At 73.0% G+C, this 110916-nt stretch carries 90 protein-coding genes, 2 tRNA genes and 1 pseudogene; 57 read left to right on the top strand and 36 right to left on the bottom strand.

The window, feature by feature from the left end:
• Positions 1 to 305: MFS transporter (locus tag ABZ312_RS23120; RefSeq protein WP_500438654.1), on the bottom strand; the 305-nt coding region annotated here is incomplete at its 3' end.
• Between the two features lie 71 nt (positions 306 to 376).
• The gene (locus tag ABZ312_RS23115; protein ID WP_500328971.1) at positions 377 to 1093 is read right to left on the bottom strand and encodes a MerR family transcriptional regulator; all 717 of its coding nucleotides are present in this window, start codon (positions 1091 to 1093) and stop codon (positions 377 to 379) included.
• A 139-nt stretch (positions 1094 to 1232) separates the two neighbouring features.
• Here ABZ312_RS23115 and ABZ312_RS23110 point away from each other — a divergent pair, with 139 nt between their 5' ends.
• From ABZ312_RS23110 to ABZ312_RS23095, 4 genes are all read left to right on the top strand, one after another.
• Entirely contained in the window at positions 1233 to 2744 is a 1512-nt protein-coding gene (locus ABZ312_RS23110) for a flavin-containing monooxygenase (protein WP_500438653.1), read from the top strand.
• The gene (locus ABZ312_RS23105; protein ID WP_500438652.1) at positions 2741 to 3673 is read left to right on the top strand and encodes an alpha/beta fold hydrolase; all 933 of its coding nucleotides are present in this window, start codon (positions 2741 to 2743) and stop codon (positions 3671 to 3673) included. Before ABZ312_RS23110 ends, ABZ312_RS23105 begins: the two co-directional genes overlap by 4 nt.
• Positions 3670 to 4563, top strand: a complete 894-nt coding sequence (locus ABZ312_RS23100; protein WP_500438651.1) for an SDR family oxidoreductase — start codon at positions 3670 to 3672, stop codon at positions 4561 to 4563. Before ABZ312_RS23105 ends, ABZ312_RS23100 begins: the two co-directional genes overlap by 4 nt.
• 98 nt (positions 4564 to 4661) lie before the next feature.
• Entirely contained in the window at positions 4662 to 4922 is a 261-nt protein-coding gene (locus ABZ312_RS23095) for a hypothetical protein (RefSeq protein WP_500328975.1), read from the top strand.
• Between the two features lie 81 nt (positions 4923 to 5003).
• Here ABZ312_RS23095 and ABZ312_RS23090 read toward each other — a convergent pair whose 3' ends face one another.
• From ABZ312_RS23090 to ABZ312_RS23080, 3 genes are all read right to left on the bottom strand, one after another.
• A complete protein-coding gene (locus tag ABZ312_RS23090; protein WP_500328976.1) occupies positions 5004 to 8372 on the bottom strand; it encodes a S41 family peptidase in 3369 nt (1122 codons plus the stop codon).
• A gap of 50 nt (positions 8373 to 8422) precedes the next feature.
• Positions 8423 to 9622, bottom strand: coding sequence for a serine hydrolase domain-containing protein (locus tag ABZ312_RS23085; RefSeq protein ID WP_500438650.1), 1200 nt, complete (start codon positions 9620 to 9622; stop codon positions 8423 to 8425).
• Positions 9623 to 9723: 101 nt separating this feature from the next.
• Positions 9724 to 11379: an FAD-binding dehydrogenase gene (locus tag ABZ312_RS23080; RefSeq protein WP_499512289.1), complete on the bottom strand. Its 1656-nt coding sequence runs from the start codon at positions 11377 to 11379 to the stop codon at positions 9724 to 9726.
• 109 nt (positions 11380 to 11488) lie between these two features.
• On the opposite strand from ABZ312_RS23080, the gene ABZ312_RS23075 reads away from it, so the two are divergent.
• Complete coding sequence (locus tag ABZ312_RS23075) at positions 11489 to 12268, top strand: SDR family NAD(P)-dependent oxidoreductase (protein WP_500357761.1); 780 nt, start codon at positions 11489 to 11491, stop codon at positions 12266 to 12268.
• Positions 12269 to 12476: 208 nt separating this feature from the next.
• Here ABZ312_RS23075 and ABZ312_RS23070 read toward each other — a convergent pair whose 3' ends face one another.
• The 5 genes from ABZ312_RS23070 to ABZ312_RS23050 form a co-directional block, all read right to left on the bottom strand.
• Positions 12477 to 13319 carry an EamA family transporter gene (locus tag ABZ312_RS23070; protein WP_500328979.1) on the bottom strand — a complete coding sequence of 281 codons (843 nt, stop codon included), beginning with the start codon at positions 13317 to 13319 and terminating at the stop codon, positions 12477 to 12479.
• Positions 13316 to 13801 (bottom strand): YbaK/EbsC family protein, encoded by a 486-nt coding sequence (locus ABZ312_RS23065; protein WP_500328980.1) that lies wholly within the window; start codon positions 13799 to 13801, stop codon positions 13316 to 13318. Before ABZ312_RS23065 ends, ABZ312_RS23070 begins: the two co-directional genes overlap by 4 nt.
• Positions 13802 to 13855: 54 nt before the next feature.
• The gene (locus ABZ312_RS23060; RefSeq protein ID WP_500357762.1) at positions 13856 to 15475 is read right to left on the bottom strand and encodes a penicillin-binding transpeptidase domain-containing protein; all 1620 of its coding nucleotides are present in this window, start codon (positions 15473 to 15475) and stop codon (positions 13856 to 13858) included.
• Between the two features lie 167 nt (positions 15476 to 15642).
• Positions 15643 to 18063 carry a SpoIIE family protein phosphatase gene (locus tag ABZ312_RS23055; RefSeq protein ID WP_500328982.1) on the bottom strand — a complete coding sequence of 807 codons (2421 nt, stop codon included), beginning with the start codon at positions 18061 to 18063 and terminating at the stop codon, positions 15643 to 15645.
• Positions 18064 to 18154: 91 nt separating this feature from the next.
• A complete protein-coding gene (locus ABZ312_RS23050) occupies positions 18155 to 19885 on the bottom strand; it encodes a dolichyl-phosphate-mannose--protein mannosyltransferase (protein ID WP_500328983.1) in 1731 nt (576 codons plus the stop codon).
• 90 nt (positions 19886 to 19975) lie between these two features.
• Here ABZ312_RS23050 and rsmI point away from each other — a divergent pair, with 90 nt between their 5' ends.
• From rsmI to ABZ312_RS23015, 7 genes and pseudogenes are all read left to right on the top strand, one after another.
• Complete coding sequence (gene rsmI, locus ABZ312_RS23045) at positions 19976 to 20860, top strand: 16S rRNA (cytidine(1402)-2'-O)-methyltransferase (RefSeq protein WP_499512282.1); 885 nt, start codon at positions 19976 to 19978, stop codon at positions 20858 to 20860.
• A gap of 191 nt (positions 20861 to 21051) precedes the next feature.
• Positions 21052 to 21450, top strand: a complete 399-nt coding sequence (locus ABZ312_RS23040; protein WP_500438649.1) for a hypothetical protein — start codon at positions 21052 to 21054, stop codon at positions 21448 to 21450.
• A gap of 31 nt (positions 21451 to 21481) precedes the next feature.
• On the top strand, positions 21482 to 22387 hold the full coding sequence (locus ABZ312_RS23035) for a TatD family hydrolase (protein ID WP_500438648.1): 906 nt from the start codon (positions 21482 to 21484) through the stop codon (positions 22385 to 22387).
• 231 nt (positions 22388 to 22618) lie between these two features.
• Positions 22619 to 23866 carry a resuscitation-promoting factor gene (locus ABZ312_RS23030; RefSeq protein WP_500357766.1) on the top strand — a complete coding sequence of 416 codons (1248 nt, stop codon included), beginning with the start codon at positions 22619 to 22621 and terminating at the stop codon, positions 23864 to 23866.
• Between the two features lie 309 nt (positions 23867 to 24175).
• On the top strand, positions 24176 to 25069 hold the full coding sequence (rsmA, locus tag ABZ312_RS23025; RefSeq protein WP_500328987.1) for a 16S rRNA (adenine(1518)-N(6)/adenine(1519)-N(6))-dimethyltransferase RsmA: 894 nt from the start codon (positions 24176 to 24178) through the stop codon (positions 25067 to 25069).
• Between the two features lie 91 nt (positions 25070 to 25160).
• Positions 25161 to 26069, top strand: a complete 909-nt coding sequence (locus ABZ312_RS23020; RefSeq protein ID WP_500438647.1) for a 4-(cytidine 5'-diphospho)-2-C-methyl-D-erythritol kinase — start codon at positions 25161 to 25163, stop codon at positions 26067 to 26069.
• Between the two features lie 193 nt (positions 26070 to 26262).
• Positions 26263 to 27481: pseudogene (locus ABZ312_RS23015) on the top strand (acyltransferase family protein).
• A 153-nt stretch (positions 27482 to 27634) separates the two neighbouring features.
• On the opposite strand, the gene ABZ312_RS23010 reads toward ABZ312_RS23015, so the two are convergent.
• A complete protein-coding gene (locus ABZ312_RS23010) occupies positions 27635 to 27910 on the bottom strand; it encodes a type II toxin-antitoxin system Phd/YefM family antitoxin (protein ID WP_500328990.1) in 276 nt (91 codons plus the stop codon).
• 157 nt (positions 27911 to 28067) lie between these two features.
• Between ABZ312_RS23010 and ABZ312_RS23005 the strand changes: the two genes are divergently transcribed.
• The 3 genes from ABZ312_RS23005 (at position 28068) to ABZ312_RS22995 (ending at position 32541) form a co-directional block, all read left to right on the top strand.
• Positions 28068 to 29858, top strand: a complete 1791-nt coding sequence (locus tag ABZ312_RS23005) for an ABC-F family ATP-binding cassette domain-containing protein (RefSeq protein ID WP_500328991.1) — start codon at positions 28068 to 28070, stop codon at positions 29856 to 29858.
• 105 nt (positions 29859 to 29963) lie between these two features.
• A complete protein-coding gene (locus tag ABZ312_RS23000; RefSeq protein WP_500438646.1) occupies positions 29964 to 31532 on the top strand; it encodes an outer membrane protein assembly factor BamB family protein in 1569 nt (522 codons plus the stop codon).
• A gap of 277 nt (positions 31533 to 31809) precedes the next feature.
• On the top strand, positions 31810 to 32541 hold the full coding sequence (locus ABZ312_RS22995) for a helix-turn-helix transcriptional regulator (RefSeq protein ID WP_500329014.1): 732 nt from the start codon (positions 31810 to 31812) through the stop codon (positions 32539 to 32541).
• Here ABZ312_RS22995 and ABZ312_RS22990 read toward each other — a convergent pair.
• Together ABZ312_RS22990 and ABZ312_RS22985 are read right to left on the bottom strand one after the other, a co-directional pair.
• Complete coding sequence (locus ABZ312_RS22990) at positions 32465 to 32797, bottom strand: hypothetical protein (RefSeq protein ID WP_500328993.1); 333 nt, start codon at positions 32795 to 32797, stop codon at positions 32465 to 32467. The two genes, ABZ312_RS22995 and ABZ312_RS22990, sit on opposite strands and share 77 nt — an antisense overlap.
• An 11-nt stretch (positions 32798 to 32808) precedes the next feature.
• On the bottom strand, positions 32809 to 34479 hold the full coding sequence (locus ABZ312_RS22985; RefSeq protein WP_500328994.1) for a sodium:solute symporter family protein: 1671 nt from the start codon (positions 34477 to 34479) through the stop codon (positions 32809 to 32811).
• 103 nt (positions 34480 to 34582) lie between these two features.
• On the opposite strand from ABZ312_RS22985, the gene galT reads away from it, so the two are divergent.
• The 4 genes from galT (at position 34583) to ABZ312_RS22965 (ending at position 39123) form a co-directional block, all read left to right on the top strand.
• Positions 34583 to 35632, top strand: a complete 1050-nt coding sequence (gene galT / locus ABZ312_RS22980; RefSeq protein ID WP_500359309.1) for a galactose-1-phosphate uridylyltransferase — start codon at positions 34583 to 34585, stop codon at positions 35630 to 35632.
• A 99-nt stretch (positions 35633 to 35731) separates the two neighbouring features.
• A complete protein-coding gene (gene galE, locus ABZ312_RS22975; RefSeq protein WP_500328996.1) occupies positions 35732 to 36721 on the top strand; it encodes a UDP-glucose 4-epimerase GalE in 990 nt (329 codons plus the stop codon).
• A complete protein-coding gene (galK, locus tag ABZ312_RS22970) occupies positions 36718 to 37863 on the top strand; it encodes a galactokinase (RefSeq protein ID WP_500328997.1) in 1146 nt (381 codons plus the stop codon). Before galE ends, galK begins: the two co-directional genes overlap by 4 nt.
• 444 nt (positions 37864 to 38307) lie before the next feature.
• Complete coding sequence (locus ABZ312_RS22965; RefSeq protein WP_500328998.1) at positions 38308 to 39123, top strand: LuxR C-terminal-related transcriptional regulator; 816 nt, start codon at positions 38308 to 38310, stop codon at positions 39121 to 39123.
• 75 nt (positions 39124 to 39198) lie between these two features.
• On the opposite strand, the gene ABZ312_RS22960 is transcribed toward ABZ312_RS22965, so the two are convergent.
• Both ABZ312_RS22960 and ABZ312_RS22955 read right to left on the bottom strand, forming a co-directional pair.
• Entirely contained in the window at positions 39199 to 40710 is a 1512-nt protein-coding gene (locus ABZ312_RS22960) for an SH3 domain-containing protein (protein ID WP_500438645.1), read from the bottom strand.
• A gap of 242 nt (positions 40711 to 40952) precedes the next feature.
• Complete coding sequence (locus ABZ312_RS22955; RefSeq protein WP_326575414.1) at positions 40953 to 41450, bottom strand: MarR family winged helix-turn-helix transcriptional regulator; 498 nt, start codon at positions 41448 to 41450, stop codon at positions 40953 to 40955.
• Between the two features lie 121 nt (positions 41451 to 41571).
• On the opposite strand from ABZ312_RS22955, the gene ABZ312_RS22950 reads away from it, so the two are divergent.
• Positions 41572 to 42393, top strand: a complete 822-nt coding sequence (locus ABZ312_RS22950) for a trans-aconitate 2-methyltransferase (protein ID WP_499512264.1) — start codon at positions 41572 to 41574, stop codon at positions 42391 to 42393.
• A 5-nt stretch (positions 42394 to 42398) separates the two neighbouring features.
• Positions 42399 to 42767 carry a VOC family protein gene (locus tag ABZ312_RS22945; RefSeq protein ID WP_500329000.1) on the top strand — a complete coding sequence of 123 codons (369 nt, stop codon included), beginning with the start codon at positions 42399 to 42401 and terminating at the stop codon, positions 42765 to 42767.
• Between the two features lie 66 nt (positions 42768 to 42833).
• Here the strand turns inward: ABZ312_RS22945 and ABZ312_RS22940 are convergent, their stop codons facing one another.
• The 6 genes from ABZ312_RS22940 to ABZ312_RS22915 all read right to left on the bottom strand — a co-directional run bounded on the left by ABZ312_RS22940 (position 42834) and on the right by ABZ312_RS22915 (position 47579).
• Positions 42834 to 43328, bottom strand: coding sequence for a hypothetical protein (locus ABZ312_RS22940; RefSeq protein WP_499512262.1), 495 nt, complete (start codon positions 43326 to 43328; stop codon positions 42834 to 42836).
• Positions 43329 to 43376: 48 nt separating this feature from the next.
• The gene (gene pth, locus ABZ312_RS22935) at positions 43377 to 43964 is read right to left on the bottom strand and encodes an aminoacyl-tRNA hydrolase (protein ID WP_500329001.1); all 588 of its coding nucleotides are present in this window, start codon (positions 43962 to 43964) and stop codon (positions 43377 to 43379) included.
• An 84-nt stretch (positions 43965 to 44048) separates the two neighbouring features.
• Positions 44049 to 44657: a 50S ribosomal protein L25/general stress protein Ctc gene (locus ABZ312_RS22930; protein WP_499512260.1), complete on the bottom strand. Its 609-nt coding sequence runs from the start codon at positions 44655 to 44657 to the stop codon at positions 44049 to 44051.
• Between the two features lie 187 nt (positions 44658 to 44844).
• A complete protein-coding gene (locus ABZ312_RS22925; protein ID WP_329187428.1) occupies positions 44845 to 45822 on the bottom strand; it encodes a ribose-phosphate diphosphokinase in 978 nt (325 codons plus the stop codon).
• Between the two features lie 139 nt (positions 45823 to 45961).
• Positions 45962 to 47401, bottom strand: coding sequence for a bifunctional UDP-N-acetylglucosamine diphosphorylase/glucosamine-1-phosphate N-acetyltransferase GlmU (gene glmU, locus ABZ312_RS22920; protein ID WP_500359305.1), 1440 nt, complete (start codon positions 47399 to 47401; stop codon positions 45962 to 45964).
• A 107-nt stretch (positions 47402 to 47508) separates the two neighbouring features.
• Positions 47509 to 47579, bottom strand: a tRNA-Gln gene (locus tag ABZ312_RS22915).
• A gap of 245 nt (positions 47580 to 47824) precedes the next feature.
• Between ABZ312_RS22915 and ABZ312_RS22910 the strand changes: the two genes are divergently transcribed.
• Together ABZ312_RS22910 and ABZ312_RS22905 are read left to right on the top strand one after the other, a co-directional pair.
• Positions 47825 to 48814, top strand: a complete 990-nt coding sequence (locus ABZ312_RS22910) for an acyl-CoA desaturase (RefSeq protein ID WP_500329003.1) — start codon at positions 47825 to 47827, stop codon at positions 48812 to 48814.
• 76 nt (positions 48815 to 48890) lie between these two features.
• Positions 48891 to 49493 carry a TetR/AcrR family transcriptional regulator gene (locus tag ABZ312_RS22905; RefSeq protein WP_018559808.1) on the top strand — a complete coding sequence of 201 codons (603 nt, stop codon included), beginning with the start codon at positions 48891 to 48893 and terminating at the stop codon, positions 49491 to 49493.
• 88 nt (positions 49494 to 49581) lie between these two features.
• On the opposite strand, the gene ppc is transcribed toward ABZ312_RS22905, so the two are convergent.
• Complete coding sequence (ppc, locus tag ABZ312_RS22900) at positions 49582 to 52311, bottom strand: phosphoenolpyruvate carboxylase (RefSeq protein ID WP_500329004.1); 2730 nt, start codon at positions 52309 to 52311, stop codon at positions 49582 to 49584.
• 139 nt (positions 52312 to 52450) lie between these two features.
• Here ppc and ABZ312_RS22895 point away from each other — a divergent pair, with 139 nt between their 5' ends.
• A complete protein-coding gene (locus ABZ312_RS22895) occupies positions 52451 to 53806 on the top strand; it encodes a sensor histidine kinase (RefSeq protein ID WP_500438644.1) in 1356 nt (451 codons plus the stop codon).
• Positions 53807 to 54239: 433 nt separating this feature from the next.
• Here ABZ312_RS22895 and ABZ312_RS22890 read toward each other — a convergent pair whose 3' ends face one another.
• Positions 54240 to 54719 (bottom strand): SUKH-3 domain-containing protein, encoded by a 480-nt coding sequence (locus tag ABZ312_RS22890; RefSeq protein WP_499512255.1) that lies wholly within the window; start codon positions 54717 to 54719, stop codon positions 54240 to 54242.
• Complete coding sequence (locus tag ABZ312_RS22885) at positions 54716 to 55210, bottom strand: YwqJ-related putative deaminase (protein ID WP_500438643.1); 495 nt, start codon at positions 55208 to 55210, stop codon at positions 54716 to 54718. The genes ABZ312_RS22890 and ABZ312_RS22885 overlap by 4 nt, the downstream gene beginning before the upstream one ends.
• A 312-nt stretch (positions 55211 to 55522) precedes the next feature.
• Here ABZ312_RS22885 and ABZ312_RS22880 point away from each other — a divergent pair, with 312 nt between their 5' ends.
• From ABZ312_RS22880 to ABZ312_RS22865, 4 genes are all read left to right on the top strand, one after another.
• The gene (locus tag ABZ312_RS22880) at positions 55523 to 56089 is read left to right on the top strand and encodes a hypothetical protein (protein WP_500360893.1); all 567 of its coding nucleotides are present in this window, start codon (positions 55523 to 55525) and stop codon (positions 56087 to 56089) included.
• A 77-nt stretch (positions 56090 to 56166) separates the two neighbouring features.
• Positions 56167 to 57153 carry an HNH endonuclease gene (locus tag ABZ312_RS22875; RefSeq protein WP_499512252.1) on the top strand — a complete coding sequence of 329 codons (987 nt, stop codon included), beginning with the start codon at positions 56167 to 56169 and terminating at the stop codon, positions 57151 to 57153.
• An 8-nt stretch (positions 57154 to 57161) separates the two neighbouring features.
• Positions 57162 to 59543: an SUKH-4 family immunity protein gene (locus ABZ312_RS22870; RefSeq protein ID WP_500438642.1), complete on the top strand. Its 2382-nt coding sequence runs from the start codon at positions 57162 to 57164 to the stop codon at positions 59541 to 59543.
• A gap of 89 nt (positions 59544 to 59632) precedes the next feature.
• Positions 59633 to 60595, top strand: coding sequence for a DivIVA domain-containing protein (locus tag ABZ312_RS22865; protein WP_500438641.1), 963 nt, complete (start codon positions 59633 to 59635; stop codon positions 60593 to 60595).
• Here the strand turns inward: ABZ312_RS22865 and ABZ312_RS22860 are convergent.
• Both ABZ312_RS22860 and ABZ312_RS22855 read right to left on the bottom strand, forming a co-directional pair.
• On the bottom strand, positions 60580 to 61164 hold the full coding sequence (locus ABZ312_RS22860) for a Uma2 family endonuclease (RefSeq protein WP_500328695.1): 585 nt from the start codon (positions 61162 to 61164) through the stop codon (positions 60580 to 60582). The two genes, ABZ312_RS22865 and ABZ312_RS22860, sit on opposite strands and share 16 nt — an antisense overlap.
• A gap of 4 nt (positions 61165 to 61168) precedes the next feature.
• Positions 61169 to 62653, bottom strand: a complete 1485-nt coding sequence (locus ABZ312_RS22855; RefSeq protein WP_500328694.1) for an MFS transporter — start codon at positions 62651 to 62653, stop codon at positions 61169 to 61171.
• Positions 62654 to 63021: 368 nt separating this feature from the next.
• Between ABZ312_RS22855 and ABZ312_RS22850 the strand changes: the two genes are divergently transcribed.
• The 3 genes from ABZ312_RS22850 (at position 63022) to mfd (ending at position 70704) form a co-directional block, all read left to right on the top strand.
• Positions 63022 to 63810, top strand: a complete 789-nt coding sequence (locus tag ABZ312_RS22850; protein WP_499512247.1) for an ABC transporter ATP-binding protein — start codon at positions 63022 to 63024, stop codon at positions 63808 to 63810.
• Entirely contained in the window at positions 63807 to 66386 is a 2580-nt protein-coding gene (locus ABZ312_RS22845; protein ID WP_500328693.1) for an ABC transporter permease, read from the top strand. Before ABZ312_RS22850 ends, ABZ312_RS22845 begins: the two co-directional genes overlap by 4 nt.
• A gap of 769 nt (positions 66387 to 67155) precedes the next feature.
• Positions 67156 to 70704 (top strand): transcription-repair coupling factor, encoded by a 3549-nt coding sequence (gene mfd, locus ABZ312_RS22840; RefSeq protein ID WP_500328692.1) that lies wholly within the window; start codon positions 67156 to 67158, stop codon positions 70702 to 70704.
• 85 nt (positions 70705 to 70789) lie between these two features.
• Here mfd and ABZ312_RS22835 read toward each other — a convergent pair whose 3' ends face one another.
• Entirely contained in the window at positions 70790 to 71875 is a 1086-nt protein-coding gene (locus tag ABZ312_RS22835) for an acyltransferase (protein WP_500359966.1), read from the bottom strand.
• Between the two features lie 588 nt (positions 71876 to 72463).
• Between ABZ312_RS22835 and ABZ312_RS22830 the strand changes: the two genes are divergently transcribed.
• The 5 genes from ABZ312_RS22830 (at position 72464) to ABZ312_RS22810 (ending at position 76422) form a co-directional block, all read left to right on the top strand.
• Positions 72464 to 73114 carry a DUF4956 domain-containing protein gene (locus tag ABZ312_RS22830; RefSeq protein ID WP_500438640.1) on the top strand — a complete coding sequence of 217 codons (651 nt, stop codon included), beginning with the start codon at positions 72464 to 72466 and terminating at the stop codon, positions 73112 to 73114.
• A complete protein-coding gene (locus ABZ312_RS22825; protein WP_500438639.1) occupies positions 73111 to 73941 on the top strand; it encodes a polyphosphate polymerase domain-containing protein in 831 nt (276 codons plus the stop codon). Before ABZ312_RS22830 ends, ABZ312_RS22825 begins: the two co-directional genes overlap by 4 nt.
• A complete protein-coding gene (locus ABZ312_RS22820; protein WP_500438638.1) occupies positions 73938 to 74831 on the top strand; it encodes a hypothetical protein in 894 nt (297 codons plus the stop codon). Before ABZ312_RS22825 ends, ABZ312_RS22820 begins: the two co-directional genes overlap by 4 nt.
• 166 nt (positions 74832 to 74997) lie before the next feature.
• The gene (locus ABZ312_RS22815; RefSeq protein ID WP_500328687.1) at positions 74998 to 75300 is read left to right on the top strand and encodes a hypothetical protein; all 303 of its coding nucleotides are present in this window, start codon (positions 74998 to 75000) and stop codon (positions 75298 to 75300) included.
• A gap of 6 nt (positions 75301 to 75306) precedes the next feature.
• Positions 75307 to 76422 carry an acyltransferase gene (locus ABZ312_RS22810; RefSeq protein ID WP_500359968.1) on the top strand — a complete coding sequence of 372 codons (1116 nt, stop codon included), beginning with the start codon at positions 75307 to 75309 and terminating at the stop codon, positions 76420 to 76422.
• 85 nt (positions 76423 to 76507) lie between these two features.
• Here the strand turns inward: ABZ312_RS22810 and ABZ312_RS22805 are convergent, their stop codons facing one another.
• Together ABZ312_RS22805 and ABZ312_RS22800 are read right to left on the bottom strand one after the other, a co-directional pair.
• Complete coding sequence (locus ABZ312_RS22805) at positions 76508 to 78826, bottom strand: glycosyltransferase (protein WP_500328686.1); 2319 nt, start codon at positions 78824 to 78826, stop codon at positions 76508 to 76510.
• Positions 78823 to 80211, bottom strand: a complete 1389-nt coding sequence (locus tag ABZ312_RS22800) for a glycosyltransferase family 29 protein (protein ID WP_500328685.1) — start codon at positions 80209 to 80211, stop codon at positions 78823 to 78825. Before ABZ312_RS22800 ends, ABZ312_RS22805 begins: the two co-directional genes overlap by 4 nt.
• Positions 80212 to 80664: 453 nt before the next feature.
• Here ABZ312_RS22800 and ABZ312_RS22795 point away from each other — a divergent pair, with 453 nt between their 5' ends.
• Together ABZ312_RS22795 and ABZ312_RS22790 are read left to right on the top strand one after the other, a co-directional pair.
• Positions 80665 to 81633, top strand: a complete 969-nt coding sequence (locus ABZ312_RS22795) for a glycosyltransferase family 2 protein (RefSeq protein WP_500328684.1) — start codon at positions 80665 to 80667, stop codon at positions 81631 to 81633.
• A gap of 2 nt (positions 81634 to 81635) precedes the next feature.
• A complete protein-coding gene (locus tag ABZ312_RS22790; protein WP_500328683.1) occupies positions 81636 to 83021 on the top strand; it encodes a polysialyltransferase family glycosyltransferase in 1386 nt (461 codons plus the stop codon).
• Positions 83022 to 83031: 10 nt separating this feature from the next.
• On the opposite strand, the gene ABZ312_RS22785 is transcribed toward ABZ312_RS22790, so the two are convergent.
• From ABZ312_RS22785 to ABZ312_RS22775, 3 genes are all read right to left on the bottom strand, one after another.
• A complete protein-coding gene (locus ABZ312_RS22785; RefSeq protein WP_500328682.1) occupies positions 83032 to 84561 on the bottom strand; it encodes a protein kinase domain-containing protein in 1530 nt (509 codons plus the stop codon).
• Positions 84558 to 85157, bottom strand: coding sequence for a hypothetical protein (locus tag ABZ312_RS22780; RefSeq protein WP_500438637.1), 600 nt, complete (start codon positions 85155 to 85157; stop codon positions 84558 to 84560). The genes ABZ312_RS22785 and ABZ312_RS22780 overlap by 4 nt, the downstream gene beginning before the upstream one ends.
• Before the next feature lie 100 nt (positions 85158 to 85257).
• Positions 85258 to 87267 (bottom strand): N-6 DNA methylase, encoded by a 2010-nt coding sequence (locus ABZ312_RS22775; RefSeq protein ID WP_500328680.1) that lies wholly within the window; start codon positions 87265 to 87267, stop codon positions 85258 to 85260.
• Positions 87268 to 87488: 221 nt separating this feature from the next.
• Here ABZ312_RS22775 and ABZ312_RS22770 point away from each other — a divergent pair, with 221 nt between their 5' ends.
• From ABZ312_RS22770 to ABZ312_RS22700, 15 genes are all read left to right on the top strand, one after another.
• Complete coding sequence (locus tag ABZ312_RS22770; RefSeq protein WP_500328679.1) at positions 87489 to 88226, top strand: hypothetical protein; 738 nt, start codon at positions 87489 to 87491, stop codon at positions 88224 to 88226.
• Between the two features lie 77 nt (positions 88227 to 88303).
• On the top strand, positions 88304 to 89035 hold the full coding sequence (locus ABZ312_RS22765; protein ID WP_500328678.1) for a DUF6585 family protein: 732 nt from the start codon (positions 88304 to 88306) through the stop codon (positions 89033 to 89035).
• Positions 89036 to 89094: 59 nt separating this feature from the next.
• On the top strand, positions 89095 to 90012 hold the full coding sequence (locus tag ABZ312_RS22760) for a GmrSD restriction endonuclease domain-containing protein (protein ID WP_500438636.1): 918 nt from the start codon (positions 89095 to 89097) through the stop codon (positions 90010 to 90012).
• A 130-nt stretch (positions 90013 to 90142) separates the two neighbouring features.
• Positions 90143 to 90784 (top strand): SurA N-terminal domain-containing protein, encoded by a 642-nt coding sequence (locus tag ABZ312_RS22755; RefSeq protein WP_500328676.1) that lies wholly within the window; start codon positions 90143 to 90145, stop codon positions 90782 to 90784.
• Positions 90785 to 90858: 74 nt separating this feature from the next.
• Complete coding sequence (locus ABZ312_RS22750; protein ID WP_500328675.1) at positions 90859 to 91854, top strand: nucleoside triphosphate pyrophosphohydrolase; 996 nt, start codon at positions 90859 to 90861, stop codon at positions 91852 to 91854.
• A gap of 64 nt (positions 91855 to 91918) precedes the next feature.
• Positions 91919 to 92440, top strand: coding sequence for a DUF6479 family protein (locus ABZ312_RS22745; protein WP_500328674.1), 522 nt, complete (start codon positions 91919 to 91921; stop codon positions 92438 to 92440).
• Positions 92441 to 92485: 45 nt separating this feature from the next.
• Positions 92486 to 93187, top strand: coding sequence for an endonuclease V (locus ABZ312_RS22740; RefSeq protein WP_500438635.1), 702 nt, complete (start codon positions 92486 to 92488; stop codon positions 93185 to 93187).
• A complete protein-coding gene (locus ABZ312_RS22735; protein ID WP_500328672.1) occupies positions 93180 to 94445 on the top strand; it encodes a cytochrome P450 family protein in 1266 nt (421 codons plus the stop codon). Before ABZ312_RS22740 ends, ABZ312_RS22735 begins: the two co-directional genes overlap by 8 nt.
• 117 nt (positions 94446 to 94562) lie before the next feature.
• A complete protein-coding gene (locus ABZ312_RS22730; RefSeq protein ID WP_500328671.1) occupies positions 94563 to 95561 on the top strand; it encodes a transglycosylase family protein in 999 nt (332 codons plus the stop codon).
• A 182-nt stretch (positions 95562 to 95743) separates the two neighbouring features.
• Complete coding sequence (gene eno, locus ABZ312_RS22725; protein WP_499516857.1) at positions 95744 to 97024, top strand: phosphopyruvate hydratase; 1281 nt, start codon at positions 95744 to 95746, stop codon at positions 97022 to 97024.
• An 83-nt stretch (positions 97025 to 97107) separates the two neighbouring features.
• The gene (locus ABZ312_RS22720) at positions 97108 to 97611 is read left to right on the top strand and encodes an FtsB family cell division protein (RefSeq protein WP_500328670.1); all 504 of its coding nucleotides are present in this window, start codon (positions 97108 to 97110) and stop codon (positions 97609 to 97611) included.
• Positions 97612 to 97641: 30 nt separating this feature from the next.
• A complete protein-coding gene (locus ABZ312_RS22715; protein WP_500438634.1) occupies positions 97642 to 98190 on the top strand; it encodes a DUF501 domain-containing protein in 549 nt (182 codons plus the stop codon).
• Positions 98187 to 99128 carry a Ppx/GppA phosphatase family protein gene (locus ABZ312_RS22710; protein WP_500438633.1) on the top strand — a complete coding sequence of 314 codons (942 nt, stop codon included), beginning with the start codon at positions 98187 to 98189 and terminating at the stop codon, positions 99126 to 99128. The genes ABZ312_RS22715 and ABZ312_RS22710 overlap by 4 nt, the downstream gene beginning before the upstream one ends.
• A 364-nt stretch (positions 99129 to 99492) precedes the next feature.
• Positions 99493 to 100863, top strand: coding sequence for an NAD(P)/FAD-dependent oxidoreductase (locus ABZ312_RS22705; RefSeq protein ID WP_500328667.1), 1371 nt, complete (start codon positions 99493 to 99495; stop codon positions 100861 to 100863).
• A gap of 197 nt (positions 100864 to 101060) precedes the next feature.
• Positions 101061 to 102386 carry a class I SAM-dependent methyltransferase gene (locus ABZ312_RS22700; protein ID WP_500328666.1) on the top strand — a complete coding sequence of 442 codons (1326 nt, stop codon included), beginning with the start codon at positions 101061 to 101063 and terminating at the stop codon, positions 102384 to 102386.
• Positions 102387 to 102445: 59 nt separating this feature from the next.
• Here ABZ312_RS22700 and ABZ312_RS22695 read toward each other — a convergent pair whose 3' ends face one another.
• Positions 102446 to 104947 (bottom strand): ABC transporter permease, encoded by a 2502-nt coding sequence (locus ABZ312_RS22695; RefSeq protein ID WP_500438632.1) that lies wholly within the window; start codon positions 104945 to 104947, stop codon positions 102446 to 102448.
• A gap of 45 nt (positions 104948 to 104992) precedes the next feature.
• Complete coding sequence (locus ABZ312_RS22690) at positions 104993 to 105811, bottom strand: ABC transporter ATP-binding protein (protein ID WP_499512217.1); 819 nt, start codon at positions 105809 to 105811, stop codon at positions 104993 to 104995.
• A 316-nt stretch (positions 105812 to 106127) separates the two neighbouring features.
• Here ABZ312_RS22690 and ABZ312_RS22685 point away from each other — a divergent pair.
• Positions 106128 to 106210 (top strand) — tRNA-Leu (locus tag ABZ312_RS22685).
• A gap of 37 nt (positions 106211 to 106247) precedes the next feature.
• Here the strand turns inward: ABZ312_RS22685 and ABZ312_RS22680 are convergent.
• Together ABZ312_RS22680 and ABZ312_RS22675 are read right to left on the bottom strand one after the other, a co-directional pair.
• Complete coding sequence (locus tag ABZ312_RS22680; RefSeq protein WP_500328663.1) at positions 106248 to 107114, bottom strand: AraC family transcriptional regulator; 867 nt, start codon at positions 107112 to 107114, stop codon at positions 106248 to 106250.
• 31 nt (positions 107115 to 107145) lie between these two features.
• Positions 107146 to 108078: a LysR family transcriptional regulator gene (locus ABZ312_RS22675; protein ID WP_500328662.1), complete on the bottom strand. Its 933-nt coding sequence runs from the start codon at positions 108076 to 108078 to the stop codon at positions 107146 to 107148.
• 116 nt (positions 108079 to 108194) lie between these two features.
• Between ABZ312_RS22675 and ABZ312_RS22670 the strand changes: the two genes are divergently transcribed.
• The 3 genes from ABZ312_RS22670 to ABZ312_RS22660 form a co-directional block, all read left to right on the top strand.
• Complete coding sequence (locus ABZ312_RS22670; RefSeq protein WP_500328661.1) at positions 108195 to 108590, top strand: VOC family protein; 396 nt, start codon at positions 108195 to 108197, stop codon at positions 108588 to 108590.
• 53 nt (positions 108591 to 108643) lie between these two features.
• On the top strand, positions 108644 to 110155 hold the full coding sequence (locus tag ABZ312_RS22665; protein ID WP_500328660.1) for a metallophosphoesterase family protein: 1512 nt from the start codon (positions 108644 to 108646) through the stop codon (positions 110153 to 110155).
• Positions 110156 to 110426: 271 nt separating this feature from the next.
• Positions 110427 to 110916: alkaline phosphatase (locus ABZ312_RS22660; RefSeq protein WP_500438631.1), on the top strand; the 490-nt coding region annotated here is incomplete at its 3' end.

Raw genomic sequence — 110916 nt, 5'->3', positions numbered from 1 at the left:
GCGAAGACCGAGCCGGCGACGAAGACGACCGCGCTGACCTGGAAGACGACCTTGCGGCCGAACAGGTCGCCGAACTTGCCGACCAGCACGGTGGAGACGGTCTCCGCCAGCAGGTAGGCCGTGACCACCCAGGCCATGTGCCCGGCACCGCCGAGGTCCGCGACGATCGTCGGGAGCGCGGTGGAGACGATCGTCTGGTCCAGGGCCGCCAGCAGCAGGCCGAGCACGATCGTCACGAAGACGACGTTGGTCTGGCGGCGGCTCAGGGCGGGCGGCCGGCCGGCGGTGGGGACGGTGACGGCCATGGCTCCACCCTCGCGCGGGCCCGCCGGTGCCGCCCGGCCACACGCCCGTACGGGCTATGCGCGGGCGTCCGCTACCGCTTGAGCTCCTCGCGCAGCCTGCGGTCGATCGCCAGGGCGAGCTCCGCCTCGACGACGGCCTGCACCAGGGGGCGCAGCCGGGCGATCGCCTCGCTCAGCCGGGTGGTGTCGCCGGACTGCAGGTCGGCCTCCGCGTCCGGCAGGACGTAGGTGCGGGCCAGCTCGACGAAGAGCTCGGCGAGCAGGTCCATGCGGCCCCGCATGGCGCGGCCCGCGGCGAGCACCTCGGCGAGCGGGACGCCCTCCCGGACCAGTGCGGCCGAGGCCTCCAGCAGCCGGCGGCTGACGTGGACGACGTCGTCGCCGTCCACGGCGAGGTAGCCGATGTCCAGGGCGGTGGCCAGGTTCTCCGCGGTGGCCTGGTCGCCGTAGTGGTCGGCGAGGCCCTCCGGGGTGAGCCGCAGCGGCTCCTCCTCCGACCAGCGGGTGGGCAGTCCCGGGTCCAGGCCGAGCAGTTCGCCGACGTCGCGGCGGCCGCTCTCCCAGGCGTCCATCAGCTCGGCGATGCCGCCGAGGGTGTGGCCCCGCTCCAGCAGGGCCGTGATGGTCCGCAGCCGGGCCAGGTGGTGGTCGTTGTACCAGGTGATGCGGCCCTCGCGGCGCGGCGCCGGGAGCAGCTTGCGCTCCCGGTAGAAGCGGACGGTACGCACCGGGACCCCGGCCGCTTCGGCCAACTCGTCCATCCGGTACTCGCGCTCGTGCGTCGCCACGCCGATCAGCCTATGCGGTGCGCGCGTCACGTCGCGCCGCCCGCCCTCTACCGCTGGTAACGCCTTCTGGTCTACGCTCCGAACCGCGCCAGTGAACACTGGCGCGATTCGGCAAGGGGCGGCACCGAGAGGCGGCGGTATGGCCGGACACAGCGAACACGTGCGGGTTGCGGTGATCGGATCGGGGTTCGGCGGACTCGGCGCCGCCGTACGGCTGCGACGCGAGGGGATCACCGACTTCGTCGTCCTGGAGCGCCGGGACTCCGTCGGCGGGACGTGGCGGGACAACAGCTACCCGGGGTGCGCCTGCGACGTGCCCTCGCACCTGTACTCGTTCTCCTTCGCGCCGAACCCGCAGTGGCCGCGCACCTTCTCCGGCCAGCCGCACATCCGGGCCTACCTGGAACGGGTCGCGGACACCTTCGGCCTCCGCCCGCACCTGCGCCTCGGCACGGAGGTCACCGAGGCCCGCTGGGAGGCCGGCGCCCGGCACTGGCGCATCACCACCTCCCGCGGCGAACTCACCGCCGACGTCGTGGTCTCGGCCACCGGGCCGCTGTCCGACCCCAAGCTGCCGGACGTCCCCGGTCTCGACGCCTTCCCGGGGAAGGTCTTCCACTCCTCGCAGTGGGACCACAACTTCGACCTCAAGGGCAAGCGGGTCGCCATGGTCGGCACCGGGGCCTCGGCCATCCAGATCGTGCCCGCGATCCAGCCCGAGGTGGAGCGCCTGACCGTGGTGCAGCGGACGCCCCCGTGGGTGATGCCGCGCATGGACCGCGGGATCAGCCGGGCCGAGCAGTGGCTGCACGGCAAGGTGCCGGCCACCGCCAGGGCGCGGCGCGGACTGCTCTGGCTGATCCGCGAGTTCCAGGTCGGCGCGTTCACCAAGCGCCCGGCGATGATGCGCGGCGCCCAGGCCATGGCGGCCGCGCACCTGCGCAAGGCCGTCAAGGACCCGGCGCTGCGGGCCAAGCTGACCCCCGACTACCGGATCGGCTGCAAGCGCATCCTGCTGTCCAACGACTACTACCCGGCGCTCGCGCGGCCCAACACCGAGGTCGTCGCCTCCGCGCTGAAGGAGGTGCGCGGCTCGACCCTCGTCATGGCCGACGGCACCGAGCGCGAGGCCGACGTCATCGTGTTCGGCACCGGCTTCCACGTCACCGACATGCCCATCGGCGATCGGGTGTTCGGCGCCGACGGCCGCTCGCTGACCGAGCACTGGAAGGACGGCATGGCCGCGCTGCGCGGCTGCACCGTCGACGGGTTCCCCAACCTGCTGTTCGTCATCGGACCCAACACGGGTCTCGGGAACAGCTCGATGATCCTGATGATCGAGTCCTCGCTGAACTACGTCGCCGCGTACCTGCGCGCCCTGGACACCACCGGCGCCGCCGCGCTCGACGCCCGCCCGGAGGCCGTGCGGTCCTGGAACGAGGAACTGCAGCGCCGCATGGCGCGCACGGTCTGGAACACCGGGGGCTGCGTCAGCTGGTACCTGGACGACCAGGGCCGCAACACCACCGTCTGGCCCGGGACGACCGCGGAGTTCCGGCGCGCCACGCGCCGGCTGGAACTGCAGGAGTACGAGACCGTGCCCGCCGGTGCCCCCGGGGAGCACCCGGAGCGCGTGGAGGTTGCCTCGTGACCGCGTCCGTCTTCGACCTCCCGGCCGCCCGCCGCACGCACTCCGTGCGGTCCGCGGACGGCACCTCGATCCACGTGGAGGAGTACGGCCCCGAGGCCGGCACCGCGCCCACCGTGGTGCTGATCCACGGCTGGACGTGCAGGACCCTCTTCTGGGCCCCGCTCATCCACGAACTCGCCGGGGAGTACCGGGTCGTGGCGTACGACCAGCGCGGCCACGGAGCCAGCGGGACCCCGCGCCGCGGCGGCTACGGCACCGGCGCGCTCGCCGACGACCTCACCGCGGTCCTGGAGTCCGTCGTCGAGGGCGACGAGAAGGTGGTGCTGGTCGGCCACTCCATGGGCGGGATGACCGCGATGGCGGCCGGCAACCGCGCCGCCGTGCAGACCCGCACGGCCGCGGTACTGCTGGCCAGCACCGGCAGCGGGCGGCTGCTCGCCGAGGCGGCGGTGCTGCCCCCGCGGGTGCGCAGCAAGCGGGTGCGCGACGCCTTTCACCGCTTCCTGCTGGTCAGTTCGGCGCCGCTCGGCCCGCAGTCCGCGGTGACCCGGGCCGCGCTCAAGTACGGGATCCTGGGAGCGGCGTCGAGCAAGGAGCTGGTGGCCGCCACCGCCCGCATCGTGCACGCCTGCGGGCGCCGGCAGCGCGCGGCGTGGGGCCGGGTGCTGGCCGGGCTCGACCTGGACGCGGGCGTCTCCGCGCTGCGCGCGCCCACCGCCGTGCTCGTGGGCGGCGCCGACAAGCTCACCCCGCCCGCGCACGCGCACGGCATGGCCGCCCGGCTCTCCCGGTTCGCCGGGCTCACCGAACTGCCGGGCCTCGGCCACATGACGCCGCTGGAGGCACCGGCCGCGGTGGCGGGCGTCGTACGCACCCTCGTCGAGGACCACCTGCGGCCCGGGGCCCAGGTCAAGGAGGAGACGGCATGAGCAGGTCGCTGAACGGGCAGGTCGCGGTGGTGACCGGCGCCGCCCGTGGGGTGGGGGCGCTGCTGGCCCGCAAACTCGCCGCGCGCGGCGCCCGGTTGGCGCTGGTGGGGCTGGAGCCGGACGAACTGAAGCGCGTCGCAGCGGAGATCGGCCCCGACACCGGGTACTGGACGGCCGACGTCACCGACCGGGAGGCCATGGCCCGCGTGGCCGGGGAGGTCGTGGAGCGCTACGGCCGCGTCGACGTCGTGGTCGCCAACGCCGGTGTGGCGACCGGCGGTCCGTTCCTGGACGTGGACCCCGCCGACTTCGAACGCGTCATCCAGGTCAACCTGCTCGGCAGCGTGGTCACCGCCCGCGCGTTCCTGCCCGCCCTGCTCGCCTCGCGCGGCTACCTGCTGCAGATCGCCTCGCTCGCCGCGATCACCCCGGCGCCGCTGATGACCGCGTACTGCGCGAGCAAGGCGGGGGTCGAGTCCTTCGCGCACTGCCTGCGCGCCGAAGTCGGCGTCAAGGGCGTCAAGGTCGGTGTGGGGTACCTGAGCTGGACCGACACCGACATGGTGCGCGGCGCCGACGAGGACGACGTGATGCGCGAGGCCCGCGCACGGCTGCCCTGGCCGGCCAACCGCACCTACCCGCTGGAGCCGGCGGTCGAGCGCATCGCGGACGGGATCGCCCGCCGCTCGCCGCACGTCTACGCCCAGTGGTGGCTGCGTGGAATGCAGTCCGTGCGCGGGTACTTGCCGGGCCTGATCGGGGGTGCCCTGGGGCGGCACGAAATGCGCCGCCTGGAGCCGAGGATCGCCGCCGCGGGCGGCATCCGGCACGGACTCGTCGGCCGCGGCGGCGCCGCGGACGAGCGGGCCCGGTCGGAAAGGCCCGTCTGACCAGCGCCGTTCACGGAACGCGTTCGTCCGAAGTGCGTACTGTGTCCGGCCGTGTCAGCCTGGTCGAGGCCCATTCCATACATCACGAAGGAGTGATCATGGGCAAGAACGACCCCACGCGAAACAAGGCCGGGCAGCAGAACCGCCCGCAGGCTCAGCCCCAGTCCCAGGAGCGCATCGGCCAGACCCGCGAGCGCGCTCAGGGCCCGGCAGGCGAGCCGATGCGCCAGCAGGGCAAGCAGCAGCACCGCGAGCCCGGCCACGGCCAGCCGGCCAGGACGTCCCCGCAGTCGATGCCCAAGGGCGACCGCCAGCGCTCGCTGGAGGAGATCGACGAGCGGCAGGACCGGGACAGCTGACCCGCGTGGTCCAGGCGTGAGCGTGGAGGGGCGCGCCCGTTCAGGGCGCGCCCCTTCCGTCGTCCCTGACGGGGGAGGGACTCAAGGACGCGGGGGGAGCGGGGGCCGACGCCGGTCCGGGCGGTCGGACAGATCGGGCGGTGTGGAGGCCGGGTGCTTCTCCAGCAGGTCAAGTGCCGTCTGCACGGCGACCTCCAGGTCGGTGCGGCGGCCCTCCGCCCAGTCCAGCGGGGTGCGGATGACCGGGATGTCCGGTTCCACGCCGTAGTTCTCCACCGACCAGCCGTAGGCCTCGAACCAGGCGGCGTTCATCGGCACCGTGATCACCGTGCCGTCGCCCAGCCGGTGCCGGCCGGTCATGCCGACCACGCCGCCCCAGGTGCGGTGACCCACCACCGGGCCGATGCCCAGCAGCCGGAACGTGGCGGTGATCATGTCGCCGTCGGAGGCCGTCGCCTCGTCCGCCAGCGCGACGATCGGCCCGCGCGGGGCGTTGCCCGCGTAACTCACCGGCTGCGCGTGCCGGGTGTGGTCCCAGCCGAGGATCTTGCGGGTCAGGCTCTCCACCACCAGGTCGCTGATGTTGCCGCCCGCGTTGCCGCGCACGTCGACGATGAGCGCCGGATGGACGATCTCGATGCGCAGGTCGCGGTTGAACTGCGCCCAGCCCGAGCCCCCCAGGTCGGGGATGTGCAGGTAGCCGCACCTGCCCTCGCTCAACGCCCGGACGACCGCGCGTCGTTTGGCCACCCAGTCCTGGTAGCGCAGCGGCCGTTCGTCCACCAGCGGCACGACCGCGACCCGGCGCGGATGCCCGCCGTCGGGCGGGGTGAAGGTCAGCTCCACCGTGGTGCCGCCGGCGGCCGACAGCAGCGGACCGGGTCCGGCGACCGGGTCGACGGCACGGCCGTCGACGTGGGTGAGCGTCGCGCCCTCCAGGACGCCGGTGCCGGCCAGCGGCGAACGGGCCCTGGAGTCCGAGGACTCGCCGGGCAGGATGCGCGCGAGCACCCACCGGCCGTCCTTGGTGTGGACGAAGTTGATCCCGAGCAGCCCGATCGGCCGCTGGTAGTGCGGCGGCCCCTCGCTGCGGCGGGCGGGCGCCACGTACGCGTGCGAGGTGCCCAGTTCGCCCAGGACCTCGCGCTGGAGGTCGGCGAACTCGTCCGGGGTGGCGACCCGTTCGACCAGCGGACGGTACTGGTCGAGGATCGCCGGCCAGTCGATGCCGCACATGTCCGGCGCCCAGAAGTAGTCGCGGATGATCCGCCCGGCCTCGTCGAACGCCTGCCGCCACTCGGCGGGCGGGTTCGCCTCGTGCAGTATCCGGCGCATGTCGATGTACACGGTGGAGTCCAGGTCGCCCGGCTCGTACGCCGGGACCACGGTCAGGTCCCCCTCGTCGAAGACCACCAGCTGCGTGCCGTCGCCGCTGACCCGGTACCAGTCCATGTGCCGCACCAGCTCGACCCGCTTGGACTTGGCCAGGCCGAAGTACTCCAGGGTGGGGCGCGCGGAGGGGTCGGTCGGATTGACGAAGGTCTCGCCGAGCGCGCCGGAGATCGGCCAGCGCAGCCAGGTCAGCCCGCCCCGCACCGCCTCCAGCGAGCTGTACTTGGAGGCGGGCACCGGGAAGGGCGTCACCCGCATCGGCAGCCCGGCCGCCTCCACGGCCAGCGGCCCCTCGGCGAAGCCGGTCGGGTCCAGCCCGCCCCCCGGCGGGCGGCCCTCCACCGGCAGCGCGAAGGGCGAGGGCGTCGCCGAGTGCAGCGGCACCAGGTGCGGGCGGCAGCCCAGTGGGAAGGACAGGTCGCCGGTGTGCACGTCGTACACCGGGTCGAAGCCGCGCCAGGACAGGAAGGCCAGGTAGCGGCCGTCGCGGGTGAAGACCGGCTGCTCGTCCTCGAAACGGCCGTTGGTGACGTCGATGAGGGTGTGCTTGCCGGTCTCCGGGTCCGGGCTGAGCCGGGCGATCCGGATCTTCCGCAGCGAACGGCCGATGACCGGGTGGGACCAGGCGATCCAGTTGGAGTCCGGGGAGAAGGCCAGGTCACGGACGGGGCCGTTGGTGGAGCGGACGAGCTCGGCCACGACGCCCGACTCCGCGTCGACCATGAGCAGCCGCCCGTCGTGGGAGGCGACGGCGAGGATCTGGCCGTCGGGCGAGGGCACCAGTTCGTGGACGCGGCCGAGCAGCCCGCACGCCAGCCGCGTGCCGCCGCTGCGGCACGGGGGCCGTGGCAGCGTCTGCCCCTCGGCGGACGCCGGGTCCTGCGCCGGTTCCTCCTCCGCCTCCTCCACGGACCGCAACGCCTGCGCGACGGCGTCGTCGGCGTCGGCGATGTCGGCCGCGGCCAGCGCCGCGGGGCGGCCCGGCAGCGCGGCGATCTCGATGGCGTCCTCGCCCTCGGCGTCGGTGACGAAGGCGATCCGACCGGTGTCGCCCAGCATGACCGGCAGCCGGACCCGCGACCCGGGCACGTCGGAGATGGTGCGCGCGGGCCCGTCGCGGTGGGTGAGCCAGTACAGGCTGCCGCGCACGCACACCGCGCTGGCGCGGCCGGTGCGGTCCACGGCCAGCCCGTCCAGGTACGCCGAGGCCGGGACCTGGTACGGGCGCCGGCCGGCGCGCGGGCCGCCGAGGTCGACCGCGACGCGGTGCGGCACCGACCCCGGGCCGAGGTCGTCGACCAGCCACACCTCACCCGCGCACTGGTAGACCACGCGCGTGCCGTCGGTCGCGGCGCTGCGGGCGTAGAAGTCGGCGTGGTCGGTGTGCCGCCGCAGGTCCGTGCCGTCCGGCAGGCAGGAGTACAGGTTGCCGACGCCCTCGTGGTCGGAGAGGAAGGCGATGCGCCCCGCCACGAACATCGGCGACTCCAGGTGGCCGTCGACCTCCGGCACCAGCCGCCGGCACTGCAGCCACAGCCGCCCCGTCGCCCCGCCCCGGTACCGCTTCCACGAGGCCGGTTCGTGCGGCGCGGTCGCCGTCAGCAGCAGCGTCCGGTGCTCGCCCTCGGCGCTGTCGTCCACGGCGATGTCCGACACCGGGCCCCAGGGCAGACGGCTGCCCGGGCCGCCCTCGTCGGGGATCGCGTAGGCCCACGTGTAGTGCGAGAACGGCTCGCCGTGCGACGAGACCGCCAGGATCCGGCCGTCCGGCGTCCAGGAGCGCACGCGCGTGTCAGTGCTGCCCCAGTAGGTCAGCCGGCGGGCCGGGCCGCCCTCGACCGGCGCGACGTACACCTCGGGGTCGAGGGAACGCCAGCTGTTGAAGGCGATCACGGAGCCGTCGGGCGAGAAGCGCGGATGCCCGACCCGGATCCGGTCGGCCGTCACCCGCCACGCGCGCCCCTCGTCCAGGGGCGCGACCCAGATGTCGTCCTCGGCGACGAAACAGAGCCGCTCGCCGTGAACATGCGGAAACCGGAGGTATGCGGCGTCGCTCACTCATCCATCGTTCGCGGCTCCCGGAGCCCGGGCAACTTTTCCGGTCCGCGTCAGCGCAGGCACTCCCGCACCGCGCGGACCAGTGCCTGGGCGCGGGGATCGGCGGTGACGTTCTTCTGCATGCCGTTGGTGACGTATCCGAAGGCCACGCCCTCGCCGGGGTCCGCGAAGCCCAGCGACCCGCCCCGGCCGGGGTGGCCGAAGGAGCCGGGGGACAGGAGCGGGGCCGCCGGGCCGTGCAGCATGAAGCCCAGGCCGAAGCGGGTGTTCACCACCAGCACGCGGTCCGGGCCCTCCGACTCCGGGGTGCGTGCCGAGGTGAGGGTCGCCGGGGCGAAGAGCCGCGCCCCCGGGCCCTCGACCTCCCCGATCAGCGCGGCGTAGAAGCGGGCCAGCGAGCGCGCGGTGGCGATCCCGCCGGAGGCCGGCAGCTGCGCCGCGTGGTACCCGGGGTCGTTCTCGTCCGGTAGCGGGTCGATCGCGCCGAACGCGCGCCGGGTCAGCGACGACGGGTCCTCGTACGCCTCGGTCACGTTCCGCTTGGGTCGCGCCCGCAGCCCGGCCGCGGCCGGCGGCGGCGGGGTCTCCACGGAGGCGATCCGCCCGACGCGGCGCTCCTCGCCCGCGGGCAGCCCGACCCACAGGTCGAGGCCGAGCGGGCGGGCGATCTCCTCCGCCACGTAGCGCCCTATGGACCGGCCGCCGCTCGCCCGTTGCACCAGCTCGCCGATCAGCCAGCTGTAGGTCTGCGCGTGGTAGCCGTGGTCCGTCCCCGGTGCCCAGAACGGGGCCTGGGCCGCGAGCGCCCGCGGTCCGCTGCTGCCGTCTTGCGCCTGGCCCGGGCTGAGCGGGGTGTCCAGCGCCGGCACACCGGCCCGGTGCGCCAGGGCGTCGCGGAACGTGACCCGCTCCTTGCCGGCGGTCTTGAACTCGGGCCAGTACGTGCCGACGGGCGCGTCCAGGTCCAGCTGGCCCCGCTGGTGCAGCAGGAGCAGGCACGCCGCGGCCACGCCCTTCGTCGCCGAGCGCACCACCTGCGCGGTGTCCTGCGCCCAGGGCGCGCCCCCGTCCCCGTCCCCGTCGGCGGAGCCCGCCCACAGGTCCACGACCTTGCGGCCGTCCCGGTACAGCGCCACGGCCGCGCCGCGCTCGCCCCGCTCCTCGAAGTTCCGGACGAAGGCCTCCCGGACCGGCTCGAAGCCTTCCGTCACTGCTCCGTGGACGTCCACCACAGCCCGTGCTCCCACCATGCGCCGCCGTTGTTGCTCCTCCCATGGTGCCTCCCGCCCGCGACCGGTCAGGACCGGGGTCGGCACGGCGCGGCAGCGCCAGGGGGTGTCCCGGGAAGCGGTCAGGCGGTGGCCTTCGCCGCGGCACGGCCCGCCGTACGGCCGGAGAAGATGCAGCCGCCGAGGAAGGTCCCCTCCAGCGAGCGGTAGCCGTGCACCCCGCCGCCGCCGAAGCCGGCCGCCTCACCCGCCGAGTACAGCCCGGGCAGCGGCTCGCCGTCGGCGCGCAGCACCCGCGCGTCCAGGTCGGTCGCCATCCCGCCGAGCGACTTGCGGGTCAGGATGTTCAGCCGTACGGCGATCAGCGGGCCCGCCTTCGGGTCCAGCAGCCGGTGCGGCGCCGCGGTGCGGATCAGCTTGTCGCCGATGTAGTTGCGGGCCCCGCGGATCGCGGTGACCTGCAGGTCCTTGGTGAAGGTGTTGGTGATCTCGCGGTCGCGGGCCTCGATCTCGCGGCGCAGCGCGGTCTCGTCGATCAGGTCGTCCTTGGTGATCGCGTTCATGCCGCGCACCAGCGCCGCCAGGTCGTCCTCGACGACGAAGTCGACGCCGTGCTCCTTGAACGCCTCGACCGGGCCCGGCGCCCCCGGCAGCGCGCGCTTGAGCACGTCGCGCACGCTCTTTCCGGTCAGGTCCGGGTTCTGCTCGGAGCCCGACAGCGCGAACTCCTTCTCGATGATCTTCTGGGTGAGGACGAACCACGTGTACTCGTGGCCGGAGCGCATGATGTGCTCCAGCGTCCCCAGCGTGTCGAAGCCCGGGAAGAGCGGCACCGGCAGGCGCTTGCCGGTCGCGTCCAGCCACAGGGAGGACGGCCCCGGCAGGATGCGGATGCCGTGCCTGGCCCAGATCGGGTTCCAGTTCTCGATGCCCTCGGTGTAGTGCCACATCCGGTCGCCGTTGATCAGGTGCGCCCCGGCCGCCTCGGCGATCCCCAGCATCAGGCCGTCCACGTGCGCCGGAACGCCCGACAGCAGCTTGCGCGGCGGCGTGCCCAGGCGCTCCGGCCAGGCCTTGCGCACCAGGTCGTGGTTGCCGCCGATGCCGCCCGAGGTGACGACCACCGCCTGCGCCCTGAGCTGGAACTCCGCGCGGATCTCCCGCGAACTCGCCTGGCCGCGCTCGGCGTCGCTGTCCACCAGGACCTCGCCCGCCACGCCGTCCACCGCGTCGCCCGTCGTCGTCAGCGCCGTCACGCGGTGCCGGAAACGCAGCTCGACCAGCCCCTTGGCGACCGCCTCCCGCACCCGGCGGACGAACGGCGCCACGACGCCCGGCCCGGTGCCCCAGGTGATGTGGAAGCGGGGCACCGAATTGCCGTGCCCGGTGGCGAGGTAGCCCCCGCGTTCCGCCCAGCCCACCACCGGGAAGAACCGTATCCCCTGCGCGTGCAGCCAGGACCGCTTCTCGCCGGCGGCGAAGTCCACGTACGCCTCGGCCCACTTGCGCGGCCAGTGGTCCTCGGCACGGTCGAATCCGGCGGTCCCCATCCAGTCCTGCAGGGCGAGTTCGCGGCTGTCCTTGATCCGCATCCGGCGCTGCTCGGGGGAGTCGACGAGGAACAGCCCGCCGAAGGACCAGAACGCCTGGCCGCCGAGGTTGCTCTCCGGCTCCTGGTCGAGCAGGAGGACCTTGCGGCCCGCGTCGGCCAGCTCGGCCGTCGCGACCAGACCGGCCAGCCCCGCTCCGACGACGATGACGTCCGCGTCCAGCGCCATGGTGTGCCTTTCCGCTCCCCTTTGGTGTGCAGGCACGTTACGCTACGCGCGAGTAAGGAGGCGAGAGGGCAGCGCCTTTCAACATCGCTCGCCGGCGGGGGATGACGCCATGCGCAGGTTCGAGGGACACGTCGCCGTCGTCACCGGAGGCGCCCAGGGCATCGGCGCGGCGACCGCCCGGCGCCTGATGTCCGAGGGCGCGGACGTCCTGCTGGCCGACCTGGACGCGGAGCGTGCCGCCGCGACGGCGGAGGCCCTCGGCAAGGAGACCGGCGGCCGGGCCGCGGCGGTGGCGTGCGACGTCGTCGACCAGGCCGCGGTGGACGCCGCCATGACGTACGCCGCCGAGCGCTTCGGGCGGCTCGACGTGCTCGTCAACAACGCCTACGCCTGCCACGTGGACCCGCCGCGGTTCGAGGACCTGCCCGACGTGGAGTGGTACGAGGACCTGGAGGTCACCCTCACCGGGGCCATGCGCTGCGCCCGCGCGGCGCTTCCGCTGCTGGCGCAGGCGGGCGGGCGCGGGGCGATCGTCAGCATCGGCTCCGTCAACGGGCACATGAACTTCGGCAACCACGCCTACAGCGCCGCCAAGGCGGGCCTCGCCTCGCTGACCCGCACGCTGGCCGTGCACGCCGCCCCGCGCGGCGTCCGGGTCAACCTCGTCGCCCCCGGCACGGTGCGGACGCCCGCGTGGGCGGGGCGCGAGGAGGCCCTCGACCGCCTCACCGGGGTCTACCCCCTCGGGCGGGTCGGCGAGCCCGAGGACATCGCGGCGGCCGTCGCGTTCCTCGCCTCCCGGGACGCGTCCTGGATCACGGGCCTCACGCTCCCCGTCGACGGGGGCATCCTCGTCAACGGATCCGCCTTCCGCGCGGCGCTGGACTGACGCCCGGGCCCGGGTGTCTGTCTGCGGCTCGTTTGCGGCGGGCGGTTTCCCCGCCCGCCCTCCCGATTGCCCGGCGCGGCACCGACCCCACACGTACGCGGCGAGGCGGTCGCTGACCGCGCCGGGCAATCCTGCGGGAGGGCGGGGGATGCCCGCCGCAGGCGCAACGCACCCGCACACAACCACCGGGCCGCAGACGAACGCGTCGTCACACGTGAAGCATGAGCCCGATCCCGGCCACGACCACGAGCGCCGCGACGATGCGCGGGCGCCCCAGCCGCTCCTTGAAGAAGACCGCCCCGATGACCGCCCCCGCGATGATGGAGGTCTCCCGGAGGGCCGCGATCGGCGCGAGGGCGCCCCGCGTCTGGGCCCACAGGACGAGGCCGTACGCGGACATGGACAGCGCCCCGCCGAGCAGTCCGCGGGCCGCGACCGGGCGCAGTTGCGCGGGGAGCGCGGCGCGGCGCACCGCGAGGGCGCAGCACACGAGCAGGACGCCCTGGATGAGCAGGAGCCAGGCGACGTAGCCCAGGGCGGTGCCGGACGCGCGGACGCCGACCCCGTCGACCACGGTGTACGCCGCGATGGTCAGCCCGGTGCCCACGGCCGCGCCCACCGCCGGCCAGTCCTTGCTGCGGCCGCGCATGCCCCACAGGGCGGCCCCGCCGAGCCCGGCGGAGGCGACGAGGACGCCCGCGGTCTGCAGGGCGTCCGGCACCTCGCCCACGAAGACCGCCGCCAGCAGCGTCACGACCATGGGGGCGACACCGCGCGCGATGGGGTAGACCTGCCCGAAGTCCCCCAGCGTGAAGGACTTCATCAGCAGGTACATGTACGCCATGTGGATCCCCACCGAGACGATCAGGTAGGGCCAGGCGTCCCCCGCGGGCAGCGGGGCGAACCCGGCGGTCGCCGCGCCGCAGATCGCTCCGCCGCCCCCGACGAGGGTGAACGCGACGAGCCGGTCCTTGATGCCGTGGGCGATGGCGTTCCACGCCGCGTGGGTGACCGCCGCGAGCAGGACGGCCGCCGCTATCAGGGGCGTCACGCGGTGCGTTCGCGGACGTCGGCGAGGGTCGCCCCGGCGTGCCCGACCAGTTCGGCCGGGGCCATGGGGAAGACGGTGTGCGGGGTGCCGGCGGCCGCCCACACGGTGCCGTGCGCCAGCAGCCCCCGGTCGGCGAGGACGGTGGTGCGGGTCCGGTGCCCGAAGGGGGGTACGCCGCCGATGGCGTACCCCGTGGTCTCGCGCACCAGGTCCGCGTCGGCCCGGCGTACTTCGTTCGCGCCGAGTTCGGCGCGGACCCGCTCCACGTCGACCCGGGACGCGCCGTCCATCAGCACCAGCACCGGGACCCCGTCCGCCGCGAAGATCAGGGACTTGACGATCTGGCCGAGCTCGCAGCCGATCGCCGCGGCGGCCTGCGCCGCGGTGCGGGTCGCGTCCGGGAAGGCGCGCACGGGTACCTGGAGCCCCAGCGCGGTGAGTGCCTCCGCGAACCGGGGATGGGCTGCAGCTGATGTCGACATGGCCAGCACGCTAGCCCTCGGCGGGGCCGGGGTGCCAAGCCATTTGCGGGCGGGTCACGAGGCGGCCTTCAGCACCGAGGCCACGATCGGCCCGGCGGAGTCGCCGCCGTGCCCGCCCTCCAGGACCATCCCGGCGGCGGCGACGTCACCGCGGTAGGCGAGGAACCACCCGTTGGGCTGTTCCTGGCCGCCGACCTCCGCGGAGCCGGTCTTGGCGCCGACGTCGCCGTAGACCCCGCGCATCGCGCCGGCGGCGGTGCCGCTCGACGCGGTCAGCCGCATCATCGACTTGAGGTTGCTCCGCACGCCGGACGGGAGGGCGCTGCCCGCCTTCGCGAGCGGACCCTCGATCAGGTCGGCGGCCACCAGCCGGGGCTGGCGGAACACCCCGTTCTGCACGGTGGCGGCGACGGAGGCCATGTTGAGCGGGCTCATCTGTATCTGGCCCTGGCCGATCATCTCCTCCGTCATCTCGTCGCCCGGGCCGCCGGGGACGCGGCCGTCCCAGGCCGGGACGCCGACGTTCCAGGTGCGGCCGAAGCCGTAGTAGCGCTGGGCGACCGAGGGGACCGAGGACTCGTCGAGGTGGCCGGCGAGCTTGATGAAGCCGGTGTTGCAGGAGATCGCGAAGTCCCGCTGGAAGGTGGCCGACGGGTCGGAGGAGCTCTCCACGTTGTGGAACATCTTGCCGTTGTCGAAGTTCGCGGTCGCCGGGCACGGCGCCGGGGTGCCCGGGGACACGCCCTTCTCCAGCAGGGCGGTCGCGGTGACGACCTTGAAGGTGGAGCCGGGGGCGACCTGCGCGTTGAAGGCGTTGTTGTTGTCGCTCGCCGGGTTGTTGGCGAAGGCGAGGATCTCGCCCGTGCCTGTCCTGACCGCGGCGACCGAGGACTGGCTGCTGCGCTTGACCGCCTGCTCGGCGGCCTTCTGCAGCGTCGCGTCCAAGGTGGTGGGGAGCTTCGCGGCCGTGCCCTTGGTGATCACGTGCAGCGTCTGCCCGGGGCCGTCGGCGCCGTTCACCCAGGTCTCGATGCCCGGCTTGCCTCCGGAGAGCTTGGCCCCGTAGCGCTCGCGCAACTGCGGCAGCACCGAGGCCAGGGACGGGTAGTCGTCGGCGTCCAGTTCCTTGCCGTTGCGGTCGACGACGACCACCGGCGGCGAGGAGGCCTCACCGGTCTCCAGCGACTGACCCTCCGTCAGTTTGGGGTGAAGCACCGCGGGTTCCCAGTCCACCATGGGGCGATGGGTGGTCTCGCCGCGGAAGACGGTGAGGGCCGAGGAATACGTCCACGTGGAGGACTTGCCCTGGTAGGAGAGCGAGGCCACGACCTTGAACGGCACCACGGCCCCCTGGGCCGTGCCCGGCGTCAGCCGTACGCGGGCGACGTGCGCCTGCTTCCGGTACGCGGACAGGTCCCCGGACGCCGCCGCCGCGTCGTTGGTGAGGGCCCCCGCCGCGGTGGTGTCCCCCTTGGCCCACGCGGCCAGGAAGTCCGCGGCGGTCTTCTTCACCTCCGCCGCGGTCGGCGGACCGGTCTCCACCGGGGCTGCCTCCGTGGCGAAACCGCCGCCCCCGGCCAGCCCGTTGTAGATGTTGTACGCCCCGTACCCCGCGGTCCCCACCAGTCCCGCGGTCAGCGTGGCGACGATCCCCAGCTTCACACCTCGGCGCATGGCACCGACCCTCCCCGTGGTCCCCCTGAACGTGTTCAAAAATGAGGCAATGCAAGCGCACTCTACGGGACGGAGAGGGGCCTGAGGCTGTCGACCGGGTCACAGCTTCGGCACGCGCTTCCCATCGATCGGGAAAGTCCGCCGGTCGGGGCCATCGTGCGGCGGGCTCAGCGTTCCGGCCCGGGCGGCAGCCGTTCCTCGTCGGTGAGGGCCAGTTCCGCCCAGACGATCTTGCCTTCGGAGGTCCTGCGGACACCCCACCGCGTGCACAGCTCCGCGACGATCAGCATGCCCCGGCCGCCCTCGTCGGTGGGGTCGGGCCGGCACGGCAGCGGCGGGCCCGGACCGGCGTCGAAGACCTCGCAGGCCAGCTTCATGTGCCGGATGAGCCGCAGCCGTACGGGTCCCGCCCCGTGCAGGACGGCGTTGGCCAGCAACTCCCCGACGATCTGCTCGGCGGCCGCCCGCAGGCGGTCCAGCCCCCAGGCGGACAGCTGCCGGGCCGCCTCGGCCCGCACCCGTCCGACCGCGGCCGGATCGGTGGGCATCTCCACGCGGAACACCCGCTCGGGGCTCAGCCGGCAGGTCTTGGCGAGCAGCAGGGCGACGTCGTCGTCCTGCCCGCTCTTGGGCAGCAGGTCGACCACCGCGGCGGACAGGTCCTCCAGCGACGTGCCCGGCGGCCGGCTGAGCGCGGTCCGCAGGCGCTCCAGGCCCTCGTCGATGTCACCGTCCCGGGTCTCCACGAGCCCGTCGGTGTACAGGGCGATCACGCTACCCGCGGGCAGTTCCAGGTCGACCGACGGGAAGGACCGCAGTCCGACGCCCAGCGGCGCGCCCGCGGGGATCTCCGGGAAACCCGCGGTGCCGTCCGGGGTGATGATCACCGGCGGCGGATGCCCGGCCCGGGCGATGGTCAGGCGCTCGTCGGTGGGGTCGTAGACCGCGTACAGGCAGGTGGCGCCGAGGATGCCGGCGGCGGGCGAGGGCTCGTCGGAGTCCTCGAAACCCAGCCGGACGACGAGGTCGTCCAGCGCGGACAGCAGCCGGTCGGGGGGCAGGTCCAGGCCGGCGAGGGTGCTCACCGCCGTGCGGATCCGCCCCATGGCCGCGGCGGCGTTGAGCCCGTGCCCCACCACGTCCCCGACGACCAGGGCCACCCGGGCGCCGGACAGCCGGATCACGTCGAACCAGTCGCCGCCCACGCCGTCCTGCGTGTCCGCCGGGAGGTAGCGCCAGATCGTCTCCAGGGAGAACCCGGCGCTCGGGTTGCGGGGGAGCAGGCTGCGCTGCAGCGTCAGGGCCATCGTGTGCTCGCGCGTGTAGCGGCGGGCGTTGTCCAGGCTGAGGGCGGCCCGGCTGACCAGCTCCTCCGCGAGCGTCCGGTCGTTCTCGTCGAACGGCGTGGGGTTCTCGCTGCGGACGAGCACGGCGACACCGAGGATCTCGTCCCGCGCGACGACCGGGAGGATCAGCAGGCTGTGCATCCCGAGGTCGAGGACCCGCTCCAGTCGCCGCGGGTCCTCCTCCAGCCACGTGCCGGGCTCGGTGTCCAGCTCCGCCTCCATGTACGTCCGGCCGGAGCTCAGCACCTCGATGAACGGCGAGTGCGGGGGGACGAAGACGGGGCTGCCGCGTGCGTAGAGCGACTCCCGGAAGTCGTGGTGGACCGAGGCGATCCCCGCCCGGTGGAAGACGGGGACGTTGCCGTCCTCCAGCGGGCCGAGCCGGGTGAGCGGGGCGTCACCGAGCCGCACCGATTCCGCGAGGTCGATCGTCGCGTAGTCGGCGAGCAGCGGCACCAGCAGGTCGGCGAGGTCCTGCGCGGTCTGCAGGACGTCCAGGTTGGTCCCGATGCTGGTCGCCGCGCGGCCGAGCACGGTCATGCGGTCCCTGGCCCGCCGGCTCTCGGTGACGTCCACGTTGACCGAGCAGACGCCGGCCCGGCCGTGGCGGACGTCCTCGATCCGGAAGACGGAGAGCGCGTACGCGCGGTGCCGCAGCCGGTCCAGCTGGCTCAGCTCCCGGTCGATCACCGGGACGCCGCTCTCCAGGACCTCGCGCAGCAGGGCCTCGACCTGCTCGGTGTTCGAGTAGAGCGGTGACTCGTCCAGGTGCCGGCCCAGGCGCTCCTCCCGGGAGAGGCCGAACGCCTCGGCCAGGGCGTCGTTCAGCCACGCGGTGCGCAGGTCGCTGTCCCAGATCGCCATCGGGAAGGGGCACAGCTCCGCGGCCGACTCCAGCACGGACGGAGGGACCCCGGCCGTCGAGACCAACCAGTCCGTCATGCCCGAGGCCCCCGGCAACCCGGTCACCCGCAGGTCCACGTCCAGCGGCCCGCCGTTGCGGTGCCGCAGCGCGACCGGGCCGGCCCACTCCCACGTGAACCCCCGCGGCCCGCCCTCCGGGCCGTCCAGCAGCATCGACGCAGGCCTGCCCAGGACGTCCGCCGCCGCGTAGCCCAGCAGCCTCTGCGCGACCTCGGTCCAGCGGACGAGGACCCCCTCCGCGTCGACCACCGCCAGAGCCGCGCCGACGCTGTCGAGCGCCGACGCCTGACCGGGCACGTTGCGATCGGGGGCGGACATACGTGACATTCCCTCGGGGTTCACGCTAGGTCCGTGGTCGTCCCCCTGCAAACGGTCACCGAGCAGGTCAGCGGCCCCGCGGCCGGGCGGGTCAGATCCAGGTGTCCAGCCACATCCGGTCGCGCCAGGCGTCCATGGGGATCGTCTGCCCGGTGTAGAGCGGGAAGAAGTAGATGAAGTTCCAGACGATCAGCAGCACCAGCGTGCCCGCGCCGACCGCGCCCCACATGCGGCGGCGTTCGCTCGCGCCGGGGGGTCCGAGGATCGCTCCGAGCATCATCGCGACCGCGAGGCAGAGGAAGGGCACGAAGACGACCGCGTAGAAGAGGAAGATCGTCCGGTCCTGGTAGAGGAACCACGGGAGGTACCCGGCCGCGATGCCGCAGGCGATCGCGCCGGCGCGCCAGTCGCGGCGGAAGATCCAGCGGTACAGGACGTACAGCAGGGCGAAGCACCCGGCCCACCACAGCAGCGGGGTGCCGATCGCGAGCACCTCGCGGGCGCAGCCGCCGGCCGCGGTGCAGCCGTCCTCGCCGAGCTTGGGGGACTCGTAGAAGTACGACACCGGGCGGCCCAGGACCAGCCAGCTCCACGGGTTGGACTGGTAGGTGTGCGGGGAGTGCAGGTTGACGTGGAAGTCGTACACCTGCGACTCGTAGTGCCACAGGCTGCGCAGCGCCGCCCAGGACCGGGAGGGGAAGCCGCCGTCGCCCTTGGCCCAGTCACGGTCGTAGCCCTTGTCGGTGGTGAACCAGCCGAGCCAGGACAGCAGGTAGGTGACGACGGCGACGCCGACCATGGACAGGCCCGCCCACAGCCCGTCCAGCCAGAACGCCGTCAGCCGGGGGTAGCGGGCACCCGCCACGCGGCGGGCGCCGGCGTCCCACAGCACGGTGAGGACGCCGAACAGCGCCAGCACGTACAGGCCGTTCCACTTGGTGCCGATGGCCAGGCCCAGGCAGATCCCGGCCGCGATCCGCCACGGGCGGACGCCCAGCCACGTGAAGGAGGCGACGCGGTCGTCCGGGCGGCCCTCGGGCAGGGCGGCGGCGAGCCGGGCCCGTGCGCGGTCCCGGTCGATCAGCAGGCAGCCGAAGGCGGCCAGCACGAAGAACATGACGACGAGGTCGAGCAGGGCGACGCGGCTCATGACGAAGTGCAGGCCGTCGACCGCCATCAGGCCGCCCGCGAGGCAGCCCAGCGCGGTCGAGCGGAACAGCCGGCGGCCGATCCGGCAGAGCATCAGCACCGACAGCGTCCCGAGCACCGCCATCGCGAAGCGCCAGCCGAAGGGGTTCAGCCCGAAGATCCACTCACCGGAGGCGATCACCCACTTGCCGACCGGCGGGTGCACCACGTACGAGGGGGCGTCGGAGAGCGGGATGGAGGGCGGGGTGGCGAGGATCAGGTCGTTGGCCTTGTCCGGCCAGCTGCCCTCGTAGCCGTACTGCAGGAGCGACCAGGCGTCCTTCGCGTAGTACGTCTCGTCGAATATCACCGCGTGCGGGCTGCCCAGGTTCCAGAACCGCAGCAGGCCCGCGAAGAACGCCACGAGCAGCGGCCCGCCCCAGCCCGTCCAGCGGGCCAGCCGGCGCGCCGTCGCCGGGCCCACGCCGAGCGCCGCCCACGCCCGTGTCCCCGGCTCGGGGAACGGCGGGACCAGGCGCTCGCGCACGTCGGGGCGCGGGCGGTCCACGTAGCCGAAGCGGCGCAGCTGCCGCTGCCAGGGGCTCTGCTCCTCCGCGGCCTTGGGGGCGTCCTCGACCCGGTGCGCATGCGTCGCGGTGTCACTCGTCACCGGGCCATCGTAGGGAAGCCGCATGTGTATGTGCTGAGGACCGGGCCAACCGGGCGTACGCCGCCGTGCCGCGGCGGGCCCGGCCGGGTGTGCGGCGGATGGGAGACTGGGGCGGTGACTAGCTCCGCAGGACCGGCCGCAGGCGTACTCGTGCTCGCAGGGACCCCCATCGGTGACGTCGCCGACGCGCCGCCCCGGCTCTCCGCGGAGCTGGCCGGGGCCGACGTGATCGCCGCCGAGGACACCCGGCGGCTGCGCCGGCTCACCCAGTCCCTGGGCGTGACCACCACCGCGCGGGTCGTGTCCTACTTCGAGGGCAACGAGACGGCCCGCACCCCGGAGCTGGTCACGGCGCTGGAGGAGGGCGCCCGGGTGCTGCTCGTCACCGACGCCGGGATGCCCTCGGTCTCCGACCCCGGCTACCGGCTGGTCGCGGCGGCCGTCGAGCGCGACATCCGGGTGACGGCCGTCCCCGGACCGTCCGCCGTGCTGACCGCGCTCGCCCTCAGCGGGCTGCCCGTGGACCGCTTCTGCTTCGAGGGCTTCCCGCCCCGCAAGGCCGGCGAGCGGCGGGCCCGGCTGGGCGAGGCCGCGGGGGAGCGGCGCACCCTGGTGTACTTCGAGGCCCCGCACCGCCTCGCCGACACCCTCGCGGCGATGGCCGAGGCCTTCGGCGCCGGGCGCCGGGCCGCCGTCTGCCGGGAGCTGACCAAGACCTACGAGGAGGTCCGGCGCGGTCCCCTGGAGGAACTGGCGGCCTGGGCCGCCGAGGGGGTGCGCGGGGAGATCACGATCGTCGTCGAGGGCGCCCCGGAGACCGGGCCGCAGGAACTGGACGCCGCCGAGCTTGTGCGCCGGGTCCGGGTCCGTGAGGAGGCGGGGGAGCGGCGCAAGGAGGCGATCGCGGCCGTGGCGACGGAGGCGGGGCTGCCCAAGCGGGAGGTCTTCGACGCCGTGGTGTCCGCGAAGCACGCCGCGAACCAGCCCACAACCGGCTAAACGCGGCGCGGTGCAAAGTCCTATCGTAGGAGAGGGAAAAACCTGGGCCGCCTGCTCGGCCCCGTGTCACATACTCCCCAAAACTGGCTCAAGAAAGGGCACCCCCGCTATCGCCGGCGCCTTCCCGGGCGTTCGCTGATGGAGGGAAGTCCCGCTCCGGACGCCTCGTCCGGAGGGCAACAGGAGCTGCCATGAGCGAGACCATCGGAACCGATGGCACGGTTCGTGAGGCGTACGCCTTCGTCTGCATCAGCTGCGGACGGGGATGGGAGCAGGCGTACGAGATCGAGCACCACGTCGACGCACAGGGTCACGAGGTCGTCTGGTACATGGCGGACGGCAAGCGGGTACCGTCCCCGCTGACCCGGCCGACGTGCGTGGAGTGCGAGAGCCACAAGGTCCGCATCATGCGGGCCGGACAGGTCTCCGATGTCTCCGGGTCCTGGTCGGCCACCGCGGCCGCCGGCCCGCTGCCCGCGGCCTCCGACATGCGCCGGGTGCCGGCCTCGCCCGCCGTGGAGGACGCCGAGCGCCGCGCACGGCACTGGTCGCCCCGCAACCTGCTGCACCGCAGGAGGGACGCCCGGTAGCCGCCTCGGCCCCCCGCCTAGGATCTGGGGCATGCCCGAGCAGAACCAGAGCCAGAGCCGGCGCCCGAAGAAGGACGCGTCCGCCGCCCCTCCCCTCCCCGAACCACTCGCGGTCCCGGTGGCGGACTCGCACACCCACCTCGACATGCAGGAGGGCAGCGTCGAGGAGGCGCTGGCGAAGGCGGCGTCCGTCGGCGTGACGACCGTGGTCCAGGTCGGCTGCGACGTCGACGGCTCCCACTGGGCGGCGCGCACCGCCGGGGCGTACGACCAGGTGTGGGCGGCGGTCGCCCTGCACCCCAACGAGGCCCCCCGGATCGTCCACGGGGACCCCGACGGCTGGAGCCGGCAGGGGGCGCGGCAGGCGGGCGGGCTGTCCGCGCTGGACGCCGCCCTCGCGCAGATCGACGCCCTCGCCGCGCTGCCCCAGGTGCGCGGCGTCGGCGAGACCGGGCTGGACTACTTCCGCACCGGGCCCGACGGGGTCGAGGCCCAGCAGTACTCCTTCCGCCGCCACATCGACATCGCCAAGCGGCACGGCAAGGCCCTGGTCATCCACGACCGCGAGGCCCACGCCGACGTGCTGCGCATCCTCGACGAGGAGGGCGCGCCCGGCGCCGTCGTCTTCCACTGCTACTCCGGCGACGCGGAGATGGCCAAGCTCTGCGCCGACAAGGGCTACTACATGTCCTTCGCCGGCAACGTCACCTACAAGTCCGCCCAGGACCTGCGCGACGCGGTCGCCGTCGCCCCCGCCGAGCTCCTCCTGGTCGAGACCGACGCGCCCTTCCTCACCCCCGTACCGCACCGCGGCCGCCCCAACGCCCCGTACCTGATCCCGGTCACGGTGCGGGCCATGGCCGCCGCCCGGGGCGCCGCGGAGGACGAGCTCGCCGCGGCCATCGGGGCCAACACGGCCCGGGCCTTCGGCTACTGACGCCGCGTCGCGCGGTTCGCGCGGTCGGCGTAACGCCGGATGTCCGATTCCGGACGCCCGGTGGCCGCGCCGGCGGCCGCCGGGGGCGGCGCAGGGCGCGCTGACCACGGTCACGAAGGGTGTCGCGGCCCCCTCGTCCGGCGACACGGCGTGACCGTTCGGCTTGGGAGAGTGACGAATCCTCCGCTATGGTCCCGGTTCGGTCCGATCGGACCGGGCCGGAGGTACGCCGTGAGCAACATGAGCAAGGCGGGCACGACGCAGGCCGGAACACGGTCCTACGCGGACGGCCCCTACCGCAGGACACCGGGCACGGCCCCCGTCGACGAGGACGTCGAGCCGCGCCCCGGACGTGCGGCCGCCCGGCGCAGGCGCGCCGCACGGCGCCCGGACGCGCTGAGCAGGCTGCTGCCCCAGGCCCTGGTCGTCGCCTGTCTGGCGGGCGGCAGCACCGCCTACCTCGCCGGCGGCAAGGCCGTGCAGCTCAGCGTGGACGGCCGGCCGCGCACCCTGCACACCTTCGCCGGGAGCGTGGAGGAACTGCTGCAGCGCCAGGGCATCGACGTCGGCGACCACGACATCGTCGCCCCCGACCCCGACGCGGCGCTGCAGGACGGCGACACCGTCGCCGTCCGCTACGGCCGCCCGATCGCGCTGACCCTCGACGGCCGGCCCCGGCGGATCTGGACCACGGCCGGCACCGTGGACGGCGCCCTGCGTCAGCTGGGCGTGCGCGCGGACGGCGCGTACCTGTCCGCCTCCCGCGGCGAGGCGATCGGGCGGCACGGGCTGGAGCTGGACGTCCGCACGGAACGCCAGGTGACCTTCCTCGTCGACGGCCACGAACGGCCGGTCCGCACCAACGCCGCCACCGTCGGCGAGGCGCTGCGTGACGCCGGCATCGCCTTGCACGGCCTCGACACCACCTCCGCCGACCCCGACAGCTTCCCGCGCGAGGGCCAGACGATCTCCGTCCGGCGCATCCGGGGCCACGACGAGGTCCACGAGGAGCCGGTGCCCTTCCCCGTCGAGCGGACGCAGGACCCCTCGCTGTTCGAGGGCACCACCGCCGTCGACACCCGGGGCAGGAACGGGCTGCGCCGCGTCACGTACGCGTACCGCACGGTCGACGGGGTCCGGCGCAAGCCGCGGCGCATCGCCGAGGAGGTGCTGCGCGAGCCCGTGCGGCAGGTCGTGCGCGTCGGCACCAAGCCGCTCCCCGACAGCGTCCAGGGCGCCGACCACCTCAACTGGAAGGCCCTCGGCCGGTGCGAGGCGGGCGGCCGCCCGAACGCGGTGGACGCCTCCGGCACCTACGGCGGCCTCTACCAGTTCGACCAGCGCACCTGGCGCAACCTGGGCGGCCACGGCCGCCCCCAGGACGCCTCCGCCAAGGAGCAGACGTACCGCGCCAAGCGCCTGTACATCCAGCGCGGTGCCAGCCCCTGGCCGGTGTGCGGCCGCAAGCTCTACTCCTAGGCCGTGTCGTCAGGTGTCCTCCCCCAACCTTCGGCCGGGGGTGCCCCCACCCCGCGCCGCTCCCCCCCAGCCGGCGCTGGGAGGTGCCCCAGGCACGGCACTCCCCCAGCCTTCGGCCCGGGGGAGTCGTCGAATCGTCCGAGTAGCCCACTACGAGGACGACTCTCCGCCTTGCGTGCACCGCACCTGGGGGCACCTCCCAGCGGAGCCGGGGGTGCCGCTGGGCCCGCCCTTCGGGCGGCCGGCAGGACTTCGACGACAGGGCCCTGGCCCGCGGGAGGTCCCGCCGGGCCCGGATACCCTTGAGCGGTGAGCACCACCGACCACTCCGGTCCCGCCGACGACGCCCTGCTCGGCCCCGCCGACATCCGTGAGCTGGCCGCCGCGCTGGGCGTCCGCCCCACCAAGCAGCGCGGCCAGAACTTCGTCATCGACGCGAACACGGTGCGCCGCATCGTGCGCACCGCGGACGTCCGGCCCGACGACGTGGTCGTCGAGGTCGGCCCGGGGCTCGGCTCGCTCACGCTGGCGCTGCTGGAGGTGGCCGAGCACGTCACCGCCGTGGAGATCGACGACGTGCTGGCCGAGGCCCTCCCCTCGACCGTCGCCGCCCGGCTGCCGGGCCGGGCCGGCCGCTTCGCGCTCGTGCACCGCGACGCGCTGCGCGTCGAGGAGCTGCCCGGCCCGCCGCCCACGGCGCTGGTGGCCAACCTGCCGTACAACGTGGCCGTCCCGGTACTGCTGCACATGCTCGCGACCTTCCCGAGCATCGAGCGCTCCCTGGTCATGGTGCAGTCCGAGGTCGCCGACCGGCTGGCCGCAGGGCCCGGTTCCAAGGTGTACGGGGTGCCCTCGGTGAAGGCGGCCTGGTACGCCGAGGTGAAGCGGGCCGGGGCCATCGGCCGCAACGTCTTCTGGCCCGCCCCGAACGTGGACTCCGGGCTGGTCTCGCTCGTACGCCGCAAGGAGCCGCTCGCCACCACCGCCACCCGCGAGCAGGTCTTCGCGGTCGTGGACGCCGCCTTCGCGCAGCGCCGCAAGACGCTGCGGGCCGCGCTGGCCGGCTGGGCGGGCTCGGCCGCCGCCGCCGAGGAGGCGCTGGTGGCCGCGGGGGTGTCGCCGCAGGCGCGCGGGGAGGCACTGACCGTGGAGGAGTTCGCGGCGATCGCCGAGCACGGCGGTGGCGGCCGCTCACCGCGGTGACAGAGGGCACAATGGGGGCGCCGCCGTGCCCCACGTACCGAAGGCCCCGCATCGAGTGCCCCACGCTCACGCTCCGAGGAGAACCGCGCAAGTGACCCGCCGACCCGCGTCCGTGACCGTCCGCGTCCCCGCCAAGGTCAACGTCCAGCTCGCGGTGGGCGGACCGCGCCCCGACGGCTTCCACGACCTGGCCAACGTCTTCCTCGCCGTCGGCCTGTACGACGAGGTCACCGTCACTCCCGCCGAAGAGCTGCGGATCACGGTCGCCGGACCGGACGCCGACCAGGTCCCGGCCGACGCGAGCAACCTCGCCGCCCGCGCCGCGATCGCGCTCGCGGCGCGGCACGGGCTGGAGCCGCGCGTCCACATCCACATCGCCAAGGACATCCCCGTCGCGGGCGGCATGGCCGGCGGCAGCGCCGACGCGGCGGGCGCCCTGGTCGCCTGCGACGCGCTGTGGGGCACCGGCGCGAGCCGCGAGGAGCTGCTCGCGATCTGCGCCGGGCTCGGCAGCGACGTCCCGTTCAGCCTGGTGGGCGGCGCCGCCCTCGGCCGGGGCCGCGGCGAGCTGCTGGAGCAGCTGGAGACGGGCGGGACCTTCCACTGGGTCTTCGCCGTCGCCGACGGCGGCCTGTCCACGCCCGAGGTCTACCGCGAGTGCGACCGGCTGCGCGGCGACGCGGAGGTGGCGGAGCCCGAGGCGTCCTTGGACCTGCTCGACGCGCTGCGCACCGGTGACGCGGTGGCCCTCGCCGCCTCCCTGGCGAACGACCTCCAGCCGGCCGCTCTCTCCCTGCGCCCCTCGCTGGCCGCGACCCTCGCCGCGGGCGCCGAGGCCGGCTCCCTGGCCACCCTGGTCTCCGGCTCCGGGCCCACCACCGCCTTCCTCGCCAAGGACGCCGAGTCCGCGCAGGCCGTCGCCGCCGCCCTCGCCGCCTCCGGCACCTGCCGCGCGGTACGGGTCACCACCGGCCCCGCGCAGGGCGCGACCCTGCTCTGAGTACCCGTACTCACCGTCTTCCGGGGCGAGTTGAGTAGGGCGGGCCTGACGGAGCGGCGCCCCGGCGCGGGATCGTGCCGGCATGGGGATGACAGCCGGAGAGATCGCCGCGGCCACGCCCGCGGCACGGGACCGTTACGCCGACTTCCTGCGGGTGGCGTCGCTGGCCACGGTCGTGCTGGGGCACTGGCTGATGGCGGCGGTGACCACCGGGGCCGACGGGGGCGTCGAGGTCGGCAACCTGCTGGCGCTGCGCCCGGCGCTGCAACCGCTGACCTGGGTGCTGCAGGTCATGCCGGTGTTCTTCTTCGTCGGCGGCTTCTCGCACGCGCTCTCCTACCGCTCCGTCGCACGCTCCGGCGGCGGGTACGCGGCCTTCCTGCGGGCCCGGCTGCGCCGGCTGCTGCGGCCGACGATGCTGTTCACCGCGGTGTGGGCCGCGGTCGCGCTGCCCCCCGGTGCCGGACGTGGCGGCGCGACTGGTGGCGCAGCCGCTGTGGTTCATCGGGATCTACCTCGGCATGGTGGCCTTCACCCCGCCGTTGCTGCGGCTGCACGAGCGGTACGGCTGGGGCGCCTTCGCCGCGCTGTCGGCCGGCGCGGTCGTGGTGGACGTGCTGCGCTTCGCCTTCGACGTGCCCTACGTGCCGTTCCTGAACTTCGCCTTCGTCTGGCTCGCGGTGCACCAGCTGGGCTTCCTGCGGGCGGACGGCCGGCTGCGCCTGCCCGCGGCGGCGGCCACGTGCGGGCTGGCCGGGGCGGTCGCGCTGGTGGCGCTCGGGCCGTACCCGCTGTCCATGGTGGGCATGCCCGGCGAGCGGATCTCGAACATGGCGCCGCCCACGCTCGCCCTGCTCTGCCACGGCGTGTGGCTGGTCGGCGCGGTCGAACTGCTGCGGCGCCCCGCCGCGCGCCTGCTAGAGCGCCCGCGCGTGTGGCGCGGCGTGGTCGCCGCGAACGGCATCGCGATGACGGCCTTCCTCTGGCACCTCACGGCCATGCTCGCCGTGTACGGCGCGCTGATCTCCCTGGGCCGCACGCTGCCCGCCCCGGCCACCGCCGCCTGGTGGGCCCAGGTGCCGCTGCGCGTGGCGGCCGCGACCGCCCTCACCGCCGCCCTGGTCGCCGTCTTCCGCCGCGCCGAACGCCCCCCGGCCCCGCGCCCCGCCCAGGCGCCGGGCCCGCTCTCCGGCCCCGGTGCCGCGTTCGGCGTCGCCCTCGCGCTGCTGGGCGTCCTCGGCCTGTCCGCCGTCGGCTTCGGCGGCCTCCTCGACGGCCACTCGGCCACCCTGATCGCCTTCCGCGTCACGGCACCGGCCGCCGTCCTCATGGCCGTCGCCGGCTGGGCTCTGGTCGAACGGGCGGGCCGCGTCAGGGCTGAGCCGGACTTCACCCCACCCGGCCGACCTTGAGGACGAGCACGGTGACGGTCTCGGCGCCGGGCCGGTACAGACACGCCAGTCGCCGACGGTCAGCCGCCAGTACCCCGAAGCTCCCAGGGCGCGCGCAGTCCGGGGGTGCGGTTCCCCGGCCACATCCCGGACAGCAGCCGCGCACGCCTTGGGTCACGAGGCATCGGCCTGACGGTCCTCGTCCTCCAACCGGGCCGTGAACTCGTCGTGCGTCATCGCGGGGCCGGTGGGAGCCGATTCGCGGGCCGCTGCCTCGGCGGCGTCCGCCGCATCGCGCAGACGCTGCAGTTCCTCGAGTTCGCTTATCTGGATGAGCGCGGCGGCGGGTTTCCCGTACTCGCTGATCAGGATGTGTTCATGCCCGTGCCGGACTCGGCCGACGAGCTGCCCGAGCCGGTTGCGCGCTTCCACGAGCGGATACGTATCCATGGGAAAACTGCACAGAGCTGCGGCTGTGTACGGTTGGCGATTCACCTGTGGTGGGCGAGCCCACCCGCACGGGTGTCCGGAGGGCGGTCGCCGTGCCCGGGGGGTGAGGGGGCCGCACTACCCTGGGAGGTCGTTCTTTCGTAGTGACAGGAGTCCCATGGCCGTCAACCTGGTCAACGTCGAGTCCGTCAGCAAGGTGTACGGAACGCGCACCCTGCTGGACGGGATCTCGCTCGGCGTATCGGAGGGCGACCGCATCGGCGTCGTCGGCCGCAACGGCGACGGGAAGACGACCCTGATCCGGATGCTGGCGAAGCTGGAGGGACCGGACACCGGGCGGGTGACGCACACCTCGGACCTGCGGCTGGGCGTGCTGACGCAGCACGACAGCCTGGACCCGCAGGCCACCGTCCGGCACGAGGTGGTCGGCGACCGCGCGGACCACGAGTGGGCGGGCGACGCGAAGATCCGGGACGTGCTCACCGGCCTCTTCGGCGGGCTGGACCTGCCCGGCTTCCCGCAGGGGCTGGACACGGTGATCGGGCCGCTGTCCGGTGGTGAGCGCCGCCGGATCGCGCTGGCGAAGCTGCTGATCGCCGAGCAGGACCTGGTCGTGCTCGACGAGCCCACCAACCACCTCGACGTCGAGGGCATCTCCTGGCTGGCCGGTCATCTGCGGGCACGGCGCTCGGCCCTGGTGTGCGTGACCCACGACCGCTGGTTCCTGGACCAGGTCTGCACCCGCATGTGGGACGTGCAGCGCGGTGACGTCCACGAGTACGAGGGCGGTTACAGCGACTACGTCTTCGCCCGCGCCGAGCGCGAGCGGATCGCCGCGACCGAGGAGGTCAAGCGGCAGAACCTGATGCGCAAGGAGCTGGCCTGGCTGCGCCGCGGTGCCCCCGCCCGCACCAGCAAGCCGCGCTTCCGCATCGAGGCGGCCAACGAGCTGATCGCCGACGTGCCGCCGCCGCGTGACAACGCCGAGCTGATGAAGTTCGCGACGACCCGGCTGGGCAGGACCGTCTTCGACCTGGAGAACGTGACCGTGCAGGCCGGGCCCAAGGTGCTGCTGAAGCACCTGACCTGGCAGCTGGGCCCCGGCGACCGGGTCGGCCTGGTCGGTGTCAACGGCGCGGGCAAGACGTCCCTGCTGCGGGCGCTCGCGGACGCCGCCGTCAGCGAGGGCGAGCAGCAGCCGGTGGCCGGCAAGGTGGTGGTCGGCAAGACCGTACGGCTGGCCTACCTGTCGCAGGAGGTCGCCGAACTCGAGCCGTCGCTGCGGGTGCTGCAGGCGGTGGAGTCGGTGCGCGGCCGCGTCGACCTCGGCAAGGGACGGGAGATGACGGCGGGTCAGCTCTGCGAGAAGTTCGGGTTCACCAAGGAGAAGCAGTGGACCCCGGTCGGTGACCTGTCCGGTGGCGAGCGGCGCCGGCTGCAGTTGCTGCGGCTGCTGATGGACGAGCCCAACGTGCTCTTCCTCGACGAGCCCACCAACGACCTGGACATCGAGACCCTGACCCAGCTGGAGGACCTGCTCGACGGCTGGCCCGGCTCGATGGTGGTCATCTCCCACGACCGGTACTTCCTGGAGCGCACCACCGACCGCACCTTCGCCCTGCTCGGCGACGCGACGCTGCGCATGCTGCCGCGCGGCATCGACGAGTACCTGGAGCGGCGCCGCGCCGCCGTCGAGGCCGCCACCCCCGCCCCCGCCCCGGCCAAGCCGAAGGGCGGCGGCGACAGCCGCGCGGCCAAGAAGGAACTGCAGCGCATCGAGCGGCAGCTGGACAAGATCGGCGAGCGGGAGTCGAAGCTGCACGCCGCCATCGCCGAGAACGCCACCGACTTCGAGAAGGTGGCCGAACTCGACATGGAACTGCGGTCGCTGGCCGCCGAGCGCGAGGAACTGGAGATGCGCTGGCTGGAGCTGGCGGACGAGGTGTAGCAGTGCCGTAACGGTCCTTCGGCGCGGGGCGGAACGGTGCGTCACCGGTGGTACAAAGAGGGTCACCGTCCGCCCCGCACACCTGTGCCCGAAAGGTGCCCGCTGATGTCGCAGCCGCCGCCTCCCCCCGGCAACCAGCCCGGATTCGGGCCGCAGCCGCCTCAGTACGGTTACCCGCCGCAGCAGCCCAACCCCTACGCCCAGCCACCGGCCCACCCCCAGGGACAGCAGCCGCCGCCCCCGCCGCCGGGCCCGTACGGCCCCAACCCGTACGCCCAGGCGCCGACCCAGCCTCTCCCCGGGTACGGCTACCAGCCGTACCCGCAGTACCCGCAGCCGCCGAAGCGCGGCAACGGCAAGGTGGCCGGGATCGTGGCGGCGGCGATCGCGGCGGTGCTGGTCGTCGGCGCAGGGGTCTTCCTGGTCGCGAACGGTGGCGACGACGAGCCCTCGGACACCCCGTCGAAGGGCGGCAGCACCCGGCCGGCCGGCGACGGCCCGCTCAAGGCCCGCGCGTTGTGGGACAAGAGAGCGGTGCGGCCGTCCAAGGCCGAGATCACCGCCCCGGTGGCGGAGGCCTGGTTCACCGGCGACGCGGTCGTCAAGACGATGCCGGACGCGCTGCGTTCCTTCGACATCGACAGCGGCAAGGAGAACTGGTCGATACCGCTGGAGGGGGAGTCCTGCCCGGGCCCGGAGTCGGCGGCCGGTGACCGCCTGGTGCTGCAGTACGGCACGGACTGCGACAGCGTGATCGCCGTCGACATCGCCCACGGCAAGAAGCTGTGGGCGAAGAAGCTGCCCGACCCGGACGGCCGGACCTCGCACAGCTACTCGCAGATCGCGCTCACGGGCGACACGGCGGCCGTCTCCTGGATCGGCGGTTCGGTCGCGTACAAGATCAGCACCGGGGCCGTGCTGTGGACGCCCAAGGCCGGTTCGGAGTGCACCGACAAGGGCTACCACGGCGGCGCCGCGCTGGTCGCGGTCGTCGAGTGCGGCGGCTTCGGCGGTGACGAGTACGTGCAGGGCCTGGGCGAGGGCGGCGCCAAGAAGTGGTCCTGGCAGGTGCCGAGCGGCAGTGAGGTGTACAGCGTCATCTCCACGGACCCGGTGGTCGTGGGGCTGTCGGCGGGCAGCTTGTCGATGACCGACATCGTGTACCTGGACGGCGGCAAGATGAAGAGCCGCATCTCGCTGGGCGCGGGCGGCGCGGACGCCACGTACCGGATCCACTGCGAGGACAACCGGTGCACCAACGTCGCCGTCGACGGCACAACCATCTACCTGCCCACCAAGACCCACTCGGGCAGCGGCACCTCCTACTCCCAGACGAACGAGATCGCCGCGCTCGACCTCACCACCGGCAAGCCGAAGTGGCTCGCCAAGCCCGACCAGGAGCGCGAGCTCAAGATCGTCGGCATCAGCGGCGGCAAGGTCGTCGCGTACCAGAAGAACACCTACGACAAGCCGGGCCGCCTGCTGCGGCTCGATCCCGCGACCCGCGGGTTCACCGTCTTCATGGAACTGCCGGAGAGCGGCAAGGACCTGGAGAACGACTTCCTGGACAGCGGTTCGGGCTGGTGGCTGTACCAGGACCACTTCTTCCTGACCTCCGACCACATCTCCGCCTCCGCCAACCTGACGGACCGGTCCATCGCCGCCTTCGGCTGACCGGGCCGGGGGGAGGGGGACGGAACGCGGGCCCGCGAACAAGCACACCCGGTCGCAAGTCGGCCATGTTTGGAGATAATGCGGATTTAGGGAGGCTTCTGCCGAGTAGGGGGCGCAAAGCGTCGAACAAGCGTGTACCTTCCCGGGCATGGCCCGGGGCCGCAGCGGGGGCACAGGCGGTATGCCGGACGGGCTTCGCCGCGGCATGTGAAGGGGGACCGGCTTGGACTCGGTGGGCAGGCCCGCACCAGTCCATGGGGGGATGAGGGGGACGCCCATGGGCGTACGGCTCGTCGTCGTCGACGACCATCGTCTGCTGGCCGAGGCGCTCGCCTCGGCGCTGAAGCTGCGCGGGCACCGGGTGCTCGCGGCGGCCGCGCCCGCGTCGGGCGCGGCGGATCTCGTACTGAGCCGGTCGCCCGAGGTGTGCCTGATCGGGACGGCGGCGCCGGCCGAGCCGGGCGCCTTCGACGCGGTCGTCCGCATCAAGCGGGAGCGGCCGGGGGTCGCGGTGCTGGTCCTGGGGCCGGTGCCCAACCCGCGCGGCATAGCCGCCGCGTTCGCCGCCGGCGCCTCCGGCTACGTACGGCACGACGAGCGGATCGAGGGCGTCGAGCGGGCGATGGCCAAGGCGCGTGCCGGCGAGGTGGCGGTCGCGCCCGCGCTGCTGCAGGGCGCATTCGCCGAGCTGCTCAACCCGGTGGCCGAGCCGGACGACGAGGGCACCAGGCTGCTGCAGATGCTCACCCCGCGCGAGGTCGAGGTGCTGCTGCGGGTCGCGGAGGGCGAGGACACCCGGCTGATCGCGGCGGGCATGCGGATCGCGCCGAGCACCGCCCGTACGCACGTCCAGCGGGTGCTGATGAAGCTGGGGGTGGGCTCCCGGCTGGAGGCCGCCGCCCTGGCGGCCCGCACGGGGCTGCTGGACCGGGTCAGTCACCATCTCCCGGGCGGTGCGATCCCGCCTCAGGCGTCTCCTGCGCAGCGGGCGGGGGAGGAGGGGGACTGAGCTTCATCCACAGGAGGAAGAGCAGTCCCAGCACCAGCATGCCGATCCCGGTCCAGAGGTTGATGTTGATGCCCTGGGCCTTGGCGATGTCCGCGTCGGACGCGGTGATCCCGGCGATGGTCACGATCACCCCGTAGACCACGAAGAGGCCGCCGATCACACGGCGCACGTCGAACAGGCGTGCCGCCGAGGCCGACTTCTGCTCCAGGTCCTCGATGCGGTGCTGGAAATCCGGCTCGTTGCCGTACTCGCTCACGACGCGTCACCTCACAGGGAGAAGGGGATGTAGCACAGCGCGGCCAGGAGGACGGCGCCCCAGCCCAGCAGAGCGGGCCTGCGGTACCAGGCGTCGTCGCCCTGGGCGGGCGGCTCGGCCATGCCGGGGGAGGTGGTCCCGTAGACGAGTCCGGCCAGTGATTCGACGGGCTTGGGCTGGGTGAACCACGAGACGAGGACCATCACGACACCGCCGACGACGAAGGCGGCGATGGCGGAGACGAAGTTGGCGCCCTGGTCGCTGGGGATCGAGATCAGGCCGCCCTTGTAGAACCAGAAGTAGTTGATCATCGCGGCGACCGTGCCGCTCAGCAGCCCCCAGAAGCCGGCCGCGGCGGTGGAGCGCTTCCAGAACATGCCGAGGATGAAGACGCAGAACAGCGGCACGTTGAAGAACGAGAACAGCGTCTGCAGGTAGTTCATGATGTTGCTGAAGGACGAGGCGATGAAGGCCGTGCCCATGCCGATCAGCACGCCGATCGCGGTCACCACGCGGCCGGTGGTGACGTAGTACCGGTCGGGCCGGTCGCGCCGTACGTAGGCGCCCCAGATGTCGTACGTGAAGACGGTGTTGAAGGACGAGACGTTGGCCGCCATGCCGGCCATGAAGGCGGCGAGCAGCCCGGTGATCGCGATGCCGAGGACGCCGTTGGGCAGCAGGTCGCGCATGAGCACCGGGATCGCGTCGTTGTACTGGAGCCCGCTGCCCGGCTTGCCGATGTCCGGCTCCATGACGAGGGCGATCAGTCCCGGCAGGACCACGATCAGCGGGATGAAGATCTTGGGGTACGCAGCGATGAGCGGGGTGCGCTGGGCGGCCGAGAGGTTCTTCGCGGACAGGGCGCGCTGCACCTCGGCGAAGTTGGTCGTCCAGTAGCCGAAGCTGAGGACGAAACCGAGGCCCAGCACGATGGTCAGCCAGTTCGCCCCCAGCGGGTTCGACGAGCCGATGCCGGTGCCGTCCCAGGCGGTGAGGAACGCGGCGCCGTGCGAGTCGGTGAGCGAGTCCGTCAGCCCGGACCAGCCGCCGACCCGCTTCAGGCCGACGACGGTGAGCGGGATCAGCGCCGCGAGGATCACGAAGAACTGCAGCACCTCGTTGTAGATGGCCGAGGACAGGCCGCCGAGGGTGATGTAGAAGAGCACGAAGAAGCCGGAGACGACGATCGCCACCCACTGCGGCCAGCCGATCAGCGCCTCCAGCACGATCGCCATCGCGTAGAGGTTGACGCCCGCGATCAGCAGCGCGGACACCGCGAAGATGATCGAGCTGAGCAGGTGCGAGGCCGGTCCGAAGCGGTGCAGCAGGAACTCCGGCACGGAGCGGACCTTGGAGCCGTAGTAGAACGGCATCATCACCAGGCCGAGGAAGACCATGGCCGGAATGGCGCCGATCCAGTACCAGTGCACCGTGTACGCCCCGTACTGTGCGCCGTTGGCGGCCATCCCCAGGATCTCGGTGGCGCCCAGGTTGGCGGCGATGAACGCCAGACCCGTGACCCAGGCGGGCAGTGACCGGCCGGACAGGAAGAAGTCGAGGCTGGTCCGGACGGCGCGGCGGGCGGCGAAGCCGATGCCGAGGACGACGACGAAGTAGATCGCGAGGATCGAGTAGTCGAGCGCGTTCGTGGGGAGCCGTAGCCCTTCTGCCAGGTTCTGCATGGTGTGATCACTCCCCGCAACGGGGTCTCCGTTGACGTTGCTGTTGCGTTGTGGTTCATTGTGTTTGATTCTGTTTGCTGGCGTGGTGTGAGGAGCCCGCAGGGTGAAGAAGACATCGACCCGGCTCGCCGACGGGCGCGAGCTGATCTACTACGACCTGCGCGACGACGAGCCCCGCGACGCCGTCGACCGCCGCCCGCTGGACCCGGTGACCAGCGCCTCGGAGATCCGCCACGACCCGCTGCTCGGTGACTTCGTCGCCATCGCCTCCCACCGTCAGGCCCGCACCTACCACCCGCCCGCGGACGAGTGCCCGCTGTGCCCTTCCCGGGACGGCCGGTTGAGCGAGATCCCCGAGGACCACTACGACGTGGCCGTCTTCGAGAACCGCTTTCCCTCGCTCAGCGGAAAACATGGCCGCTGCGAGGTCGTCTGCTTCACCGACCGGCACGACAGGTCCTTCGCCGACCTCACCCCCGAGCAGGCGCGGCTGGTCCTCGACGCCTGGACCGACCGCACGGCCGCACTCTCCCGGCTGCCCGGCGTCGAGCAGGTCTACTGCTTCGAGAACCGCGGCGAGGAGATCGGCGTCACCCTCGGCCACCCGCACGGCCAGATCTACGGCTACCCGCACGCCACCCCGCGCACCGAGCTGATGCTGCGTTCGCTGGAGCGGCACCGCGAGGCCACCGGCGGCCGCAACCTCTTCGACGACCTCGTGGCGCGCGAGCGCGAGGACGGCAGCCGTGTCGTCCTGGAGGGCGAGCACTGGACGGCGTTCGTGCCGTACTCCGCGCACTGGCCGTACGAGGTGCACCTCTACCCCCGCCGCAGGGTGCCGGACCTCACGGCCCTGGACGAGGCGGCCCGCGCCGAGTTCCCCGGGCTCTACCTGGAACTGCTGCGCCGCTTCGACCGGCTGTTCGGTCCCGAGGGGGCGCCGCCCACCCCGTACATCTCCGGTTGGCACCAGGCGCCGTTCAGCAGCGCGCAGCGCGAGGAGTTCGCGCTCCACCTGGAGCTGTTCACGATCCGCCGCACCGAGGGGAAGCTCAAGTACCTCGCGGGCTCCGAGTCCGGCATGAGCGTCTTCATCAACGACGTGCCGCCGGAGACCGCCGCGAGCCGCCTGAGGGAGGTCGCCTCCCCGTGAGCGGCGCACCCGTGATCGTCACCCCGCCCCCTACCGGCGAGTGTTCATCCGGCGCCGCTACCGTGGCCCCGAGTCGAACCCGAGAAAGGCTGTGACCCTGTGAGCGACCCGAGCACGAAGAAGGTTCTGGTCACCGGAGGCGCTGGTTACGTCGGCAGCGTCGTGGCGGCCCATCTGCTGGAGGCGGGCCACCGGGTCACCGTCCTGGACGACCTGTCCACCGGCTTCCGGGACGGCGTCCCCGAGGGCGCCGACTTCGTCGAGGGGCGGGTCCAGGACGCGGCGAAGGTGCTCGACGCCACCTACGACGCCGTGCTGCACTTCGCCGCCAGCTCCCAGGTCGGCGAGTCCGTCGTCCACCCCGAGAAGTACTGGCGCAACAACGTGGTGGGCACGCTGGACCTGCTCACGGCAATGCGTGACGCCGGGGTCCGGCGGCTGGTCTTCTCCTCCACCGCCGCCACCTACGGCGAGCCGAAGTCCGTCCCGATCACCGAGGACGACCCGACGCTGCCGACCAGCCCGTACGGCGCGTCCAAGCTCGCCGTCGACCACATGATCACCAGCGAGGCCGTCGCCCACGGCCTGGCGGCGGTCTCCCTGCGCTACTTCAACGTCGCGGGCGCCTACGGGACGTTCGGCGAGCGCCACGACCCCGAGTCGCACCTCATCCCGCTCGTGCTGCAGGTCGCCCAGGGACGCCGGGAGGCGATCTCGGTCTACGGCGACGACTACCCCACCCCCGACGGCACCTGCGTCCGCGACTACATCCACGTCGCCGACCTGGCCGAGGCGCATCTGCTCGCCGTCGACGCGCCCGCCTCCGGCGAGCACCTGATCTGCAACCTCGGCAACGGCAACGGCTTCTCCGTACGCGAGGTCGTCGAGACCGTCCGCCAGGTCACCGGTCACCCCGTCCCCGAGGTCGTCGCCCCGCGCCGCGGCGGCGACCCGGCCGTCCTGGTGGCCTCCGCCGAGCGGGCCAAGGAGCGCCTGGGCTGGCGTCCCTCGCGCACCGACCTCGCCCAGATCGTCCGCGACGCCTGGACCTTCGCCCAGGACCTGCGGGACCGGGAGGACGCCAAGTGAGCGAGGACGGCTTCCGCGCCACGTACGGCACCGGCCCCGAAGGGGTCTGGGCCGCCCCCGGCCGGGTGAACCTGATCGGCGAGCACACCGACTACAACGACGGCTTCGTGATGCCGTTCGCGCTGCCGCACACCACCGTCGCCGCGGTCGCCCGCCGCGCCGACGGCCGGCTGCGGCTGCACAGCGGCTCGCCGGACGTCCCCGCCGGCGTCGTCGAACTGCACGTCGACGAACTCGCACCCGGCGGCGGTGCCGGCTGGGCCGACTACCCCGCGGGCGTCATCTGGGCGCTGCGCGACGCCGGGCACGAGATCACCGGCGCCGATATCCACTTCGAGAGCACCGTCCCCACCGGCGCCGGCCTGTCCTCCTCGGCAGCCCTCGAGGTCGTCACCGCCGTCGCCCTGAACGACCTCTACGGCCTGGGCCTGGAGCGGTGGCGGATCGCCCGGCTCTGCCAGCGCGCGGAGAACGTCTACGTGGGCGCCCCCACCGGGATCATGGACCAGACCGCCTCGGCGTGCTGCACCGAGGGGCACGCCCTGTGGCTCGACACCCGCGACCTGTCGCAGCGCCAGATCCCCTTCGACCTGGCCTCCCAGGGCCTGCGGCTGCTCGTCGTCGACACCCGGGTCACCCACGCCCACAGCGAGGGCGAGTACGGCAAGCGGCGGGCGGGCTGCGAGGAGGCGGCGGCGCTGCTCGGCGTGGACGCGCTGCGGGACATCCCGTACGAGGGGCTCGACGAGGCCCTCGCCCGCGTCGAGGACCCCGAACTGCGGCCGCTGGTACGGCACGTGGTCACCGAGGACCGCCGGGTCGAGCGGGTCGTCGAACTGCTGGAGACGGGCGACGCCCGTGCCATCGGGCCGGTGCTGACCGAGGGCCACGCCTCGCTGCGCGACGACTTCAAGGTCTCCTGCCCGGAGCTCGACCTGGTGGTGTCGGCCGGTGTGGAGGCGGGTGCCCTCGGCGCGCGCATGACCGGCGGCGGCTTCGGCGGTTCGGCGATCGTGCTGGTGGAGGAGTCCGCCGCGGAGAAGACCGCCGAGGCGATTGCCGGTGCCTTCGCCACGGCCGGCCACCGCGAGCCGCGCATCTTCACCGCGGTGCCGTCCGCGGGGGCCCGCCGGCTGGTCTGACCCGTTGCGGAGACAGGGAGCCGGCCCCGGTCCCGGGGCCGGCTCCCTGCCGTGGGAGGCCTGCACGGCAGGAAGTCCGTCACGCCCGGCGGGTGGCCGGGCACCGCGTGGACGACGCCGGGGAGCCCACGGTCCGCGCCCCCACCGGCGCTGCCGCGGCTCGGCACGCCTTCCTCCGTCCACCGCTGTGGAAAACCGCACCGTGGGCCACAGTTCGGCACGTCCCGGGGAACTCCGTCCCGCAAGTTTTTCCATTCGGGCGCCTTTGTCTGCTCCTGCCCCTACGCTTTTTGGCAGCGCCGGTGGGGGCCGGCGGCATCAGGGGGCGAGACACAAGGGTTCGGCACCTGGTTGGGGACGGCTGCTAGCCCGGCGGCGTGCGGCGTCCGCTCCAGGTGCCGGGCCTCCGTGCACATCGACCTCGTCCGTGGGGGGAAGTGCCGAATGCCGGGAGTGGGGCCCGTGGGACGAATCCGCGTTCTCGTCGTCGACGACCACCGCATCTTCGCCGAATCGCTTGCGGCCGCCCTCGCGGCCGAGCCCGATGTCGACGTCTCGGCCGCCGGGAGCGGGGCGGCTGCCCAGCGCTGCCTGGAACGCGCGGCCTCCGACGGCCGCCGCTACGACGTGCTCCTGGTCGACGCCGACCTGGGGACGACGTCCGCCGTGGGGGCCCGGGTGATGGGCGCGCCCAGGGCCGCCCCGCTCGGCGCGGCCGACGGCGGCGCCCAGGCCGGGCTCGACGGCATCGCCCTGGTGGAACGCGTACGGTCCGAACACCCCGCCACCCGGACGGTCGTGCTCGCCGAGCGGGACGACGCGCGCCGTGCCGCCCGCGCCCTGCAGGCCGGCGCCTGCGGCTGGGTCGCCAAGGACTGCTCGCTGTCCCGGCTGCTGGCCGTGATGCGCGGCGTCCTGCGGGACGAGACGCATCTGCCGCCCGCCCTGCTCACCGGCGTGCTGCGGGAGTTGACCGCCGCGCGCCGGCACCGGACGGAGAGCGAGCGGCTGGTGGAGTCGCTCACCCCGCGCGAGCAGGAGGTGCTGCGCTGCATGGTGGCCGGCCTGGGCCGCAAGGCGGTCGCCGAGCGGCTGTACCTGTCGCCGCACACCGTCCGCACCCACATGCAGAACGTGCTGGGCAAGCTGGGTGTGCATTCGACGCTGGCCGCCGTGGCGCTGGCCCGGCGGGCCGGGGTGCCACCGGCCGACGGAGAGGGCGGCCGGGTGGGTTCCGCGGCCCCGGTGCAGCACGTCTGACGGCATGGAGCGCGGCGGATCGCCCTCCCCGTGACCGGGGAGAGCGACCCGCCGGGTCACCGCGGATACCCGCGGTCATTCACCGCCGACGCCGGTGGCCGGCGCCGGGCGGTCACCGCTGACGCCGGTGGTCGGCGCCGAGCGGCTGGTGTCACGGTCGTTGGCACGGTCGCGGTGACCGTTCTCCTGACCGCGGTCATTGAGGCCGTCGAACGGGTCGCGGCCGTTGTTGTCGCCGCGGTGGTTGTCACCCGCGTCGTCGAAGGGGTCGCGGTTGTTGTCGCCGCGGTTGTCGCCCCGGCCGTTGCCGCCGCGACCGTTGTCCCCGCCGTTGCCGCCGTTGCCGCCGCGACCGTTGTCGCCGCGGTTGCCGCCGTGGCCGTTGTCACCGCGGTTGCCGCCCCGGCCGTTGTCACGGCAGTTGAAGCCACCGTTGAAGCCGGGACCGCCGACGAAGCCGGGACCGGCGATACCGCCGACGCCACCGATGCCGCCGATGCCGCCGACTCCGCCGACGAAGCCCGGACCGCCGACTCCGCCGATGCCACCGACGCCGCCGACCCCGCCGACGCCACCGGGACCGCCGACGAAGCCCGGACCGCCGACTCCGCCGACGCCACCGACGAAGCCCGGACCGCCGACGCCGCCGACTCCGCCGACGCCACCGACGCCGCCGACCCCGCCGACGCCACCGGGACCGCCGACGAAGCCGGGACCGGCGACACCGCCGACGCCGCCGACTCCGCCGACGCCGCCGACGCCACCGACACCGCCGACGCCACCGACAAAGCCGGGACCACCGCGACCGCCGGGGCCGTCGCTGCGCTTGGCGAGGGCGACGCTGTCCAGGGGTTCCTCGGCGCGGGTGTCCTCGCGGAACGGGTCGTCCACGCCGTTGAAGCGCTCGTCGCCGCGGCCGTGCTCGCGGCCGCCGTGCCCGTTGTTGCGGCAGATGCCGATGCCGCCGATACCACCGACGAAGCCGGGGACACCGATGCCACCGACTCCGCCGACCCCGCCGACCCCACCGACGCCACCGACGCCACCGACACCGCCGACACCGCCGACGCCGCCGACGCCGCCGACGCCGCCGACGCCGCCTACCCCACCGGTGCCGCTGCACCAGCCGGGCACGGGACCGACGTTGGCAACGAAGCGGGCCGAGGACCAGGCCCAGAGGTTGCCGCTGAGCTGGTACCAGCGGGGGTTGCCGCCGATGGGGCTGCCCACGGACTTGCAGACGATGGCCACCAGGGCGTTGAAGGGGATGACGCCGACGCTGGCGAATTGGACGCCCGGTCCGCTGCGGACCCGCAGACCCGTACGGGCGACGACGCGGCCCTGGAACAGGGCTGCGTTGGGGGAGCGTGCGGACTTCACCGCCACTTCACGGGACAGGTCCCGGAGACGCTCCGAGGGGGAAACGAGTTCACTTTGGCCGTCCGGTCCAGGAGCGGCAGGCACCCCGGCGGCAGGCCGGCCGTCGGTGGCGAAGGCGGTGCCCATGGTGCCGATGGCGAGGGTGCCGGCCAAGGCGCCGGTCACCGCGGTTGCGGCTATCTTGCTTGCGCGGGTGTGCAGAGTCATCTGCATCTCCAAGGTGGAGCGGGACCCGGCGGGGTCCAGGGAAATGGAAGCCGGACGCGCCCCGACCGCCTTCCACTTGACGTTGTCGGAATGTGGTGCGCCGGCAGCCGCAAAAGTGGCCATTTGAGCCTTTATGCGGCGTTCACGGTCATCACGCTAAGTGCGCCACTTTGTGTGCGCAACCGGTGGCGGAGCGTGGCCGTTTGTGATCATTCCCTGGCGGTTACGCCGGGTAATCGCCGTCAACCGGGGACGTTGTCGAAGGGTGCGGTCAACTGTCGGAGCAGGTTCGCGAGTTCCCCCCGCTGGCGGCCGGAGAGCTCGCCGAGGATGGCCCGCTCCTGGGCCAGCAGGCCCGCCAGGGCCTGGTCCGCCCGGTCCCGGCCCTCCGGGGTGAGCCGTACGAGGACGCCGCGCCGGTCCGAGGGGTCGGGCAGCCGCTCCACGAGCCCCTTCTTGGTGAGCCGGTCGATCCGGTTGGTCATCGTCCCCGAGGTGACCAGCGTCTGGGTCAGCAGCTGTCCGGGGGAGAGCTGGTAGGGCGCGCCCGCGCGGCGCAGGGAGGTCAGCACGTCGAACTCCCAGGGCTCCAGACCGTGCTCGGAGAACGCCAGCCGACGGGCCCGGTCCAGATGCCTCGCCAGCCTGCTGACCCGGCTGAGCACCTCGAGTGGTTCGACGTCGAGGTCAGGGCGCTCCCTGCGCCACGCAGCGACCAGCCGATCGACCTCGTCCTCCATGGAGATCAGTGTAAGGGTTGTGTCGACATGAAGTCTCTTGACATCAAGAGATTAGCTCTGGAACCTTGTGGGCAAGGTCGGCGGCAGGAAGAGATCCATCTCTCGCCAGGGAGTTCGCAACATGCCCGCAGCAGCCTGGGATCCCCAGCAGTACCTCCACCACTCCACCCACCGCACCCGCCCCTTCCACGACCTGCTGGCCCGGATACCGGAGCTGCCCGGCGCGAGCCCGCGGATCGCGGACGTCGGCTGCGGTCCCGGCAACGTGACCGCCCTGCTCGCGCAGCGCTGGCCCGATGCCCGGATCACCGGCCTCGACAGCTCCGCCGAGATGCTGGAGGCCGCCCGGGCCTACGAAGGCCCCACCGCCGGGGGCGGCAGCCTCACCTTCCGCCCCGCCGACGCCGGACACTGGGTCCCCGACGGCACCTACGACCTGATCGTCTCCAACGCCGCCCTCCAGTGGGTCGAGGGCCACGCCGAGCGCTTCCCCCTCTGGGTCGAGCACCTCGCTCCCGGCGGCGTCCTCGCCTTCCAGGTCCCCGGCAACTTCACCTCGCCCAGTCACGCGCTGCTCGGCGACCTCTGCGACTCCCCGGCCTGGCGCGACCGCCTCGGCGAGGGCCACGGCCGCCGCTACGTCCACATCCTCCAGCCCCCCGGCTACCTGGAGCGCCTCATCGAGATCCCCGACGTCGAGGTGGACGTCGACGTCTGGGAGACCACGTACGTACAGCTCCTGCAGGGCGAGGACGCGGTGCTCGAATGGACGAAGGGAACGGCGCTGCGCCCGGTGCTGACCGCCCTCGAGGACGACCCGGAGGCCACCGGGGAGTTCCTCGGCCAGTACCGCGACCTGCTGCGCAAGGCCTACCCGGCGGGGCCGCACGGCACCGTCTTCCCCTTCCGGCGGATCTTCGCCGTCGCACGGAAAGCGGGGTGATCCCGATGATCACCGCCCTCGACCACGTCCAGCTCGCCGCCCCGCCCGGCTCCGAGGAGATCCTGCGCGCCTTCTACGCGGGGGTCCTGGGGATGAGCGAGGTCCCCAAGCCGCCGGTGCTCGCCGCCCGGGGCGGCTGCTGGTTCGCCGCGGGCCCGGTCCAGTTGCACATCGGCGTGGAGGAGGACTTCCGCCCCGCCCGGAAGGCCCATCCGGGCTTACGCGTGAGCGGCATCGGGGCCTACGCGGACCGGCTGGAGTCCCGCGGCGCCGCGGTCGTCTGGGACGGTGACCTGCCGGGCCATCGCCGTTTCTACACCGACGACCCGTTCGGCAACCGTCTGGAGTTCCTGGAGCCCGTCGACGCCGTGTGACGCCCCGGCGGCGCCGGTCACCCCGCGGGGGCCCGGCGCCGCCGGGCGGCACAACCGGTACAGCCGTCACAGCGTGAGGAAGGCCGCCCCCAGGAGTGCGGCGCCGGCCAGGGCGGCGGTCCAGGCGGTGCGGGGCCAGCGCAGCCCCCCGGCCAGGACCAGGGAGGCGAGGAGCAGGGCGCCGCCCAGCGGGACCCAGGCGTGCAGCACACCGGCGAGCCCGGTGCGCACCACGTCGTCCGTGCCGGGCTTGACCGCGACCGGTATCCGCTCGCCGGTGCGGTGGGTGACCGCCTTGTCGATCGTCACCTTCCCGCGGAGGGAGCCGAGACCCTCCGGCACGAAGGGGCCGGTGCAGGTGTCGGCGCCGCAGGTGGAGACCGTCATCGTGCCCTGCTCGCGGCCCTTGGTGAGCATGACGTGCTGGGCGGTCTTCCACGAGGTCCACACCCCGGCCGCCAGCATGACCAGGACCAGCGCGCTCAGCACCACGATGCGGCCGACCAGCAGCAGCCCCCAGGCGCTCTCGGCGGTGCGGCGGGCGAGACTCCGTTTGACCATGCGGGCGATCCTTGGCCATTGCATGGCACTCGGTCAACCTTTCGATGGTCAACCGTTGTAGGTGCCCTGCGCCCTCTCCAGCCCCTCGCAGACGAGCGACTCGACCGCGTCGGCCGCCCGGTCCACGAACCACTCGAGCTCCTTGCGCTCGGTGGAGGAGAAGTCCTTCAGGACGAAGTCCGCGACCTGCATCCGCCCCGGCGGGCGGCCGATGCCGCAGCGGACCCGCAGGTAGTCGGGGCCGAGGGACTTGGTGATCGACTTCAGGCCGTTGTGGCCGTTGTCGCCGCCGCCCTTCTTCAGGCGCAGGGTGGCGTAGTCGATGTCCAACTCGTCGTGGACCGCGACGAGGTTGCCGAGCGGCACCTTGTAGAAGTCGCGCAGCGCCGTCACCGGGCCTCCGGAGAGGTTCATGTACGTCATCGGCTTGGCCAGCACGACGCGGCGGCCGCCGATGCGCCCCTCGACGACCTGGGACCGGCTCTTGTGGGTCTTGAAGCGCCCGCCGATCCGGTCGGCGAGCAGGTCGGCGACCATGAAGCCGATGTTGTGCCGGTTGCCGGCGTACTCCGGTCCGGGGTTGCCCAGACCGGCCACCAGCCAGGGCCCCTCGGGGGCGCTTTCCGCTGCGCTCATGCTCATGTCGTCCATTCAACAGGACCGCCGCCCCGCTCCTTGCGGAGCGGGGCGGCGGACGGGGAACTGCGGGTGCTGCCGTACTTACTCGGCAGCGGCCTCGGCGCCCTCGCCCTCGGCGCCCTCACCCTCGCCCTCGGCGGGAGCCTCGGCCTGGGCGGCGACGACCTGCAGGACGACGGTGTCCTCGTCGACGGCCAGGGTGGTGCCCTTGGGGAGCGGGATGTCCTTGGCGAGGATGGAGGTACCGGCCTCCAGGCCCTCGACGGAGACGGTGACGCCGTCGGGGATGTGGGTCGCCTCGGCCTCGACCGGCAGCGCGTTGAGCACGTGCTCCAGCAGGTTGCCGCCGGGGGCGAGCTCGCCCTCGGTGTTGACCACGATCTCGACGGTGACCTTCTCGCCGCGCTTGACCGCGAGCAGGTCGACGTGCTCCAGGAAGCCCTTCAGCGGGTCGCGCTGCACGGCCTTGGGGATGACCAGCTCGTTGCCGTCACCCTCGATGTCCAGGCTGATCAGGACGTTCGGGGTGCGCAGGGCGAGCAGCAGGTCGTGGCCGGGCAGGGCGACGTGCTTGGGGTCCTGGCCGTGGCCGTAGATGACACCGGGGACCTGGTGCGAGCGGCGGATGCGGCGGGCGGCGCCCTTGCCGAACTCGGTGCGCAGCTGCGCGGAGATCTTCACCTCGGACATGGGGATCACACTCCTCGTGATGACGACGGGACTTCGGTCGGTCGCCCAGCCCACGACGGGCCGTTCCACTTACGAGGAGCGCGTCGATAACGGAGTCCGCCGCCGAAACGGGAACGGCCTCCCTCGCCGAGCAACTCGCTGAGTCTACCCGGCGGGGAGGCCGCCCCGGAAATCGATCAGACGGTGATCAGTGCGCGTCCTCGAAGAGGCTCGTCACGGAGCCGTCCTCGAAGACCTCGCGGACCGCGTTGGCGATCGTCGGCGCGATGGACAGCACCGTGATCTTGTCCAGGTCCAGTTCACCCGGCGTCGGCAGGGTGTCGGTGAAGACGAACTCGCTCACCTTGGAGTTCTTCAGCCGGTCCGCGGCCGGGCCGGACAGGACACCGTGGGTGGCGGTGACGATGACGTCCTCCGCGCCGTTGGCGAACAGGGCGTCCGCCGCGGCGCAGATGGTGCCGCCGGTGTCGATCATGTCGTCCACCAGGACGCAGATGCGGCCGCGCACGTCACCGACCACCTCGTGCACGGTGACCTGGTTGGCGACGTCCGGGTCGCGCCGCTTGTGGACGATGGCCAGCGGCGCGCCCAGGCGGTCGCACCAGCGGTCGGCCACGCGCACCCGGCCGGCGTCGGGGGAGACGACGGTCAGCTTCGAGCGGTCGACCTTGGCGCCCACGTAGTCCGCCAGTATGGGCAGCGCGAACAGGTGGTCGACCGGGCCGTCGAAGAAGCCCTGGATCTGGTCGGTGTGCAGGTCGACCGTGAGGATCCGGTCGGCGCCCGCGGTCTTCATCAGGTCGGCCACGAGGCGGGCCGAGATCGGCTCGCGGCCGCGGTGCTTCTTGTCCTGGCGGGCGTAACCGTAGAACGGCACGACCACGGTGATGCGCTTGGCGGAGGCCCGCTTCAGCGCGTCGATCATGATCAGCTGCTCCATGATCCACTTGTTGATGGGAGCGGTGTGGCTCTGGATGACGAAAGCGTCCGAGCCGCGGGCCGACTCCTCGAAGCGGACGTAGATCTCACCGTTCGCGAAGTCGAAGGCCTTCGTCGGCACAAGGTTGACGCCCAGCTCACGTGCCACCTCCTCCGCGAGCTCGGGGTGTGCGCGGCCGGAGAAGAGCATCAGCTTCTTCTCACCGGTCGTCTTGATCCCGGTCACTGCACCGTCTCCTTGGTGTTCAACGCAGCTTCGCCCTCGGTGAGGGAGCTGGCGGAATTGTGTGCACCTCACACGGTACGCGCTGCGTGGCGCGACCGCGCACGTGGGGAAGGCCACCCCGCACGCGCTCCCCCGCCGGTCAGGCCTCCGGCGCGGCCTGCTGGGCTTGTTCGGCGGCGTGGGCCGCCGCGCTGCCGGGCCGCTTCCTGGCCACCCAGCCCTCGATGTTGCGCTGCTGGCCGCGCGCGACGGCGAGCGAACCGGCCGGCACGTCCTTGGTGATCACGGAGCCCGCGGCGGTGTAGGCGCCGTCCCCGACTGTGACGGGGGCCACGAACATGTTGTCGGAGCCGGTGCGGCAGTGGGAGCCGATCGTGGTGTGGTGCTTGGCCTGCCCGTCGTAGTTGACGAAGACGCTGGCGGCGCCGATGTTCGTGTGATCGCCGATCGTCGCGTCGCCGACGTAGGACAGGTGCGGCACCTTGGTGCCCTCGCCGAGGGTGGCGTTCTTCATCTCGACGTAGGTGCCGGCCTTCGCCTTGGGGCCGAGCTTGGCGCCCGGGCGCAGGTAGGCGAACGGGCCGACCGAGGCGGCCTCGCCGATCTCCGCGCTGACGGCCACGGTGTTGCTCACCGTGGCGCCGGGGCCGACCAGGGTGTCGGTCAGCGTGCAGTTGGGGCCGACCACGGCGCCCGAGGCGAGCCGGGTCGCGCCGTACAGCTGGGTGTTCGGCAGCACCAGGGTGTCGGGCTCGAACTCCACGGTGACGTCCAGCCAGGTCGACGCCGGGTCCATGATCGTCGCGCCCTCCAGCATCGCCCGGTGCAGCAGGCGGTCGTTGAGGATGCGGCGGGCCTCGGCGAGCTGCACGCGGTTGTTGATGCCGGCGATCTCGCGGTGGTCCCCGGCGACCGAGGCGCCGACGCGGTGGCCGGCCTCGCGCAGGATGCCGAGGGTGTCGGTGAGGTACTCCTCGCCCTGGGCGTTGTCGGTGGTCACCTTGGCCAGCGCGTCGGTCAGCAACTGCGCGTCGAAGGCGAACACCCCGGAGTTGATCTCGGGGATGGCCCGCTGCTCGTCGGTGGCGTCCTTCTGCTCGACGATCGCCAGCACCGAGCCGTCGGCGTCGCGCACGATGCGGCCGTAGCCGGTCGGGTCGGGGACCTCGGCGGTCAGCACGGTGACGGCGTTGCCGTCGGCGGCGTGGGCCTCGACCAGCGCGCGCAGGGTGTCCGGGGTGAGCAGCGGGGTGTCGCCGGCGGTGATGACCACCGTGCCGGTCAGCTCCGGGAGTTCCGCCAGGCCCGCCCGGACCGCGTGGCCGGTGCCGTTCTGCTCGTACTGCACGGCGGTGCGGATCTCGGCGTCGGTCCCGGCCAGGTGGGCGGTCACCTGCTCGCGGGCGTGACCGACCACGACCAGCAGGTGGTCGGGCTCCAGGGCGCGGGCCGCGGCCACGACGTGTCCGACCAGGGAGCGGCCGCTGATCGTGTGCAGGACTTTGGGGGTCGCCGACTTCATACGGGTGCCCTCACCCGCGGCAAGGACGATGACGGCGGCCGGGCGGTGGGCGCTCACGGAACGGACTCCTCGGCGTGGGGTGAAGGTCACCCGAAGGATACCGGGGCGTTTCGGGCGGGGAACGCGGAAGGGTCGCGACGGTTGCCGCGACCCTTCGGTCAGTGCTCCGCTGCCAGGATTCGAACCCGGACTTAAGGGACCAAAACCCTCAGTGCTGCCGTTACACCACAGCGGAAGGAAACCCCGGCCGAACAGGACATCCGGTCAGGGTGCCCGTCTGGCCTCCACCACTATGCCGCACCGGCGGCCTCCAATGCGACGAGAAAGATCGGTACTTCCCCTCGTGAAAGGTGGGTACAAGTGCCAAGAGCCGTATTCCCGCCGACACGCGTGCTCTGTTCGGCCTTCACTTAGCCCTGCCATACTTACGAAGCCGTAAGTTACGGTGGCGTAGCCCCCGACCTTCATTGAGGGACCACCATGACCACACAGACCGACGTGATCACCGAGTCCCCGGAACCCGGGGCCGGCTCCGGGGCCCCGCTTCCCCGCGCCACGCTCGGTGGTGACAAGAAGCAGTCACTCGAGCAGATCACCCTCGGACTCTTCATCGGCATCCCCTTCCTCGCCCTCGTCGCGGCGATCCCGCTCGCGTGGGGATGGGGCCTGAGCTGGCTCGACCTCGGCCTGATGGTGGGGATGTACTACCTCGGCTGTCACGGCATCACCATCGGCTTCCACCGCCACTTCACCCACGGCTCCTTCAAGGCCAACCGCCCGCTGAAGATCGCCCTGGCCATCGCCGGGTCGATGGCCGTCGAGGGACCGATCGTGCGGTGGGTCGCCGACCACCGCAAGCACCACAAGTTCTCCGACGCCGACGGCGACCCGCACAGCCCCTGGCGCTACGGCGAGACCGTCCCCGCGCTGATGAAGGGCCTGTGGTGGGCCCACATGGGCTGGTTGTTCGACGAGGAGCAGACCCCCCAGCACAAGTACGCCCCCGATCTGATCAAGGACCCGGCGATCCGCCGGATCAGCCGTGACTTCTGGCTCTGGACCTCCGTCTCGCTGCTGCTCCCGCCGCTGATCGGCGGCCTGGCGACGATGTCGTGGACCGGCGCCGCCACCGCCTTCTTCTGGGGCTCCCTGGTCCGTGTGGCCCTGCTGCACCACGTCACCTGGTCGATCAACTCGATCTGCCACGCGGTCGGCAAGCGGCCCTTCCGCTCCCGCGACAAGTCCGGCAACGTCTGGTGGCTGGCCGTGCTGTCCTGCGGCGAGTCCTGGCACAACCTCCACCACGCCGACCCCACCTCCGCCCGGCACGGCGTGCTCCGCGGCCAGGTCGACTCCAGCGCCCGCATCATCCGCTGGTTCGAACTGCTCGGGTGGGCCAGTGACGTACGGTGGCCGACCGCTGACCGGATCGCCGCCCGCCGTAAGGAGAGCGTCAGCGAAGCGGCATGATTGACGGGTGAGCGACGGCAGAAGCAGCAGCAGGGGCAGCGAGGGCACGCCGTCGCGGCGTGCCCGACGGGTCCGCATGACGGGCAAGGAGCGCCGCGAGCAACTCCTCGACGTGGGGCGCACGCTCTTCGCCGAACGCGGTTTCGAGGGCACCTCCGTCGAGGAGATCGCGCACAAGGCGGGCGTCTCCAAGCCCGTCGTGTACGAGCACTTCGGCGGCAAGGAGGGCCTCTACGCCGTCGTCGTGGACCGCGAGATGCGGTGCCTGCTGGACATGGTCACCGGTGCCCTCACCGGTGGCCATCCGCGCGAACTGCTGGAACAGGCGGCCTTCGCGCTGCTGGACTACATCGAGCAGTACACCGACGGCTTCCGGATCCTCGTGCGGGACTCGCCCGTCGCCCAGTCCACCGGCACCTTCGCCTCACTGATCAGCGACATCGCCACCCAGGTGGAGGACATCCTGGGCATGGAGTTCAAGCAGCGCGGCTTCGACGCCAAGCTCGCCCCGCTCTACGCGCAGGCGCTGGTCGGGATGGTGGCGCTCACCGGGCAGTGGTGGCTGGACGCCCAGAAGCCCAAGAAGGCGGAGGTCGCCGCGCACCTGGTGAACCTGTCCTGGAACGGCCTGTCCGGGCTCGAGCCCAGGCCGCGGCTGATCGGCCACCGCAAGAACTGACGCCGCGCCCCGCTCCGCACGCACAGGACGAAGGGCGGTGCCCCCCCCGCGGGGGGCACCGCCCTTCGTCGTGTCCTGCGGCAGGTGGTCAGCCGGTGTTGCGCAGGCCGGCCGCCACGCCGTTCACCGTCAGCAGCAGCGCGCGGGCGAGCAGCGGGTCGGGCTCCTCGCCGCGGGCGGCGGCCTCGCGCTGCCGGTGCAGCAGCGCCACCTGGAGGTAGGAGATCGGGTCGAGGTAGGCGTCCCGGATCCGGAAGGTCTGCTGGAGCACCGGCTGCGCGTCCAGCAGCTCCGCCTCACCGGTGATCCGCAGCACCTCGGCGACCGTCAGCTCGTGCTCGGCCTTGATGACGTCGAAGACGTGCTTGAGCCCGTCGGGCACCAGGGTGCCGACGTAGTGCTCGGCGATCCGCAGGTCGGTCTTGGCCAGCGTCATCTCGACGTTGGACAGGAAGTTCCGGAAGAAGTGCCACTGCTCGTACGCCTCGGCGATGTCCGCCTCCCGGCCCGCCTCGCGGGCGGCCCTCAGGCCCGAGCCGACGCCGAACCAGCCCGGCACGATCTGCCGCGACTGCGTCCAGCCGAACACCCACGGGATGGCCCGCAGCCCGTCCAGGCCCGCCCCGCTGTCCGGGCGGCGCGAGGGGCGCGAGCCCAGGTGCAGCTCGGCCAGCTGGTCCACGGGGGTGGAGGCGAAGAAGTACGCGGGCAGGTCCGGGTCCTCCACCAGCCGCCGGTAAGCGGAGTGCGCGGCGTCGGAGACCACGTCCATGGCCGCGTCCCAGCGGGACAGCGCCTCCTCGGACTGGCGGGGCGCGGTGTGCAGCGCCGAGGCCTGCAGCGTGGCCGCGACCGTCAGCTCCAGGTTCTCCCGCGCCAGGGACGGGATCAGGTACTTGTCGGAGATGACCTCGCCCTGCTCGGTCACCTTGATCTCGCCCTCCAGCGTGCCCCACGGCTGCGCCAGGATCGCGTCGTGCGTCGGGCCGCCGCCCCGGCCGACGGTGCCGCCGCGGCCGTGGAAGAGCCGCAGCCGCACCCCGTGGCGGTGCGCCACGTCACGCAGGCTCCGCTGCGCCCGGTGGATCTCCCACTGCGAGGTGGTGATGCCGCCGAACTTCGAGCTGTCGCTGTAGCCGAGCATGACCTCCTGCACGTCGCCGCGGAGCGAGACGAGCTTGCGGTACGAGGGGTCGGAGAGCATCTCGTCGAGCAGCCTGTCGGCGACCTTCAGCTCGTCGGTGGTCTCCAGCAGCGGCACGATGCCGATCTTGGCGATCCCCGCGTGCAGGTCGATCAGCCCGGCCTCGCGGGCCAGCACCGCCGCCGCGAAGACGTCGTCGGAGCCCAGGCACATCGAGATGATGTACGACTCGACCACCTCGGGCCCGAACCGCTCGAAGGACTCCCGCACGGTGTCGAAGACGCCCAGCGTCTTCGCCCCCGCCGCATCCAGCGGCGCCGGGGACGGCGCCAGGGGCCGCCGCGAGCGCAACTCCTTGGCGAGCAGCCTGCGCCGGTAGTCCCGCGGCATGTCCGCGTACCGCCAGGACTCCTCGCCGAGCCGGTCGAAGAGCTGGCCGAGGGCGTGGTGGTGGGCGTCGGCGTGCTCGCGGACGTCCATCGTGGCCAGCTGCAGACCGAAGGCGGCCAGCGTGCGGATGGTGCGGTCCAGACGGCCGTCCGCGATCAGCTCACCGCGGTTGGCGCGCAGCGAGTCCTGCACCAGACGCAGGTCGGCCAGGAGGCCGCCGGTCCCGAGATAGTCGCGGCCGGGCACGTGCGGCGTGCCGCCGGCCAGCCGATCCCGGGTGTTGAGCAGCTTCTGCCGGATGCAGGTGGCCTTGAGGCGGTAGGGCTCCTCCGCGTTCAGCCGCTTGTAGCGGGGGCTGATCTCCGGGAGGCGCTGCAGGTCCTGCTCCAGGTCGGCCAGCAGCTCGGGTGAGGCGCCCGAGTTGCGGATCGAGTTGGACAGCGCCGCGCGCAGGTCGTCGACGAGCTCCAGGGCGTCCGTGATGCCGTGCTCGTGCTGCAGGATCAGCACGTCCCAGGTGACCTGCGGGGTGACGTTGGGGTTGCCGTCCCGGTCGCCGCCGATCCAGGTGCCGAAGGTCAGCGGGCGGGTCTCCGCGGGCAGCGGCACACCGACCCGCTCCAGCTCGACCGCCAGGTCCTCCAGCACGTCGCCGACCGCGCCCGCGTGCAGCTCGTCCAGGTAGTAGATGGCGTTGCGCGCCTCGTCGGCGGGCTCGGGGCGCACGACACGCAGTTCGTCGGTCTGCCAGAGCAGGTCGATGTTCTCCGCCAGACGCAGGTCGCTGCGGCGGCGGTCCCCGCCCCCCTCGACGGACTCGTCCAGCAGCGCGGCGATCACCCGCAGCTTGTTCAGCACGCTGCGGCGGGCCGCCTCGGTCGGGTGGGCGGTGAAGACCGGACGCACGTTGAGGTTGCGCACGGTCTGCCGCAGGTGCTCCGGGTCGGCGTCCTTGAGCAGGTCGGCCGTACGGGCCAGCAGGCCGCCATCGGCCGCCCTGCGGGAACGCAGCTCACGGCCCCGGTGCACCTGCTCGGTGACGTTGGCGAGGTGGAAGTAGGTGGAGAACGCCCGTACCAGCTTGGCCGCGGTCTCCAGATCGGTCTCGCCGAGCAGGGCGGCGGCGGCCTCGCCGTCGCTGCGGGTCAGCGCCCGCACCCTCTCGACGAGATCGAGGAGCTCCGGGCCCTCCTGCCGGACGAGCGTCCCGCCGAGGAGGTCTCCCAGGCGGCGGATGTCCGCGCGGAGGGGGGCGCTGCCGGTGGTGTTGTCGGCGCTGCTCACAGGTGCGGCTCCTCGTGCAGTGGAATGGTCGGCGGCATTGTCCGGACCGCGCTGTCCGACGGCACAAGGATAGGTCGGGGCCGCCCCACGGACCGGGGCTGACCGCCAGGCGGACACCGTCGCGTCTAGGCTGGTCCGTATGAGTACGACGGGGGAGTACGTACCGGACGGGGCCGGCGGACGAAGCCGGGCGGTCGCCGGGCCGTGGTGGTGGCCCAGGCGGCGCAGCATGGTGCTCGACGTGTCCCTGGCCTTCGTCTCGGCCGTGGAATGCCTCCTGGAAGGCGCGGCCTTCGCCGAGAAGTCCGGGGTCTCGCCGGTCGTCACGGGTCTGTTCGGCCTGCTGGTCGGCTCGGTGCTGGTGCTCCGCAGGCGCTGGCCGGTCCTGGTCGTCCTGGTCTCCATCGCCGTCACGCCGGCCCAGATGGGCATCCTGCTGAGCATCGTGGGCCTCTACACCCTGGCCGCCTCCGACGTACCGCGGCGGATCATCGCGGTGCTGTCGGGGATGACCATGCTCGGCATGCTGATCGTCACCTTCCTGGAGATGCACGGTGACCTCGGCGGCGCGGCGTACCACGCGCCGCTGGCCGTGGTCGTCCTCACCTCCGTGCTCGCGGCGGTCGGCGTCACCGCGCCGCCGGTGCTGCTGGGCCTGTACGTCGGCGCCCGGCGCCGGCTCGTGGAGAGCCTGCGGGAACGGGCGGACGGCCTGGAGCGGGAGCTGTCCCTGCTGGCCGAGACGGCCACGAGCTCCGCGGAGCGTGCCCGCATGGAGGAGCGCACCCGCATCGCGCGCGAGATGCACGACGTCGTCGCACACCGGGTGAGCCTCATGGTCGTGCACGCGGCCGCGCTGCAGGCGATCGCCGTCAAGGACCCCGAGAAGGCCTCGGCCAGCGCGCAGCTCCTCGGGGACATGGGGCGGCAGGCGCTCAACGAGCTGCGCGAGATGCTGGGCGTCCTGCGGGCGGAGCCGGTGATGGCGGCGCGGGCGGCGTCGGCGGGTGCGGCGGTCCGTGTCGTGGCCGCTGCGGAAACGATTGCGCCCGCCCCGTCCCCGTCCCCGCCCCCGGCCGCGGCCGGGGACGCCGAGACGGAGGACGAGCAGGGGCCGTGCCTGGCCGAGCTCAGGCGGCTGCTCGACGAGTCGCGGGCCACCGGGATGGACGTCGAGCTCACGGTGGAGGGGGAGGAGCGTCCGCTGGCGGCGCGGGTCGAGGCCACGGTCTACCGCGTCGTGCAGGAGGCGCTCACCAACGTCCACAAGCACGCGCCCGGCGCGTGGGCCCGCATCCGCCTCGCCTACCGCGAGGCGGAGGTCGCGGTCCTGGTGCAGAACGGGCCCTCCGACGGGGCGCCCGCGCTGGTGCTGCCCAGCGGGGGCAACGGGCTGGTCGGCATGAAGGAGCGCGTCACGGCGCTCGGCGGGGGGTTCGCCGCCGGCACGACCCACGAGGGCGGGTTCCGCGTCTCCGCGATGCTTCCCGCGTAGCGGTACGGCCCGGGGTGCCCCTCGCGGCCCGTTGTTGGGTGCGGGTTCGTTGCGCCTGCGGCGGGCGGTCCAGGTCGGACCCCGGATGCCGCACAACACCTACACGTCAGCGTCCAGAACGCCCACCCTCCCCCAGCCTTCGGCCGGGGGTGCCCCCAACGACCCGCCCCCTCCGTATCGCCGGGCGGCCAACGGCCGGTGGGGGTTCAGAAAGCGGTCCGGGGTTGCCGCAGGTGCCTTACTCACCCCCCACCGGCCGTCATGCGCCCCAACACACGGGAGGGGGTGGGGCGGGGTGCGGCCATGGGGGTCCCCCCGGCCGAAGGCTGGGGGAGGGACGGCGGCGGGGAAACCGCCCGCCGCAGGCGCAACGCACCCGCACACAACAACCGGCCGCAAGGGGCACCGCAAACGCAACGACCCGGCGGCGCGGTCAGGTCGTGAGGCGGTGGGGGCGGGAGCCCGTCGTGAGGGCGCCGAGGGCCGCGTCGATGGTCGGGCCCAGGTAGTAGTCGCCGGTGTGGTCGAGGCAGTAGACGCGCCCCTCGGCGTCGATCGCGAGCTGCCCGTGGCCCGCGGACTCCTCCCCGAGCGGTGCGACCTCCGTGTCGAGCGCGCTGCCGAGGTCGCCGAGGGTGCGCGCGAGGTGCAGCCCGTGGAGCGGGTCGACGCGGACCGTGCTGGGTGCGACGTGGCGGCCGGGGGAGGTGACGGCCGGCACGGTGAGGCCGCCGAACTCGGCCCAGGCCTCTACGGCGGCGGGGAAGACGCTGTGGCGGTGGCCGCCGGGGGAGACGTAGGCGCGGAGCGTGTCGGCCCAGACCTCGGCCTGCCGGATGTCCCAGCGGCCGGGCTGCCAGCCGGCGGCGCGCAGGGCCACGTCGACGCCGACGGGGAAGCGGGTCGAGTTCATTCGGCGTCGGCTCCCGGGTCGAAGGCGCGGACGCCGAAGTGCGCGAGCAGCGCCTCGCAGGAGCGGCAGGGCGGGGCGTAGGTGCCATGGGCGGGGTCGCCGTCCTCGCGTATGCGGCGGGCGGTGAGCTTGGCGCCCTTGAGGGCCTTGCGGGCCTCGCCGTTCGTGAGCGGCTTGCGCGCGGCGCGCTTGCTGCGGGCGCCGTCGACGGTGGTGAGGTGGCGGGACAGCAGCACCGGCTCGGGACATCGCCCGGTGAAGCGCTCACGCTGGGCGACGGGGAGGGCGTCGAGGACGTCCTGGACGAGCGGGTGGAGCGGGGGCGGCTGGTCCGCCTTGGCGCCGGTGCAGGTGAGGACCTCGTTCTTGACGGACAGCGCGGCGGCGACCGCCGGCAGGATCCCGTCGCGCCGGTGGCGCAGCGCCGGTGGCGCGGGCGCTTCGTCGGCTCCCCAGTTGAGCCGCGGATCCGCGGCGTCTCTCGTCAGCATCTTCGTACGGCCCTCCGATCCGTCCTCGCGCCGAGGACGTCCCCCTATGTGCGTAAGACTGCCAAACGGACAAGGCGTTACGGAAGTCGGTTGTGAGGTGAGAGGTTTACTTTGTGCCGGATGTCACGGCACTGTGGGGAGATGCGTATCGTCGTCCGGTGTGCTGCCGCAGTGGCGCTCCTTGCGTTGGCCATTGGTTGTACGGATAGTAGCGCCGGGTCGGACGGGAGAGGGGCCAAGCCCACGGAGAACGGCCGGGATTCGACCACGGCCTCCACGGGAGGGGCACAACGCACGCTCACCGCGGCCCGGTTGAAGGCGGCGCTGATCACCTCCGCCGATGTGCCCGGCTACGTGGTGACGGGCGGCGCGGGCGTGCCCGTCCCCGAGGAGTCGCTGACCGCGGACCGGCCCGGGTGCCGTCCCCTGTCCGACCCCGTGAGCAGCCGCCCCGTCCGGCCGCGCACGGCCCAGGTGACGGCCGCCGTCACCACGCGCGGGGCGCTCGGCGGTGACGGCGGGCTGGACCTGCTGCTGCTCGCCGCCCACCGGCCCGGCGAGGCGGGCGAGGTCGTCGCCGGGATCACCGCCGCCCTGAGGCAGTGCCGTTCCTTCGGGACGACGGACGGGGAGGGAGGCGCCCGGCACTTCGCCGTCCGTCCCGCGCGGGCCCCCGCGGTGGGCGACGAGGCGGTCGCCTACGTGATGACCGACACCGCCGACGCCACGCGAGGCACCGCCACCGTCACCGTCGTGCGCACCGGGGGCAGCACGGCAACCTACGTCACGGTCAAGCCGTCCGGTGACCCCGCCGGACCGCCCCTGGCCGTCGCGCGCGCCCAGCACGGGAAACTCGCCGCGGCCGCCGTCCAGCCGTGACCGGAACCAGCTCAAGCGCCTCTTGCCACACCCCATAGGCTGTGCCCAACACCGGATCCAGCATGGGGGCATCGGCAATGACGACAGGTCGGCCCGGGTATCGGGCCGCGCCACCGAACGCGGCTTACGCCGGTCAGATCGTGCACTTCCCGGACCCGGTGCGGCGCGCCCGCCACCCGCAGGGCGTACGCGTGGACGAGCGCGGCTTCCCCGACTTCTCGCCGTACGCCCGCGCGGCGGCCGAGATCGCCGAACCGCCGGACGGCTTCGGCATCGACGAACTCCGGCTGACCGACTACGTGTCGGCCAACGCCGCGCAGCACGCCGCCGGTCACGAGTTGTGGGGCAGCCTGTCCCCCGTCGCCACGCCGCACGGGTGGAGCTGGCACCACGTCGCCGGCAGCCGCCGTCTGGAGCTGATCCCCGCCGAGGTCAAGTCGTTGCTGCGGCACCACGGGGGCCTGGCCACCACCGCCTCCGCCGACCACGACAAGCGCGGCACCCGGCCGCTCCAGGAGACCCGGCCGGTCCACTTCGGCGTGCGCAAGGACGGGGTCGCCGTCACCGAGCAGCAGGTCCGGGACGTCGAGGAGGAGCTCGGCTACCGGCTGCCCGGCGCGTACCGCACCTTCCTCAAGGCGGCGGGCGGCAGCGCACCGCGCGGTGTGGCCCTGCTGCCCATGCTGGGACTCCTGGTCGACCAGCCCTTCTTCACCGTGCGGGACGAGGCGGCGGCCAACGACCTCGGCTACGTCAACAAGTGCCTGCGGGACCACCTCACCAAGGACTACCTGGCGATCTCCTACGTCCAGGGCGGTGTGCTCGCCGTGAAGGCGCGCGGCGCCGACCTGGGTTCCATGTGGCTGTGCCCGTACGACGACGTGCGGGACGCCGACGGCGCCTTCGGTTCCACCGAGGAGCGGGTCACCGGGCTGCTGCTGCCCTGCGGCGAGGACTTCGACGCCTTCCTCGCCGCGCTCGCCGGCGACCCGCCGGAGCTGGAGACGGTGGCGAACCTGATGGTGGACGGCGGCTTCGCCCGCGCCGTCCCGGTGGAGGGGTGAGGCAGGACATGGTCACGTTCGCGGAGGCGCAGGAACGCGCCGAGCGGTGGATCAACGCCGACGTCCCGGCCTACCTCGCACGTGAGGTGCAGGTGCGGGAGTTCGACCGGGGCTTCGTGGTCTGGTCCGAGCCGAGGGACGGCGGTCCGACCTCGGACGACGGGGAGACCCGCATCGTCATCGCCCGGGACAGCGGCGACGCCACGCTCTGGCCCGCGCTGCCCGTGGGCGAGATCATCCGCCGCTGGGAGGAGATCTACGGCGCCGCGGCCGGCGCGGTCGCGGACGCCGTGCCGGAGCGGCCCCGGCGGATCGACCTGGAGGCGACGTCCTTCCTGCTGAGCCCGCCGCAGTGGCTGCAGGACGCCGCCGACCGGCTCGGCATCCCCGACCGCCGTGACGTTCCGGACGGCGGTCGGGCCGACACCGTCCCCACACCGCCGCGCGCCCCGGCCCCGGTCAGCACGCCCGGTCCCGCCACGCCCACCCAGCCGTACGTCCCGACCCCGACCCCGCCGATGCCGACCCCGTACGGCGGCGCGCCCACCCCGCCGCCCGCCGCGTGGCGGGACGCCAACGACAGCCAGGGCGCGGGGGCGTCCGTGCCGCCGCCGGCGACCGTCTACGCGCCCCCGATCAGCGACTCGGACGACGCCCACACCCCGCCGCCGATGACGAGCGCCGACGCCAGCACCGAGCGGCTGCCCGGTGTGGCGGAGGCCGGGACGCCGCTGCCGCGGCCCCAGGTGCAGGGCGGTTACGGCTACCCCGGCGCGGGCGCCGGCACGCCGCCCCCACCGGCTCCCGGGCCCGGCGCCTACGGCTACCCGGGCGGCTCGTCCACGCCCCCGCCGCCGGGGCCCCCGCGCTCCCCGTTCGGCGGTCCGGCCGTGGCACCGCCGCCCCCGCCGCCGGTGGCCCAGCAGGGCCCGCCCCCGCCGCCGCCCGCGCCGTCCACCCCCGCCAGGCCCGCCCCCGGGGACGTGCACCACGCCGCGACGATGCTGTCCCGCCCGGACGGCCCGCCTCCGCCGCCCCCGCCGCCGCCCGGTCCCGGCCGCGGCGCCGCCGACGTGTCCGCCGCCGAGACCTCGAAGGCCGGCCCGCCCGGACCGCCCGCGCCGCCGCCCGGTCCGGGCGTGCCCGGCACCCCGGCCGCCGGGTACGTGCCCACGCAGCTGGTGCAGGCGCTCCCCGCGAACGACCGGCCCGGTCCGCCCGTACCGCCGCAGCCGGCGGCCGGGGACGTGCACCAGGCCGCGACGATGCTGTCCCGCCCGGACGGCGCCGCCGGGGCGTCGGCACCGCCCCCGCCGCCGCCCGGTCCGGTCGCGGCGCCGCCGCAGCCCCCGGCGTACGGCTACCCCCAGCAGCCGCAGGCCCAGCCGCAGCCGCCCACCGGGGTGCCCACGGTCGGCCCCGGCTACCTGGCCGTGCTCCGCTACCGCGCGCAGGACGGCTCGGAACAGCAGCTGATGCGCCGCTCCGCACCCGGCACGCCGCACCCGGAGTGGCAGATCCTGCACGAGCTGCGCGCCCTCGGCGTGCCGCCGCAGGCGGTGCTGGAGCTGCACACGGAGCTGGAGTCGTGCGACCTGCCGGGCGGCTACTGCGCCCGGATGATCCGCGAGACCTGGCCCCAGGTGCGGATCAGCAGTACCGCCCCCTACGGCAAGGACCACGCGAGCCGTCGCGCGGGCGTGCAGCACCTGCTGACGCACCTCGGCGAGCTGCACCAGGTGGCGAGTGCCCCGGCGCACGCGCACCCGCACCGGGTGCCGCTGCCCGAGCAGCACCAGGTCCAGCGGGTCTCCCCGATCCCGCTGGACGCGATCGGGCAGGAACTGGCGCAGTCCTTCGGGCCGCAGGGCGTGTTCCGCTTCGACCAGCGGGCGGTCGCCCGGCAGGGCGTGCCGGACCTCGTCGCGCAGACGCTCACCTGGTCCGGGCTGCCGGTGGACTTCGGGCCGTTCTTCTGGGCCCAGGCCCAGCCGGGGCGGCCGGTGCCGACCCTGGCGGAGCTGGCGGCCGAGCGCGGCGTGCAGCCGGCCCCGGACGCGGGCTCGTACCTGGTGATGGGCAATGACTTCGGCCGCCAGCTGTGCGTGCAGTACGGCACGGCGCACATCGTCGCGGTGCCGCTGGAGGCCGGGCCGGGCGGTACGGCTCCCGTGCCGCAGTTCGTCAACTCCAGCCTGCCGGAGTTCGTCCGCTGCCTGGCACTGCTCGGGAAGATGTGGCGCTGGCGGCTCGGCCTGACGCCCGAGCAGGCGGGCCGCTGGACGGTCGACTTCCAGAACCAGCTGGCCGCGCTCGACCCGGCCGCGGTGGCGTCGCCCGAGCACTGGTGGCCGGTGCTGATCGAGCAGATGTGGGACGGGATGCTCTAGGTCCCCGTACGGCGTCGCTCCGGCCGGTCTGCGGGCCGGTCGGAGTGTCGCGTTATGGGTAAATCCGGCAAATCCCCGAGAATAGGGGTATGAGCACGGCACACCCCCGCGGCGGCCACGGCTTCGCCACCGTCCGTGGCCGCGGGTACCGCACCGAACAGGTCGACCGCTTCCTGGAGGAGCTGTCCGAGGACCGCGACGCTGCCTGGGAGCGCGCCGCGCGGCTCACCGTCCTGGCCAACGAGATGACCGCGGAGTGCGCCGCGCTGCGCGAGGCGGTCTCCACGCTCTCGCCGCCCACCTACGAATCCCTCGGGAAGGGCGCACTGGACCTGCTGCGGCTGGTCGAGGAGGAGGCGGCCTCCGTACGCGAACAGGCCGAGGAGGAGGCCCGGCACGCGCACGACGCGGCCGCGGCCGCCCGCCGCACGCTCATGGACGAGGCCCGCGCGGCCGCCCACGCCCGCCGCGGCACCGCGGACGAGCAGGCCGAGCAGGTGCTGGAGCAGGCCCGTGCCGATGCCGGGCGCGTGCTCGGCGAGGCCCGCGAGGAGACCGGCCTGCTGCGGGACGAGGTCGCCCGGGAGCTCGACGCCGCGCGGCGGGAGGGCGAACAGGCGCTCGCCGAACTGGAGAAGGAGCACCGCGAGCGCTTCGACACCCAGGAGCACGAACTCGCGGAGGGCGAGGCCGGGGTCGACTCGCGCCTGGCCGAACTCACCTCCTACGCCGAGGCCATGGTGGACGACGCCCGCCGGGCCCTGGCGGAGACGGAGGAGGCCGCGCGGCGCCGCCAGGAGGAGGCCGACGCCGCCGCCGCGGAGCTGCTCGCCCAGGCCCGGGTGCGGGAGGAGCGCATCCGTCTGGCCGCCGAACGCGAACTGCGCGAGCACGAGGTCCGCCGGGAGGAGATCCGCGAGCACCTCGCCCACGTCCGTGGCAGCCTCGCCGCCCTCACCGGCCGCGAGGCCCCCGACGCCGAGGAGGAACCGGGCCCCGCCGCCCCCGACGTTCCCTCCCCCTCACCCGGGGACGATCAGGAACCGTCGTAGGCGGGGAACTCCCCGCTGTCCAGGACCCACGGCCGCACGGGGACGGCGTCCCCGAAGGCGTAGTCGTGGCGCGCCCGGTAACGGGGGCCGTCGTCGCCGGGCGCCGGTCCCGGATCGGAGAGGACGGCCAGCGTCCTGTCGCGCGGGTCGATGATCAGGTACAGCGGGATGCCCATGGCGGGGTAGTCCCGGGCCTTCTCGCGGTAGTCGTTCTCCGGGTTGGACGTGGAGACGACCTCGGCCACCAGGGTGACGTCGGCTGGGTCGAGGAAACCGGGGGTGTCGAGGGCCTGTTCCGGTACGACGACGAGGTCGGGCCGGCGCATGCGCCCTATGGCGGGCGCCTCGATCTCGGGACCGCTGTGGGCCACGTGACCGGCCCAGTCCGGATCGTCGGCCATCTGCCGCTCGATCTGCCGCCGCAGCCGCAGGGCGATCAGCTCGTGCCGGTTGACCGGCGGCATCATCATCGTGATGACGCCCTCGCCGATCTCCACGGCCCAGGTGTCCTCGCGCTCCATCAACTCGTCGGCGATGGCCCGCATGCGCGCGTAGGTCTTCGCGTCCACGGCGTCACCGTACCGCCGGGTCCTCCTCCAGGACCGGGAAGCGGCGGGGCGCCACCAGGAGGACGGCGGCCAGGGACAGGACCGCCGCGACGGCCGCGCCGGCGTACACGTGGTTGACCGCCGCCGCGACGGCGCGGCGCACGTGGTCGTCGATGTGTGCGGCGCCGGCGATGGAGTCGAGGTCGGTGCCCGAGCCGTGCAGGCGGGAGGCGAGGGTGGCGTTGGCGACGGCGCCGAAGACGGCCGCGCCGACGCTCTGGCCGACCTGGCGGCAGAAGAGGATCGACGAGGTGGCGGTGGCCCGTTCGCTCCACGGGACGGTGGACTGCACGCCGACGATCAGGGGGAGCTGGAAGAGCCCGAGGGCGGCACCGAGCAGCAGCATCACCAGGGTGGGCTGCCAGGCGGGACCGGCGTACGGGAGCAGCACCAGTACGACGAGGACGACGGTGGCGGCCGCCATGCCCAGGGCGGCGGTGTTGCGGAAGCCGATGCGCAGGTAGACGCGGTTGCTGAGGGCGGCGGACAGCGGCCAGCTGAGCGTCATCACCGACAGCACGAAGCCCGCCGCTATCGGCCCGAGCCCGAGCACGGTCTGGGCGTACGTGGGGAGGAAGACCGTCGGGGCCACCATGAGGACGCCGAGCATGCCGAGGGCCAGGTTGACGGCGACGATCACCCGGCGCCGCCAGACCCAGCCGGGGATGATCGGCTCGGCGGCCCGGCGCTCGGCCCACACGGTGAGGGCGCCCAGGACGAGGCTGCCGCCGAGCAGCCACCACCGGGCGGGCCCGCCCTGCACGAGGCCGGTGATCAGCAGCCCGCCGGAGAGGAAGAGCAGCAGCGCGCCGGGCCAGTCCACGCGGTGCCGGGTCCGCTCGCCGACCCGCTCGCGCAGATGACGGGAGATGAGCAGGAGCGCGACCGCCCCGACGGGCAGGTTGATCAGGAAGATCCAGCGCCAGCTGGCGTAGCCGGCGAACAGCCCGCCGCACAGCGGCCCGAGGACGGCGGAGACCGCCCAGACCGTGGAGATCGCCGCCTGGATGCGGCCGCGCTCCTTGAGCGGGTACAGGTCGCCGGCGATCGTCTGCACGGTCCCCTGGATGGCGCCGCCGCCGAGCCCCTGCACGATGCGGAAGGCGATCAGGCCGGCCATGTTCCACGCCCCGGCGCACAGCACGGAACCGAGCAGGAAGATCCCGATGCCGGTCAGCAGCACGGGCTTGCGGCCGAAGGTGTCGGCGAGCTTGCCGTAGACCGGGAGGGTCACCGTGACCGCGAGCAGGTAGCCGGAGAAGAGCCAGGAGAAGACGGAGAAGCCGCCCAGCTCGCCGACGATCTGCGGCACCGCGGTGGAGATGATCGTGGAGTCCATCGCCGCCAGCGCCATGGCCATCATCAGCGCGGCGACCACCGGGCCGCGCCGCTGCGGCCCCGTCCCGGAAGCGGTGGCGGCTGCGGTCGCGGTCTGCTCGGTGCGCTCCACGGGACCCCCTGGTTGTGTGTACGACACACGATTTCATGCCGGGCCCCCGCGCGCACAGGGGGTTCCCGCAGGCCGGACGGCAGGGCTTGAACCTCCCGCGACCGGAGGGTGCAGGCTCGACCCCGAGCCGGGTCCGCCGAAAGGTGCAGTCCCCCTAGGGGTCCCACCGAACTTTCTCCTACCCCCGGTTCGTACCGGCGGAGGACGAGGGAGCCCTCCTGGGCTCCCTAGCCTTCTGGTGGGGCTAACCCCCGGGCCGATACGGAGACCCGCACCATCGTCCCGGCCCCCTCCCCGAAGCCAGTCTTGGTAGGCGACGCAGCCCGCCCCGAAACGGCGGCGACGACCACTCGAACAGGAGCAGTCCAGTGACAACGGCAGTATCGATTCCCAAGTCCGGGGGCAGCGGAGAACGTACGGCCGTGGCCGCCCGGGCCCGTCAGGTCACCAAGGCGTACGGCTCGGGCGAGACCCGGGTCGTGGCCCTGGACGCGGTCGACGTCGACATCGACCGCGGCCGCTTCACCGCGATCATGGGGCCCTCCGGCTCCGGCAAGTCGACCCTGATGCACTGCCTCGCCGGTCTCGACACCGTGACCGACGGCCGGATCTGGGTCGGTGAGACCGAGATCACCAAGCTGAAGGACAAGAAGCTCACCCAGCTGCGGCGGGACAAGATCGGCTTCATCTTCCAGGCCTTCAACCTGCTGCCGACCCTGAACGCGGCCGAGAACATCACGCTGCCCATGGACATCGCCGGCCGCAAGGCCGACCCCCAGTGGCTGCAGCGGGTCGTGGAGACCGTCGGCCTGGCCGGACGCCTCAAGCACCGGCCCGGCCAGCTCTCCGGCGGTCAGCAGCAGCGCGTCGCGGTGGCCCGCGCCCTCGCCGCCCGGCCGGAGATCATCTTCGGTGACGAGCCGACCGGCAACCTCGACTCGCGCGCCGGCGCCGAGATCCTCGGCTTCCTGCGCCGCTCGGTCGACGAACTCGGCCAGACCATCGTCATGGTGACGCACGACCCGGTCGCCGCCTCGTACGCCGACCGCGTCCTCTACCTCGCCGACGGCCGGATCGTCGACGAGATGCGCGACCCGACGGCCGACTCCGTCCTGGAGCGCATGAAGGACTTCGACGCCCGCGGGAGGACGTCGTGACCGTCGTCAAGACCTCGATGCGCAACTTCGTCGCGCACAAGGGACGCATGGCGCTGTCCGCCATCGCCGTCCTGCTGTCGGTGGGCTTCGTCTGCGGCACGCTCGTCTTCACCGACACCATGACCTCCACCTTCGACAAGCTCTTCGCCGCCACCGCCTCGGACGTCACGGTCACGCCCAAGGGCGCGCCCAGCGACGACGAGATGCAGATGACCACCAAGGCGGCCACCGTGCCGGCCGCCACGGTCGCGCGGCTGAAGGAGGTCGACGGCGTCAAGTCCGCGACGGGCGAGGCCAACAGCCAGACCCTGACCGTCACCGACGCCGCCGGCGAGAACCTCGGCCCGACCTCCGGCGCCCCCACCATCGCCACGAACTGGGACTCCACGGAGCTGCGTTCGGTCGACGTCACCTCCGGCCACGCCCCGCGCGGTCCCACCGAGGTGATGGTCGACGCCGACACCGCCGACAAGAAGCACCTCGAACTGGGCGACGAACTGCGCGTGATCGCCATCCCCGGCGAGTTCCACGCCCGGATCACCGGCATCGCCACCTTCAAGGTCACCAACCCCGGTGCGGCGATCTTCTACTTCGACACCGCCACCACCCAGACCAAGGTGCTCGGCGCCAAGGACGTCTTCAGCAGCGTCGGCCTGACCGCGAAGCCCGGGGTCAGCGACGAGCAGCTGAAGAAGAACGTCACCGCCGCCCTCGGCTCCACCGCCGGCTACAAGGTGCAGACCCAGGCCGAGTGGACCGCCGAGAACCAGAAGGACATCGCCGGCTTCCTCGACGTCATCAAGTACGCGATGCTCGGCTTCGCCGGGATCGCCGTCCTCGTCGGCGTCTTCCTCATCGTCAACACCTTCTCGATGCTGGTCGCCCAGCGCACCCGGGAGATCGGCCTGATGCGGGCCATCGGCGCCAGCCGCAGCCAGGTCAACCGCTCGGTGCTGGTCGAGGCCCTGCTGCTCGGCGTGGTGGGCTCCGTGCTCGGCATCGGCGGCGGCGTCGGGCTCGCCGTCCTGCTCATGAACCTCATGGGCAGCGTGGGCATGAACCTCGACACCTCCTCCCTGACGATCAAGGCCTCCACCCCGGTCATCGGGCTCGTCCTCGGCGTCGTGGTGACCGTCCTCGCGGCCTACCTGCCCGCCCGGCGGGCCGGCAAGGTCTCCCCGATGGCCGCGCTGCGCGACGCCGGCACCCCCGCCGACGCCCGCGCCGGCAGGGTGCGCGCCGCGATCGGCCTCGTCCTCACCCTCGCGGGTGCCGCCGCCCTCGTCGCCGCCGTGCAGGCCACCAAGGCCGCGGACGGCTCGATGTTCCTCGGCCTCGGCATCCTGCTCACCCTGGTCGGCTTCGTGGTCGTCGGGCCGCTGCTCGCCGGCGTCGTCGTCCGGGTGATCAGCGCGGGCGTCCTGCGGGCCTTCGGCCCGGTCGGCCGCCTCGCCGAGCGCAACGCGTTGCGCAACCCCCGGCGCACCGGCGCCACCGCCGCCGCCCTCATGATCGGCCTCGCGCTCGTCGCCGGACTGTCGGTGGTCGGCTCCTCCATGGTGGCCTCGGCGACCGACCAGCTCGACAAGTCGGTCGGCGCGGACTTCATCATCGCCTCCGACAGCGGCCAGCCGATCACCCCGCAGATCGAGCGGGCCATCAAGGCCGCGCCGCACCTCGCCCACGTCACCGACTACAAGTCCCTCGACGTCAAGCTCACCGCCCCCGACGGGTCGGTGTCCGACACCTCCCTGTCCGCCGCGGACCCGACATACGCCCAGGACCTCCAGGTCAAGACGGTCGCCGGCGAGCTGTCGGCCGCCTACGGCACCAACGCGATGTCGGTCGGCGAGAACTTCGCCGACAAGCACAAGGTCAAGCTCGGGGACGAGCTCGCCGTCCGCTTCGCGCACGGCGAGACCGCCACACTGACGGTCGCCGCCATCACCTCAGCGGACACCGTCTTCGACCAGGGCGCGATGTACACCAACATCACGACCGCGGCGCGCTACGTGCCGGCCGACCGGATGCCGATCAACGACATCATGTTCGCCGCCGCCAAGGACGGGCAGCAGGACGCGGCCTACGCCGGGCTGAAGAAGGCGCTGCACGACTTCCCGCAGGTCCAGGTCCGCAACCAGGCCGACTACAAGCAACTGCTCAAGGACCAGATCGGCCAGCTGCTCAACCTGATCTACGGCCTGCTGGCCCTGGCGATCATCGTCGCGATCCTGGGCGTCGTGAACACCCTCGCCCTGTCGGTGGTGGAGCGCACCCGGGAGATCGGCCTCATGCGGGCGATCGGCATGTCGCGGCGGCAGCTGCGGCGCATGATCCGCCTGGAGTCGATCGTCATCGCCCTCTTCGGCGCGGTGCTCGGCCTCGGCCTCGGCATGGGCTGGGGCGCCTCGGCCCAGCAGCTGCTGGCGCTCCAGGGGCTCGGGATCCTGGAGATCCCCTGGCCGACGATCATCACCGTCTTCATCGGCTCGGCCTTCGTCGGACTCGTCGCGGCGCTGGTGCCGGCGTTCCGGGCGGGGCGGATGAACGTGCTGGGCGCGATCGCCACGGAGTAGGCCTTGCGGCCCATGGCCCCGGGTGCGCCTCGTGCGCCCCGGGGCCGTCGCCGTGTGCGGGTTGTTTGCGCCTGCGGCGGGCGTCCACCCGCCCGCCCGCCCGATTGCCCGGCGCGGTCAGTGCGGGCCTGCGCTCTGTTGGTTCGGGGTCGGTGCCGCGCCGGCGCACTCCCCCAGCCTTCGGCCGGGGGGACCCCCACAGCGCTCGCGGTTTACGTCCACGTCGTTGCGTACCGGGTTCGCCGCTCGTCTCTGCCAGCCTTCGGCCGGGGGGACCCCCATGGGCGCACCTCGCCACACCCCCTCCCGTTGTCGGGGCGCATGACGACCGGTGGGGGTCAGTGGGGCACTTGCGGCAACCCCGGACCGCCTTCTCACCCCATCCGGCCGTTAGTCGCCCCAACCGGCAGGAGGGGGTGTGGCGGGGTGCCCCCGCAGGGGACGAGCGGGGAACCCGGCGCCGAATGACGTGGGGGTGAACCGCGAGCCCCGAGGTGGGGGTCCCCCCGGCCGAAGGCTGGGGGCGTACGCCGGCGCGGCACCGACCCCACAACGACCGCGCGAGGCGGTCACTGACCGCGCCGGGCAATCGGGCGGGAGGGTGGGAGCACCCCCCCACGGCCACCCCGGGGGCCCGCGCGCAAACGACCCCGGACAGGTTGCGGCGCCGGGTGTCCGCGGAGCGTCGTACGCTGGGACACCCCGGCTCGTTCGACGCGTCGGGCTGTTCGCGTTGCCCCGCCTGTCTGCCTCTGGGACGGAAAGCCACATGAGCCTGAACGGTCTGCTCGACGTCGTCGTGGACGACCCCGCGCTCGCGGAGGCGGTCCGCGGTGCCGCGGACGGCAACCGCCCGCACGTCGACCTGGTGGGTCCGCCCGCCGCCCGCCCGCTGGCCCTGGCCGCGCTCGCGGCCCGCGCCGGCCGCACCCTGCTGGCGGTGACGGCGACCGGCCGTGAGGCCGAGGACCTGGTCGCGGCCCTCCAGTCGCTGCTGCCCGAGGACTCCGTCGTGGAGTACCCGGCCTGGGAGACGCTGCCGCACGAGCGGCTGTCGCCCCGCTCGGACACCGTGGGCCGCCGCCTGGCCGTGCTGCGCCGGCTGGCGCACCCCAGCAAGGACGACCCGACCGCCGGCCCGGTACGCGTCGTGGTCGCACCGATCCGCTCCGTGCTGCAGCCGCAGGTCAAGGGTCTGGGCGATCTGGTCCCGGTGGCCCTGCGCACCGGGACGACCGCCGATCTGAACGACGTCGTGGACGCCCTGGCGGCCGCCGCGTACGCCCGGGTGGAGCTGGTGGAGAAGCGCGGCGAGTTCGCCGTGCGCGGCGGGATCCTGGACGTCTTCCCGCCCACCGAGGAGCATCCGCTCCGGGTGGAGTTCTGGGGCGACGACGTCGAGGAGATCCGCTACTTCAAGGTGGCCGACCAGCGCTCGCTGGAGGTCGCAGAGCACGGCCTGTGGGCGCCGCCCTGCCGGGAGCTGCTGCTCACCGACGAGGTGCGGGCGCGCGCCGCCGAGCTGGCCGAGGAGCACCCGCAGCTGCGCGAACTGCTGGACAAGATCGCCCAGGGCATCGCCGTGGAGGGCATGGAGTCCCTCGCCCCGGTGCTGGTGGACGACATGGAGCTGCTGCTGGACGTGCTGCCGGCCGGGTCGATGACCGTGGTCTGCGACCCGGAGCGGGTCCGTACCCGGGCCGCCGACCTCGTGGCGACCAGCCGGGAGTTCCTGGAGGCCTCCTGGGCGGCCTCCGCCGGGGGCGGTGAGGCCCCGATCGACCTGGGCGCGGCCTCGCTGTGGAGCATCGCCGACGTGCGCGACCGGGCCCGTGAGCTCGGCGTCCCCTGGTGGTCGGTGAGCCCGTTCGCGGCGGACGAGGGAACACCGGACGACGAGGGCGACACCCTCAAGCTCGGCATGCACGCCCCCGAGGTCTACCGGGGCGACACCGCCCGGGCGCTGGCCGACACCAAGGGCTGGCTCGCCGACGGCTGGCGCGTGGTCTACGTCACCGAGGGCCACGGTCCCGCCGCCCGCATCGTGGAGGTGCTGGGCAACGAGGGCATCGCCGCGCGCCTCGACACGGGGCTGGACGGGCCGGTCGAGCCCTCCGTGGTCCATGTGGCCTGCGGCTCGCTGGAGAGCGGCTTCGTCGACCCGGCCCTGAAGATCGCGGTGCTCACCGAGACCGACCTGTCCGGCCAGAAGTCCTCCACCAAGGACATGGGCCGCATGCCGTCCCGGCGCCGCAAGACCATCGACCCGCTGACGCTGCAGGCGGGCGACTTCATCGTGCACGAGCAGCACGGCGTAGGCCGCTATGTGGAGATGGTGCAGCGCACCGTCCAGGGCGCCACGCGCGAGTACCTGGTGGTCGAGTACGCCCCCGCGAAGAAGGGCCAGCCGGGCGACCGGCTGTTCGTGCCGACCGACCAGCTGGAGCAGATCACCAAGTACGTCGGCGGCGAGGCGCCCTCGCTGCACCGCCTGGGCGGGGCGGACTGGACGAAGACCAAGGCGCGCGCGAAGAAGGCGGTCAAGGAGATCGCCGCGGACCTGATCCGGCTGTACTCCGCCCGCATGGCCGCGCCCGGCCACAGCTTCGCGCCGGACACCCCCTGGCAGCGGGAGCTGGAGGACGCGTTCCCGTACGCGGAGACCCCGGACCAGCTCACGACGATCGCCGAGGTCAAGGAGGACATGGAGAAGTCGGTCCCGATGGACCGGCTGATCTGCGGCGACGTCGGCTACGGCAAGACCGAGATCGCGGTGCGGGCGGCCTTCAAGGCGGTGCAGGACGGCAAGCAGGTCGCCGTCCTGGTGCCCACCACACTGCTGGTGCAGCAGCACTTCGGCACCTTCTCCGAGCGCTACTCGCAGTTCCCGGTCGTGGTGAAGGCGCTGTCCCGGTTCCAGAGCGACAGCGAGGCCAAGGCGGTCCTGGAGGGCCTGCGCGAGGGGTCCGTGGACGTCGTCATCGGCACCCACCGCCTGTTCTCGTCGGAGACCAAGTTCAAGGACCTGGGCCTGGTCATCGTCGACGAGGAGCAGCGCTTCGGCGTGGAGCACAAGGAGCAGCTGAAGAAGCTCCGCGCCAACGTCGACGTGCTGACCATGTCCGCCACGCCCATCCCGCGCACGCTGGAGATGGCGGTCACGGGCATCCGCGAGATGTCGACGATCACCACCCCGCCGGAGGAGCGGCACCCGGTGCTGACCTTCGTCGGCCCGTACGAGGAGAAGCAGATCGCCGCCGCGGTCCGCCGCGAACTGCTGCGCGAGGGCCAGGCCTTCTACATCCACAACCGGGTGGAGAGCATCGACAAGGCCGCCGCGCGGCTGCGCGACCTGGTCCCCGAGGCGCGGATCGCCACCGCGCACGGGCAGATGGGCGAGTCGGCGCTGGAGCAGGTCGTGGTGGACTTCTGGGAGAAGAAGTTCGACGTGCTGGTCTCCACGACGATCGTCGAGTCGGGCATCGACATCTCCAACGCCAACACCCTCATCGTCGAGCGGGGCGACAACTTCGGCCTCTCCCAGCTGCACCAGCTGCGCGGCCGGGTCGGCCGCAGCCGTGAGCGCGGTTACGCCTACTTCCTGTACCCGCCGGAGAAGCCGCTCACCGAGACCGCCCACGAGCGGCTGGCGACGATCGCCCAGCACACCGAGATGGGCGCCGGCATGTACGTCGCCATGAAGGACCTGGAGATCCGCGGCGCGGGCAATCTGCTCGGCGGCGAGCAGTCCGGCCACATCGCGGGCGTCGGCTTCGACCTGTACATCCGCATGGTCGGCGAGGCCGTGGCCGACTACCGGGCCGGCCTGGAGGAAGGCGGCGGCGAGGTCGAGGAGGCCCCGCTGGAGGTGAAGATCGAGCTGCCGGTCGACGCGCACGTCCCGCACGACTACGCGCCCGGCGAGCGGCTGCGTCTGCAGGCGTACCGGTCGATCGCCGCGGTGAACTCCGAGGAGGACGTCAAGGCCGTCCGCGAGGAGCTCACCGACCGGTACGGCAAGCTCCCGGAGCCGGTGGAGAACCTGCTGCTGGTCGCCGGGCTGCGGCTGCTGGCCCGCCGTCTGGGGGTCTGCGACATCACCCTGCAGGGCAGCAACGTGCGCTTCTCGCCCGTCGAGTTGCGCGAGTCGCAGGAGCTGCGGCTGAACCGCCTCTACCCCCGCACGGTCGTGAAGCAGGCGGCCAGGCAGATCCTGGTGCCGCGCCCCACCACGGCGCGGATCGGCGGCAAGCCGGTGGTCGGCCGGGAACTGCTCGCGTGGACGGCGGAGTTGCTGACCACGGTCCTGGACAGCTGAAGCCTCCAGGGACGCGAAAGGGCCCCGTCCGCGCGAGGTCGAGGTGCGCGGACGGGGCCCTTTCGCTCCGGAGGCCTCCCGCGGTTCAGCCCAGCAGGCGCCGCAGGTTCAGCCGGCCCCACAGCAGGCTGGTGGAGAACGACAGCACCATCACCGCCAGGACCAGCCCGACCAGCAGCACCGCGGCCACCGGTCCGCTCAGGTCCGGCGAGACCACGCGGTGGACCAGTTCCTCGACGAAGAGCACGTGCACCATGTACGCGCCCAGCGCCGCGCCGGCCAGGTGCTTCAGGCGCGGCTTGAAACGCTCCGGGATGCGGATCCGGCTGACCAGCAGCAGGACGCAGACGCTCATCGCGGCCACGAAGAGGTGGGCGTTGGGGATCACGTAGTGGACCCGCGTGTTGTACCAGAGGCACCCGGCCATGGTGAGCGGCAGCAGTACGACCAGCCACCGGCGCCACGGGACGGCGCCGGCCGGCAGGGCGAAGAGCATGGCGCCGCCGACCGCGTACACCAGGGAGTAGGTGCCGAAGCCCCAGGCCACGGGGGGCAGGTCGGTGTGGGTCAGGTCCCCGACCAGGGCCAGGACGCTCGGCAGGACCGCGATGCCCAGCAGCACCGCCCCCAGCCCCCAGGGCCGCTTGCCGTCCTTGATCAGCATCGCGAAGGCGAGCAGCACGATGATGGGGATGTAGTTGTACATGAACCACAGGTGGTAGGCGGGCTGCACGGAGCCGATGAGGGAGTCCCTCGCGAGCTCGGTCATGGGCCGCTCGTTGCGGTCCCGGAGCCAGGCCCACACCAGGTAGACCGCCGTCCACGCGAAGAGCGGGACGGTGTTGCGGACGATCCTCTGCCACATCCGGGCGCTGTCCCGCGGCGGGGCGCCGACCAGCACCGCCCATCCGGCGATGGCGAAGTACATGGGCACCGCGAACGGGTTGACCGCCTCGGCCACGTGCCCCGCCCAGTACGTCGCGGCCCCGTGGGACGCGTCGTTCCCGGTCGAGCGGATGAACTGGGAGCCCACGTGGCCCAGCATGACGGTGGCGGAGCACAGCAACCGCATCAGGTCGATGTCGTAGCGGTGTTCCCGCGCGTCGGCGGAGTGTCCGGGGGAGGCGGAACTGCGCTGCAACGGCAGTCGCACGGCTGTTTCATTCGACACCGCGTGATGATCGGGCACACGGGTGTCGTGGAACCGAACGGTCGCCCAACTCCCCGGGGCCTGGCGGTATCGGAACGGTCTCGGTCCGCCGGGCGGCGCCGGGGGCCGCGGTGGCCGCGGTGGCCCGGGGTGGCCGCGGTGCCGCCGGAGCCGCCCGGCGGGGTGCCCGTTCACCCGTGATTCGCCCTGATGTGGCGGGGGGTTCGTCCGGCGTCATCGGAGCGGGCTTCCCCTCACCCCTTCGGGTGTCATTGTCCGATGGCCGCAACGCGTGCGTGGCGCCGGGTCCCCTCTTCCCGCCTGGTGTTTCCCGTTCGGCCCGGCGTCCGGAGGTACCGGTGGGCGGCTTGCCCGGTGGGGGGCGCGGGGCTAGCGTCCGGCATCGCTGGACGGATCGTCCGGCGTGGGTGGACGGCGCCGGGACGCCCGCCCCGCCGCGGTAGTCCGTCCCGCGCGCCGATGACTCCCGGGCCCGGGGATCCGCCGTCCCATCCCCCTTTCCATGGACGGATCCCCGGGACCCGGGCTCACCACCCAGCCCCCGGAGGAACACGTGCCCGGACCACACCCGCCCGCCCGGCGCCGCGCATGACGCACGGACCCTGGGACCTGCTCGCCCGCGGGGGAGTGGACGTCCTGTCCCTCATGGCGCTGGTGGGCCTGCTCTACCGGCGCGGCTGCCCGGCCCCGCAGATGCCGCTGGTGCTGACGGCGCTCAACGTCGGCCTGTTCGCGGCGATGAGCGCGATGGGCGCGGGCTCGTTCCCGGCCGGGGTGGGCTTCGGGCTGTTCGGGATGCTCTCCCTGGTCCGGCTGCGCAGCACCGCCTTCACCGCCCGGGACGTCGCGTACACCTTCACGGCGCTGGTGATCGCCCTGTGCGGGGGCCTGCCGCAGCGGGAGATCTGGTTCGTCGTGGCGCTGGACGTGCTGGTGCTCGCGGCCGTCCTGGTCGTCGACGACCCGCACGCCCACCGGCCGACCCGGGTGGTGCGCCTCACCCTGGACCGCCTGTACGCCGACCCCGCGGCGATCCACCGGGAAGTCGTGCTGAGGTTCGGCCAGGAACCGCTGGCGGTGCTCGTGGACGAGGTCGACTTCGTGCGCGAGACGACCCGGGTCTCGGTCCGCTACCGCGGCGACTCGCCCCTGGGCTGGGGGCTGCCGGACGACGGTGCGGGGCCGGCTGCCGCCGGACGGGGCGGCCAGGACAGCCTGCTCGAGAGCAGGCTCGTGTGACCGGCCCGGAGGGCTTCGCCGAGGCGCTGGGACTGGCCCGGCTGCGCGGGGCGACCCTCGCCGAGGTCGACGCCGCCGCGGCACTGCAGCACCGGGTCGACCGCAAGTACCTGCTGCCGGCCCTGTCGGCGCGCTGCCTGGTCGCCGCCCTGGCGACGACGCACCACGTGCTGGACGTCGGTGGCCGCCGCACCACCGGGTACCGCAGCACGTACTTCGACACAGCCGGGCTCGGCGCCTGGTACGCGCATGTGCAGGGGCGCAGGCGCCGCTGGAAGGTCCGCACCCGGCTCTACGTCGAGGACGGGCTGTGCCGCGTCGAGGTCAAGACCAAGGACGGCCGCGGCGCCACGGTCAAGCACGCCCGCACCGTGGCCGCCCGGGAGTACGGCCTCATCGGCGCCGGGGCGGCCGCCTTCGTCGACGACGTGCTCGGCGCCGCCGGGGTCCCGGTCCGCTCCGGGCTGCTGTCCCCCGCCGGGGAGATCCGCTACGTCCGCGCGGCCCTCGCCGACCTGGCGGCCGGCAGCCGGGTCACCCTCGACGGCCGGCTCACCTGCCACCGCGGCCGGGCGACGGCCGCACTGAACCACGGCTTCGTCCTCGTCGAGACCAAGGGCGGACCCCGTCCGGGCGCCGCCGACCGGCTGCTGATGGGCCTGGGGGTACGGCCGCTGCCGCTCAGCAAGTACGTCGTGGGACAGGCCCTGCTCGTCCCGGGCCTGCCCGGCAACGACGTGCGCCGCCTGGTGCGGTACTGCTTCCACGCCCCCACGCGCGCCGAACCGGAGGCCCGGGTCCCCGGCCCGGCCGGACCCGCGTGGTGAGCACGGCCCACCGCAGGGCGCCGGTCCGCTCCCGGGCCCCCCGCACGGGCCGTCGGTACCCGGCCGTCGCCGTCGCCGCCGTGGCCGCGGCGGTCCTCGGCCTGATCGGCACCCACGTCACCGCCCCCGCGGACCCCGGGGCGGGCGGCGCGGTGCGGCGGATCGAGCAGGACCCGCCGCCCCCGCTGTTCCCGGACGCCGAACTGCGCGGCTGGACCACGCGGCTCGACGCGCAGCAGCGGGCGGCCGACGCGCTCTACGCCCGGTGGCGGTCGGGGCACGGCACCGCCCGCGACGACCCGGCGTTCGTCCGCTGGGCGGCGGACCAGATGCACGATCCGCCCGCGGAAGCCGCACGCGCCGCCGGACTCGGGGAGGTCCGCCGTCTCGCCCGTACGCGCACCGCCGCCGGCCGGACGGCCGCCGCGTGGCTCGCCGCCCACGGGGAGCGGGACATCTGGCGCCTGTACCTGGACGACCGGCGCGAACTGATGCCCCGCGCCGAGGGCGAGGCCGCCCGGGTCCGCCTGGACGCGGCGCTGGAGCTGGCCGGCACGATCAGCGGCGGGCTCGCCGGGCACTACCGGCGGTCCCGCCCCTCCGCCCTCGATCCCGCCCTGGGCCCGGCCCGGAAGGCCACCCCGGCCGCCGATTGCGCCTGCGCCTACCCGGCGGCGCCCGCGGCGCTCTCCTCCGCGGCCGTCGCCGTCCTCACCGCCTGGGCCCCGCGGCGCGCCGCCGAGTACCGCTGGATGCAGGTCCAGGTGATGCACGCCCGGCTCTACACCGCCGACCACCTACGGGACGACCTCCTCGCCGGCGCCCTGCTCGGCGCACTGGTCGGCGACTACATCCGGGCGGCGGACACCACCCCGACGAACCGCGCATGACCAACGGCACCCCCTGTGACCTGCGGCGCTAGCGCGTCCCCACGCCAGGTTCACCTGGACGCCACCCCGGGAACGCCGGTGTTCACCACATTCGCACCCGCCTCCCCCCATGGCGTCCCATAGTCTGCCGGGGCAGGTGATATCGGACAGCGACCGGGATGGATCCATGCACATCGCCGTCTTCGCCGAGGTGCCGGAGGCCGTGGGCCGGACCGGGTCGGCGGACGTGCCCGGCGAGGAAGCCGGGGAAACGGGGTACACGGGGGTCCAGGAACTGTTCGACATCGCCCGGTTCGCAGAGCGGATGGACCGCGCGTGGGGGCCGGCGGTCACGGACGGCCGTGCCGCCCCACCCACCGGCCCGCTGACCACCGTGCCCGCGATGACGGACCGGGCCCCCGTCCACGACCATCCGATCCCGCGGCCCGGCCGGACCCTGGCCGAGCTCCGCGAGCGCACCCGGGAGTGACCGCCGATCTCCGCCCAGACGACCACCGCCGCCCCCGCCCTCACCGCCGGTCACGCGACCGGGACGAGCGAGGTCTCCACCACGCCCGTCGCCCGGCCGCGTGAGCACAGATACGACATCGACCTGCTGCGCGTCCTGTGCTCCATCGGTGTCATCGTCTGCCACGCCGCCGGCCAGCTCCTCAACGCCGTGGGCCGCGAGCCCTCCGGCGGCCGGCCCGTCTACTGGACCGGGCTCGTCTCGGACGGGCTGACCCGGTGCGCGGTGCCGCTGTTCTTCGCGATCGCCGGCTGGGTCGTGCTGGTCGGCGCGACCCCCCGGGACGGCACGCAGGTCCGCAGACGGCTGACCCGCATCGTGGTGCCGATGGGCGTGTGGACCGCCGCGTACCTCGCCTGGGACTGGATCCGGGACACCAACTCCCGTCCCACGCAGCGGCTGGCCTTCGAGTCGCTGTTCGGCTCGATCCAGCCCGCCTACCACCTCTGGTACCTGTACGCCTACGTGCCGGTGATCCTGCTGCTCTCGCTCGCCGCGCTGATAAAGGCGGGCAAGCGGCCCTGGGGCCTGGGCGGCCTGCTCGTGCTGCTGGCCATCGCGCCGACCTTCATGGGCGACCTCGGCAAGGTCCTCCACGTCAACCTGCCCGACTTCGAGTGGAACCTGTCCCCGTACCAGGTCGCGTACGCCGCCGCCGGATCCGCGCTGCTCGCGCTGCCGCTCGCGGCCACCACCGGCCGCCGCCGGCGGCTGAGGTGGCTGGCGGCCGGGGTCTGCGCGTGGGCCGCGGTGGTCGCGTACGAGCACTGGGTGCACTACCCCTCGCCCTACGCGGGCCTCGCCGTGCCGTTCCTGGCGGGCGCGCTGGTGATGGCCCTCAACCGGATCAGCATCCCGGAGCGCCTCCGCCCGCTGGTGTCCCGGCTCGGCGGTGCGGCCTTCGGCGCCTACCTGGTGCACCTGATGTTCCTGCGGGCGCTCGCCCCGCACCTCGTCTCCGCCGACGCGGGCTGGCTGGGCGCCGTCCTCATGATCACGCTGCTGGTGACCGGGACCGTGGTGCTCTCCTTCGCCGCCAGCCTGCTGTGGACGCGCCTGCGGCTCAACCGCTGGCTGGGCTGACCCCCGAAGGCGCCGGAGCACGTGACGGAGGGGCGCCGTGTCGCGACACGGCGCCCCTCCTGAAGGACCGGTTCCCCCGGGAGGCTCAGCCGAGGACGGTCTTCAGCTTCGCCACGTTGTCCTGCGTCACCTTCCACAGCGCCTCCTGGCGCCCGTGGACGTCGGCGACGGTCGCCGACAGGTTGTCCAGGATGCCGATGGAGCGCTCCGCGAGGATCGCGCCGAGGTTCCGGTCGTGGACCGAGACGCCCCACTCCGGGCGCTCGATGTCGGACAGGAAGTACGCCATCTTCGGGTGGGAGATCAGGCTGATGATGGGCGTGCCGCAGCCGAACGGGATCATGCCCGCGTGGCCGCGCATGCCGATCACCAGCTTGGTGCGCGCGAAGGCGGTGCGCAGCTGGTCGGTGTCGAAGTCGTACATCGGCTCGACCGGCAGCGAGATGCCGTACTCACGCCGCAGGTCGAAGACGAAGCGCTCGTCGTCCAGCGCGTGGGCGGCGTAGCGGACCTCGGCGTGCTTGCCGATGGCACGGACCGCGGTGGCCATCTCCCGGAGGAAGTGGTCGTAGTCGTGGCCGAAGCGCAGCCCGGCGCGGTCGTAGGCGCAGTTGATCAGCACCGTGTCGTCCCGCTCGACCGGGTCCTGCCAGCCGGGCACCAACTGGCGGGAGACGGTGGTCGGGCAGGGCTGGAAGAGCACCCGGTCCTGCAGCTCCGCGGGGAGCAGCGCGCGGACCTTCTCCACCGAGCCGTGGTTGCGCAGACCGAAGAACGCCGACTTGGAGACCAGCAGCCGCAGGCTCTCCTCGAACCGGCGGCGCGTGTACGACTGGCCGTCGAAGGCGTTGTAGCCCACCGCGAAGACCGCCAGCGGGACGTCGATCTTCTCCAGCAGCCGGTCCGGCACGTTCCACTGCCAGGCGCTGTTGCCGTTCGGCGAGGTGTCCGGGATGAACAGTCCGCCGCCGCCGATGACCAGGCCGCGGCGGGAGTTCACCCGCTCCAGGGCCGCCTCGTCGAACAGCTTGTGCGCGTGGATGGAGTGCCAGCCGCGGTCACCGGTGTCCGGGCCGAAGCAGAGCCGGACCGTCTCGGGCAGGATCTTGTCGCCCGCGTTGCCCTGGCGCTCCATGTAGAACGCCACGTGCGCCAGCTGCTCGGAGGGGGTGCCGGTCTCGGCCGGGCGGGCGGCGATCGCCTCCGCGCGCTCGTACGAGATCCGGCAGGCGCGGTCGCTGACGTCCGCGTTGAGGCCGGCCAGGGCGTACTCGCGGGAGGCCGTGTTGTCGCCCAGGATCCACGCCATGTTCGCCAGCCGGCCGAAGGGGCGGGCGGCGGCCGGGGCGTGGGCCGTGGAGAGCAGCAGGTGGGCCGTGGCCTCCTCGTAGCGGGAGGTCGACATCAGGGCCTGGCCGAGCAGCTCGTGGGAACGGCTCTCGTCGGCCGGGATGGGGGAGCGGCCGAGGATCTCCACCGCGTCCTCGTACCGGCCCTTGGACAGGTACGCCTCGGCGACCTCGCGGACGCCGTCGTGCCGGCCCTCGCTCGCCACGAGGTGGCGGCCGAAGTGGATCAGCAGGTCCGGGTGCTTCTCGTCCTCCAGGGCCAGGAAGCGCTCGACGAAGTCCGCGTGGGGGAGGTCGTACTCCTGCCACGCCGCCTCGGCGCCCGAGTAGCCGTGCTCGCCGCCGTTCCACGGCTTGTGACGGCCGGTGAAGTGCAGGATGACGACGTCTTCCTCGTCGGGGGAGCGGTCGCCGGACAGCCGCCGCTTGACGAAGTTGTAGCGCGGGTCGATCTTGACGAACTTGCCCGCGAGCAGGGCGTTGAGGATGCCCTGGTCGTGCTTGTCGAGCTCGTACGTGCCGGAGGTGCCGACGGCGTCGATCTGCGCGCAGAACTCGTCGGTGAGGTACTCCTTCTGGATGACCAGCAGACCGCTGTTGAGCTTCGACTGGTCCAGCAGGAACTGCGGCACCGCGCCGACGCCGTGCCGCATCCGAAGCAGCTCGCCCAGGTCGCCGAGGACGACCATGTCGGTGTCGAGCGTGATGACCGTGTCGTAGTCGCGGATCCGGAAGACGTCGAGGATGAAGTACGCCTTGCGGATCAGGTAGTTCTCCGGGTCGCCCTTGACGAAGCCGTCGTAGCGCTCGGGGACGACACGGCGCATGACCACGCGCGGGTGCAGCTTGCGGATCTCGGTGACCGAGGCCGGCTGCAGGTCGTCGTAGAGGACGACGAAGTCCTCGCAGAGGCCGGGGTTGGTCAGGGCCAGGCTGCGCAGCAGGGCGAGGAAGCCGGGCAGGTAGTTCTCGTCGACGTACGACGCGAAGGCGACGCGGCGCTTGCCGGTCAGCGTTTCGCTCCGGGGTGCCGGAACCGGGACAGAGGCGGTCATCGGAGCGATATCCTCATTTCAGTGACGTCCTGGGCGCGGGCCATGACCCATTCCTTCTCGTCCGCGTAGCCGTGCGCGGTGGCGATCGGGAGCTTCATCGCTTCCTGCAGGCGGTAGGCACCGCTGTCGTAGAAGTCGAACCCGATGAGGTCGATCTTCGGGTTGACGTCCAGGAAGTCCAGCAGCCACAGCATGTTGAAACCGCTGGTGGGGATGGACGGCATCACGTCCTCGCCGATCCTGCCGATCTCGCGCACCGGCCAGCGCAGCGTGCGGTCGCCGACGTAGCGCTGGGCGCCGGGGACCAGGCGGCGGCGGACCGAGTTGCGCCACTGGTGGTGACTGCCGCTGAAGACCAGCCGCGTCTGGACCTTCTTGTCCCAGTTGAAGTTGTGCAGGTGGATCGTCGCGTGGATGTCGGTCTTGGTGCCGGTGGCCGGCGCCTCGATCCGGTACGAGTTGAAGCGGACGACGAGGTCGTAGGAGTCGATCTCCTGACCCATCGTGCTGGAGCCCACCCGCTGGGAGTTGGCGACCAGACAGATCGTCTTCCCCGCGATGAGGTTGCGGAAGTCGCTGAGGCCGACCATCTCGGAACCGGTCAGCGCCGGGTCCGGGATCGGGTCCAGCTCGCGCAGCCGGCGGTCGTCGGCGTACAGCTCGAGCAGCTGGGTCGAGCCGGCCAGCCGGCCGCGGTCCCGCTCCAGACGGAGGTTCACGTAGTCGGTCAGCGCCGCGCGCACCGAGGTGGCGGAACCCTCCTGCTCGCTCATCCCGACGAGCGCGGCCACGAGCCGGGGCTCGGCGCGCTCCCAGTCGCCGGCGTCCTTGAGGGCCAGGCCCTCGGCCCACAGCTCGGTCTCCGGGACGCCCGCGAACTCACGGGAGCCGGGGGCCTCCTGCTGGAGCAGCTGCAGCGTCCGCGCGAGGCGCTCGCCGCTCTCCCGCAGCTTGGTGATGCGGCCCGCGATGTTGAGGTCGTCGTTGGGGGTCAGCGCCAGGAAGCGCTCGTACGCGGCGATGGTGGCCGCGTCGTCGCCGAGCGCGTCCATCAGGCGCGCCCGCAGGCGCCAGCCGGCCCGGGACTGCTTGCGGACGCCGAGGACCGTCTCGGTGATGCGCGTCGCGAGCTGCAGCTCGTCGGCGCCCTGCACGTCCACGGCCTTGTTGCCCACCTCGAGCAGGGCGTCGAAGACCTCGGGGTTCGACTTCGGCCAGGTGCTCTTCCCACCGGTGAGTGCGGCGGCGTCACCCGGATCCGTCATCGCGGCCGCGTACCGGGCCAGCAGTTCCCGGATCGCCTCGGCGAGCTGGCCCTTTCTCCAGTCCAGGTTCTTGGCGAGCTTGCCGCCGTGGACCGCACAGGACCGGACGCACTCGGCCACGGAAACCGAAGCGATCGGAATATCCGCGCCCGCGGAGTTGTCCAATCTTTTCTCGAGCCATCCAGCCCGGAACTTGACCATGCTGCTCCCAACAATGACACGGCCGCTGGGGAGAACTGCATGGGTTTCCCGCGCGGATCAACAGACGCCGCCCGGGCACCTCGACGCACATGGACACGCGCACGGCACATGGGGCGGAGGCGATCACCATAGGGAGCGGATATGACGTTCAAGTGAACGAGGATATAAGCGGATGCGAACGGGGAAGGCGGCGGTCGGGGGGCGTCGCGGGCGACATGGGGAAAAGCGGGAGTTCGTATTCCGTATTCCTTGCGTTCACCTTGCCGAAGCATTCCCGACGCCCCCTCTGGATCTAGTCCGATACGCTTGTCCTCCGGCACCGTCCGGGGGGCCGGAGTCCGTGGCCCGCGTCGAGATCGTCTGGATTCCCAGGTGCCCAAACTTTCGGTAATCGTCCCCTTCCGCAATATTCAGCCATATGCGCACGACATGTTGTGCGGGCTGGCCAACAATGCGGGGGCGGACACCGAGTTCATCCTCGTCGACGATCACTCGACGGACGGCACCCCGGAGATCCTGGACCACTGGGAGCGCCGGCTGCCGGGCATGAGGGTGATCCGGCACGAGCAGAACAAGGGCGTCGCCCAGTCCCGCAACAGCGGGCTGGACGCGGCCGGCGGGACGTACGTGACCTTCCTGGACGGCGACGACTGGTACGCCCGCGGCTACCTCGACGAGCTCGTCGCCGGCATCGAGCGGCTGGGCTGCGACTTCGTGCGCACCGGGCACGTCAAGGCCACCGGCACCGAACGGGTCGTGCACCGCCCCCCTGCCAGGCGCTGGGACGCCGTGCTCGACCCGCGCGACGCGATCACGCCCTCGCACGTGTCGACCATGGTCGACTACCCCTTCGTCTGGGCCGGGATCTACCACCGCCGGCTCTTCGAGGACGGCGGCATGCGCTACAGCACCAGCCTGCGGACCGCGGAGGACCGCGAGTGGGTCTGGCGGCTGCACCTGACGGCCCGGTCCTTCGCGGTGATCCGCCCGGTCGGGGTCTTCTACCGGCGCGGGGTCAGCGACTCGCTCACCCAGATCAGCGACGGCCGGCAGCTGGACTTCATACCCGCCCACGACGCGATACTCGACGACGTGCTCGCCGACCGCGAGGCCGAGCGCTTCCTGCCCAAGATCGTCCGCACCTACTGCGCGCTGATCGCCTTCCACATGTCCAACGTGCGGCGCTACGACGCCGGGACCGGCAGGCAGCTCAAGCGGCAGTCCGCCGTCGCCCTGGCCCGCATGCCGCAGGACGTGCTGGACCGGACCCTCGCCGAGATGGACGTCCAGCGCGCCCACGTGCTCCAGCGGCTGCGCGCCGACGCGCGGAAGGCGGCCTGACGATGACCCTGCCGACGGCCGAACGGGCTGAGGAGAGCATGAACCACGACCGGGCCCAGATCTTCGAGGTCTCGACCCTCTACGGCGCCGCGACCCTCGCCGCCGCCCTGGACGCCGGCGCCTTCGGGCCCCGTACCGGCACCCGGCGCATCCTGCTGGTGAGCAACAACGCCCCGGTCCCCGAGACGGTCGTCCAGCTCTCCGACATGCACGGGTACCAGCGGATCGTCACCCGCTTCGACGAGGTCGTCTCGTGGAACGAGGTGATCCACCCGCACCGGCCCTCCAAGTGGGCCCCGTTGGAGGACGAGAGCTCCATCTGGCAGCGGTTGTTCCGGCACTCCTGGGGCCTGGGCGACGTCCCCGTCGAGCTCGTCGTGGAGTCGATCCAGGTCAACCCGGCACGTGCGCTCGCCACGATCTTCGCCGAGAGCGCCGTCCACGTGTACGCGGACGGCCTGATGAGCTACGGGCCCACCCGTGAGAAGCTGCCGGGCCCCCTCGGCAACCGCGTCCAGCGGGTCCTCCACCTCGACCTGGTGCCCGGACTGCGCCCGCTCCTGCTGGCGGAGACCGGCGCGGAGCCCGAGCTCGTCCCCGACGACGCCTTCAGGGCCGTGCTCAAGGAGATCGCCGTCGAGGCGGCGGACGACCCCCGGCTCACCGCCCTCGCCCAGGACCCGCCGACCGCGGTGCTGCTCGGCCAGTACCTCGCCGCCCTGCGCATCCTCACCCCGCAGGAGGAAGAGGAGCTGCACGTCACCATGGTGCGCGGCGCGATCGCCGCGGGTCACCGCTCGATCGTCTTCAAGCCCCACCCCACGGCGCCGGCCGGCTACTCCAAGGCGATGGAGGAGGCCGCGGCCGCCGAGGGCGCGCGGCTGCGCGTCCTGGACGGCCCGCTGCTGGCCGAGACGCTGTACGAGGTCTGCCGGCCGGAGCTGGTCGTCGGCTGCTTCTCCACCGCGATGCTCACCGCGAGCGCCTACTACGACGTCGCGATCGCACGGGCCGGGACCCGTCTGGTGCTGGACCGGCTCACGCCGTACCAGAACAGCAACCGCGTCCCGCTGACCATCGTCGACCACCTCGTGCCCGACGTCGCCACCCCGGGTGCCCAGGGCGGCGCTGCCGGGGAACTCGCCCCGCTCGTACGGGCCGTGGGCTTCTGCATGCAGCCCAGGATGCACCCCGGGCTGCGTGAGGAGACCGCGGCGTGGCTGCGGGACCACCTCGGCCCGGACACCGAGTACTACTTCCGGCGCCGCCGCCTCACCTCGCTCGGGCTGCCCGGCGGCGGCCCGCTCAGCGCCGCCCAGCGGCTGCGCGGCAACACCACCGTGCGCCGCATGGTGCGCGTGGCCCGCCGCCTGCGCTCCCGGCGTTAGGCGCCGGCCGCTAACGCCCGACCTGCCCCAGCCAGGTCAGCGTCCGCCGTACCTCCAGCGAGAAGGGGTGGTGCGGGCCGTGCACCCGGTCGGAGTCGTACAGCAGGCGGGACAGCACGTCGTGGGCGGCCATGCGGTCGCCCACCGACAGCAGCAGGTGGCCGATGCGGCGCCGCACCTCCAGCGGAAGCTCCGGGTCGGTGGCGCGGTACTGCTCGAAGGAGGGCAGCAGCGCCCGGTACTCGGCGAGCGCCGCCGGGGCCTCGCCCAACTGCTCCAGGCACTGCGCGGCCTCGTAGCGGTACTGCAGCGACTGGCGGCCCAGCGGCCCCGACTCGGCGGCCAGTTCGTCCGCGAGCCGGCGCAGCTCCGGCAGGGCGCGGCGGTACTGGCCGTCCTCCATCAGCGTGGCCGCGTACTGCTTGCGCAGCATCCGCACCACCGGTGACTGCTCGCCGTGCTTCTCCGCGGCGGCCGGCAGCACGCCGCCCAGGATGTCGACCGCCTGCGTGATGCGTCCGGCGTCGAGCAGCCGCTTCACCTCGTCGACGGCCTCCGCGATGCCGTGGCCCGCGGGGGCCCCGGTCGCGCCCGGGGCGGGGGTGGGCTGCGAAGGGGCGGCCGGCCGGTCGGGCCAGGGCGCGAGCGGACGCAGGAAGGGGCGGGTGGGGTCCATCGGCCCGAGGGGGCGGTGGACGACGCCGGGCACCGGCAGCAGCGGCGCCAGCCGGCGGTAGGTCTCCTGGGCGTCGGCCGGGCGGTGCTGCGGGTCCTTCGCCAGCAGTTGCAGCACGAGCGCCTCCAGCGGTTCCGGCACCTCCGGGCGCACCTGCCGCAGCGGCACGGGCTGCTCGTACAGGTGCCGGTGCAGCACGCCGAGCGCCGTGGCGCCCGCGAACGGGACGGTGCCGCTGACCAGTTCGTGCAGCAGCACCCCGAGCGCGTACAGGTCGGTGCGGGGCCCGACGGCGCCGCTCATCGCCTGCTCGGGCGCCATGTACGCGGGCGTCCCGATGGGCGTGCCGGTGTGGGTGAGCCGCGTCGTGTCGGTGTCGAGCACGGAGGCGACGCCGAGGTCGAGGACGACCATGGTGCCGTCCGGACGCACCATCACGTTGCGGGGCTTGAGGTCGCGGTGCACGATCGGCACCGCGTGCACCGCCGACAGCACGGCGCACAGCTGCGCGGCCACGGCGACCGCCCAGGGCCAGGGGTAGGGGTCGTGCTCGGCGAGGTGGTCGGCGAGGTCGGCGCCCTCCACGTACTGCATGACGAAGTACAGCTCGTCCGCGTCGCTGCCCGCGTCGTGGACGGTGACCAGCCCCGGATGGTCGACCTGGGCGGTGACCCGGCACTCCCGCTCGAAGCGCCGGCGCAGTTCCTCGGCGTCGCCGCCGCCGGCCACCTTGTCCGGGCGCAGCAGCTTCACGGCCACCCGCCGGTCCAGCCGCCGGTCGTACGCGGTCCACACCTGGCCCATGCCGCCCTGACCGAGGACCGTGGCCAGCTCGTAACGGCCGGCGACGATCCGTCCGTTCACTGACCGCCCTCCTGCTTGCGCAGCAGGTCGCTCAGCTCGTCCAGTTCGGCCCGCACCTGGTTGATCCGCGGCGGGTGCGGGTGCGGGTGCGGGTGCGGGTGCGGGGGTGCGGGCGACTGCGGCGGCACGGGGGCCTGCGGCGCGGCGGGCGGGGGCGGGGTCGTGCGGTAGGGGTTGTAGTCCACCGGCGGCTGCGGCGGCGCCTGCTGGTGCGGCGGGGCGTACGGCACGGTCGTGGCGTACGACGGGTAGCCGGGCACCGCGGCCGCCCGGTGCAGCGCCAGGTCGGCCACCAGGTAGTGGACGCCGACCAGGGGGACGAGGGCGATGGCGGTGAGCATCGCCACGTCGGTCCAGGGGCTCTCCTCCGGCAGCGTGCCGACGGTCGCGAAGGAGGCGATGCTCACCGCGGTGCAGATCCAGAAGAACACCCAGTCCATGGTCCGGCGCCGCTGGATGGCCAGGTGCAGCAGCGGGAGGCCGGACAGGAAGCCGCAGCTGATCGCGGTGATCGTGAGGAAGATGGCACGGAGCGTGATCGCCGTGGCCTTGGACTGAGCGGGTGGGTACGGCGGGACCGGGCCGGGGCCGTTCATCACTGCTCTCGTACTCCCTGGACATCAGTGCGGAGGACAGCTGCGGGTGGTATCGCGAGAGTATCCGCCGTCGCCGACGGGCTGTCACCCGATCCCGTAACTATTCGGGACGCACCGTGCCGTCGGTCAGCCCGTCGTAGAGCCCCTGCACCAACTGCTCACCCAGCTGTCCCGCCAGCCGCAGGGTCTCCTCGAAGGCGGCCAGGGTGCGGAAGCGTTCACCGTACCGGCGCTGGTCGGCCGGCGGCAGCCGCGGCACCTGGAGCCGGCGGACGTCCAGCCGCGTCGCGGTGGAGGCGTAGCTGCTGGCCTGGCGGTTGTTGGCGGTGCCGCGCAGGAAGCCGGCGAGGAACCAGGGGTCCAGGGCGGCCGGGTCGGGGCGCAGCAGGTGGAGGTTGCGGCCGAGGGCCGCCCCGGCGGTGGCGGCGTCGACGACGCGGGCGGCCGAACCCCGGCCGAGCACCGGGACGACCACGTCGCCCTCCTGCGTGAGGACCGGCTCCTCCCCGGGTGGCCCCTCGGGCAGGCTGCCGCTCGGCGCGCCACCGCCGAGGACGTCGTGCTCGGTGAGCACGGCGGGACCGCCACCGGGGCGGGCGCTCCCGGTGCCGCCCGCGCGCAGCACCAGCGCCCCGGCACGGGCCAGTTCGCCGACCGTGGTGAGCGGCCAGCGGGAGGGCTCGGCCGCCCCGGCGGGGGCGGGGGTGAGCTCGGCGGTGCGCAGCAAGGTGGCGGCCAACCGGTCGCGCACCCCGGCGAGTTCGGCCGCCCCGCCGCCCGCGGCGGGCGGCGGCAGGTGGCGGGCGGGGGCCAGGTCCACGTCGTCGTCGAGCAGGTCGATGACCTTCAGGGCGCGGCTCACACCGGGCCGCTCCTCCGTGGTGCCGTGCCGGTCGAAGGAGTGCCAGGCGTCCAGCACGGTGGCGCGCACCGACTGCCAGGGCACCTTCTCGCCGCCGGGGGCCGCGTCCTGCGACCCCGCGGTGTCGACCAGCAGCAGGTGCGGGGAGGCCGCCGCGCCGGCGCCCGGCCTGCGCAGCACCCACAGGTGGAGCGGGATGCCGTACGGGGGCGCGGCGCCGGCCGGGAGCGCGACCACCGCGCGCAGGGCGCCGCGCCGCAGCAGGTCGGCCCGGATCCGGCGGCCGGAGCGGCGCGAGGCGGCGGCGGGCGGCATGAGCAGCACGACGGTCCCGCCCTCCCGGACCCGGGCCAGGCAGTGCTGCACCCAGGCGAGTTCGGACTCGGTGCGGGCAGGGAAGCCGTACTCCCAGCGGGGGTCGTAGGCGAGGTCCTCGTGGCCCCAGTTGCGCTCGTTGAACGGCGGGTGGCACAGCACCGCGTCGGCGGCGAGCCCGGGGAAGGCGTCGGCGCGCAGGCTGTCGCCGCCGGCGACCCGCACCACGGCGGCGGGGTCGGCGTGCAGGGCCAGCCGCAGCGCCGCCAGCGCGGCCAGGTCCGGGTCGGCCTCCTGGCCGTACACCTCGTGCGGGGCCTCGACGGCACGCAGCAGAGTGCCGGTGCCGCAGGCGGGGTCGAGCACGGTACGGGCGGGGCCGGCGAGCGCGGCCATCAGCTCGGCGGGCGCGGCCGGGGTCAGCGTGTACTGCCGGGGGTTGGCGTCCAGGTGGCGTCCGAGCAGGAACTCGTAGGCCTGGCGCGGGCCCATTCCCGCGGCGAGCTCGGCGGCGCCGCGCAGCAGTTCGGCGTCGACGGGGGTGCCCAGGGCGAACCGCCCGCCGAAGTGCCGCTCGAAGAGGTCCCGTACGGCGTCCTCGGCCTCGGCGCCCTCCATCCGGGGCCCGTCGGCGGGGTGGTCACGGACCAGCAGGCAGACGGCGCCGGCCTGCCGGAGCGCGGCCGCGGTGCCCGAGGGATGGGACTCGGCCCGCTGCCAGACCCGTTCACGCAGCGGGACCTCGGCGAGTTTGCCCTGGGCACGGAGCCAGCTCTCGACCTCCGGCAGCGCGAAGGCCGGGCTGGTGTCGGTGCCCCCCACGGGCTTGGGGAAGTCGGCGTGCCTGCGGCGCCAGTTGCTGACGGCCGCCCGCCCCACCCCGGCCAGCCGCGCGATCCCGGCGGCGGTCACCTCGCTTGCGTTCTCCGGCACCTGGCTGGCTCCCTTCCCGCGGCGGGGTGCGGCTGTGGCCCCGAGCATAGCGGTGAACGAAAGATCCGACCCTTCACGCGTGAACTCACGTGAATCGAGATTGCATGTTGACTCGGTTCACAGCTCGTGCTGTCATTGACCCATCGGTTCACGGAGTCCCCGGGCATTCCGCCGGCCCGCAACCGTCATCCACACGCTGTCCACCAGGGGGGACGATCCTCATGGCCACCACTCGCGGAGCGCTCACGGCGCTCGGCTGCGTCACCGCCGCCCTCACCATGGCCGCCTGCGGCCCGCTCGGCGGCACGGCGGAACCGGCCGCCACCGGCCTCGCCGACCAGCCGGCCACCACCATCGAGAAGAAGGCCGTGGCCGCCATGAAGTCCGCCCCGGCGATGACCGTCGACCTCGACGGCATCTCCGACGGCGAGCGGATGAAGTTCCGCATGACGATGAGCAGGACCGGCGACTGCAAGGGTGAGGTCACCGCCGAGGGTGGCACCGTCCAGCTCGTCAAGGCGGGCCCCTCGCTCTACATGAAGGGCGACGACGCCTTCTGGAAGAGCCAGGGCTCCGACGGCGCCGCGATGAAGGACCTCCTGGCCGGCCGGTGGATGAAGACCAAGGCCGACACGCCGGACAACAAGGACCTCGTCGAGGCCTGCGACCTGAACGAGTTCCTCGTCGAGGTGGAGAAGGACTCGGACGGCGAGCTGGGCGGGAAGAAGGGCGAGCCCACCACCGTGGCGGGCAGGCCCGCCGTGCCGATCACCAGCAAGGACGGGGCCGAGACCACCACCGCCTACGTGGCCACCGAAGGCAAGCCGTACCTGCTGAAGCTGGTCGTCAAGGGCGGCAAGGAGCCCGGCACGATGGTCTTCTCCGACTTCGACGAGACGGCCGCGATCACCGCCCCGGCGGCCAAGGACACCGTCGACATCGACAAGCTCGCCGGCTGAGCCACCGGCTACGATCCCCGGGCCCTGGCGCGCGCCGCGCCAGGGCCGTCCCCTTCCCGAGAACGGCGGAACGCACCATGGAAGACCGCATACCCGACGACATCGCCGCCCTCGCCGCGGCCGAGGGGCTCGGACGGCACCGCCTCACGATCATGCCGAAACGGCACGGCTTCCTGATGACGTGCAACTTCGTGTTCATGATCCTCGTGGGGCTGGCCTGCTTCGTGCTGCCCGGCCTCTGGTTCCTCCACCATGCCCTGCGCACCCCCAACTTCTCCCGCAAGGCCGCCGCCCGGCGCCTCCACTTCTTCGAGTCCGGGCTGGTCGAGATCGACCACGCCGGCGTTCCCGCCGCCTTCCGCTGGGACTCGATGACGGTGCTGCAGGAGATCACCGAGTCCTACGTCAACGGCATCCACGTCGCCACCGGTTACCGCTACACGCTGCACAAGCCGGACGGCACGGTCCGGAAGATCCTCAACTTCTACGCGGAGCCGGAGCGGTGGGGGCCGTTCATCCAGCAGGAGGTCGCCGCCTTCCAGCTGCCGGGAATGCTGCGGATGCTGGCGGAGGGGCGGACGCTGACCTTCGGGGACATCTCGGTCAACCGCTCCGGCGTCGCGACGCCCCGGCGCGGGGCCGTCACCTGGCAGGAGATCGAGGGCGTCCGGGTCACCGACGGCGTGCTCGTGCTGAAGAAGGCCGGCAAGTCCCTGTCCTGGTCGTCCAAGAAGGTCAAGGACATCCCGAACTTCCTCCTCTTCCTCTCCCTTGTGGACGAGCTGCGCCGAACCTCCGTCGCGCACTGACCGTCCGGGCGTCGTACGCCCCCTGCCCGGCCCCACCTCCCACCCCCTAGAGTGCCAAGGTGCTGACAACCAGGGCGGGATCGGCAGCGGCAGCCGTCGCCGTGCTGCTCGGCGTGGGTCTGGCCGGGTGCACGGGCGAGGGCCTCGGCAGCGGCACGGGCAGCGGGGCCGGGAGCGACGGGGCCCCGAAGGGCAGCGCGCTCAAGGCGGTCGGCGACCTGGCGGTGAAGGGCCGGGCGCCCAAGACGGGCTACGCGCGGGACGAGTTCGGCGCGGCCTGGGCGGACACCGACCACAACGGCTGTGACACCCGCGACGACATACTCCGCCGGGACCTCACCGGCACCTCCTTCCGCGCCGACCGGGGCGGGGACTGCGTCGTCGCCTCGGGCACCCTCGACGACCCCTACACCGGGAAGCGGATCGACTTCACGCGCGGGCGCAGCACGGTCGACATCGACCACGTCGTGGCGCTCAGCGACGCCTGGCAGAAGGGCGCCAAGTACTGGTCCCGCGACAAGCGCAAGCAGATCGCCAACGACCCGCTGAACCTCCTCGCCGTCGACGGCCCGACCAACCGCGGCAAGGGCGACGGCGACGCCGCGACCTGGCTGCCGCCGGACAAGGCCTTCCGCTGCCCGTACGTGGCCCGCCAGGTGGCGGTGAAGAAGAAGTACGGGCTGTGGGTCACCGGGGCCGAGAAGGCCGCCATGGAGAAGGTGCTCGGCACCTGCCCCGACGAGCCCCTGCCGGACGCCGGCAGGCCGGTGACGTCCGCCGGCGGGAACGGCGGCAGCGGCGACAGCGACGGCTCCGGTTCGGGCGACGGGAAGGAGGGCACCGCCCCCTCCCCGGGTGCTTCGTACGCGAACTGCGCCGCGGCCCGCGACGCCAGTGCGGCCCCGCTGCACCGCGGCGACCCCGGCTACTCCCGGGCGCTGGACCGCGACGGCGACGGGGTCGCCTGCGACACCTGAGGTACCGCGGATCGTTTGTGCAGTGTGTTGTGCGGATCGCTGGATATCCCGGTGCCCTGCTCAATATCCTCGATCACTGCATCACTGCCAGGTCGTGCACCGTCGCTCGATCCCTTGCCGGGAGGCAAAAATGCTCCGCCGCAGGACTGCTCTCTCCGCCACCGCCGCCGCAGCCGTGCTGCTCGCAGCGCCACTGCTGACCTCCTGCGGCACGCCGCACGCAGGTGCCGCGGCCGTCGTGGACGGCCGGCAGATCACCGTGGAGACGGTCCAGGCGAAGGTCGCCGCGGTGCGCGCCGCGCAGGAGAAGACCCCGCAGGCCGCCCAGCTCATCGAGGCCAGCAGCGACCTCCAGCGCAACGTCGTGCACCGGCTGGTGCAGAACGAGGTGATCGAGAAGGCGGCGCAGAACGTGGGCGTCTCCGTCACCCGCAACGAGCTCCAGGAAGCCCGCGGGGACACCGAGAAGCAGGCGGGCGGCAAGGCGGCGCTGGAGGCCCAGCTGCTGCAGACCTACGCGATGGTGCCCGCCGACATCGACGAGAGCATCCGTACCGACCTGCTGATGCAGAAGGTCGCCGCCCACTACGGCGCCGACGTGCAGACCCCCGAGGGCCAGACGGCGCTGATCAAGGTGCTGCGCGACACGTCGAAGAAGCTGAACATCGACGTCAACCCGCGCTACGGGAAATGGAACTCCGACAAGCTCGACCTGGACGCCACCAAGGACCCGTGGCTGACCGAGGTGAGCCGCCGCGCCGCCCAGGCCTGATGCACCGGAACCGGGGCCGGGTCCGACCTCGGACCCGGCCCCGGCGCCGTTGCGCGGCGAGGTAGTTTCGTCGGGTGGACCACTCCGATGACTCCGCCCGTCCGGGCCGCCTGGTACTGCTGACCACCACCCACCGGGTCGCCCCCGGCCTGCTCTCCTGGCCCGCCTGGGAGCTGCTGCGCGCCGCCGACCTGGTCCTCTGCCCCGACCCCGGGCACCCGCAGCTGCCGTACCTGCGCGAGGCCGGGGTCGCCGTCGAGGCGTCCGCGCCCACCGGGCGGGAGCTGGTCGACCTCACCGAGGGCGGCCGCACCGTGGTCTACCTGGCCGGCGGCGAGGGCGACCGCGGCGTCACCGACGAGCTCGCCCGGCTCGGCGGCTCCGGCCGGGTCCGCATGCCGGACCTGGAGCTGCTGCCCGGGTCCTACGACCTGCCGGGTGCGCGGCTGCTCGACCTGGTGCAGGTGATGGACCGGATCCGCCGCGAGTGCCCCTGGAGCAGCGTCCGTACCACGCAGGAACTGGTGAAGTACGGCATCGAGGAGGTCTACGAGCTCGCCGAGGCCGCCGAGGAGGGCGACCGGGAGGCCCTGCGCGAGGAACTCGGCGACGTGCTGCTGCAGGTCGTCTTCCACGCGCGGATCGCCCAGGACGACCCGGAGGAGCCGTTCTCGATCGACGACGTCGCCGCCACCATCGTGGAGAAGCTGATCCACCGGCACCCGCACGTCTTCGGCGACGAGGTCGCCGAGACGCCGGAGGACGTCCGCGAGCACTGGCTGCGCACGAAGGCGGAGGAGAAGCGGCGCGGCTCGGTCACCGAGGGCATCCCCCTCGGCCAGCCCGCGCTCGCGCTCGCCGCCAAGCTCGGCTCCCGGGCCCGCCAGGCGGGCCTGTCCGTGGCCGCACCCGGCCAGGACGCCGCCGACACCGGTGAGCGCCTGCTGGCGCTCGCGCTCGCCGCCCAGGAGGCCGGCATCGACCCTGAGTCCGCCCTGCGCGCCGCCGCGCGCCGCTACCGGGACGCGATCCTGGAGGCCGAGAAGGCGGAGGCCGAGAAGCAGGGCTGACCCTCCGTTCCGGGTCATCCCCGCCGTCCCGAGTGAGTTGGGACAGAGCGGGTAAATGGGTCATATGATGCGAGCACTGGAACAGATCCAGCTGGCCGTGCCGCACGACTACATCGTCGGCATCGCGCCGCTGGTAGTGGGCATTTTCCTGGTCGGGATCCTCGTCGGCGCGGTGTCGATCGGGATGTGGGCCCGGGGCAAGGAACCGCCCCCCGAGCAGAAACCGCAGCCCCGTGGCGGGGCGTGGCACACCCGCCAGGAGTACGGCCGGGAGACCCCGGCCGACCACGGCCCCGGCCACCAGGACGGTGAGCGGCACACGCTCACCGAATGGCGGGAGCCGGACGAATGGCCGCAGGACGGCGTCCGGCGCCTCCCGCACTCCCTGAAGGGCTTCGGCAACTGGGGCTCCCACGGCGTGCCCGGCCCCGAGGGCGCCACCCGCGGCCCCGCGGGCACCCGCAGCCCCGAAGGCGGCACCCGCAGTCCCGCGGGCACCGCGGGCGGGTCCCCGGGCGGCGCTCCCAGGGGCGCACCGACCCGTTCCGGGCCGGGACAGGAGGAAGGCGGCAAGGAGGAGCACTGAGCCGCGGGCACCGGGCCCGGCCGCGGCCGCTCTAGGCTGGCGGCCATGCGCATCGACGTAGGGCACGCGTGGCCGCGCGACGAGGCGGAGGCCCGGGCCCTGCAGGACCGGCTCCGTCCGCTGGCGGACCACCGCGGGCCCGGCCCGCAGCGACCGCGGTACGTGGCCGGACTGGACGTCGCCTACGGCGGCGGTCACGGTGTCGAGGGCGACACCGTCGCCGCCGCCGTCGTCGTGCTCGACACCGCGACGCTGGCCCCCGTCGAGCAGGTCACGGCGACCGCCCGGGCCACGTTCCCGTACGTCCCCGGGCTCTTCGCCTTCCGCGAGCTGCCCGTGCTGATCGACGCGCTGGAGAAGCTCTCCGTCACGCCCGACCTGCTGCTCTGCGACGGCCAGGGGCTGGCGCACCCGCGGCGCTTCGGGCTCGCCTGCCACTTGGGCGTGGTCACCGGCCTGCCGGCGGCGGGGGTGGCGAAGACGCCCTTCGTCGGCACCTGGGACCCCGCCGCGCTCGGCGACGCCCGGGGATCGACCGCACCGCTGGTGGAGGCGGGGGAGACGGTGGGCCGGGTGCTGCGGACCCAGGCCGGGGTGAAGCCGGTCTACGTCTCGACCGGCCACGGCGTCGACCTGGACACCGCCTGCCGTCATGTGCTCGCCCTGGCCCCCTCCTACCGCCTCCCGGAGACGACCAGGCTCGCCGACCGGCTCAGCCGCGACCGGCTAACGTCATGGGGTGCATGAGAGCGTGACCCCCGACCCCGGCATCCCGGCCGCCCCCGAGCTGTTCACCTGGCAGTTCGCGACCGATCCGTACCCCGCGTACGCGTGGCTGCGCGAGCACTCCCCGGTGCACCGCACGACCCTGCCCAGCGGGGTGGAGGCCTGGCTGGTCACCCGGTACGCGGACGCCAAGCAGGCGCTCGCCGACGCACGGCTCAGCAAGAACCCCGTCCACCACTCCGAACGCGCCCACGCCAAGGGCAAGGTGGGCATCCCGGGCGAGCGCAGCGCCGACCTGATGACGCACCTGCTCAACATCGATCCGCCCGACCACACCCGGCTGCGGCGGCTGGTCTCCAAGGCCTTCACCCCGCGCCGGGTGGCGGAGTTCGCGCCGCGGGTGCAGGAGCTGACCGACCGCCTGATCGACGGTTTCGCCGCCAAGGGCGAGGCGGATCTCATCCATGAGTTCGCGTTCCCGCTGCCGATCTACGCGATCTGCGACCTGCTGGGCGTCCCCGCCGAGGACCAGGACGACTTCCGCGACTGGGCGGGCATGATGATCCGGCACGGCGGCGGGCCGCGCGGGGGAGTGGCCCGCTCGGTGAAGAAGATGCGGGCCTACCTGCTGGAACTGATCCACCGCAAGCGCTCGGAGCTCGGCGACGACCTGATCTCCGGACTGATCCGGGCGAGCGACCACGGTGAGCACCTCACCGAGAACGAGGCCGCCGCGATGGCCTTCATCCTGCTCTTCGCGGGCTTCGAGACGACCGTCAACCTCATCGGCAACGGCACCTACACCCTGCTGCGCCACCCCGAGCAGCGGCGGCGGCTCCAGGACTCCCTCGCCCGTGGCGAGCGCGAGCCGCTCGCCACCGCCGTCGAGGAACTGCTGCGCTACGACGGGCCGGTGGAGCTGGCGACCTGGCGGTTCGCGACCGAACCCCTCACCGTCGGCGGGCAGTCCGTCGCCACCGGCGATCCGGTGCTGGTCGTCCTGGCGGCAGCCGACCGCGATCCGGAGCGCTTCGCCGACCCGGACACCCTGGACCTGTCGCGCCGCGACAACCAGCACCTGGGGTACGGCCACGGCATCCACTACTGCCTGGGCGCCCCCCTCGCGCGGCTGGAGGCGCAGTCCGCCCTGGCGACGCTCCTGACCCGGCTGCCGGACCTGCGACTGGCCGCCGAGCCGGCCGACCTGAGGTGGCGCGGCGGCCTGATCATGCGGGGCCTGCGGACCCTGCCGGTCGCCTTCTCACCGGAACGTGACTGACAGGACGTCAGAACGTGATCTTCGCGTGATCCGTGAGACACCGACTTGTGATGCATGGGCCAAGACCACTACCGTCGGGCGCCATCGCAGTATTCGAATGTGAAAGGCGATGCCGCAATGCTGAAGTCCGGGAACGGCCGACACCGCAAGCCGCGTCAGGCCCCGACCGCCATGGTCGCGGTGGCGGCGACCGGGGCGGGCCTCACGCTCCCCCTCTTCGCAGCGAGCGGCGCCAGCGCCGCCGACGCCAACAGCACCTGGAACGCTGTCGCCATGTGCGAGAGCGGCGGTCTGTGGAGCTCCAACACCGGAAACGGGTTCTTCGGCGGCCTGCAGATCACCGAGGAGACCTGGGAGCAGTACGGCGGCGCCCAGTACGCCGAGCGCCCGGACCTCGCCAGCCGCAACGAGCAGATATCCGTGGCCGAGAAGATGCTCGCTGAGCTCGGCCCGGACGCGTGGTCCGGCTGCGCCGACTCCTCCGGCCTCACCGACGCCCTCGACGGCCTGCTGCACGGCGGCCAGGACCAGGACGGCCAGGGAACGGGCGACTCCACCGGCTCCGGCGACCAGGACACCGACGGGGACGGCGCCACCTCCGGCGACGACAGCACGGGCACCACCTCCCCGGGCACCGACGAGGACACCACCGCCACCCCGGACGCCGACGCGACCGAGGGCCCCGACGCCTCCGCGACCGCCTCCGCCGACGACAAGGGCGAGGGCAAGGGCACCGGCAAGCACCGCAAGCCGGAGGCCGGCACCGCCACCGACGGCACCGGGAACACCACGGGTTCGACCGGTACCCGCAGCGGCGACCCCGCCGGCCTGCCGGCCCACTTCGTGGAGGGGGAGGCCGCCTGGGGCGTCGTCCCGCTCACCACCGACACGCGCGCGGAGACCAAGCAGGCCGACACCGGCCGGGACAGCGGCACCAGCGCCAAGACCACCACCGGCAGCCGCTACCTGGTGCAGGAGGGCGACTCGCTCTGCGAGATCGCGGTGGAGCAGCACGTCGGCGGCGGCTGGCGCGGCCTGTACGACGCGAACCGCGACGTCATCGGCGACGACCCGAACGTGATCAGCCCCGGCTCGTACCTGGACCTCGGCCGCTGAGGCCCCCGTGCGCCGCCGGGCCGGGAGTCCACCCCCGCCCGGCGGACACCGGCTGACATCGGGCTGAACTTTCTCCTCCGTTCCGCGCACGGGCGCGTCCATCCCCCGAGCGTGCCCGGCCGGGGCTTTTCGGGTCGGTTAGGCTCATGCCGAAACGAAGAGACATCCAGAAGGAGACCCACGTGCCGTCCATCGACGTCGTCGTAGCCCGGGAAATCCTCGACTCGCGAGGCAACCCCACCGTCGAGGTCGAGGTCGGCCTCGACGACGGCAGCACGGGCCGTGCAGCCGTCCCCTCCGGTGCGTCCACCGGTGCGTTCGAGGCCCTCGAGCTCCGCGACGGTGACAAGAGCCGTTACCAGGGCAAGGGCGTGGAGAAGGCCGTGCTGGCCGTCATCGAGCAGATCGGCCCGGAGCTGGTCGGCTACGACGCGACCGAGCAGCGGCTGATCGACCAGGCGATGTTCGACCTGGACGCCACCCCGGACAAGTCCTCCCTCGGCGCCAACGCCATCCTCGGTGTCTCGCTGGCCGTGGCCCACGCGGCCTCCGAGGCCTCCGACCTGCCGCTCTTCCGCTACCTGGGCGGCCCGAACGCCCACGTGCTGCCGGTCCCGATGATGAACATCCTGAACGGCGGCTCGCACGCCGACTCCAACGTGGACATCCAGGAGTTCATGATCGCGCCCGTGGGTGCGGAGTCCTTCTCCGAGGCCCTGCGCTGGGGCGCCGAGGTCTACCACACCCTCAAGGCGGTCCTGAAGGAGCGCGGCCTGTCCACCGGCCTCGGCGACGAGGGCGGCTTCGCGCCGAACCTGCCGAGCAACCGCGACGCCCTCGACCTGATCGTCGAGGCCATCAAGAAGGCCGGCTACCAGCCCGGCCAGGACATCGCGCTCGCGCTCGACGTGGCCGCCTCCGAGTTCTACAAGGACGGCAGCTACTCCTTCGAGGGCAAGTCCCTGTCGGCGGCCGAGATGACCGCGTACTACGCCGAGCTGGTCGCGGCGTACCCGCTGGTCTCCATCGAGGACCCGCTGAACGAGGAGGACTGGGACGGCTGGAAGACCATCACCGAGGAGCTCGGTGACAAGGTCCAGCTGGTCGGCGACGACCTGTTCGTCACCAACCCCGAGCGTCTGCAGCGCGGCATCGACAGCGACACCGCCAACGCGCTCCTGGTCAAGGTCAACCAGATCGGCTCGCTGACCGAGACCCTCGACGCGGTCGAGCTGGCCCAGCGCAACGGCTACAAGTGCATGATGTCGCACCGCTCCGGCGAGACCGAGGACGTCACCATCGCCGACCTCGCCGTCGCCACCAACTGCGGCCAGATCAAGACCGGCGCCCCCGCGCGCAGCGAGCGCGTCGCCAAGTACAACCAGCTGCTGCGCATCGAGGAGATCCTCGACGACGCCGCGGTGTACGCCGGCCGTTCCGCGTTCCCCCGCTTCAAGGGCTGACCCCGTCCGGTGCCGCCCGCCGCGTCCGCGGCGGGCGGCACCGTGCGCCAGCAAGGGCCACCCGAACCCCACCGGAGGTGCACGTGCCGGATCGCTTCTCCACCGCGACACGCATCCGTGCCCTCGGGGCACAGGCGCAGGCCCGCGTCTATCGCGCGGCCGGCCGCCCGCGGCCGGTGCTGCCCCGTGGCCGCAACCGGCTGACCGGCCGGGCCGCGCTGCTGGCGCTGGTCGTCTGCGCCCTGGTCGTCGCCCTCGCCTACCCCATGCGCCAGTACGTGGCGCAGCGCTCGCAGATCGCCGACCAGCGCAAGCAGGCCGAGCAGGCGCGCAAGCGGGTGGACGAGCTGCGGGAGGAGAAGGCCCGCTGGCAGGACCCGGAGTACGTCAAGGCGCAGGCCCGGGCCCGGCTGCACTACGTACTGCCGGGCGAGACGGCGTATACGGTGGTGGAGCCCACCGGGGCCGCGGCTCCCGAGGACTCCGGCGCCCGCCGCAGCGACAGCGCGGCCCGCCGCCCCTGGTACGCGAACCTGTGGGACGGCGTCGACCACGCGGACGCCGCCGCCACCGCAGCACATCGTTGACGCAAGCCCCTGAGAGAGACACGCCCAGGCATGGAAAAGCCCCCGCCGCAGACCGAGCACGCCCCGCCCACCGAGGCGGACATCGCCGCCTTCAAGGAGCAGCTCGGCCGCCCGCCGCGCGGCCTGCGGGCCATCGCGCACCGCTGCCCCTGCGGCAACCCCGACGTGGTGGAGACGGCGCCGCGCCTGGAGGACGGGACGCCGTTCCCGACGCTGTACTACCTGACCTGCCCGCGCGCCGCCTCGGCGATCGGCACCCTCGAGGCCGAGGGCGTCATGAAGGAGATGACGGCCCGCCTCGCGCAGGACGAGGAGCTGGCCGCCGCCTACCGCGCCGCGCACGAGGACTACATCGCCCGCCGGGACGCCATCGAGGTCCTGCAGGGCTTCCCCAGCGCCGGCGGCATGCCGGACCGGGTGAAGTGCCTGCACGTCCTGGTGGGCCACTCCCTCGCGGCCGGCCCCGGGGCGAACCCGCTGGGCGACGAGACGATCGCGATGCTGCCCGAGTGGTGGCGCAAGGGCCCCTGCGTGAGCCCGTGCGGCACCGCCGGGCAGGAGGAGGGCGAGGACCGGTGACCCGGGTGACCGCCATCGACTGCGGTACCAACTCCATCCGCCTGCTCGTCGCGGACGCGGACCCCGCGACCGGTGAGATCAAGGACCTGGACCGCCGGATGACCATCGTCCGGCTCGGCCAGGACGTGGACCGCACCGGCCGGCTCGCCCCCGAGGCCCTGGAGCGCACCTTCGCGGCCTGCCGCGAGTACGCGGGCGTGATCGAGGAACTGGGGGCGCGCAAGGTCCGGTTCGTGGCCACCTCCGCCTCCCGTGACGCCTCCAACCGGGACGACTTCGTGCGCGGCGTGGTGGACATCCTCGGCGTGGAGCCCGAGGTGATCACCGGCGACCAGGAGGCGGAGTTCTCCTTCACCGGCGCCACCAAGGAACTGACCGGACGTACGGACCTGGAACGGCCCTTCCTGGTCGTGGACATCGGCGGCGGCTCCACCGAGTTCGTCGTCGGCGACCGCCACGTCACGGCCGCGCGTTCGGTCGACGTCGGCTGCGTGCGGATGACCGAGCGCCACCTGGTCCGCGACGGCGTGGTCACCGATCCGCCCACCGCCGGGCAGATCGCCGCCATGACGCGGGACATCGACGCCGCCCTCGACCTCGCCGAGCGGACCGTCCCGCTGCGCGAGGCCCGCACCCTCGTCGGCCTGGCCGGGTCCGTCACCACGGTCGCCGCGATCGCGCTGGACCTGCCCGAGTACGACTGGGCCGCCATCCACCACTCCCGCGTCCCGGTCGGGACGGTGCGGGAGATCAGCGCACGCCTGCTGTCCGCCACGCACGCCGAACGCGCCGCGATCCCGGTGATGCACCCGGGACGGGTCGACGTGATCGGCGCGGGTGCCCTGGTGCTGCTGCGGATCATGGAGCGTACGGGCGCCCGGGAGGTCGTGGTCTCGGAACACGACATCCTCGACGGGATCGCCTGGAGCATCGCCTGAGCAGGGTCTTTTCCAACTGAGCGGGCTCTCGGGGCGGGCGTGACACGCCCGCCCCACAAAGTTCGTGAATTTCTTCACATGAAAGTTCCCGCCGGACGGCCCAACTTTCCGGGGCCGGGACCCCGCGAGCCCTCCAAAACCCTTGGGGCGCCCGTGTTTCGGGGGTGTTGCGGGACGGTGGCGGGGCGCCCCCGGATGCCGATCGCCGCTGGTCGGACGGGGCGCTCAACGCCCGCGCCACCCACCGGGTTCCCCCTGGGTGCTGTGGCCCTGGTCACGAAGCGGCGCAGTGTAGCAGAGGGCACCGCAAACCTTGTGAAGGGGCTCACGAGGTACCCCCTGGGGCGTGGTGAATACTCGAAGCATGAGCACCACGGAGCGTCCCAGGATCCTCGTAGTAGGCGGAGGGTACGTCGGCCTGTACGCGGCGCGGCGCATCCTCAAGAAGATGCGTTACGCGGAAGCGACGGTGACCGTCGTCGACCCGCGCTCGTATATGACGTACCAGCCGTTCCTGCCGGAGGCCGCCGCCGGCAGCATCTCCCCCCGCCACGTCGTGGTGCCGCTGCGCCGCGTGCTCCCCAAGGCGGAGGTCCTCACCGGCCGGGTCACCACCATCGACCAGGACCGCAAGGTCGCGGTCGTCGAGCCGCTCGTGGGCGAGACCTACGAACTGCCCTTCGACTACCTGGTGGTCGCGCTCGGCGCCGTCTCCCGCACCTTCCCGATCCCCGGCCTCGCCGAGCACGGCATCGGCATGAAGGGCGTCGAGGAGGCCATCGGCCTGCGCAACCACGTGCTGGAGCAGCTCGACAAGGCCGACTCCACCAACGACGAGGACGTCCGCCGCAAGGCGCTCACCTTCGTCTTCGTGGGCGGCGGCTTCGCCGGCGCCGAGACGATCGGCGAGGTCGAGGACATGGCCCGCGACGCGGCCAAGTACTACACCAACGTCAAGCGCGAGGACATGCGCTTCATCCTCGTCGACGCCGCCGACAAGATCCTCCCCGAGGTCGGCCCGGAGCTGGGCACCTGGGGCCTGGAGCACCTGCGCGAGCGTGGCATCGAGGTCTACCTCGGCACCTCCATGAGCTCCTGCGTCGACAAGCACGTGGTGCTCGCCAACGGCCTGGAGGTCGACGCCTCCACCATCGTGTGGACCGCGGGCGTCAAGCCCAACCCGGCGCTCGCCAGGTACGGCCTCCCGCTCGGCCCGCGCGGCCACGTGGACACCGCCCCGACGCTTCAGGTCCAGGGCACCGACTACATCTGGTCCGCCGGTGACAACGCCCAGGTCCCCGACCTGGCCTCCGGCCCCGGCGCCTGGTGCCCGCCGAACGCCCAGCACGCGCTGCGCCAGGCCAAGGTGCTCGGCGACAACGTGGTGTCCGGCATGCGGGGCTTCCCGCAGAAGGAGTACAAGCACGCCAACAAGGGCGCGGTGGCCGGCCTCGGCCTGCACAAGGGTGTCGCCCTGATCCGCTTCGGCAAGCTCAAGCTGAAGTTCAAGGGCCGCCTGGCCTGGTACATGCACCGTGGCTACCACGGCATGGCGGTCCCGACCTTCAACCGCAAGATCCGGGTCCTCGCGGACTGGACGCTGGCGATGTTCCTCAAGCGCGAGGTCGTCTCGCTCGGCGCCATCGAGAACCCGCGCGAGGAGTTCTACGAGGCCGCCAGGCCGGTCCCGGCCGCGGCGGCGGTCGCCGCCGAGGCCACCAAGGCCAAGGCCTGAGCAGGTAACGGTCCGGCCGAAGGGCGTCCGCCATCCGTGGGGCGGGCGCCCTTCGCCGTGCCCGTGTCCCTGGCCCCGGGGCACAGGACATGAGATGGGTAGAGGTAAAGAAGCGGTAGTGCGGGAATGTCGGTGTATCCCGCATCCGTTTCCCAGCCCAGTGGACCCGTCTTCATGGAGGCACGGAGGTACCCGCCATGGCCGATGCGGCCGGACGACTGACCGCTCTCGCCGAGCAGGCGCTCGGCGTTCCCCTCCCGCTGCGCATCCGCGCGTGGGACGGCAGCGAGACCGGACCGCCCGACGCCCCGACGCTGGTCGTGCGGCACCGCAGGGCGTTGCGCCGGCTGCTGTGGAAGCCCGGCGAGCTCGGCCTGGTCCGCGCCTGGGTGGCCGGTGAACTCGACGTCGAGGGCGACCTGTACGAGGCGCTGGACCGGCTCTCGGGGCTCGTCTGGGATCGCCCCACCGAGGACGACGGGGCGTCACCGCGCCGTCTGCTCGGTCTCGCGCGCGACCCCGAGACCTACCGGCTGGCCCGGGAGGCCCTCGCCCTCGCCGGACCCGGACTGCCGCCGCCCCCGCCGCCGGAGGAGGTACGCCGGCGCTCCGGGGTGCTGCACAGCCCGGTCCGCGACCGGCAGGCGATCAGCCATCACTACGACGTCGGCAACGACTTCTACGGGCTGGTGCTCGGCCCGTCCATGGTCTACTCGTGCGCCTACTGGGAGGGGCCCGACGCGACCCTGGAGGACGCCCAGCGGGCCAAGCTCGACCTCATCTGCCGCAAGCTGGAACTGCGGCCCGGGCAGCGGCTGCTGGACGTCGGCTGCGGCTGGGGCTCCATGGTGATGCACGCCGTCGAGCACTACGGCGTCCACGCCACCGGCGTCACGCTCTCCACCGAGCAGGCCTCCTCCGCGCGCAAGCGGGTCGCCGACGCCGGCCTCGCCGACCGGATCGACATCCGCGTGCAGGACTACCGGGCGGTCGACGACGGGCCGTACGACGCCATCTCCTCGATCGGCATGGCCGAGCACGTGGGCCGCGAGCGCTACCGGCAGTACGCCGGGGTGCTGTACGGGCTGCTGCGGCCCGGCGGGCGGCTGCTCAACCACCAGATCGGCCGCCGCCCCTGGACCGACGAAGAGGCCTACCACGTCGACGAGTTCATCGACCGGTACGTCTTCCCCGACGGAGAGCTGGCCCCGCTCGGCTCCACCGTCTCGCGGCTGGAGGAGGCCGGACTCGAGGTACGGGACGTGGAGGCGATCCGCGAGCACTACGCCCTGACCCTGCGGCAGTGGGTCGCCAACCTGGAGGCGCACTGGCCGGAGGCCGTCCGCCTCGCCGGAGCCGGCCGCGCCCGTGTCTGGCGGCTGTACATGGCGGCCTCCGCGCTCTCCTTCGAGCAGAACCGCATCGGCGTCAACCAGGTGCTCGCCGTCCGCCCGACCAAGGACGGCGGCTCCGGGATGCCCCGCACCCGGGCCGACTGGCTGGGCCCGGGCCGGCAGGACTGACATGCCGAGGGGCGGAGGCCGTCGTGGCCTCCGCCCCTCGGGCGCCTCCCGCCGTCCCGCTACTCGGCCTTGATGGCCTCCAGCATGTTCAGCCTGGACGCCCGCCGGGCCGGCCACAGCGCGGCCAGGACGCCCACCAGGGCGGCCATCGCCAGGAACACCCCGATCCTGTCCCAGGGTAGCGTCATCGCGTAGCTCGGCAGCTGTGGCTTGATCAGCCCGCCGACGGCCCAGGCGAGGAACACCCCGAGCCCGAGGCCCAGTACCGCGCCGAACAGCGAGATCACCAGGGACTCCAGCCGGATCATCCGCTTGACCGCGGTACGGTCCAGGCCGATCGCGCGCAGCATGCCGATCTCGTGCTTGCGCTCGAAGACCGACATCGCCAGCGTGTTGATCACACCCAGCACTGCGACCAGCACGGCCATCGCGAGCAGCCCGTAGAGGATGTTCAGCATCAGGTCGATCGTGGAACTGAGCTCGCGGGAGATGGCCGCCTTGTCCTGGACCTTGATCACCGGGTTCTCGCCGAGCGCCTTCACCAGCGCGTCCTGGTTGGCCTCTTCGGCACCGCCGGCCATCCTCACCAGCACCCGCATGTCCCCTGCTTCGGGGGTGTGCGGGGTGACCGTGGCGTTGTCCATGATCACGCCGTTGATGAGGTCGCCGCCCTCGTAGACGCCGCCGATCGTCAACCGCCCCTTGGTGCCGTCGTCGTAGCGCACCGGCAGGCTCTGCCCGGTGTGCCAGCCGCGCCGCTCGGCGGTGTCGGAGTCCACGACCATGGAGTCGCCGTGCACCGAGGCCAGGGAGCCGTGGGTGAAGTCCAGGGTGAGCAGCCGCCCGATCTGCGGCGCGTCGACGCCGGTGACCCACTCGTCCTCGCCGCCCAGTTCGGTGTGCGCGTCGCGCACCGCGCTGGAGTCGCTGACGCCGTCGATGCCGGCGACCCGCTCGGCCACCTCGGGCGAGAGGTTCCGGCCGGTGGCCATCGTGATCTGGTAGTCGGCCTTCAGGTGGGCGGCGGCCATTTCGTCCACGGTGGTCTTGACCGAGATGGCCACCACCGTGAGGGCGGTGATCAGGGTGAGACCGATCATCAGGGCCGACGCGGTCGCGGCGGTGCGCCGCGGGTTGCGCACCGAGTTCTGCCGGGCGAGCTTGCCCGTGACCCCGAAGGGCCGCAGCAGCGGCGCGGCCGCGGCGACCACCGGCCGGGACAGCAGCGGCGTGAGGACGAAGACGCCGATCAGCAGCAGCCCTGCGCCGCCGCCCAGGACCATGTTGCCGTTGTCCTTCATCCCCGAGCCGGCCAGCACCAGGACCACACCGGCCGCCGACAGCAGCGCGCCGAGGGTGTTGCGCAGGAGCAGGCCCTTGACGGTGGCCGGGGCGTGCACGCTGCTCATCGCCGCGACCGGCGGGATCTTGGCGGCCCGGCGGGCCGGCAGCCATGCGGCGAGCATGGTGACGCCCACACCGACGGCGAGCGCAGCCCCGGCCGTGCCGGGCTGTACGGACAGGGCACCCTCGGGCAGTTCCGCGCCCGCCGAGCCGAGCACCGCCCGCATGACGGCCGCGATGCCGATGCCCAGCAGGAACCCGGTGGCACCGGCCACCACGCCCACCACGAGGGCCTCGGCCAGCACCGACCGCGTCACCTGCCGGCGGCTGGCGCCGACCGCGCGCAGCAGCGCGAGTTCCTTGGTGCGCTGGGCGACGAGCATGGTGAAGGTGTTGGCGATGATGAAGATGCCGACGAAGAGCGCGATGCCGGCGAAGCTGAGCAGGGTGGTGTTGAAGGTGCTGAGGTCGGAGGCGATCTGCCGGGCCTCGTCGTCGGCCAGTTTCTGCCCGGTGGTCGCGGTGGCGTCCTTGGCGTAGCGCGGCAGCAGCTTTTCGATCTCGGCCCTGAGCGTGGCCTGCGCGGTGCCCGGCGCCGCCTTGACGTCGATCTCCTCGTACGTGCCCGGCTTGCCGAAGAGCTTCTGGGCCGTGGCCGTGTCGAAGAGCACCAGGCTGCCGCCCGCGGCGACGTTGCCGTCGTCGGTGGAGAAGACGCCGGTCACCTTCTGCCGCATCACCGGGCCGTCGATGGACATCCGGACGGTGTCGCCGACGGCGTAGCCCGTCCGCTCCGCGGTCTTGGAGTCCAGCGCGATCTCGGAGGAGGTCCGCGGGGCGCGTCCCTCGCGTATCGGATAGCGGTCCGCACCGGCGTAGTTGCCGCCGCGGGTGGACCAGCCGTCGCCGATCAGCCGGCCGTCCTTGCCGGCGACCGCGGTGAAGCCGGTGACGGTCGCGGTGGTGGACGCGGTGCCGGGCAGCCGGCCGATCTCGTCCACCAGCCGCTGGGGGAGCGGATGGTCGACGTCCCCGTAGGTGACGGCGACCGAGACGTCGGAGTAGCTCCTCGCGGAGGCCTTGCGGAGGGCATTGCCGATGGTGTCGGTGAACACCAGGGTGCCGGAGACGAAGGCGACGCCGAGCATCACGGCGAGCACGGTCATCAGCAGTCTGGCCTTGTGCGCCAGCACATTGCGCAGGGCGGTACGGAACATGTCAGGGCTTGTCTCTCGGTCGTGGCTCGTGGTCGGCGGCGCGGATCAGCTGGTACGGCCCTTGGCGTCGAAGCGCTTCATGCGCTCCAGCACCGTGTCCGCGGTCGGGCCGTGCAGCTCGTCGACGATCCGCCCGTCGGCGAGGAAGACCACGCGGTCGGCGTAGGAGGCGGCGACCGGGTCGTGGGTGACCATGACGACCGTCTGGCCGAGCTCCTTCACGGAGTTGCGGAGGAAGCCGAGGATCTCCGCGCCGGAACGGGAGTCGAGGTTGCCGGTCGGCTCGTCGGCGAAGATGATCTCGGGCCGGCTGGCCAGTGCCCGGGCGACGGCGACCCGCTGCTGCTGTCCGCCGGACAGCTGGGACGGCCGGTGCGACAGCCGCCCGGACAGTCCGACCGTCTCGACGACCCGGTCCAGCCACTGTTTGTCGGTCCTGCGGCCGGCGATGTCCATCGGGAGCGTGATGTTCTCCGCGGCGGTGAGCGTCGGCAGCAGGTTGAACGCCTGGAAGACGAAGCCGATCTTGTCCCGGCGGAGCTTGGTGAGCTGCTTGTCCTTCAGCGAGGACAGCTCGGTGTCGCCGATCCGCGCCGAGCCGGACGAGACGGTGTCCAGGCCCGCCATGCAGTGCATCAGCGTGGACTTGCCCGAGCCCGAGGGCCCCATGATCGCGGTGTACTCGCCGGCTCGGAACTCGACCGTCACCGCGTCGAGCGCGACGACCCGGGTCTCGCCCTCCCCGTAGACCTTGCTGAGGTCGGTGGCGCGGGCGGCCGTGGCCGTGGCGGTGGGGTGTGCGGTGGTGGTGGTCACGGCACGCTGCTCCTGTCGGGACGGGGGGAGTCGATCGGACCCCTCCATCGTCCCGACGGGAGAGGTCGCCGGGATCCGTCCACATCGTGGTTCTGCAGGCAGTCCCGAGAGGTACGCGCGGACCCTCGCGTCCTACTTGGGGATGACGGGGACCCCGACATCCCGCCCTCGGGTGGAAGCGATTTCGCGTCATATGCAGCGGGTGCGGTCCGCCGCCCGGACCGCCCCGGGCCTGTGCTTTCCTCCGGACGGCACATATCTGATGGCCCGTCAGTCAGCCTTAAAATCAGACAACATGACGAATCCTGGGCCCTGTTCCACCCGCCCCGCCGGATAGGCTCGTACTGCGCTCTCGTACCGCCACGCCCGGATGGTGGAATGCAGACACGGCGAGCTTAAACCTCGCTGCCCCTTGCGGGCGTACCGGTTCGAATCCGGTTCCGGGCACTCACTTCCTCACCGGCGTGGCACCACCGCCACGTTCTCAGCCCTGTTCCCGTTCCACCGGGAGCCACAGTTCGGCCTCCGCCTCGGTCCCGTCCGCGGACGGACGGGCGCGCAGGATCTCGGGGCCGGGGCGGCTGCGGTACGGGTTGGAGGGGAACCACTGGGTGAACACGTCCCGCCACAGCTCCTGGATGGCCTGCGGCGCCGGCCCTGAGGTGGTGAAGACCGCCCAGGTGCCCGCAGGCACGGGGAGGACCGTGGTGCCGTCGGGCGCGGCCGCCGACGTGATCACCCCCTGGTGGTAGTCGAGAAAGGTGCCTTCGGCGCGGCTCGGGTCCAGTTCGTCGCAGACCGCGACGACCCCTCGCGGTTCCTGGTCCGACAGCTCCTCCAGACGTGCCACGAGCCGCGGGTCGATCCCGCGGACGAAATCGACGATCGCCTGGTTCGGCCCCGAGTGCACCAGGGGGACCCGGGCCTTGAGGCCGACGACCCTGAAGTCCGGCCTGTCCACGACGCGGTAACGCATGCTGCTGCTCCCTTCGACGGTGAGGCGGAAGGCCAACCGGGGCTGGGAGACCAGCGCGGCGCCGGTGCGCCGGGCCTCGCCCGGCCCGACCCCGTGCACGGCGCGGAACGCCCGGGCGAAGGCCTCGCCCGATCCGTACCCGTAGCGCACCGCGACCTCCAGCAGCGTCGCGGGCCCCGCGAGCACCTCCGCGCCGGCGACGGTCAGCCGGCGGCGCCGTACGTACTCCGAGAGCGGCATGCCCGCGAGCGCGGAGAACATCCGGCGCAGGTGGTACTCCGAGGTGCCCGCGACGCGTGCCAGCGCGGCCACGTCGACCTGCCCGTCGAGATGGCGCTCGACGTGCTCCAGGGCCTGGTTGAGACGTTCCAGCACTCCCGTTCCCCTTCCTCTTCCACGACCCACGCTAGGCGTCGGGCACCCCGCCGGACCCGACATCCCGTGCCCGGTCGGGTCGGGTGGCCGCGACGTCCGCCGCCGCACGGGCGAACGCGCGGACCCGGGCCGTGGTGTTGCCGTGCCGCCACACCAGGCCGCGCTCGATGGGCGGTGCGTCGTGGAGGGGGACGTAGGCGAGGTCCGGCCGGGGGTAGTAGCGGCGGGCGTGCTCCCCGACGGGGAGGACGCCCCGGCCCAGCGCCACCAGGGTGAGCATCTCGGAGAACGACCCGCCGGCCGGCCCCTTCGGGACCGTACGGCCCGACGGGGTGCGCTCCGGGGTGCGGTCCCGCTTGAACGCCACCGAGGTCACCTCCGGGTACTGCACCACGGGGTGGTCCGCGAGCACCTCGAGCGACACCGACTCCCGGCCGGCCGCCGGGTGCCCCGCGGCCACCGCGAGCACCCGGCGCTCCCTGAGCAGCACCGGTCCGCGGACCATCCCGTCGAAGGGGAAGGAGGCGAGGAGCACGTCGACGGAACCGTCCAGCAGGCTCGCCCGGGAGGTGGCCAGCTGGACCTCGCGCACGTCCACCCGGCAGTCGGGGTGGCGCTCGGAGAACAGGCGGACCACCCTCAGCAGCGTGGGCGCCGTGCCCTCGCCGAGGAAGGCCACGCGCAGCGCGCCGGTGATGCCGCGGCCGGCGTCGGCGGCCCTGCGCAGCGCTTCCTCCAGCCCGGCGACGAGGGGGAGCAGATCGTCCGCGAGCCGCCTGCCGACCGGGGTGATCCGGACGCTGCGGCTGTTCCGTTCGAAGAGCGGGCAGCCGATGGTGCGTTCCAGCTTGCCCACCACCTGGCTGACCCGCCCGGTGGTGACGCCCAGGCGCTCGGCGGTCCGGCCGAAGTGCAGCTCCTCGGCGAGGGTGAGGAAGGCCTCGATCTCCACCCGCTCCAGCACGCTTCCCCCTCGGCGTTGAGTTCCGCTCAACGATCGTACGGCGATCATGCCTTGATGACGGCGGCCCCCCGGCGGATCGTGGAGGACGTCCACGGCACACCACCCCTGGAGGAGACATGACCGTGCTGCGCGTGAAGGCCTTCGACCACCTGGTCCTCAACGTCGCCGACGTCGAGCGGTCCCTGGCCTTCTACACCGGACCGCTCGGCCTGGAACCGGTGCGCGTCGACGAATGGCGCGCGGGGAAGGCCCCGTTCCCGTCGGTGCGGGTCACCCGGGAGACCATCATCGACCTGGTCGCCGGGCCCCGCGGCGAGTCCAACGTCGACCACATCTGCCTCACCGTCGAACCGCTGGACTGGGAAGAGGTCGTCGCGTCCGGGGTGTTCACGGTGCTGGAGGCCAACGTGCGGCGGTTCGGCGCGCGCGGCTCCGCCCTGTCGACCTACGTCGAGGACCCGGACGGCAACACGGTCGAACTGCGCTGGTACCCACAGGACGCGCAGGACTGAGCGCAGTTCCGGGCGCCGCCTTCGGCGCCCGGCCCGGTTGCTACAGTGCGCCCGTGTCCGACTCCTCGCGTGAATCCCTGTCCGGCGCCGGCTGGGAGAGCCAGCAGCCCGGCGCCTACCGGGAGTTGATGCCGGCCCGGGTGGTCAACCTGTCGTGGCTGGACCCGGTGACCCTGTGGAAGGCCCGCAACGGCCCGCTCGCCTCGCTGTTCGGCGACCCGACCGGCCGGGACCGGCAGCGCTGGGTGAACGGCCAACTGGAGCGAGGGGCGTCCGGTGCGGACCTGGTGATCGAGCGGGACGACCCCGACACCTTCTCCTTCCTCCTCCTCGGCGACACCGGCGAGGGCGACGACCCGCAGTACGCCGTCGTCCCCGGGATGCTCAAGGCGGGCGCCGGCACGCGCTACGCCGTGATCTGCAGCGACGTCCTCTACCCCGTCGGCAGCGCCAACGAGTACGACACGAAGTTCTTCCGGCCCTACCGGGACTACGACGCCCCCGTCTACGCCATCCCCGGGAACCACGACTGGTACGACGGGCTCAACGGCTTCATGCGGGTGTTCTGCCGCGCCCCCGCCCTGCCGCCCGCGCCGCGCCCCCGCCGGTTGACCCGGGCCTGGTGGCGCAGCCTGCTGTGGGCGAAGCCCGACGTGCCGGACGACGCCCGGCTCGACGAGGCCCGCCGGATGCGCTCAGCGCCCTCGCAGGCGGCCTCCCAGCCCGGCCCGTACTGGGCGATCGACTCGGGGCCGATACGGATCATAGGCATCGACACCGGGCTGCTCGGCGACATCGACAGGGAGCAGGGCGAGTGGCTGCGCCAGGTCTCCCTGGGGCCCCGCCCCAAGATCCTCGTCACCGGTTCCCCGATCTACGTGGACGGCGAGCACCACCCCTGCGCCATCGAGGGCGGCGGCACGGTCGACGAGGTCGTCCGCGACCCGGAGCACAACTTCGTCGCCGTGATCGGCGGGGACATCCACAACTACCAGCGCTACCCGGTGGACGTGGACGGCCGGAGGATCGAATACGTCGTCTCCGGCGGCGGGGGCGCCTTCATGCACGCCACCCACACGATCCCCCGGGTGGAGGTCGGCGGCGTCACCGAGGACCGCTTCCGCTGCTACCCGATGCGCGGCGACTCCCTCGCCTTCTACAGCCGGCTCTACGGCCGCCGGCTCCACCTGCGCCGCCTGTTCGACCTGACCCCGGACGAGGCGTCCGCGGTCCTCGCCCGGCGTCTCGGCATCCCGGCCACCCGGGCCACCGGCGCCCGCGTGACCTGGCGGACCCGCTTCGTCGCCGGCGTCCTGGGTGCTCCGCCCCGGCCGGACCGCAGGCGCCGGCTGCGCCTGCCCGTCCGCCGGGTGCTCACCCGTCTGCTCTCCCCGGGCTCGGCGACGTACAGCCCGCCGTTCTTCAAGAGCTTCCTGCGGCTGGACGTCAGCCCGGCCGCCGTCCGCGTGCGGTGCTTCGCCGCCACCGGCCTGCTGGCGCACGAACTGGACCCGCCGGTCGAGGACGACTTCACCGTCCCCTTGCCGTGGACGAACGGTATGTGAACGGCGCGCCCGTTCCCCCGGCCCTCCCCGCTGCGCGCATCACGATGCCCTGCGACGGCGGTGATCTGCACGAACGCGCCGGATGCGGCCGTGCGGGGCGGCCCGCGCGTGAGGCTGCCGCGACCACCTGTACGGACAAGTCCGGGCCTAGGCTTTTACCGTCACCTGAAGGTTCCGTCGCGTTCTGGACATCTGCGCTTAGTCAACCTTCCCCCTAAGGCTCCTAAGTTCACAGCCAAGCAATGGCAAGCAGTGAGCAACGGAGGTCGTTGTGTCCGAGGGTGTACGCAGGGCCCGGCGGTACGCCGCGCCCGTGGCGGCTGCGGCCGCCGCCGCGGTCGTGACCATGGTGGTCAGCCCGACGCTGGGTGCGTCGGCCACGGCCCCGCAGACCGCAAGCAAGGGCAAGGCCCCGGCTGCGAAGAACGTCATCTTCATCAACGGCGACGGCATGGGTGCCGCCGCCCGGCAGGCCGCGCGCCTGCACCTGACCGGTCTGAACGGTCAGCTCGCGATGGACAAGCTCCCCTACTCGGGTCAGCTGACCACCGAGCCGGACGACCCGAAGGCCGTCGTCACCGACTCCGCCGCGGCCGCGACCGCGTGGGCGACCGGTGAGAAGACCTACAACGGCGCGATCAGCGTCGACGTGGACGGCAACCCGCTGGCCACCCTGGGCCAGCAGGCCAAGGCCGCCGGCAAGGCCACCGGCCTGGTCACGACCGCGCAGGTCACCGACGCGTCGCCGGCCGCCTTCTTCT

The sequence above is a fragment of the Streptomyces sp. NPDC006207 genome, assembly GCF_040613835.1.
GTDB lineage: Bacteria > Actinomycetota > Actinomycetes > Streptomycetales > Streptomycetaceae > Actinacidiphila.
The sequence above is the reverse complement of the archived record's forward strand: the minus strand, read 5'-3'. Positions and strand labels throughout refer to the sequence as shown.

What these genes read in the sequence shown, in the direction of transcription:
- ABZ312_RS23110 (WP_500438653.1), top strand. Translation starts at nt 1,233, where the DNA reads ATGGCCGGACACAGCGAACACGTGCGGGTTGCGGTGATCGGATCGGGG.
- ABZ312_RS23100 (WP_500438651.1), top strand. Translation starts at nt 3,670, where the DNA reads ATGAGCAGGTCGCTGAACGGGCAGGTCGCGGTGGTGACCGGCGCCGCC.
- ABZ312_RS23095 (WP_500328975.1), top strand. Translation starts at nt 4,662, where the DNA reads ATGGGCAAGAACGACCCCACGCGAAACAAGGCCGGGCAGCAGAACCGC.
- ABZ312_RS23085 (WP_500438650.1), bottom strand. Translation starts at nt 9,622, where the DNA reads ATGGTGGGAGCACGGGCTGTGGTGGACGTCCACGGAGCAGTGACGGAA.
- ABZ312_RS23080 (WP_499512289.1), bottom strand. Translation starts at nt 11,379, where the DNA reads ATGGCGCTGGACGCGGACGTCATCGTCGTCGGAGCGGGGCTGGCCGGT.
- ABZ312_RS23075 (WP_500357761.1), top strand. Translation starts at nt 11,489, where the DNA reads ATGCGCAGGTTCGAGGGACACGTCGCCGTCGTCACCGGAGGCGCCCAG.
- ABZ312_RS23065 (WP_500328980.1), bottom strand. Translation starts at nt 13,801, where the DNA reads ATGTCGACATCAGCTGCAGCCCATCCCCGGTTCGCGGAGGCACTCACC.
- ABZ312_RS23060 (WP_500357762.1), bottom strand. Translation starts at nt 15,475, where the DNA reads ATGCGCCGAGGTGTGAAGCTGGGGATCGTCGCCACGCTGACCGCGGGA.
- ABZ312_RS23055 (WP_500328982.1), bottom strand. Translation starts at nt 18,063, where the DNA reads ATGTCCGCCCCCGATCGCAACGTGCCCGGTCAGGCGTCGGCGCTCGAC.
- ABZ312_RS23050 (WP_500328983.1), bottom strand. Translation starts at nt 19,885, where the DNA reads ATGCGGCTTCCCTACGATGGCCCGGTGACGAGTGACACCGCGACGCAT.
- ABZ312_RS23040 (WP_500438649.1), top strand. Translation starts at nt 21,052, where the DNA reads ATGAGCGAGACCATCGGAACCGATGGCACGGTTCGTGAGGCGTACGCC.
- ABZ312_RS23035 (WP_500438648.1), top strand. Translation starts at nt 21,482, where the DNA reads ATGCCCGAGCAGAACCAGAGCCAGAGCCGGCGCCCGAAGAAGGACGCG.
- ABZ312_RS23010 (WP_500328990.1), bottom strand. Translation starts at nt 27,910, where the DNA reads ATGGATACGTATCCGCTCGTGGAAGCGCGCAACCGGCTCGGGCAGCTC.
- ABZ312_RS23005 (WP_500328991.1), top strand. Translation starts at nt 28,068, where the DNA reads ATGGCCGTCAACCTGGTCAACGTCGAGTCCGTCAGCAAGGTGTACGGA.
- ABZ312_RS23000 (WP_500438646.1), top strand. Translation starts at nt 29,964, where the DNA reads ATGTCGCAGCCGCCGCCTCCCCCCGGCAACCAGCCCGGATTCGGGCCG.
- ABZ312_RS22995 (WP_500329014.1), top strand. Translation starts at nt 31,810, where the DNA reads ATGGGCGTACGGCTCGTCGTCGTCGACGACCATCGTCTGCTGGCCGAG.
- ABZ312_RS22985 (WP_500328994.1), bottom strand. Translation starts at nt 34,479, where the DNA reads ATGCAGAACCTGGCAGAAGGGCTACGGCTCCCCACGAACGCGCTCGAC.
- ABZ312_RS22965 (WP_500328998.1), top strand. Translation starts at nt 38,308, where the DNA reads ATGCCGGGAGTGGGGCCCGTGGGACGAATCCGCGTTCTCGTCGTCGAC.
- ABZ312_RS22960 (WP_500438645.1), bottom strand. Translation starts at nt 40,710, where the DNA reads ATGACTCTGCACACCCGCGCAAGCAAGATAGCCGCAACCGCGGTGACC.
- ABZ312_RS22955 (WP_326575414.1), bottom strand. Translation starts at nt 41,450, where the DNA reads ATGGAGGACGAGGTCGATCGGCTGGTCGCTGCGTGGCGCAGGGAGCGC.
- ABZ312_RS22950 (WP_499512264.1), top strand. Translation starts at nt 41,572, where the DNA reads ATGCCCGCAGCAGCCTGGGATCCCCAGCAGTACCTCCACCACTCCACC.
- ABZ312_RS22945 (WP_500329000.1), top strand. Translation starts at nt 42,399, where the DNA reads ATGATCACCGCCCTCGACCACGTCCAGCTCGCCGCCCCGCCCGGCTCC.
- ABZ312_RS22940 (WP_499512262.1), bottom strand. Translation starts at nt 43,328, where the DNA reads ATGGTCAAACGGAGTCTCGCCCGCCGCACCGCCGAGAGCGCCTGGGGG.
- pth (WP_500329001.1), bottom strand. Translation starts at nt 43,964, where the DNA reads ATGAGCGCAGCGGAAAGCGCCCCCGAGGGGCCCTGGCTGGTGGCCGGT.
- ABZ312_RS22930 (WP_499512260.1), bottom strand. Translation starts at nt 44,657, where the DNA reads ATGTCCGAGGTGAAGATCTCCGCGCAGCTGCGCACCGAGTTCGGCAAG.
- ABZ312_RS22910 (WP_500329003.1), top strand. Translation starts at nt 47,825, where the DNA reads ATGACCACACAGACCGACGTGATCACCGAGTCCCCGGAACCCGGGGCC.
- ABZ312_RS22905 (WP_018559808.1), top strand. Translation starts at nt 48,891, where the DNA reads ATGACGGGCAAGGAGCGCCGCGAGCAACTCCTCGACGTGGGGCGCACG.
- ABZ312_RS22895 (WP_500438644.1), top strand. Translation starts at nt 52,451, where the DNA reads ATGAGTACGACGGGGGAGTACGTACCGGACGGGGCCGGCGGACGAAGC.
- ABZ312_RS22890 (WP_499512255.1), bottom strand. Translation starts at nt 54,719, where the DNA reads ATGAACTCGACCCGCTTCCCCGTCGGCGTCGACGTGGCCCTGCGCGCC.
- ABZ312_RS22885 (WP_500438643.1), bottom strand. Translation starts at nt 55,210, where the DNA reads ATGCTGACGAGAGACGCCGCGGATCCGCGGCTCAACTGGGGAGCCGAC.
- ABZ312_RS22875 (WP_499512252.1), top strand. Translation starts at nt 56,167, where the DNA reads ATGACGACAGGTCGGCCCGGGTATCGGGCCGCGCCACCGAACGCGGCT.
- ABZ312_RS22870 (WP_500438642.1), top strand. Translation starts at nt 57,162, where the DNA reads ATGGTCACGTTCGCGGAGGCGCAGGAACGCGCCGAGCGGTGGATCAAC.
- ABZ312_RS22865 (WP_500438641.1), top strand. Translation starts at nt 59,633, where the DNA reads ATGAGCACGGCACACCCCCGCGGCGGCCACGGCTTCGCCACCGTCCGT.
- mfd (WP_500328692.1), top strand. Translation starts at nt 67,156, where the DNA reads ATGAGCCTGAACGGTCTGCTCGACGTCGTCGTGGACGACCCCGCGCTC.
- ABZ312_RS22830 (WP_500438640.1), top strand. Translation starts at nt 72,464, where the DNA reads ATGACGCACGGACCCTGGGACCTGCTCGCCCGCGGGGGAGTGGACGTC.
- ABZ312_RS22815 (WP_500328687.1), top strand. Translation starts at nt 74,998, where the DNA reads ATGCACATCGCCGTCTTCGCCGAGGTGCCGGAGGCCGTGGGCCGGACC.
- ABZ312_RS22805 (WP_500328686.1), bottom strand. Translation starts at nt 78,826, where the DNA reads ATGACCGCCTCTGTCCCGGTTCCGGCACCCCGGAGCGAAACGCTGACC.
- ABZ312_RS22790 (WP_500328683.1), top strand. Translation starts at nt 81,636, where the DNA reads ATGACCCTGCCGACGGCCGAACGGGCTGAGGAGAGCATGAACCACGAC.
- ABZ312_RS22780 (WP_500438637.1), bottom strand. Translation starts at nt 85,157, where the DNA reads ATGAACGGCCCCGGCCCGGTCCCGCCGTACCCACCCGCTCAGTCCAAG.
- ABZ312_RS22770 (WP_500328679.1), top strand. Translation starts at nt 87,489, where the DNA reads ATGGCCACCACTCGCGGAGCGCTCACGGCGCTCGGCTGCGTCACCGCC.
- ABZ312_RS22765 (WP_500328678.1), top strand. Translation starts at nt 88,304, where the DNA reads ATGGAAGACCGCATACCCGACGACATCGCCGCCCTCGCCGCGGCCGAG.
- ABZ312_RS22755 (WP_500328676.1), top strand. Translation starts at nt 90,143, where the DNA reads ATGCTCCGCCGCAGGACTGCTCTCTCCGCCACCGCCGCCGCAGCCGTG.
- ABZ312_RS22745 (WP_500328674.1), top strand. Translation starts at nt 91,919, where the DNA reads ATGATGCGAGCACTGGAACAGATCCAGCTGGCCGTGCCGCACGACTAC.
- ABZ312_RS22740 (WP_500438635.1), top strand. Translation starts at nt 92,486, where the DNA reads ATGCGCATCGACGTAGGGCACGCGTGGCCGCGCGACGAGGCGGAGGCC.
- ABZ312_RS22730 (WP_500328671.1), top strand. Translation starts at nt 94,563, where the DNA reads ATGCTGAAGTCCGGGAACGGCCGACACCGCAAGCCGCGTCAGGCCCCG.
- ABZ312_RS22715 (WP_500438634.1), top strand. Translation starts at nt 97,642, where the DNA reads ATGGAAAAGCCCCCGCCGCAGACCGAGCACGCCCCGCCCACCGAGGCG.
- ABZ312_RS22705 (WP_500328667.1), top strand. Translation starts at nt 99,493, where the DNA reads ATGAGCACCACGGAGCGTCCCAGGATCCTCGTAGTAGGCGGAGGGTAC.
- ABZ312_RS22700 (WP_500328666.1), top strand. Translation starts at nt 101,061, where the DNA reads ATGGCCGATGCGGCCGGACGACTGACCGCTCTCGCCGAGCAGGCGCTC.
- ABZ312_RS22695 (WP_500438632.1), bottom strand. Translation starts at nt 104,947, where the DNA reads ATGTTCCGTACCGCCCTGCGCAATGTGCTGGCGCACAAGGCCAGACTG.
- ABZ312_RS22690 (WP_499512217.1), bottom strand. Translation starts at nt 105,811, where the DNA reads ATGGAGGGGTCCGATCGACTCCCCCCGTCCCGACAGGAGCAGCGTGCC.
- ABZ312_RS22670 (WP_500328661.1), top strand. Translation starts at nt 108,195, where the DNA reads ATGACCGTGCTGCGCGTGAAGGCCTTCGACCACCTGGTCCTCAACGTC.